General features: G+C 70.9%; 101 protein-coding genes (1 of these 101 running past the window's edge). 49 read left to right on the top strand and 52 right to left on the bottom strand.

Annotation, left to right across the window (positions count from 1 at the left end; all coding sequences use genetic code 11):
• Window positions 1-51 precede the first annotated feature (51 nt).
• Both OG707_RS02450 and OG707_RS02445 read right to left on the bottom strand, forming a co-directional pair.
• Window positions 52-954: a helix-turn-helix domain-containing protein gene (locus OG707_RS02450; RefSeq protein WP_329113814.1), complete on the bottom strand. Its 903-nt coding sequence runs from the start codon at window positions 952-954 to the stop codon at window positions 52-54.
• A gap of 85 nt (window positions 955-1,039) precedes the next feature.
• Window positions 1,040-1,306 (bottom strand): DUF397 domain-containing protein, encoded by a 267-nt coding sequence (locus OG707_RS02445; RefSeq protein WP_329113813.1) that lies wholly within the window; start codon window positions 1,304-1,306, stop codon window positions 1,040-1,042.
• A gap of 146 nt (window positions 1,307-1,452) precedes the next feature.
• Here OG707_RS02445 and OG707_RS02440 point away from each other — a divergent pair, with 146 nt between their 5' ends.
• Entirely contained in the window at window positions 1,453-2,025 is a 573-nt protein-coding gene (locus tag OG707_RS02440) for an ATP-binding protein (RefSeq protein WP_329113812.1), read from the top strand.
• Window positions 2,026-2,037: 12 nt separating this feature from the next.
• On the opposite strand, the gene OG707_RS02435 is transcribed toward OG707_RS02440, so the two are convergent.
• The 7 genes from OG707_RS02435 to OG707_RS02405 form a co-directional block, all read right to left on the bottom strand.
• Window positions 2,038-2,862 carry an SAM-dependent methyltransferase gene (locus OG707_RS02435; RefSeq protein WP_329113810.1) on the bottom strand — a complete coding sequence of 275 codons (825 nt, stop codon included), beginning with the start codon at window positions 2,860-2,862 and terminating at the stop codon, window positions 2,038-2,040.
• A gap of 124 nt (window positions 2,863-2,986) precedes the next feature.
• Window positions 2,987-3,991 carry a twin-arginine translocation signal domain-containing protein gene (locus tag OG707_RS02430; protein ID WP_329113808.1) on the bottom strand — a complete coding sequence of 335 codons (1,005 nt, stop codon included), beginning with the start codon at window positions 3,989-3,991 and terminating at the stop codon, window positions 2,987-2,989.
• 36 nt (window positions 3,992-4,027) lie between these two features.
• Window positions 4,028-5,314 carry a transporter gene (locus OG707_RS02425; RefSeq protein WP_329113807.1) on the bottom strand — a complete coding sequence of 429 codons (1,287 nt, stop codon included), beginning with the start codon at window positions 5,312-5,314 and terminating at the stop codon, window positions 4,028-4,030.
• A 2-nt stretch (window positions 5,315-5,316) separates the two neighbouring features.
• Complete coding sequence (locus tag OG707_RS02420) at window positions 5,317-5,868, bottom strand: hypothetical protein (protein ID WP_329113806.1); 552 nt, start codon at window positions 5,866-5,868, stop codon at window positions 5,317-5,319.
• Complete coding sequence (locus tag OG707_RS02415) at window positions 5,865-7,997, bottom strand: hydantoinase/oxoprolinase family protein (RefSeq protein ID WP_329113804.1); 2,133 nt, start codon at window positions 7,995-7,997, stop codon at window positions 5,865-5,867. The genes OG707_RS02420 and OG707_RS02415 overlap by 4 nt, the downstream gene beginning before the upstream one ends.
• An 85-nt stretch (window positions 7,998-8,082) precedes the next feature.
• Window positions 8,083-9,681 (bottom strand): FAD-dependent oxidoreductase, encoded by a 1,599-nt coding sequence (locus OG707_RS02410; protein WP_329113802.1) that lies wholly within the window; start codon window positions 9,679-9,681, stop codon window positions 8,083-8,085.
• 61 nt (window positions 9,682-9,742) lie between these two features.
• Entirely contained in the window at window positions 9,743-10,843 is a 1,101-nt protein-coding gene (locus tag OG707_RS02405; RefSeq protein ID WP_329113801.1) for a LacI family DNA-binding transcriptional regulator, read from the bottom strand.
• 204 nt (window positions 10,844-11,047) lie between these two features.
• Here OG707_RS02405 and OG707_RS02400 point away from each other — a divergent pair, with 204 nt between their 5' ends.
• A complete protein-coding gene (locus OG707_RS02400; RefSeq protein WP_329113799.1) occupies window positions 11,048-11,842 on the top strand; it encodes a VOC family protein in 795 nt (264 codons plus the stop codon).
• A gap of 3 nt (window positions 11,843-11,845) precedes the next feature.
• Here OG707_RS02400 and def read toward each other — a convergent pair whose 3' ends face one another.
• Window positions 11,846-12,493, bottom strand: coding sequence for a peptide deformylase (gene def / locus OG707_RS02395; RefSeq protein WP_329113797.1), 648 nt, complete (start codon window positions 12,491-12,493; stop codon window positions 11,846-11,848).
• A gap of 168 nt (window positions 12,494-12,661) precedes the next feature.
• On the opposite strand from def, the gene OG707_RS02390 reads away from it, so the two are divergent.
• The 4 genes from OG707_RS02390 (at window position 12,662) to OG707_RS02375 (ending at window position 16,319) form a co-directional block, all read left to right on the top strand.
• A complete protein-coding gene (locus OG707_RS02390; protein WP_329113795.1) occupies window positions 12,662-13,402 on the top strand; it encodes a GNAT family N-acetyltransferase in 741 nt (246 codons plus the stop codon).
• A 129-nt stretch (window positions 13,403-13,531) separates the two neighbouring features.
• Complete coding sequence (locus tag OG707_RS02385; protein WP_329113793.1) at window positions 13,532-14,677, top strand: Gfo/Idh/MocA family protein; 1,146 nt, start codon at window positions 13,532-13,534, stop codon at window positions 14,675-14,677.
• Window positions 14,674-15,606, top strand: a complete 933-nt coding sequence (locus tag OG707_RS02380) for a PmoA family protein (RefSeq protein ID WP_329113791.1) — start codon at window positions 14,674-14,676, stop codon at window positions 15,604-15,606. The genes OG707_RS02385 and OG707_RS02380 overlap by 4 nt, the downstream gene beginning before the upstream one ends.
• The gene (locus OG707_RS02375) at window positions 15,600-16,319 is read left to right on the top strand and encodes a cupin domain-containing protein (RefSeq protein WP_329113790.1); all 720 of its coding nucleotides are present in this window, start codon (window positions 15,600-15,602) and stop codon (window positions 16,317-16,319) included. Before OG707_RS02380 ends, OG707_RS02375 begins: the two co-directional genes overlap by 7 nt.
• Window positions 16,320-16,332: 13 nt before the next feature.
• On the opposite strand, the gene OG707_RS02370 is transcribed toward OG707_RS02375, so the two are convergent.
• Window positions 16,333-19,755, bottom strand: coding sequence for a molybdopterin-dependent oxidoreductase (locus OG707_RS02370; protein ID WP_329113788.1), 3,423 nt, complete (start codon window positions 19,753-19,755; stop codon window positions 16,333-16,335).
• Between the two features lie 132 nt (window positions 19,756-19,887).
• On the opposite strand from OG707_RS02370, the gene OG707_RS02365 reads away from it, so the two are divergent.
• Window positions 19,888-21,357, top strand: coding sequence for a hypothetical protein (locus OG707_RS02365; RefSeq protein WP_329113787.1), 1,470 nt, complete (start codon window positions 19,888-19,890; stop codon window positions 21,355-21,357).
• Window positions 21,358-21,366: 9 nt separating this feature from the next.
• Here the strand turns inward: OG707_RS02365 and OG707_RS02360 are convergent, their stop codons facing one another.
• Window positions 21,367-21,789: a MarR family winged helix-turn-helix transcriptional regulator gene (locus tag OG707_RS02360; protein ID WP_329113785.1), complete on the bottom strand. Its 423-nt coding sequence runs from the start codon at window positions 21,787-21,789 to the stop codon at window positions 21,367-21,369.
• Between the two features lie 189 nt (window positions 21,790-21,978).
• On the opposite strand from OG707_RS02360, the gene eno reads away from it, so the two are divergent.
• The 5 genes from eno (at window position 21,979) to OG707_RS02335 (ending at window position 27,435) form a co-directional block, all read left to right on the top strand.
• Window positions 21,979-23,262: a phosphopyruvate hydratase gene (gene eno / locus OG707_RS02355; RefSeq protein WP_329113782.1), complete on the top strand. Its 1,284-nt coding sequence runs from the start codon at window positions 21,979-21,981 to the stop codon at window positions 23,260-23,262.
• Between the two features lie 357 nt (window positions 23,263-23,619).
• Window positions 23,620-24,729, top strand: coding sequence for an LLM class flavin-dependent oxidoreductase (locus OG707_RS02350; RefSeq protein WP_329113780.1), 1,110 nt, complete (start codon window positions 23,620-23,622; stop codon window positions 24,727-24,729).
• Window positions 24,726-25,580, top strand: a complete 855-nt coding sequence (locus OG707_RS02345) for an ABC transporter permease (RefSeq protein WP_329113777.1) — start codon at window positions 24,726-24,728, stop codon at window positions 25,578-25,580. Before OG707_RS02350 ends, OG707_RS02345 begins: the two co-directional genes overlap by 4 nt.
• 51 nt (window positions 25,581-25,631) lie before the next feature.
• On the top strand, window positions 25,632-26,663 hold the full coding sequence (locus tag OG707_RS02340) for a taurine ABC transporter substrate-binding protein (protein ID WP_329113775.1): 1,032 nt from the start codon (window positions 25,632-25,634) through the stop codon (window positions 26,661-26,663).
• Window positions 26,647-27,435: an ABC transporter ATP-binding protein gene (locus OG707_RS02335; RefSeq protein ID WP_329113773.1), complete on the top strand. Its 789-nt coding sequence runs from the start codon at window positions 26,647-26,649 to the stop codon at window positions 27,433-27,435. Before OG707_RS02340 ends, OG707_RS02335 begins: the two co-directional genes overlap by 17 nt.
• Here the strand turns inward: OG707_RS02335 and OG707_RS02330 are convergent.
• Both OG707_RS02330 and OG707_RS02325 read right to left on the bottom strand, forming a co-directional pair.
• The gene (locus OG707_RS02330) at window positions 27,407-29,419 is read right to left on the bottom strand and encodes a hypothetical protein (RefSeq protein ID WP_329113772.1); all 2,013 of its coding nucleotides are present in this window, start codon (window positions 29,417-29,419) and stop codon (window positions 27,407-27,409) included. The genes OG707_RS02335 and OG707_RS02330 overlap by 29 nt on opposite strands.
• A gap of 79 nt (window positions 29,420-29,498) precedes the next feature.
• Window positions 29,499-31,334, bottom strand: a complete 1,836-nt coding sequence (locus OG707_RS02325; RefSeq protein WP_329113769.1) for an RICIN domain-containing protein — start codon at window positions 31,332-31,334, stop codon at window positions 29,499-29,501.
• A 139-nt stretch (window positions 31,335-31,473) separates the two neighbouring features.
• Here OG707_RS02325 and OG707_RS02320 point away from each other — a divergent pair, with 139 nt between their 5' ends.
• Window positions 31,474-32,739, top strand: coding sequence for an ROK family transcriptional regulator (locus OG707_RS02320; protein ID WP_329113767.1), 1,266 nt, complete (start codon window positions 31,474-31,476; stop codon window positions 32,737-32,739).
• Window positions 32,740-32,799: 60 nt separating this feature from the next.
• Here the strand turns inward: OG707_RS02320 and OG707_RS02315 are convergent, their stop codons facing one another.
• Complete coding sequence (locus OG707_RS02315) at window positions 32,800-36,081, bottom strand: GH92 family glycosyl hydrolase (RefSeq protein ID WP_329127585.1); 3,282 nt, start codon at window positions 36,079-36,081, stop codon at window positions 32,800-32,802.
• Window positions 36,082-36,292: 211 nt separating this feature from the next.
• Window positions 36,293-36,709, bottom strand: a complete 417-nt coding sequence (locus OG707_RS02310) for a Fur family transcriptional regulator (RefSeq protein WP_329113765.1) — start codon at window positions 36,707-36,709, stop codon at window positions 36,293-36,295.
• Between the two features lie 227 nt (window positions 36,710-36,936).
• On the opposite strand from OG707_RS02310, the gene katG reads away from it, so the two are divergent.
• From katG to OG707_RS02295, 3 genes are all read left to right on the top strand, one after another.
• The gene (gene katG, locus OG707_RS02305) at window positions 36,937-39,153 is read left to right on the top strand and encodes a catalase/peroxidase HPI (protein ID WP_329113763.1); all 2,217 of its coding nucleotides are present in this window, start codon (window positions 36,937-36,939) and stop codon (window positions 39,151-39,153) included.
• A gap of 95 nt (window positions 39,154-39,248) precedes the next feature.
• A complete protein-coding gene (locus tag OG707_RS02300; RefSeq protein ID WP_329113761.1) occupies window positions 39,249-39,851 on the top strand; it encodes a glyoxalase in 603 nt (200 codons plus the stop codon).
• A gap of 84 nt (window positions 39,852-39,935) precedes the next feature.
• A complete protein-coding gene (locus OG707_RS02295; protein WP_329113759.1) occupies window positions 39,936-41,384 on the top strand; it encodes a glyceraldehyde-3-phosphate dehydrogenase in 1,449 nt (482 codons plus the stop codon).
• A 44-nt stretch (window positions 41,385-41,428) separates the two neighbouring features.
• Here OG707_RS02295 and OG707_RS02290 read toward each other — a convergent pair whose 3' ends face one another.
• On the bottom strand, window positions 41,429-42,604 hold the full coding sequence (locus tag OG707_RS02290; protein WP_329113757.1) for a TetR/AcrR family transcriptional regulator: 1,176 nt from the start codon (window positions 42,602-42,604) through the stop codon (window positions 41,429-41,431).
• A gap of 201 nt (window positions 42,605-42,805) precedes the next feature.
• Between OG707_RS02290 and OG707_RS02285 the strand changes: the two genes are divergently transcribed.
• The 3 genes from OG707_RS02285 to OG707_RS02275 all read left to right on the top strand — a co-directional run bounded on the left by OG707_RS02285 (window position 42,806) and on the right by OG707_RS02275 (window position 46,500).
• A complete protein-coding gene (locus OG707_RS02285; RefSeq protein ID WP_329113755.1) occupies window positions 42,806-44,101 on the top strand; it encodes an MFS transporter in 1,296 nt (431 codons plus the stop codon).
• Window positions 44,102-44,200: 99 nt separating this feature from the next.
• Window positions 44,201-45,358, top strand: coding sequence for an acyl-CoA dehydrogenase family protein (locus OG707_RS02280; RefSeq protein WP_329113753.1), 1,158 nt, complete (start codon window positions 44,201-44,203; stop codon window positions 45,356-45,358).
• On the top strand, window positions 45,355-46,500 hold the full coding sequence (locus OG707_RS02275; protein ID WP_329113751.1) for a CaiB/BaiF CoA transferase family protein: 1,146 nt from the start codon (window positions 45,355-45,357) through the stop codon (window positions 46,498-46,500). The genes OG707_RS02280 and OG707_RS02275 overlap by 4 nt, the downstream gene beginning before the upstream one ends.
• A 58-nt stretch (window positions 46,501-46,558) precedes the next feature.
• Here OG707_RS02275 and OG707_RS02270 read toward each other — a convergent pair whose 3' ends face one another.
• Complete coding sequence (locus OG707_RS02270) at window positions 46,559-47,731, bottom strand: thiolase family protein (RefSeq protein WP_329113749.1); 1,173 nt, start codon at window positions 47,729-47,731, stop codon at window positions 46,559-46,561.
• A 154-nt stretch (window positions 47,732-47,885) separates the two neighbouring features.
• Here OG707_RS02270 and OG707_RS02265 point away from each other — a divergent pair, with 154 nt between their 5' ends.
• The 8 genes from OG707_RS02265 to OG707_RS02230 are packed head-to-tail and all read left to right on the top strand — an operon-like array spanning window position 47,886 to window position 57,037.
• The gene (locus OG707_RS02265) at window positions 47,886-49,043 is read left to right on the top strand and encodes an acyl-CoA dehydrogenase family protein (RefSeq protein WP_329113747.1); all 1,158 of its coding nucleotides are present in this window, start codon (window positions 47,886-47,888) and stop codon (window positions 49,041-49,043) included.
• A gap of 21 nt (window positions 49,044-49,064) precedes the next feature.
• Complete coding sequence (locus tag OG707_RS02260) at window positions 49,065-49,829, top strand: SDR family NAD(P)-dependent oxidoreductase (RefSeq protein ID WP_329113745.1); 765 nt, start codon at window positions 49,065-49,067, stop codon at window positions 49,827-49,829.
• Window positions 49,830-49,859: 30 nt separating this feature from the next.
• Complete coding sequence (fabG, locus tag OG707_RS02255) at window positions 49,860-50,627, top strand: 3-oxoacyl-ACP reductase FabG (protein ID WP_329113743.1); 768 nt, start codon at window positions 49,860-49,862, stop codon at window positions 50,625-50,627.
• Window positions 50,628-50,677: 50 nt separating this feature from the next.
• Window positions 50,678-52,222, top strand: coding sequence for an AMP-binding protein (locus tag OG707_RS02250; protein WP_329113741.1), 1,545 nt, complete (start codon window positions 50,678-50,680; stop codon window positions 52,220-52,222).
• A 16-nt stretch (window positions 52,223-52,238) separates the two neighbouring features.
• Window positions 52,239-53,021 (top strand): enoyl-CoA hydratase/isomerase family protein, encoded by a 783-nt coding sequence (locus tag OG707_RS02245; RefSeq protein ID WP_329113740.1) that lies wholly within the window; start codon window positions 52,239-52,241, stop codon window positions 53,019-53,021.
• Between the two features lie 34 nt (window positions 53,022-53,055).
• Window positions 53,056-54,177, top strand: a complete 1,122-nt coding sequence (locus OG707_RS02240) for an acyl-CoA dehydrogenase family protein (RefSeq protein WP_329113738.1) — start codon at window positions 53,056-53,058, stop codon at window positions 54,175-54,177.
• Window positions 54,174-55,154, top strand: a complete 981-nt coding sequence (locus OG707_RS02235) for an acyl-CoA dehydrogenase family protein (protein ID WP_329113736.1) — start codon at window positions 54,174-54,176, stop codon at window positions 55,152-55,154. Before OG707_RS02240 ends, OG707_RS02235 begins: the two co-directional genes overlap by 4 nt.
• A gap of 14 nt (window positions 55,155-55,168) precedes the next feature.
• Window positions 55,169-57,037, top strand: coding sequence for an alkyl/aryl-sulfatase (locus tag OG707_RS02230; protein ID WP_329113734.1), 1,869 nt, complete (start codon window positions 55,169-55,171; stop codon window positions 57,035-57,037).
• Window positions 57,038-57,106: 69 nt separating this feature from the next.
• On the opposite strand, the gene OG707_RS02225 is transcribed toward OG707_RS02230, so the two are convergent.
• The 5 genes from OG707_RS02225 to OG707_RS02205 form a co-directional block, all read right to left on the bottom strand.
• Window positions 57,107-58,798 (bottom strand): AMP-binding protein, encoded by a 1,692-nt coding sequence (locus OG707_RS02225; protein WP_329113732.1) that lies wholly within the window; start codon window positions 58,796-58,798, stop codon window positions 57,107-57,109.
• A 122-nt stretch (window positions 58,799-58,920) separates the two neighbouring features.
• Entirely contained in the window at window positions 58,921-59,685 is a 765-nt protein-coding gene (locus OG707_RS02220; RefSeq protein WP_329113730.1) for a crotonase/enoyl-CoA hydratase family protein, read from the bottom strand.
• 41 nt (window positions 59,686-59,726) lie between these two features.
• On the bottom strand, window positions 59,727-60,605 hold the full coding sequence (locus tag OG707_RS02215; protein WP_329113728.1) for an acyl-CoA thioesterase: 879 nt from the start codon (window positions 60,603-60,605) through the stop codon (window positions 59,727-59,729).
• Complete coding sequence (locus OG707_RS02210; RefSeq protein ID WP_329113726.1) at window positions 60,602-61,768, bottom strand: thiolase family protein; 1,167 nt, start codon at window positions 61,766-61,768, stop codon at window positions 60,602-60,604. The genes OG707_RS02215 and OG707_RS02210 overlap by 4 nt, the downstream gene beginning before the upstream one ends.
• A gap of 39 nt (window positions 61,769-61,807) precedes the next feature.
• The gene (locus OG707_RS02205) at window positions 61,808-62,965 is read right to left on the bottom strand and encodes an acyl-CoA dehydrogenase family protein (RefSeq protein ID WP_329113724.1); all 1,158 of its coding nucleotides are present in this window, start codon (window positions 62,963-62,965) and stop codon (window positions 61,808-61,810) included.
• A 198-nt stretch (window positions 62,966-63,163) separates the two neighbouring features.
• On the opposite strand from OG707_RS02205, the gene OG707_RS02200 reads away from it, so the two are divergent.
• Window positions 63,164-64,624, top strand: coding sequence for an aldehyde dehydrogenase (locus OG707_RS02200; protein ID WP_329113722.1), 1,461 nt, complete (start codon window positions 63,164-63,166; stop codon window positions 64,622-64,624).
• A 26-nt stretch (window positions 64,625-64,650) separates the two neighbouring features.
• The gene (locus OG707_RS02195) at window positions 64,651-65,727 is read left to right on the top strand and encodes a zinc-binding dehydrogenase (RefSeq protein ID WP_329113720.1); all 1,077 of its coding nucleotides are present in this window, start codon (window positions 64,651-64,653) and stop codon (window positions 65,725-65,727) included.
• Window positions 65,728-65,804: 77 nt separating this feature from the next.
• Here OG707_RS02195 and OG707_RS02190 read toward each other — a convergent pair whose 3' ends face one another.
• From OG707_RS02190 to OG707_RS02175, 4 genes are all read right to left on the bottom strand, one after another.
• Complete coding sequence (locus tag OG707_RS02190; RefSeq protein ID WP_329113718.1) at window positions 65,805-66,212, bottom strand: SHOCT domain-containing protein; 408 nt, start codon at window positions 66,210-66,212, stop codon at window positions 65,805-65,807.
• 22 nt (window positions 66,213-66,234) lie between these two features.
• Complete coding sequence (locus tag OG707_RS02185) at window positions 66,235-68,139, bottom strand: alkyl/aryl-sulfatase (RefSeq protein ID WP_329113716.1); 1,905 nt, start codon at window positions 68,137-68,139, stop codon at window positions 66,235-66,237.
• A 149-nt stretch (window positions 68,140-68,288) separates the two neighbouring features.
• Window positions 68,289-69,251 carry an electron transfer flavoprotein subunit alpha/FixB family protein gene (locus OG707_RS02180; RefSeq protein WP_329113714.1) on the bottom strand — a complete coding sequence of 321 codons (963 nt, stop codon included), beginning with the start codon at window positions 69,249-69,251 and terminating at the stop codon, window positions 68,289-68,291.
• A 53-nt stretch (window positions 69,252-69,304) separates the two neighbouring features.
• Complete coding sequence (locus tag OG707_RS02175) at window positions 69,305-70,090, bottom strand: electron transfer flavoprotein subunit beta/FixA family protein (protein ID WP_329113712.1); 786 nt, start codon at window positions 70,088-70,090, stop codon at window positions 69,305-69,307.
• Between the two features lie 112 nt (window positions 70,091-70,202).
• On the opposite strand from OG707_RS02175, the gene OG707_RS02170 reads away from it, so the two are divergent.
• The 3 genes from OG707_RS02170 to OG707_RS02160 all read left to right on the top strand — a co-directional run bounded on the left by OG707_RS02170 (window position 70,203) and on the right by OG707_RS02160 (window position 72,313).
• On the top strand, window positions 70,203-70,907 hold the full coding sequence (locus OG707_RS02170; protein ID WP_329113710.1) for a TetR family transcriptional regulator: 705 nt from the start codon (window positions 70,203-70,205) through the stop codon (window positions 70,905-70,907).
• Between the two features lie 102 nt (window positions 70,908-71,009).
• Window positions 71,010-71,393, top strand: a complete 384-nt coding sequence (locus OG707_RS02165) for a Zn-ribbon domain-containing OB-fold protein (protein WP_329113708.1) — start codon at window positions 71,010-71,012, stop codon at window positions 71,391-71,393.
• A gap of 56 nt (window positions 71,394-71,449) precedes the next feature.
• Entirely contained in the window at window positions 71,450-72,313 is an 864-nt protein-coding gene (locus OG707_RS02160) for a 3-hydroxybutyryl-CoA dehydrogenase (protein WP_329113706.1), read from the top strand.
• Here the strand turns inward: OG707_RS02160 and OG707_RS02155 are convergent.
• Window positions 72,310-72,969: a TetR/AcrR family transcriptional regulator gene (locus tag OG707_RS02155; RefSeq protein ID WP_329113704.1), complete on the bottom strand. Its 660-nt coding sequence runs from the start codon at window positions 72,967-72,969 to the stop codon at window positions 72,310-72,312. The genes OG707_RS02160 and OG707_RS02155 overlap by 4 nt on opposite strands.
• 125 nt (window positions 72,970-73,094) lie before the next feature.
• On the opposite strand from OG707_RS02155, the gene OG707_RS02150 reads away from it, so the two are divergent.
• Window positions 73,095-73,655: an NAD(P)H-dependent oxidoreductase gene (locus OG707_RS02150; protein ID WP_329113702.1), complete on the top strand. Its 561-nt coding sequence runs from the start codon at window positions 73,095-73,097 to the stop codon at window positions 73,653-73,655.
• A gap of 56 nt (window positions 73,656-73,711) precedes the next feature.
• On the opposite strand, the gene OG707_RS02145 is transcribed toward OG707_RS02150, so the two are convergent.
• The 7 genes from OG707_RS02145 to OG707_RS02115 all read right to left on the bottom strand — a co-directional run bounded on the left by OG707_RS02145 (window position 73,712) and on the right by OG707_RS02115 (window position 81,099).
• Window positions 73,712-76,249, bottom strand: a complete 2,538-nt coding sequence (locus OG707_RS02145) for a polysaccharide lyase family 8 super-sandwich domain-containing protein (RefSeq protein WP_329113701.1) — start codon at window positions 76,247-76,249, stop codon at window positions 73,712-73,714.
• A gap of 79 nt (window positions 76,250-76,328) precedes the next feature.
• Window positions 76,329-76,850, bottom strand: coding sequence for a GNAT family N-acetyltransferase (locus OG707_RS02140; protein ID WP_329113699.1), 522 nt, complete (start codon window positions 76,848-76,850; stop codon window positions 76,329-76,331).
• Complete coding sequence (locus OG707_RS02135; RefSeq protein WP_329113697.1) at window positions 76,847-78,316, bottom strand: MFS transporter; 1,470 nt, start codon at window positions 78,314-78,316, stop codon at window positions 76,847-76,849. Before OG707_RS02135 ends, OG707_RS02140 begins: the two co-directional genes overlap by 4 nt.
• Window positions 78,313-78,870, bottom strand: coding sequence for a helix-turn-helix domain-containing protein (locus OG707_RS02130; RefSeq protein WP_329113695.1), 558 nt, complete (start codon window positions 78,868-78,870; stop codon window positions 78,313-78,315). Before OG707_RS02130 ends, OG707_RS02135 begins: the two co-directional genes overlap by 4 nt.
• 66 nt (window positions 78,871-78,936) lie before the next feature.
• Complete coding sequence (locus OG707_RS02125) at window positions 78,937-79,818, bottom strand: D-alanyl-D-alanine carboxypeptidase family protein (RefSeq protein ID WP_329113693.1); 882 nt, start codon at window positions 79,816-79,818, stop codon at window positions 78,937-78,939.
• A 130-nt stretch (window positions 79,819-79,948) separates the two neighbouring features.
• Complete coding sequence (locus tag OG707_RS02120) at window positions 79,949-80,623, bottom strand: HAD family hydrolase (protein WP_329113691.1); 675 nt, start codon at window positions 80,621-80,623, stop codon at window positions 79,949-79,951.
• Window positions 80,620-81,099, bottom strand: coding sequence for an Lrp/AsnC family transcriptional regulator (locus tag OG707_RS02115; protein WP_329113689.1), 480 nt, complete (start codon window positions 81,097-81,099; stop codon window positions 80,620-80,622). Before OG707_RS02115 ends, OG707_RS02120 begins: the two co-directional genes overlap by 4 nt.
• A 193-nt stretch (window positions 81,100-81,292) precedes the next feature.
• Between OG707_RS02115 and OG707_RS02110 the strand changes: the two genes are divergently transcribed.
• Window positions 81,293-82,795, top strand: coding sequence for an FUSC family protein (locus tag OG707_RS02110; RefSeq protein WP_329113687.1), 1,503 nt, complete (start codon window positions 81,293-81,295; stop codon window positions 82,793-82,795).
• On the opposite strand, the gene OG707_RS02105 is transcribed toward OG707_RS02110, so the two are convergent.
• The 4 genes from OG707_RS02105 to OG707_RS02090 form a co-directional block, all read right to left on the bottom strand.
• The gene (locus OG707_RS02105) at window positions 82,792-84,195 is read right to left on the bottom strand and encodes a threonine/serine ThrE exporter family protein (RefSeq protein ID WP_329113685.1); all 1,404 of its coding nucleotides are present in this window, start codon (window positions 84,193-84,195) and stop codon (window positions 82,792-82,794) included. The genes OG707_RS02110 and OG707_RS02105 overlap by 4 nt on opposite strands.
• Window positions 84,196-84,305: 110 nt before the next feature.
• A complete protein-coding gene (locus OG707_RS02100; protein ID WP_329113683.1) occupies window positions 84,306-85,556 on the bottom strand; it encodes a UDP-N-acetylglucosamine 2-epimerase in 1,251 nt (416 codons plus the stop codon).
• Window positions 85,557-85,673: 117 nt separating this feature from the next.
• A complete protein-coding gene (locus OG707_RS02095; protein ID WP_329113681.1) occupies window positions 85,674-86,351 on the bottom strand; it encodes a response regulator transcription factor in 678 nt (225 codons plus the stop codon).
• Between the two features lie 70 nt (window positions 86,352-86,421).
• The gene (locus OG707_RS02090) at window positions 86,422-87,636 is read right to left on the bottom strand and encodes a sensor histidine kinase (protein ID WP_329113678.1); all 1,215 of its coding nucleotides are present in this window, start codon (window positions 87,634-87,636) and stop codon (window positions 86,422-86,424) included.
• A 118-nt stretch (window positions 87,637-87,754) separates the two neighbouring features.
• Between OG707_RS02090 and OG707_RS02085 the strand changes: the two genes are divergently transcribed.
• From OG707_RS02085 to OG707_RS02075, 3 genes are all read left to right on the top strand, one after another.
• Window positions 87,755-88,441, top strand: a complete 687-nt coding sequence (locus OG707_RS02085) for a M15 family metallopeptidase (protein ID WP_329113676.1) — start codon at window positions 87,755-87,757, stop codon at window positions 88,439-88,441.
• A gap of 334 nt (window positions 88,442-88,775) precedes the next feature.
• The gene (locus tag OG707_RS02080) at window positions 88,776-89,900 is read left to right on the top strand and encodes a nitric oxide synthase oxygenase (RefSeq protein WP_329113674.1); all 1,125 of its coding nucleotides are present in this window, start codon (window positions 88,776-88,778) and stop codon (window positions 89,898-89,900) included.
• A gap of 55 nt (window positions 89,901-89,955) precedes the next feature.
• Window positions 89,956-90,996: a lactonase family protein gene (locus OG707_RS02075; RefSeq protein ID WP_329113672.1), complete on the top strand. Its 1,041-nt coding sequence runs from the start codon at window positions 89,956-89,958 to the stop codon at window positions 90,994-90,996.
• Window positions 90,997-91,056: 60 nt separating this feature from the next.
• Here OG707_RS02075 and OG707_RS02070 read toward each other — a convergent pair whose 3' ends face one another.
• The 5 genes from OG707_RS02070 to OG707_RS02050 all read right to left on the bottom strand — a co-directional run bounded on the left by OG707_RS02070 (window position 91,057) and on the right by OG707_RS02050 (window position 95,773).
• On the bottom strand, window positions 91,057-91,989 hold the full coding sequence (locus tag OG707_RS02070; RefSeq protein ID WP_329113670.1) for a sirohydrochlorin chelatase: 933 nt from the start codon (window positions 91,987-91,989) through the stop codon (window positions 91,057-91,059).
• A 95-nt stretch (window positions 91,990-92,084) separates the two neighbouring features.
• Window positions 92,085-93,077 (bottom strand): N-acetylglucosamine kinase, encoded by a 993-nt coding sequence (locus OG707_RS02065; RefSeq protein WP_329113668.1) that lies wholly within the window; start codon window positions 93,075-93,077, stop codon window positions 92,085-92,087.
• A gap of 2 nt (window positions 93,078-93,079) precedes the next feature.
• Window positions 93,080-93,952: a phospholipid scramblase-related protein gene (locus tag OG707_RS02060; protein WP_329113666.1), complete on the bottom strand. Its 873-nt coding sequence runs from the start codon at window positions 93,950-93,952 to the stop codon at window positions 93,080-93,082.
• A 23-nt stretch (window positions 93,953-93,975) separates the two neighbouring features.
• The gene (locus OG707_RS02055) at window positions 93,976-94,653 is read right to left on the bottom strand and encodes a uracil-DNA glycosylase (protein ID WP_329113663.1); all 678 of its coding nucleotides are present in this window, start codon (window positions 94,651-94,653) and stop codon (window positions 93,976-93,978) included.
• A gap of 34 nt (window positions 94,654-94,687) precedes the next feature.
• Window positions 94,688-95,773, bottom strand: coding sequence for a WD40/YVTN/BNR-like repeat-containing protein (locus tag OG707_RS02050; RefSeq protein WP_329113661.1), 1,086 nt, complete (start codon window positions 95,771-95,773; stop codon window positions 94,688-94,690).
• A 166-nt stretch (window positions 95,774-95,939) separates the two neighbouring features.
• On the opposite strand from OG707_RS02050, the gene OG707_RS02045 reads away from it, so the two are divergent.
• Window positions 95,940-96,989 carry an NAD-dependent epimerase/dehydratase family protein gene (locus OG707_RS02045; protein WP_329127584.1) on the top strand — a complete coding sequence of 350 codons (1,050 nt, stop codon included), beginning with the start codon at window positions 95,940-95,942 and terminating at the stop codon, window positions 96,987-96,989.
• On the opposite strand, the gene OG707_RS02040 is transcribed toward OG707_RS02045, so the two are convergent.
• Both OG707_RS02040 and OG707_RS02035 read right to left on the bottom strand, forming a co-directional pair.
• Complete coding sequence (locus OG707_RS02040; protein WP_329113659.1) at window positions 96,964-98,076, bottom strand: sensor histidine kinase; 1,113 nt, start codon at window positions 98,074-98,076, stop codon at window positions 96,964-96,966. The two genes, OG707_RS02045 and OG707_RS02040, sit on opposite strands and share 26 nt — an antisense overlap.
• Window positions 98,073-98,801 carry a response regulator transcription factor gene (locus OG707_RS02035; RefSeq protein ID WP_329113658.1) on the bottom strand — a complete coding sequence of 243 codons (729 nt, stop codon included), beginning with the start codon at window positions 98,799-98,801 and terminating at the stop codon, window positions 98,073-98,075. Before OG707_RS02035 ends, OG707_RS02040 begins: the two co-directional genes overlap by 4 nt.
• Window positions 98,802-98,894: 93 nt before the next feature.
• On the opposite strand from OG707_RS02035, the gene OG707_RS02030 reads away from it, so the two are divergent.
• From OG707_RS02030 to OG707_RS02020, 3 genes are read left to right on the top strand one after another with little or no spacing between them, the layout of a single operon-like run.
• The gene (locus tag OG707_RS02030) at window positions 98,895-99,605 is read left to right on the top strand and encodes a glycosyltransferase family 2 protein (RefSeq protein WP_329113656.1); all 711 of its coding nucleotides are present in this window, start codon (window positions 98,895-98,897) and stop codon (window positions 99,603-99,605) included.
• A complete protein-coding gene (locus tag OG707_RS02025; protein WP_329113654.1) occupies window positions 99,602-100,213 on the top strand; it encodes a TIGR04282 family arsenosugar biosynthesis glycosyltransferase in 612 nt (203 codons plus the stop codon). Before OG707_RS02030 ends, OG707_RS02025 begins: the two co-directional genes overlap by 4 nt.
• Window positions 100,210-100,881: a class I SAM-dependent methyltransferase gene (locus OG707_RS02020; RefSeq protein WP_329113652.1), complete on the top strand. Its 672-nt coding sequence runs from the start codon at window positions 100,210-100,212 to the stop codon at window positions 100,879-100,881. The genes OG707_RS02025 and OG707_RS02020 overlap by 4 nt, the downstream gene beginning before the upstream one ends.
• A 324-nt stretch (window positions 100,882-101,205) precedes the next feature.
• Here OG707_RS02020 and OG707_RS02015 read toward each other — a convergent pair whose 3' ends face one another.
• Window positions 101,206-102,360: a molybdopterin-dependent oxidoreductase gene (locus OG707_RS02015; protein WP_329113650.1), complete on the bottom strand. Its 1,155-nt coding sequence runs from the start codon at window positions 102,358-102,360 to the stop codon at window positions 101,206-101,208.
• Between OG707_RS02015 and OG707_RS02010 the strand changes: the two genes are divergently transcribed.
• The 5 genes from OG707_RS02010 to OG707_RS01990 all read left to right on the top strand — a co-directional run bounded on the left by OG707_RS02010 (window position 102,359) and on the right by OG707_RS01990 (window position 106,576).
• Window positions 102,359-103,867 carry a glycosyltransferase 87 family protein gene (locus OG707_RS02010; RefSeq protein ID WP_443071255.1) on the top strand — a complete coding sequence of 503 codons (1,509 nt, stop codon included), beginning with the start codon at window positions 102,359-102,361 and terminating at the stop codon, window positions 103,865-103,867. The two genes, OG707_RS02015 and OG707_RS02010, sit on opposite strands and share 2 nt — an antisense overlap.
• Window positions 103,800-104,774 (top strand): acetylxylan esterase, encoded by a 975-nt coding sequence (locus OG707_RS02005; protein WP_329113646.1) that lies wholly within the window; start codon window positions 103,800-103,802, stop codon window positions 104,772-104,774. Before OG707_RS02010 ends, OG707_RS02005 begins: the two co-directional genes overlap by 68 nt.
• A 76-nt stretch (window positions 104,775-104,850) precedes the next feature.
• Window positions 104,851-105,702, top strand: a complete 852-nt coding sequence (locus OG707_RS02000; protein WP_329113644.1) for a GNAT family N-acetyltransferase — start codon at window positions 104,851-104,853, stop codon at window positions 105,700-105,702.
• Between the two features lie 117 nt (window positions 105,703-105,819).
• Complete coding sequence (locus tag OG707_RS01995) at window positions 105,820-106,416, top strand: hypothetical protein (protein WP_329113642.1); 597 nt, start codon at window positions 105,820-105,822, stop codon at window positions 106,414-106,416.
• 16 nt (window positions 106,417-106,432) lie between these two features.
• Complete coding sequence (locus tag OG707_RS01990; protein ID WP_329113640.1) at window positions 106,433-106,576, top strand: hypothetical protein; 144 nt, start codon at window positions 106,433-106,435, stop codon at window positions 106,574-106,576.
• 42 nt (window positions 106,577-106,618) lie between these two features.
• Here OG707_RS01990 and OG707_RS01985 read toward each other — a convergent pair whose 3' ends face one another.
• Window positions 106,619-107,698 carry an NADH:flavin oxidoreductase/NADH oxidase gene (locus OG707_RS01985; protein ID WP_329113638.1) on the bottom strand — a complete coding sequence of 360 codons (1,080 nt, stop codon included), beginning with the start codon at window positions 107,696-107,698 and terminating at the stop codon, window positions 106,619-106,621.
• A gap of 103 nt (window positions 107,699-107,801) precedes the next feature.
• Here OG707_RS01985 and OG707_RS01980 point away from each other — a divergent pair, with 103 nt between their 5' ends.
• Window positions 107,802-108,155 (top strand): ArsR/SmtB family transcription factor, encoded by a 354-nt coding sequence (locus OG707_RS01980; RefSeq protein ID WP_329113636.1) that lies wholly within the window; start codon window positions 107,802-107,804, stop codon window positions 108,153-108,155.
• Here the strand turns inward: OG707_RS01980 and OG707_RS01975 are convergent.
• Both OG707_RS01975 and OG707_RS01970 read right to left on the bottom strand, forming a co-directional pair.
• Complete coding sequence (locus tag OG707_RS01975) at window positions 108,075-109,469, bottom strand: nucleobase:cation symporter-2 family protein (protein WP_329113635.1); 1,395 nt, start codon at window positions 109,467-109,469, stop codon at window positions 108,075-108,077. The genes OG707_RS01980 and OG707_RS01975 overlap by 81 nt on opposite strands.
• A gap of 37 nt (window positions 109,470-109,506) precedes the next feature.
• Window positions 109,507-110,871 carry an FAD-dependent oxidoreductase gene (locus OG707_RS01970; RefSeq protein ID WP_329113633.1) on the bottom strand — a complete coding sequence of 455 codons (1,365 nt, stop codon included), beginning with the start codon at window positions 110,869-110,871 and terminating at the stop codon, window positions 109,507-109,509.
• Between the two features lie 261 nt (window positions 110,872-111,132).
• Here OG707_RS01970 and OG707_RS01965 point away from each other — a divergent pair, with 261 nt between their 5' ends.
• The gene (locus OG707_RS01965) at window positions 111,133-111,612 is read left to right on the top strand and encodes a DUF6214 family protein (protein ID WP_329127582.1); all 480 of its coding nucleotides are present in this window, start codon (window positions 111,133-111,135) and stop codon (window positions 111,610-111,612) included.
• Window positions 111,613-111,633: 21 nt separating this feature from the next.
• On the opposite strand, the gene OG707_RS01960 is transcribed toward OG707_RS01965, so the two are convergent.
• Window positions 111,634-112,314: a DUF305 domain-containing protein gene (locus OG707_RS01960; protein WP_329113630.1), complete on the bottom strand. Its 681-nt coding sequence runs from the start codon at window positions 112,312-112,314 to the stop codon at window positions 111,634-111,636.
• Window positions 112,315-112,427: 113 nt separating this feature from the next.
• Between OG707_RS01960 and OG707_RS01955 the strand changes: the two genes are divergently transcribed.
• Complete coding sequence (locus OG707_RS01955) at window positions 112,428-113,879, top strand: LVIVD repeat-containing protein (RefSeq protein WP_443071469.1); 1,452 nt, start codon at window positions 112,428-112,430, stop codon at window positions 113,877-113,879.
• Here OG707_RS01955 and OG707_RS01950 read toward each other — a convergent pair.
• Window positions 113,876-113,911: the end of a TetR/AcrR family transcriptional regulator gene (locus OG707_RS01950; protein WP_329113626.1), read on the bottom strand. 597 nt of this gene lie beyond the right edge of the window; the window shows 36 of its 633 coding nt (coding positions 598-633); the start codon falls outside the window, past its right edge — the gene reads right to left on this strand; the stop codon is at window positions 113,876-113,878. The two genes, OG707_RS01955 and OG707_RS01950, sit on opposite strands and share 4 nt — an antisense overlap.

Genomic DNA, 113,911 nt, shown 5'->3' with positions numbered 1-113,911 from the left:
GCCCCCGGAGAGCATTCCGGGGGCCCGCTTCCGGTCTGCGGCTCAGGCGGCTCAGTACGACGCGAGGATGCGCTCCAGGTGCCAGAGGCTGTCCTCGTTGTCCTCGGCCGCGGCGCAGAGACGATCCATCACCTGCATGTAGTTCTCGACGTCGGCACGCTTGTCCAGGTACAGGGCGCTGGTGAGCTGTTCCAGATAGACGATGTCCGGGAGATCGGGCTCCTGGAAGCGCAGGATCGTTATCGGTCCGCCGGCCGCGGCCGGTCCGCCGCTGTCGAACGGCGCGACCTGCACGGTGACGTTGGGCAGCGCCGACACCTTGATCAGAAGCTTGAGCTGCGCCCGCATCGCCGGGCGGCCGCCCATCGGGCGCCGCAGCACGGACTCGTCCAGGACGAACCACAGCTGGGGCGCGTCGGCGCGGGTGACCAACTTCTGGCGCCGCAGGCGCAGTTCGACCTTGCGCTGGATCTCGCGTGCCGAGCCCTGGGCGGTGCCGAGGCTGGTCACGGCCGTGGCGTAGTCGGGCGTCTGGAGCAGGCCGGGGACGAACTGCACCTGGTAGCTGCGGATGACGGAGGCCGCCTCCTCCAGACCGAGGATCGTCTCCAGCCAGCTGGGCATCACATCGCTGTACTGCTGCCACCAGCCGGGGGTTCCGGCTCGGCGGGCCAGCTCCAGATAGCCGTCGCGCTCCTCCGGCTCCAGGACGCCGTAGAGGGTCAGCAGATCGGCGACGTCACGTTCCTTCTGCGCCACCCGGCCCAGTTCGAGGCGGCTGATCTTGGCGTGCGACGCGCGGATCGAGTCCCCGGCCTCCTCGCGGCTGATGCCCCGGCCCTCGCGCAAGCGGCGCAGCTGGGTGCCCAGCACGATGCGCAGCACCGTCGGACCGCCCCGCCGCCCGGCCAGGGAAGGTCCGACCGAGGGAACTCCCTCTGCTTCGGGGGACATTGTGCCGCCTCACTCCCCGCCGTGACACGGTCGCCCGGCGGCTCAGTGTCGCACCGGCGCGCGCTCCCTGTACAGCGGAACGGGGTCAGCCCGCGGGGTGGGCCAGATCGTCGAATTCGCCGTCCTTGGCCCCTTGTATGAAGGCGGAAATCTCGGCCCTGGTGTAGACGAGCGCCGGGCCTGTGGGAAAGCGGGAGTTGCGCATCGCGACCCGGCCGTCGGGCAGGTCCGCCACCTCGACGCACTCCCCATTGGGATTGCTGCGGCCGCTCTTGCGCCAGCTGACTCCGTGAATGCGCATGGCGGGAGTGCCGTTGTCATATTCCTCGACGAAGTCCTGCTGGGATCGCATGCTCTCTCCGGGTGTGTACGTGCATCTGCACGTGCAGATGTGCTTACGGCCGTTCTTGCGGATGTGCTTGCAGATGTAAGTTCACACCATCAGGATGGGGATAAGGGCCTGTTCCTCCAATGTCGCGTACGTATAAGGGAGTTCAGGTGGTAGAGACGGCTGACCGGACCGAGGAATCCATCCCGGACGGCGGGGGGACGAGCAACTCCGCCTGGCAGGTGCTGGACTTCGGCGTGGGCGCCGAGGAGGCGGCCCGGGACTTCATCGGGGAGACACTGGATCTCTGGGGGCGCGGCGAGCTGTCGACACGGGTCCAGGTCGCGGTCGGCGAGCTGGTCGCCAATGCACTGGGCCATGGACTGCCCCAGGGGATCCGGTCGGCCTTTCCTCATCCGGTGGTGGTCAGCCTGGTCCGGGAGGGCCCCGACGTGCTGGTCGCGGTCTTCGATCCGGGAACACAGGGCCCCCTGCTCTCCACCGGCCAGGAGGGCAACGGTCTGCGGATCGTCGAAGCGGCCAGTGACGCATGGGGGTGGACGGTCCCGGGACCGTACGGCAAAGCGGTGTGGGCGGCGTTCACCGCCGCCGGATCCGGCGCGGGCATGGCCGCGGCCGTCGGCGAACGGCTGATGCTGCTGGTGGAAGTCTTCACCGGAAGCAGCGAGCCGCGGCTGGTGGCCGCGCACCCGGCGCGCTTTCTGTCGCGCTTTCCGACGTAGGACGTCCCCGGCTCAGGGCTTGCGGCCCACCGCGCAGAATTCGTCGACCTGCGCGGGCTCCCCGAACGGGTTCTCCTGCGGACGCCAGCGTGAACACGACACGATGCCGGGATCCAGCAGTTCGAGACCGCTGTGGAAGCGTGCGATCTGCTCGGGGGTGCGCAGGTGGTACGTCGGGCGGCCGACCTCGTTCCAGATCGCGATGGCGTCCTCGAAGGCCTTGCCGGTGACGACGTTCGTGCCGTCCGCCGTGACCAGATAGCTGCCCGAGGGAAGGGCGTTCATCAGGCGCGTGACGATGGACACGGCCTCCTCGGTGTCCTCCACGTGGCCCAGGATGTTGAGCAGGATCAGCGCGACCGGCTGCTCGAAGTCCAGGAGCTTGCCCGCGCCTTCGAAGATCCGCTCCGGATCACGCAGGTCGGCGTCGATGTAGTGGGTCGCCCCCTCCGGGCTCGACGTCAGCAGCGCGCGGGCGTGCGCCAGTACGACAGGGTCGTTGTCGACGTACACGATGTGCGCGTCGGCGGCCGCACGCTGGGCGACCTGGTGCGTGTTGTCGAGCGTGGGCAGGCCGGTGCCGATGTCCAGGAACTGACGGATCCCGGCCTCGCCCGCGAGGTGCGTCACCGCGCGGCTGAGGAAGGCCCGGGAGTGACGGGCGATGGGGACGATGTCCGGGTAGATCTCGACGAACTGATCGCCGGCCTCGCGGTCGACCGCGTAGTTGTCCTTGCCGCCCAGCCAGTAGTTCCAGATGCGGGGGGAGTGCGGAACGGTGATGTCGATGGCGGGGTCGGGCCTGCTGCCGGACTCGGACGGAGCATCTGCGGTCACGGTGGTCTCTCCTGGTGAGAAGCAAGCGCGCCTGCGCGTCAACGCTCAACGTATCGGGGCGGGTTGGACTCCGCCATCGATACGACGAGGTCGGAGACGGCAGGCGCGCTGGGCGGCTTCTGCTCTAGCCGCGGGCCACCGCGATGGCTCCCGCCAGCCGCTCGCCCGCCTCGTAGACCATGTACGGCACACTCCCGGCCGTGCCGAACGACGGTGCGGCCGACCGCCCGTTCTCCGGGGCCGAGGAGTGCGAGTCGTAGAAGACGCCGAGATGGTTGCGGAGCGAGAAGTCCGTCCCCACCTCGGTGATCATGAGGTCGCCGCCGCTCTCCTTGTCCTTGTTGTAGACGACGTACGCGGAGCCGTTCCGGGTGAGCAGGTGCGGGCCTCCGACGTTCACCGCGCCGACGTCCGTGTGGCGCACCAGCGGTGTCTGGTCGAAGGTCCAGGTCCGGGCGTCGGCGGACCAACCCCAGCAGATGTCACGGTGGTTGGTGGTGTTGTTGAGCATGAACAGCATCACGTAGCGCGCCCCGCGCGCCGGCAGATCGTGGCGGAAGACCCGGGCGTACGACGTCTCGGTCGTGCCCGCCGGCATCATCGAGGTCGAGAGGACGACCTTGTCGTAGGTGAAGTGGACACCGTCCTTCGACCGGGCCAGGCGTGTCGTGGTGTTCTCGCCGTGGAAGTACAGCCAGAACTCCTTGACGTCCTCGTTCCACAGCACGTGCGGCGACGAGACATGGCTGACCGAGTAGTGCGGGTCCCACTTGTTGGCCACGATCGGGTTCGCCGGGTACTCCGTGAACGGGCCCTCCAGCGAGTCGCCGTACGCGAGGCAGATGCCGCCCGGTGCGTCGTGCGGTGCGTAGTAGAGGTAGTAACGGCCCAGCGGAGACGCCAGCTTGTCGTACACCCCGCGCACCGTCGGGAAGATGATCTCGCCCGTGGGGTTGTACTTCAGCTGGGACGGCGTCAGCAGGGTGCGGACGTAGGTGTAGTCGGGGAAACCGCCCGGCGCGGCCGACGCGGACTGCGCCTGCCAGCCGCCGAGGGCGAGCGCGGCGCCGGTGGCGGCGGTGGTGCGCAGGAATGTACGGCGGTCGGGTCCTGACTGCGGCTCTTGCACGATCGGCTCCTCAAGTCGGTTGATGCGAGAGGCGTTTCAGAGGTACGAGGCGGCGGTGACGCACAGCCCGCCGAGCGCCACCACCCAGACGTAGGGCAGCGTCCTGACCATCACCTGCTGCGGTGAGACCCCCGCGTACTGGGCGCTCCACACCGTCTGGGTGCTGGTCGGGTCGGCGACACCGAAGACCTGGTTGTACGAGGTGGCCATGCCGAGCACGGCGGCGGCCGGGTAGATGCCGGTGGCGATGAGGACCCCCGCGATGCCGGCCCCGAGGCCGAACGCGTTGAGCGGACCCCGGTACAGGCAGAGCGGCACCAGCACCGTGAAGACCAGGACGAACAGGATCGGGTTCTGCGGGCTGACCGCCTTGACCAGCGGCTCCAGCGCGTCGACCGCGCCGGGCAGTTTCACCGCGGCGAGCAGGATGCCGATCGCCACGAACAGGGTGATGGGCGGGGCCGCCACCTCGAAGCCGCCGTACAGGGTGCGCAGCAGCCGCCGGTTCATGTCGCGCGGGCGCGTCGTCGTCACGAGCGCGTACAGCACACCCGCCAACAGTGAGGGAATGATGGCCAGTTCGAAGCCGAGTGCCAGGATCAGCGGGACGGCCGGCGTCAGCAGGGCGTACCACGGTGCGTCACCGAGCAGCTTGCGGCGACTGGGCGCAGCCGGCTTGTCCTGGACCGACTTGAGCGACCACGTGTGCTCCACACCCCGGCGCCGCGACTCCACCAGGACGTACGCGACCGCCGCGACCAGTGCGAACGGGAACAGCTTGACCATGAAGCCGCGCACCGTGTCCACGGGCAGTTCCAGGGCCGTGGAGAAGAACTGCCACACCGGCAGCTCGAAGGGGATGCCCACCGCGATGCCCATCAGGATCGTGCCCGCGGCCGTCACCTTCGGTATCCCCACCGCGATCATCGCGGGGATCCCGATGAGCCCGGCGAGCATCGCCGCCGGAGCCGAGCCCGTCACCGTACCCACGAGGGCGGAGACCGCGAGGACTCCGAGTGCGACGAACACCGGCCGGTCGCCGCCGAATTCGACGATCTTGCGGACCAGGGTTCCCGCGATGCCGGTCTCCTCCAGGAGCTTGCCGAGCCACGAGCCGAGCAGGATCGCGATCATCGTCGCGGCCAGCGCGGGCGCACCCTCCTGGAGCACCGTGTCGAGCACACTGTCCTTGCCGGTCAACGGTGCGCCGGCGACGAACGCGATGACGACGGCGAGCAGCACCAGCGCGAACGCGGTGGGAAGTTTGCGGCTGAGCATGGCGGCGACTCCGGCCGCCATGACCAGCAGAATGACGACACCCATGGTCACTTCTCGCTTTCGGGGTACGCGACGGCGGCCAGTGCCTCCGTGAGCAGTAGGGGACTGCGGCCCAGGCCGCAGGCGGCGCGGGCGTAGGCGTGCGCCGCGAGTTCGTCGGCGCCCGCGACGTGTGCGTACACGCGACGGCGGCCGAGGCGCAGCGCCGTGTGACCGAGGGCCCGTTTGAACTCGGCCCGGACGTGGGCGTGATGGAGCCAGGCGTGCGCCTGCTCGTGGGCGAGCGCCGCGGCCCGCACCGACCCTTCGGGGTACCAGTGGCGCCAGCCGCGCTCGACGACGAGCTGCTCGGCGCGGGCGACCGTGTCGACGTACAGCTCGACGACCGGCGGCCGCGACCGGTACCGCGCGAGCAGTCCGGCGGCGAGCCCGTCGTCGCGCTCGACGACCCGGACAGGTGTCTCTTCCGGAGTCATACGGGAGCCGAACTCTTCGGCGGCGATGGCCCATTGACGGAGCGTCAGGGGGTCGCGTCCCTCGTGCGTGGGCGTTCCCGCGAGCAGCCGTACGGCGAGGTCCAGGTCGTGGTCGGCGCTCATGCCCGGGACTCCACGACCGCCACCACCGGCTCGTCGGCGCCGCGCGAGCGCAGCTCGCTGCGGGCCAGCGCCAGCAGAGCGTCCGGTTCCAGCACGCCGGACAGATCCGCGATCCGCCCGCCGACCAGAAGCCGTACGGCAGGCGCCCGCACCCCGCCGTCGCCGTACGAAGTCGAGTCCCGCACCAGCGACGCGAGCGTCTCACCGGCGGCGCCCACCGTCGTCGCCTCCACCCGCGCGTCGGACACCCCGAGCCGTACGACGCCGTCCGCGTCCACGACCCGCACCGGCTGCCGGTCCGCGCGCAGCCTGCGCCGCACCTCGGTCCCGTAGACGGTGTACGCGTCCGTGCCGGCCAGCACCCGGACCCGCGACTGGTCCGCCTTCAGGCTCGCGGCGGCCGTGCGCAGCCGTTCCGCGTCGTCCGTACGGTGCGCCCGGTCCTGCGTGCGCAGCTCCGTCGCCCCGGTGGCGACGGCCCGCACCGTGCTGGTCTGCGGGTCGACCGTCACCTCCACCTCGACGCCGTCCGCCGCCGCACCCTGTGCGACCACCGCACGCTCGGCCTCGGCGCGCACGGCCAGGATCTGCTCCTGGGTGGCCCCGGGGATGATCCGCTCGACCTGCTCGCGGACGAGCGCGAGCGCCACACCGATGGGGCTGATCACCTCGCTGTGGCGGGCGATCCGCCCTTCCAGGCCGGTGTCGGCGGCCAGATGCGGGGTCACCGCGGCGGCCCCGCCGCCCCCGCCCACCAGCACCGCCGTGTCCCGGTCGATGCGGTACTCCTTGAGCATCGTGTCCACGACGGTCTTCACCTGCGCGATGCCCGCGTCGAGCACGGCCTGCGCCGCACCGGCCACGTCCGTGGAGAGGAAGGCCGCCAGGGGTGCGAGCGCGGCCCGCGCCACCTCCTGGTCGGAGCGTGCGAAGTCGCCTTCCGGGACCCGGCCGAGCGCGTTCGCCGCGCACGTCATCGTCACGGCGAACCGGCCGCCCGCCGCGTCGAGCACAAGGTGGTCGTCGGGGTCGCCGTCCATCGGGCGTACCGTCGCCACCCGCGCGTCGCGCAGATCCTCCGGCGTGGCGAAGCAGGCGTACGGCAGTCCGGCGATGTGCGCGCTGCGCGGCCCGACGCCGACCACCCGTCCGTCGGCGACCCGCACCATCGAGCCGCCGCCGACGCCCACGGTCCGTACGTCCAGGGCGTTGAGGTACGACGTCCTGCCGAGGATCGTCGCGTGCCGCACCGCCACCTTGCCGCGCCGCACCACGCTGATGTCCGTCGAGGTGCCGCCCGTCTCGAGAAAAACCCCTTCGCTGATGCGTTCCTGCATCAGCGCGCCGGCCACCCCGGCGGCCGGTCCCGAGAGGACCGTCAGCAGTGGCCGGCGGCGCATCTCGTCCAGCGACATGACGCCGCCGTCGCAGCGCATCACCATCAGCGGCGCCGTCACCCCGGCCTTGGTGATGGACGCGTCGACGAGGTCGGCCGTCGCCAGCATCCGCGGCAGGATCGCCGCGTTGACCACGGCGGTACGGGTCCGCTTGTGCAGTCCGTAGAGGGAGGTGATCTCGTGGGCCGCCGCCAGCGGCAGACCCGAGGGGCGGGCCGCGTCGAGCACGGCCTGCTCGCCCTCGGGGCGGTCGACGCCGAACGGCTCGGTGGCGACGAGGACTTGGGCACCCTCCGCCTGTACGCGGGAGACTGCGGCCCGCACCTCGTCGGCGTCGAAGGGGTCGGCCACATGCGCGTACGCCAGCGGAAGGCTCTTGCCCGGGGTGAGTTCGAGCTTGCCGAGTGCGGCGAGGCGGCGGGTGAGGACCGCGGCGGGCCCGTCGCCGATGCCGATCAGCCCGACCGTCGCGACGTCGCCCTCCAGCAGTGCGTTCGTCGCCTGCGTCGTGCCGTGGGCGAGGAACGTGACATCGGCCGGGGTGCGGCCGACCTGTTCGAGGAGCCGGTCGAGCGCCAGGACGATGCCGTGGGCGACGCCGTCCTCGTGGTGGTGGCTGGTGGGCACTTTCACCTGTCCCACCAGGGCGAGCGTCGCGGCGTCTACGGCCACCGCGTCCGTGAATGTGCCGCCCACGTCGATACCGACGCGGATGCGGCTGCCAGGGGTCATGTCAGGGCACCTCCTTGTGCGTTGACGTGCGTGAATTGCCTGCGTTGACGTGTGCTGACGTGCGTGTGCGGGTCTCGCAGTGGGTTCAGTAGCCCCGGACCTCGGGCCAGTGCCGCTGCACACCCGCCCGGTCCAGGACCCGCCCGAACTCCTCGACGTGCTTGTCCTCGGCCTGCACCTGCTGCGGCTCCAGACCTTCCGCGAGGCAGTGCGCCGCGAGGGCCCCCGCGACCTCGCCGACGTTCCACTCCACGGGGTGCAGCCGGTAGCAGCCGTTGGTGATGTGGGTGGTGCCGATGTTCTTGCCCGCCGGCAGCAGATTGCGGACCCGGCGCGGCACCAGCGCGCCGAGCGGGATCTCGAACGGGACCGAACCGATGTCGATGTACGAGTCGCCGCCGGTCGAGGGGTGCAGATCGATCCGGTAGCTGCCCACACCGACCGCGTCGCGGTAGCGGGTCCTGCCGTACGCGCCGACGACGTCGGCCGCGACGTCCTGCTCGACGACGGTCGTCACCGCCTTGATGCGCCGCGACTCCCGTACGTACGCGGACTTGGCCAGGCCGTCCGGCGTGCCGGTGACGTCGGGCCGGATCCGCAGCCCCGGGAAGCCGGTGCCGCCGTCGGCCCGCGGGGCCTCGGTCTGCAGCCAGTACAGAACGGAGAGCGACAGCTGGCGGGCCTCGCGCAGGGCCTCGGTCTCCTGGCCGATGTACGGCTTCAACCAGTAGTCGTTCAAAGGCCAGTTGACGAGGGTGATGTCCGAGTCGAAGGCGCCCTCGCGGTGCATCTTGCGCGCCAGGATCCGCCGGAACCCCCACAGTTCCTTGTCGCCCGCGTCCGCACTCTGGTCGGCGCTCACGGCCAGGGGGTCCAGCACCGGGTTGGGTACGAAGGTCCGGGGGACCGGCTCCAGGGAGCGCGGGTCGGGCGCCTCGAACCCGAGCAGCGGGCCCGGCCAGAAGTCGGGGCGGTAGGCGCGCCAGAAGGCGTAGTCCTCGGGGCGGTCGACGGTGTGGTCCTCGCCCTCGTGGTGCGAGAGGGCGAAGCAGACCGTGATGCCCTGCTGGTTGTCCGGCTGCGCCTCGGCGGGTGCGTGCGGCTCCCCGAACTCCCCTTGTGCCTCCGCCCCGTTGGCGTGTTCCACGTCGGCGAGGGCGAGGAGTTCTCCCGTCTCGGTGGCGTCGATGACGTACGGCGCGCAGAAGGTGCGCAGTTCCCCGCTGCGCAGATCGCGCAGGGTGACGGCGGTGACGACATCGTTGTCGGACGCGGCGGACACGGCGCGGTGTTCGGTCAGTACGGACAGCAATCCGGACGCCCGGTGCGGCATGAGCATCGCCTCCAGGACGGCGAGGGCGACCCGCGGCTCGTGGCACAGCTTGCTGACGCGCCCGGCGCCGGGGTTGAGGTCCGCGAGCCCGAGCGCCTCGCTCCGCATCGGGTACCACTGCCGGTAGTGGGCCCGGATCCCCTCGCGCAGTGCGCGGTACGTCGCCGTCGTGCCGAACTGCTCCACCCACGGGTGCTCGTCCGGCGGCACCGCCTGCGCGGTGAGCTGGCCGCCGATCCAGTCGGTCTCCTCCGTCAGCACGACGCGCCGGCCCGCACGACAGGCGGCGAGCGCTGCGGCGACTCCGCCGAGGCCGCCGCCGACGATCAGGATGTCCGGTTCGGGTATCACTCTGCTCCTTGTGGTTGTGCCTGAACTGCCTTGCCTGTCCTGCGTGTTGAGATCTGCGTGCCTACAAGCGGGCCGGTCCTGCGGTCTGCCCGCCCCGGAACGCGCACGCCACCAGCGGTTCCGCGGCCTCCTCGCCGGCCACCAGCGCGGCGAGCAGTCGTACGGCCGCGGCGCCCAGCTCGTGCCGGGGAATGTCGAAGCCCATCGGCACCGGCTCACCCGCGAGGTCCGCGGGCGGGCTTCCGAGCAGCCCCAGCGAGATGTCGCCCGGGCAGTCGAGCCCCGCCTCCCGCACGGCGCTGTTCAGCGCCCGCCAGGCCGCCCCGGTGTCCGTCTCCTCGGCCACGAACGCCGTGACCCCGTCGGCGACCAGCGCGCGCACGCGCTCCGCCGTCAACTCCCGTACGGGATCAGCACATCGGAGCACCGCCTGCGGGCCGCCCCCGATCCCCGCCGCATCGAGCCCGTCCAGGAAGCCGCGCTGGCGGTCCGCCGAGGCGGGCGCGTCGTCGTCCTCCCGTACGAGAGCGATCCTGCGGTGCCCGAGCCCGGCCAGATGCGCGACGACCTCGCGGCTCGCGCTCACATAGTCGGCGCCGACCCAGGCCAGTCCCTCCAGCTCCTCGCGGCGGCCCAGGTGCACGACCGGGTACCCGTCGGCGACGAGCCGCTTCAGCTCGGCGCGCGGTACATGGCGGCCGAGGAAGAGGCAGCCGTCGGCGAGGCGCACCCGGCTGAGCGCGTCAGGTCCGGCGGCGCCCGCACCCCCGCTGCTCGATCCGGTGAAGAGGACCAGGTCGTAGCCGCGGGCGGCCGCCTCCTGCTCCACGCCCACCAGGAACGGGTAGTAGGAGTGCTGCACGTCCGTCGGGAACGTCGCGGTGAAGCTGAAGACGCCGAGCAGGTTGTTGCGCGCTGCCGCGAGTCTGCGGGCCGCCGGGTCGGGGACGTAGCCGAGACTGCGGGCCGCGTCGAGGACGCGCTGCCGGGTCTCGTCGGAGATCGTCGGGCCCTTGCCGTCGCCGCGGGCGGAGAGGACCAGCGACACCGTCGCCTGCGAGACCCCCGCGAGCCGGGCCACCTCGGCCTGCCGCGGCCGTGCCGTACGGCCTGCCGGTGCCGGGCTCCGTCCGGGCTTCGCACGCTTCCTCGGTGGTTCCACGCCTGCTGCTCCCTTGCTCGTACACCGTCGTTAATGCGCATTACTAATGCGCATTAACGAGCACTGTGGAGGCAGCGGGGCACGGCGTCAAGGAGTGCGGCACAACTTTCCGTACAGATCGCGATCAAGGGCCCGCACGCCTAGCGTGGAAGCCCGACCGCCGGGCCCCGTCGTGCCCGGTGCATCCGAGGGAAGGGTCGCGCAATGCCCGTGCAACCGGAGGGCGCGCCCGTATGGGCCGACGCCATGTTCCCCGACCTGGAGGCCGCGAAGGCCTTCTACGCCGAGCTCCTCGGCTGGTCCTACGATCCGGGCTCCGAGGAGTTCGGCAACTACACGCAGGCCAAGACCTCGGACGGCAAGCACGTCGCCGCGCTGTCGCCGCAGATGCCCGGTATGGAAGACGTCCCGGCGGCCTGGAACCTGTACCTGGCGACGCCGGACATCGCAGCGGCCGCCGAGCGGATCAAGAACGCGGGCGGCACCCTGCTGATGGAACCGATGCAGGTCGGCGACTTCGGCACCATGGTCACCGTGCAGGACCCCAGCGGTGTGTACTTCAGCCTCTGGCAGCCCGACTCCCACGAGGGCTTCGAGAAGGTCAACGAGCCCGGCGCGTTCTGCTGGGCCGAGGTCACCACCCGGGACACGGAGAAGGCCGACGCGTTCTTCACGTCGGTCTTCCCGTACCAGGTCGAGAAGATGGCCGACGAGCACGTGGACTTCGACGTGTGGCAGCTCGGCGGGCCGCCGGTGATGGGCCGGCTGAAGATGACGGACCAGTTCCCGGACAAGGCCCCGCCGTGGGTGAACGTGTACTTCGTCGTCGAGGACTGCGACGCGGCCGTGGAGGCCGTCCAACGCCTCGGCGGGCAGGTCTACTTCGGGCCGCTGGACAGCCCCTTCGGCCGGATGGCCACGGTCGCCGATCCGCAGGGCGCCGTGTTCTCGTTCATCGACGTCTCGTCGACGAAGGGCGACATGCCGGAGTTCGCCTGACGGTCAGCGCGCTCCGGGCAGCGTGAATCCCAGCTCGGTCGCCGCCAGTTGGGGAGTCGGCTGCGCCCAGCGCTCCAGCGCCGTCTGCGACTGCGTGGACGACAGGGAGCGCAGCTCGGCGCGGTCCAGGTAGAGCGTGCCGTCGAGATGGTCCGTCTCGTGCTGGACGATCCGCGCGGGCCAGCCGCCGAACTCCTCGTCCACCGTGCGCCCCAGCTCGTCCAGGGCGCGCAGACGCACCCGCTCGTGCCGGGCGACCACGGCCTGGTAGCCGGGCACGCTCAGGCACCCCTCGTAGAAGGCGGCCCGGCGCTCGCCCACGGCCTCGTACGACGGATTGACCAGGACCCGGAACGGCTGAGGGACGCGGCCGCGTGCGGTACGTACGTCGTCCGCCACGTTCGCCGGGTCCTCGATGACCGCCAGGCGCAGCGGCAGGCCGATCTGCGGTGCGGCCAGGCCCACGCCGGGCGCCGCGTGCATCGTGATCCGCATCGCCTCGATCAGCCTGGCCAGCTGGTCGTCGGAGAGCTGTCCGTCCAGGGGCTCGGTGGGGCGGCGCAGCACGGGGTCGCCCGCGGCGACGATCGGCAGCGGACCCTCGGCGGAGAGCAGGGCCTCGACGTGGTCACTCAATGGCGTGGAGGGCATCGGGCCAGCATGCCAATGCGATGACCGCTCGGCAACGGGGAAACCCTACGGCCGTATTGCGGTCGCATGAACGCGTTGCGACCTCGTGAACACTGCGTGTGGTGGGGAATGTGCGGCCCTGACCTGGGGGTTTCATGAGAAGAGAGAAGCCACCACGGAAGGGGTCCGATGACGGAGACGTACGAGGGGAGGGCGTCCGCGCCCGCCTCGGGTGAGACGGCGCACCCGCTCGACAACCCCGCGTACGCGGCGCTGACCGGACCGCACGCGCATCTCGCCGAGCGGCGCGGCCGGGTGCTGCGCTATCCGGTCGACGTCTCGCCCTGGCTGGCGCTGCCCGACGACCCGGGTCCCGAGGACTGGGCGGACCTCGCCGCTTTCGCCGGTCCCGGCGCCGAGGTGCCGCTGCCGGGCACGACGCGCTCGCTGCCGGACGGCTGGGAGCTGACGCAGGACATGCCCGGCGTGCAGCTCGTCGACGTGTCGGTGGACGCGGTGCACGATCCGGAGGCGGTTCTGCTCACCCCGGCCGACGTACCGGAGATGCTCGCCCTCGTGGAGCGCACCAGGCCGGGGCCGTTCGAGGCGCGCACCATCGAACTCGGCACGTACCTCGGCATCCGGCGCGGCGGCGTGCTCGTCGCGATGGCCGGGGAGCGGCTGCACCTGCCGGGCTGGACCGAGATCAGCGCCGTGTGCACCGACGCCGACCAGCGCGGTCAGGGGCTGGCCGGGCGGCTCGTGCGGTCCGTCGCCGCCGGGATCAGGGAGCGCGGCGAGACACCGTTCCTGCACACCGCCGCGCGCAATACGAACGCGATCCGGCTGTACGAGTCGCTCGGTTTCCAGCTGCGCCGCACGACGCGGTTCCGTGCCGCGAGGGTCCCCGAACCGGCGGTGCTGTCGTAGGAGTTCCGGCACATCGGCGCGTGCGGGCCTGTTGACCGGTCGCTCGACCCCTGCTTAGGTTCGACGCGAAGAAAGCGCTTGCCATCTCCGGTCGGCGCCCGCACGCCTGATGGAGTGTTGATCGCGTCCATGCGCCCCACCGATGAGAACCGTCCGCTGAAGGCCGCCCTGGTCGGCGCCGGTGGCATCGCCCGCGGCAGTCACCTCCCGGCGCTCCGGCAGCTGGCCGCCGAGGGTGTGCCGCTGGAGGTCGTCGCCGCCGTGGACATCGACGACGACGCCGTACGCCGCTTCTGCGCGGAGGGGGACATCCCGAACGCGTACACCGATCTGCAGCGGATGCTCGACGAGCAGCAGCCGGACCTGGTCACCATCTGCACCCCGCCCACCCTGCACCGCGAGCAGACCGTCACCGCGCTGCGGTCGGGTGCGTGGGTCTGGTGCGAGAAGCCCCCGTGCCCGTCGCTGGAGGAATTCGACGCGATCGAGGCCGCCGAGGGGCAGGACGGCGGTCCGTACGCGGCCATCGTCTTCCAGCACCGCTTCGGCTCCGGCGCCCGCCACGTCAGGAAGCTGCTGGCCGACGGGGAGGTCGGCCGTCCCCTGGTCGCGCACTGCCAGACCACCTGGTACCGCAACGACGCCTACTACTCCGTTCCCTGGCGCGGCCGTTGGGCCACCGAGGGCGGCGGGCCCGCCATGGGGCACGGCATCCACCAGATGGATCTGCTGCTCGACATCCTCGGCCCCTGGGCCGAGGTGCGGGCCATGGCGGGGCGGCTCGTGCACGACGTGGAGACCGAGGACGTCTCCACCGCCCTGGTCCGCTTCCGCAACGGCGCGCTGGCCACCGTGGTGAACAGCGTGCTCAGCCCCGACGAGGTCAGCCGTATCCGCATCGACTGCGAGCGGGCCACGCTGGAGCTCACGCATCTGTACGGTTACGGGAACGACGACTGGCGCATCACGCCCGCCCCCGGCGTACCCGATGAACAGGCCGCCGCCTGGCGGGACTTCGGCCCCGACGTACCCAGCTCCCACCTCGCCCAGCTGCGCGAACTCGTCGCCTCGATCCGCGCGGGGGAGCGCCCCCGCAGCAGCGGCGCCGACGGCCGGACCAGCCTGGAACTGATCTCCGCCCTGTACAAGTCCGCCTTCACCGACACCACCGTGCGCGCCGGCGACATCGGCCCCGGCGACCCGTACTACACCGCCCTCCACGGTGGCGCCCCCGGCTGGTCCCCGTCCACGCGTACCGAGGAGGCACACGCATGAGCCGCGGCCCGCTCCGACTCGTCCACACGCACGGCGACCGGATCACGGTCGGCGACCCCGCCACGGGCGTGGAACTCTTCGCGTACGTCTACCGGCCCGAGGCGGACTGGGAGGCGCCGAAGCCGTATCTGCACCCGCTCAGGACCCTGGCCGACCACGTGGTCACCGACTACCGGCCCAACGACCACCGCTGGCACAAGGGCCTGCAGATGACCGCCTCGCACCTCTCGGGCCAGAACCTGTGGGGCGGCAACACCTATGTGCACGGCGAGGGTTATCTCGCCCTGCCCGAACGGGTCGGCTCCATGGCGCATGTCGCCTTCGACGAACTGTCCTCCGACGAGGACAGGACCGTCATCGCCGAGCGGCTCACCTGGCACCCGCACAACGGCGACCTGTGGGCCGACGAGTCCCGCCGCATCGAGGTCCACGACGTCGACGCGGACTCCGGATCCTGGGCCCTCACCTGGACCAGCGCCGTCACCAACCGGCGCTCCGAACCGCTCCGCTTCGGCAGCCCCACCACCCAAGGCCGTGAACTCGCCGGGTACACAGGCCTGTTCTGGCGCGGCCCGCGCGCCTTCCGTGACGGACGCATCCAGACCGCGGACGACGAGGGCCCGCAGGTGATGGGCGCGCAGGCACCCTGGCTCGCGTACACCGGTGAGCACGACGGCGCGGACGGGTACGCCACCCTCGTCTTCGAGCACGCACCGGAGAACGGCCACGCGGGGGAGCGGGGCAGCCACCCCGCCCACTGGTTCGTACGCAACGACCCCTTCGCCGCGGTCGCGCCCTCCCTCGCCTTCCACGACGAACTCGTCCTGGCCCCCGGCGACACCCTCACCCGCCGCTACCGGGTGGTCGTCGCGGAGGGCTCCTGGGAGCGCCCCGAGATCGCCAAGTACCTTGCGGAGCACCCGTGGTGAGCGCCCCGGGGTACCAAGGACTGCCGGGAGGCGTGGCGGTCTCGCACCTCACCGTCTACGACTGGCCCGCGTCCGACGGGCTCTGCGGCGGCACCCCGCACCTGCATCTGACGTGCAGCGAGGGGTACGTCGTCACGGCCGGCCGCGGCGCCGTCCAGACGCTCACCGCCTCCGGGTTCGAGAGCACGCCGCTCGCGGAGGGCACGGTCGCCTGGTTCACGCCCGGCACCATCCACCGCCTCGTCAACGAGGATGCCCTGCGCATCGTCGTCCTGATGCAGAACAGCGGCCTGCCGGAGGCGGGGGACGCGGTGCTGACGCTGCCACCGCAGTATCTGACCGACCCCGGGACGTACGCGGCCGCCACCGCGATCCCGCTCGACGCACCCGAGGCCGAACAGGAGCGGGTGGCGCGCGCCCGCCGCGACCTCGCGATCGAGGGCTACCGGAGACTCCGCGCCGCCGAGGACCCCGCCGAACTGGCGGCGTTCCACGAGGCGGCCGCCGCACTCGTACGCCATCGCCTCGACGCATGGCGTACGCGGTGGGAGCAGGGAGCCGCCGCCGCGTCCGCCGCGACGGGGGAGCAGCTGGACCGGCTCGCGACGGGGGACGCCACGTACCTCGCCGCCGCCGAGGTAAGGGCCGAACAGCCCTCGGCCCGGGGGAAGTTCGGGATGTGCGGGCGGCTGGACGTGTACGGCACCGCCTGAGACCGGCAATCGCTCAGGCGTCGAGGACCAGGTCGGACACCGGGACGGACTGGCAGGTCAGGACCTCGGTGTCGGGGAGGTCCGGCGACGGGGTGACCAGGTGGGCGGCCTCGCCCTTCAGGACCGTACAGGCGCAGCTCTCGCACTGGCCGACGCGGCAGCCGCTGGGCAGTGCGAGGCCCGCGCCCTCTCCGAGGGCGAGGAGGGTGCCGTCCCCCTTCCGCCAGGTGATCTCGCGGTCGGAGCGGGCGAAGCGCACGGTGAAGGCGGCGTCGTCCGGGACGGTGACCTCGCGCTGTGCGGCGCGGAACTTCTCGCTGAAGATCTCGAAGCGCGGTACGCCCCGGGCCGTCAGCCCGTCGGTGAGTGAGGCGAGCATCGTTTCGGGGCCGCAGAGGTAGAAGCGGGCGCGGCGGGCGATCAGATCGGGGGCGATGTCGTCGGCGGTGATGAAGCCGCGGCGGTCGAAGTCGCGGCCGGGCACGTCGGTCTCCGCGGGCTCGGCGTAGTGGTTGACGATCCTCAACGTGCCGATACGGGAACGGAGTTCGCGCAGGCGGTCCCTGAACGGGTGGTCGGCCGAGCCGGCGTTTCCGTAGTGGAGGACTACCTCGGGGACGGTTCCGCCCGTCGCTGCCAGTGTCTCCAGGTAACTGAGGAACGGAGTGATGCCGATGCCGCCGGCGAGCAGCACCACCGGTGTGTCGGTGTGCGTGGGGATGCAGAAGACGCCGCGCGGGGCGCTGAGGTGCAGGCGGTCGCCGACCTTGAGCTCTTCGTGGACGTACGGGGAGAAGGCACCGTCCGCGATGTGGCGTACGGCGAGGCCGTAGGCGATGCGGTCCGGATCCGTGGCAGCACCCGTGAGGGAGTAGCTGCGGCCGTCCGCCGGGTCCCGGACGGTATCCGAGGCGTCCTCGGCGCGGACCGTCAGGTGCTGACCGGGCCGGTGGTCGGGCAGCCGGCCGCCGTCGGCCGGCTCCAGGCGCAGGGTGCGTACGCCGGGGCCCTCCGCGGACAGGGCCGTGACGGTGAAGGGGCGGGTCCCGGTCCAGGTGCCGTCGTCCGGCGCCGGGCGGACCTCGCACACCGAGGAGCGCAGCGGAACCGAACCGCTCAGCGGGTCGGTGGTCGCGTGGTCGACGAGCCGGTTGAAGTTGCTGCCGGTCGCGGCGAGCGGGTCCGCGCCGGGCAGCGCCAGGTCGGTGGCCTCCTGCCACCAGCCGTACTCGCCGACCACGACCGAGGGGTGCAGCGAGTCGTCGAAGCGGGCACGCAGCCGGATGCCGCCCCGGCGCGTGGACAGCTCCACCCACTGGCCCTCGGCGATGCCGCGCGCGGTGGCCGTCCGCGGGTTCATGTCCACGGACGGATCGGTGGCCCGGCGGCGCAGCGAGGTGAGGCCGCGGTGCTGGCTGTGGACGAAGGAGCCGTGCTTGGCGCAGGTCAGGACGAGAGGGAACGCGGTGTCCGTGGCGGCCGGGTCGTGGTGCTCGGGCACGGCCGGGTAGCCGTGCTCCCACAGCCGCTCCGAGTACAGCTCGACGCGGCGCGTCGGCGTGTTGAACCCGGCCACCGTCCCGCTGCCGCCCGCCTCGGCCGCGTACTTGCGGTGGGCGAGGGGACGGGGCACGCGCACGCCGCCGGGGCGTCCGCGCAGCTCCTCGACGGTCAGGCCGAGCGGTTCCAGCTGCCAGTTCCAGGCCGCCTCGATGTCCCCGTCGAAGAACAGGCCGTCCATCCCGAGGCGGCAGGCGAGGTCGAAGACGACCTCGGTGTCCGAGCGGGACTCGCCCTGCGGCTCCACCAGGCGCGGCCTCAACTGGACCTGTTCCTGGGCCCGGTGGCTGATCTCGAAGCCGAAGCGCAGCGCCTCGTGCTCGTAGGCGCTGTTGACCGGCAGCACGATGTCGGCGCTCGCACTGGTCGGGTTGGCGAACAGGTCGAGGTGGACCTGGAACTCCAGCTCCCGCAGGGCGCGCGCGACCCGGTCCGAATCGGGCTGTGACACCACGAGGTTGGAGCCGAAGGCGATCAACGCCCTCACCTGGTACGGCTGGTGGTTCTCGATCGCGCGGCACAGATCGCCGGCGTTGATGTAGCCGAAGGCGGGCGGCCCCAAGGGGTGCCTGTCCAGGCCCAGCGCCTTGGCCCGCTGCCCGGGCGCGAACTGGGCGAAGGAGGTGGCCGGGTTGTACGGGGGCGGCGGTGCGACGTGATTGCCGCCCTCGGTGTCGTACGACCCGGTCAGCGCGTACAGGGTGGCCAGCGCGCGTTCCGTCTGGGCGGCGTTGGCGCTCTGACCGACGCCGGTCCATCCGTAGTACGTCACCGAACGCGCGGCCCCGATCTCCGCGGCCAGGGCCCGGATCTCCCGCTCGGGGATCCACGTGGTGCGCGCGACCCGCCCGGCGGGCCACTGGGCGCAGGCGTCCGCGTACCGCTCGAAGGCGGGCACGCAGTCGGCCGGTCCTGTACGCGTCACGACCCGGTGCACGCCGCGCAGCGCGAAACGCTCCGGGCGTACGGCGGCGCGCCCGGTGTCGTACGGCTCGGCGAGGCCTGTCTCCTCGTCCCACACCGCGAAACCGTCGGCGCCCTCGGAGAGTTCGGCGGCGCGCAGGAACCGTCCTGTGCCGGTCCGCACCAGCAGCGGGGCGTTGGTCCAGGAGCGTACGAACTCCTCGTCGAAGGTGCCGTTCTCGATCAGCAGGTTCGCCAGACCCAGCGCCAGTGCGGCGTCCGTGCCCGGCCGCACCCGCAGCCAGTGGTCGGCGCGCAGAGCGCTGGTGGAACGGCGGGGGTCGACGACGGCCAGCTTCATGCCGTTCGCCTGGGCGGCGGAGACGGCGGCGGACTGCGACAGCCAGGTCTTGGCCGGGTTGAAGCCCCACAGCAGGGCGAGATCGGAGTGCGCGTAGTCCGGTGGCGGAAGGGGCGAGCCGAAGGTGAAGGCGTGCGCGAAATCCTTGTGCCAGTTGCAGATCTCCGCGCTGTAGACGGTGTTCGGACTGCCGAAGTGGCGTACGAAACGCTCGATCCACTCGGTCGCGTCGGACACCATCGTCCCCGACGGGGTGGCCACCGCGAAGGCCACCGCCTCGGGCCCGCTCTCCTCGGCGATCGCACCGATCCTGCCGGCGATCTCGCTCATCGCCTCGTCCCAGGAGATGGCCTCCCAGCCCGGGTCGGGGTCCGACTTCGGGTGTGTACGCCGCAGGGGAGTGGTCAGCCGGCGGGTGCTGTGCGCGATCTCGGGCGCGGACCGCCCCTTCGGGCACATCGCGGCACCGGTCGGGTGCCCGGGGTCGGGGCGTACGCCGGTGAGCCGGCCGTCCTCGATCGTGTAGACCGCTCCGCACCGCGACTTGCACAGCGTGCAGAATCCGTGCTTCTCCTCGACCGCCACCGGGTACCTCCAAGGGCCTGCGGCCACCTGGCCGCACCTTCCATTGGACGCCTTCCGGCCGGTCGTCCGGATCGCCGTCCGTCCTCGACCTCCAGGGTCCGAAGTCCCTTCGTCCCCAGGCGAACGGCCGCTGTCAGTGCGCGCTCCTACAGTGTCCGCATGATCCCTGAGACCGAGCCGGACCACTCCCCGCAGCATCTTCTTCAGCGGTGGATCGACGACCTGCCGTTTCCGCTGCTGCTCCTGGAGAAGGTGATCCTTCCGCAGGATTTCCGCCTCGACTATTCTCCCGGGTCGCTCGATGCCCTGGAGGCGCACTTACTCGCGCGGGACGACTCCGACCAGGACTTCGTGAAGCGGGAGGAGCTGATGGACGCCGTGACGGCCTACGTCGGCGAAGTCCTGCTCTCGGTCGCCGGCGGTGCATGGGGCTGGAATACCCGGCCCGTCGACGACCGCCCCGGACAGCCCGTCGTCTCGCCGGACCCGGAGCTCGAACTCTCGCCCGTCGCACCGCTGCTGCTGATCGCGTACGCCCTGCGCGTCCGGACGGGGACGGCGTTCGCCGACGAGGTCGAGCGGCTGCGGCAGGCCGTGACCGTACGGCAGGAGGCTGATCCGGGGTGGACACCGGTCAAGGCGCACACCCCGCGCGTGGACCCCGTGCCGCCGCTGGCGGAGGATCCGGCGCTGACGGCGTGGCTGGCCGAGCGGCCGGACTCGTCCTGGGGCCGGTCGGAGTGGGGTTTCTTTCCCGAGACCCTGGACCGGCTGGAAGCCGCCGTGAGGGAGCGGTTCGCCACGGTGGAGGAGTTCGACGCCGCACGGGACGACCCCTTTGTGCAGGGGGCCTGCTGGTACCTGGGCGAGGTGATCCGGCGGAACAAGGGGGCGGTGTGGCAGTACATACCGTTCGATCCCGAGGCCGAGCCAGGGACCCCGGGCTCGCGCGAGAGCCTGTGGACCGAGGTGCCGTACGTGGACCAGCCGTACAAGAGGGTCGGTGGGTCGGCGATCCCGCTCGGATGCCTGCGCGAACTGTTCCTCCAGGAGGACAGGCTGCGGGACGTACTGGTCTGGTTCAGGGCGACCTCGTACGCAGAGGTCGGAGCGCTCCTGAGGCGCATGGACATGGTGTCCCGGGAGAAGGCCGACGCCGTCCTCGAGGACTTCGCCGAGTTCGCCCACCAGGGACTGAACCCGCATGAAGTGCCCAGCATGCTCGAAGAGTTCGGGGTGGCCGTGTCGGCCCACGGCGAGGACGTCGACTTCCTGGAGGAGAGCTACGCACACTTCCTGCAACGGGCGGCGGCACTCACCGAAGGCGCGGTCACCATCACCGGCGTACGGCTCCGTGAGGAAGACGAGTACGACGACGTTCTGGAATTCGCCCGCAACGGCGTCCCGGTGACCCAGCAGACCGAGCACCTGTCGGACGACTACCTCGACATCCTGGCGATCGTCGAGGTCATCGGCCATGTCGATCCCGACCCCGGTGAGGACACGCGCCGCTTCCACCTCGTCGACTTCCAGCGCCGCAGCAATGTCACGTACGACACCTACTTCGCCTTCGCCACCCCCGAACAGGCGGCGGTGCTGGAGCGGGAACTCGGCCTGGAACTGCGCTGATCCGGGCCCCTAGCGCGCGGCGAGCCGCTCCATGAGTGCGGCGCTGCGCGCCAGCACCTCCCGCTCCTCGCCGGTGAGCTCGGTCTCGATGGCCTGGGAGAGCCAGCCGGCCCTGCGCCCGCGCTCGGCCTCGAGTGCCGCCCGCCCCGCGGACGAGAGCTCGACCAGGGACTTGCGGCCGTCCGTGGGATGCGCACGCCGGACGACCAGGCCCTGTTCCATCAGCAGCCCGACCGCACGGGCCATGGACTGGGGCCGTACGCGCTGATCCGCGGCGAGGTCGCTGGTGGTCATGGCCCCGTCGCGGTCCAGGGTGCCGAGTACGGAGACCTGGCCGTGCGGAATCCGGTCCTCGTGCTTCACGCGGCGCGAGAGCTTGCCCATCGCATTACGCAGTTCAGTGGCGACGGCGGCGGGTTCCGGGGTGGGCATACGGCACTTTAACCGGTGATCACCGGCGGGACCGCTCGCCCTGTCTGCACAGCCGGATTGCGCAGCAGAACTGCACAGCTGGACTGAACAGCAGAACTGAACAGCATTGCTGTAGAGTCTGCCGTGTCGCGGCACGCGCCAGCGTTGTCGCAGCAGGGCCGCGGCGCGCAGCAACGCGAAGGATCCACCATGGTTTCCACCATTCAGTCCGTCACCGCCCGCAGGGTCCTCGACAGCCGGGGCAACCCCACCGTCGAGGCCGATGTCCTCCTCGCGGACGGATCCCTCGGACGTGCCGCAGTCCCCTCCGGCGCCTCCACCGGGGCACGCGAAGCTGTGGAGCTTCGCGACGGCGACCCCGGGCGCTGGCACGGCAGGGGCGTCGACCGTGCGGTCGCCCACGTCAACGGCGAGATCGCGGCGGCGGTCGTGGGGCGCGACGCCGACGACCAGGCCGGCCTCGATGCGGCGCTCGTCGCCCTCGACGCCACGTCGGACAAGTCCCGCCTCGGCGCCAACGCGCTCCTCGGCGTCTCCCTCGCCGCCGCCAAGGCCGCCGCGGCCGCTCACCGCCAGCCGCTCTACCGCTACCTCGGCGGCGCCGACGCCCGTCTCCTCCCGCTGCCGATGATGAACATCGTCAACGGCGGCGCCCACGCCGACAATCCGCTCGACTTCCAGGAGTTCATGATCGCTCCGGTGGGAGCGGAGACCTTCGCGGAGGCCGTCCGCATGGGCTCCGAGATCTTCCACACGCTCCGCCGCGACCTGCTCTCCGCCGGGCACTCCACGGGCGTCGGCGACGAAGGCGGCTTCGCGCCCGCACTGCGTACCGCGGAGGAGGCGCTCGACTTCGTCATGGCGGCCGTCGAGCGCACCGGATACCGGCCCGGCACCGACATCGGCTTGATCATGGACCCGGCGTCGTCGGAGTTCTTCCGGGACGGCGCGTATGTGTACGCGGGCGAGGGCGTGCGCCGTACACCCGCCGAGCAGGTCGACTACCTGGCCAAGCTGATCGACGCGTACCCGATCGTCTCCATCGAGGACCCGATGGCCGAGGACGACCTGGACGGCTGGCGGGAGCTCACCGCCCGCGTCGGCGACCGCTGCCAGCTCACCGGCGACGACGTGTTCTGCACCAACGAGGGTCTGCTGCGCGAGGGCATCCGCACCGGCGTCGGCAACTCCGTTCTGGTCAAGGTCAACCAGATCGGCACCCTGACCGAGGCCCTTGCCACGGTCGCCACCGCGCACCGCGCGGGCTGGACGGTCGTCATGTCGCACCGCTCCGGCGAGACGGAGGACACCACCATCGCGGACCTCGCGGTCGCGACCGGCTGCGGGCAGATCAAGACCGGCTCGCTGTCCCGGTCCGACCGTACGGCGAAGTACAACCAACTCATCAGGATCGAGGAGGAGTTGGGTGCATCCGCGCAGTACGCGGGCGGAACGGTGCTGCAGCGCCACTGACGAACAGCCCGCCCGCGAGGCGCCGGTCCCCTTCCAGGGGCCGGCGCCTCGCCGTGTGCCGGGCCGTCTCGACAGCTGACATCACGATGTCCGCCATACGGGACATGGTTGTCGGGGGACACGGTCCGCGGACAGGATGCGGGCATGACCCCCGCCCTTGTCTCGCGCCGTCACGTGGATCTGCTGCGTGTGTCGAGCATGCTCTGTCGGGTCGACTCCAGCTGTACGCACGGCTGCTGACACTTCCTTCTCGCGGACGACTCCGCCCCTCAGGACCTTGACCCCGTGACGGGGCCGCTGTCGCGCGCCCTCACGGCCGTCCTCGCCTGCCTTCCCTGCTGCCATCGAGGTTTCGTCATGCCCGAAAACGCACCCTTGCTGCACTGGTTCCTGCCCACCGGAGGCGACGGCCGCGACCCCGGCGGCGTCACGTCCGTCCAGGGCAGGACCGGCGCCGCCACCCGCAGGACCGCGGACGTCGCCTACCTGGCGCAGGTCGCACGCGCCGCCGAACAGGCCGGATTCCACTCGCTGTTGACGCCCGTCGGCCTCGGCTGCGTGGACCCGTGGATCCTCACCGCCGCACTCACCCAGCACACCGAGCGCATCGGCTTCCTGGTCGCCTTCAGGTCCGGCTTCGCCAGCCCCACGCTCATCGCCCAGCAGGCAGACGCGTTCCGCCGCTTCGCGGGCGGCAGGCTCCGCCTCAACGTGGTGACCGGCGGAGACCCCGCCGAACAGCGCGCCTACGGAGACCAGTTGGCCCACGACGAGCGGTACGCGCGCACCGACGAGACCATGGCCGTACTCCGCGACCTGCTCGACGGAAAGCGCGTCGACTTCGAGGGCGCCCATCTGCACATCGAGGGCGCGCGCCTCGTCGACCCCGCCGTCCAGCACCCCGTACCCCTCTACTTCGGAGGAGCCTCGCCCGCCGCCGAAGAGGTCGCCGCCCGCCGCGCCGACGTCCAACTGCTGTGGGGCGAACCGCCGGCCGCCGTCGCGGAGCGCATCGCGCGACTGCGGGCCAAGGCGCCGGCGCTGCGCTACGGGCTGCGCCTGCACATCATCAGCAGGGACACCGCGGCCGAAGCCTGGGCCGAGGCCGACCGGATCCTGAGCGGTCTTGACCCGGACGCGGTCCGCGCCAGCCAGGAGCGGTTCGCCCGGATGGACTCGACCGGGCAGGCCCGGATGACCGCCCTGCACGGCGGCTCCGCCGACGACACCGCGAAGCTCACCATCGCGCCCAACCTCTGGGCGGGCATCGGTCTCGTACGCGAAGGTGCCGGAACCGCACTCGTCGGCTCGCACGACGACGTCGCACAACGCCTCTACGAATACCGGGAGTTGGGCGTCGACGAGTTCATCCTCTCCGGCTACCCGCACCTCGAAGAGGCCTACCGGGTCGGCGAAGAGGTCGCACCCCGGCTCCGTGCGCTGGTCGAAGCGGGAGCCTCCCGATGACGGTCCTGGAGCAGACGGCCAAGCCCGCGCCGCCGGCCGTCGCACGCGAGCGGCGCGTCCCGCGCGCCGAGGCCCTGCGCTGGCTCGCGCTGCGGGCCGTCGCGCTCGCCGTCCTGCTGGGCGCCTGGCAGCTGGTGGTCGCGGCCGAGGTCTGGCCGCGCGTGCTCGTCCCCTCGCCGGGCGAGGTGTGGCACCAGTTCGTGCTGACCTCCACCGTCCACGACGGCGTACGCGGCTACGGCGGCCACCTCCTCGTCGAGCACCTGGGCGTCAGCCTGCGCCGTATCGGGATCGGCACCGGATACGCGGCCCTCGTGGGGATCCCGCTCGGGCTGCTGATCGGAGCGGTCAGGCCCGTCGCCGTCGTACTGGAGCCCGCGGTCACCTTTCTGCGGACGCTGCCCCCGCTCGCGTACCTCTCCCTGCTCGTCATCTGGTTCGGCATCGACGAGTCCCCGAAGATCTGGCTCCTTGTGATCGCCGCCCTGCCGCCGATCGCGGCCGCGACCGCCGCCGCCGTGCGGACGGTTCCGGTCGAACTCGTCGAAGCGGCAAGGGCGCTGGGGTCGGGCCGAATCGCCCTGCTGCTCTCCGTACGGCTTCCCGCCGCGCTGCCGGAGATCCTCACCGGGGTACGGATAGCGGTCGGCGTCGCGTACACCTCGGTCGTCGCCGCCGAGACCATCAACGGCGTGCCCGGCATCGGCGGCATGATCCGCGACGCCCAGCGCTACAACCAGACCGCCGTCGTCATCGTCGGGATCATCGCCATCGGCCTGTCCGGGATCGTGCTCGACGCACTGCTGAAGTGGGCCGAGCGAGCCCTGGTTCCGTGGCGCGGCCGCGCCTGAACTGCCCTTTTCTTCCTGCCTGTTCACCCTTCCGAGCTCTGGAGATCCCCCATGTCCGTACGCCGTGCAGCCCTGCTGGCCGCCGCCACCCTCACCGCTCTCACCGCGACCGCCTGCGGGGGCTCCGGATCCTCCGACGGCAGCGGCGGAAAGACCACCGTGCGCATCGCCTACCAGGCGATACCCAACGCCGACCTGGTCGTGAAGGACCAGAGACTGCTGGAGAAGGCGCTGCCCGACGCCGACATCAAGTGGGTGAAGTTCGACTCGGGCGCCGATGTGAACACCGCCGTGATCGCCGGTTCCGTGGACCTGGGCCTCGCCGGATCGAGCCCCGTCACCAAGGGGCTCTCCGCACCGCTGAACATCCCGTACAAGGTCGTCTGGATCCACGACGTCATCGGCGACAACGAGGCCCTGGTCGCGAAGAAGGGCATCAACGACATCAAGCAGCTGGCGGGCAAGAAGGTCGCCACCCCCTACGGCTCCACCTCGCACTACTCCCTGCTCGCCGCACTGGACGCCGCCGGGGTCGAACCGTCCGCCGTGAACATCATCGACCTCCAGCCGCAGGACGCGCTCGCCGCCTGGAAGCGCGGCGACATCGACGCCGCCTACGTCTGGACCCCGACCCTCGGCGAGCTGCAGAAGGACGGAAAGATCCTCATCACCAGCCGGCAGCTCGCCGAGCAGGGCAAGGCCACCGCCGACCTCGGCGTCGTCACCGACGCCTTCGCCGCCAAGCACCCGGAGATCGTCACCGCCTGGCTCAAGGCCGAGAACCAGGCCGTGCAGCAGGCCAAGTCGGATCCGGCCACGGCCGCCGCCTCCATCGGCAAGGAACTCGGCCTGTCCACCGCGGACGCCAAGGCGCAGCTCGCCCAGCTGGTGCTGCTCACCGCCAAGGAGCAGGCAGGACCGAAGTACCTCGGCAAGCCCGGCGCACCCGGCGAACTCGCCGTCAACCTCCACGATGCCGCGGTCTTCCTCAAGGGCCAGAAGGCCGTGGACGCGGTCCCCGACAAGTCGGCCTTCCAGAAGGCCCTCGCCGTGAAGGAGCTCGCCGGTGTCGCCGCAGAGTGACGCGACCGTGGTCCTCGACGGGATCACGGTCCGGTACGGGAAGACCGGGGCGGCGGTCACCGCCGTGGAGGACGTCTCGATGACCGTGCGCGCCGGGGAGTTCGTGGTGCTCGTCGGCCCCTCGGGCTGCGGCAAGACGACCCTGCTGCGGATCGCCGCGGGCTTCGAGCACGTCACCTCGGGCACGGCCGCGGTCCAGGGGGCGCCCGCGGCGCCGGGCCGGGGCACCGGCATTGTCTTCCAGCAGCCCCGGCTCTTCCCCTGGCGCACCGTCGGCGGCAACCTCGGCTTCGCGCTGGCCCGCCACGGGGTGCCGCGCGCGGAACGCCCCGCCCGGATCGCGTCGCTCCTCGAACGGGTCGGGCTCAGCGGCACCGCCGGGCGGCGCACCTGGGAGCTGTCCGGCGGTCAGCAGCAGCGGGTCGCCATCGCCCGGGCCCTCGCCACGGAACCCCAAGTCCTCCTGATGGACGAGCCGTTCGCCGCGCTCGACGCGCTGACCAGGGAGCGGCTCCAGGAGGAGGTACGCACCCTCGCCGCGTCCCTCGGCACCACCGTGCTCTTCGTGACGCACTCCGCGGAGGAAGCGGTCCTGCTCGGCAGCCGGGTCCTGGTGATGGCGGCGGGCCCCGGACGCATCGTCGCGGAGGTGGACGTGGGCCTGGAACGGGATGCCGGGACGGACCCGACGGCGCTGCGCGCGACCGCCGAATTCGCCCGGATCCGCGGGGAGTTGGCGGACATCATGCGCGAGGCGGCGACAGTGGGCTGACCTCCTGGCCGGGGACGTCGACGAGGAGCCAGCCGCGGTGCGGGAGGTCCGCGTCGAGGGTGAAAGCCCCGGCCGACGAGGTCATCCCGGTCGCGACGGGCACGGCCAGTGGCGCGAGCAGCGTCGCCTCCACGGCAGCCGGGGCGTGGGGCAGGTCGATACGGGGCCGGGCCGGGTCCGCACTGCCGTTGGCGACGGCGAGCCGCCGGCCGTCGGCGGTGCGCGCCAGGCGGGGGATCAGATACGGTCCGCCGCTGACCAGGGGGAGCGTGGGCGCGTCGCCCTCCAGGTAGCGCACCGTCGTGTGCAGCAGTCGCTGGCCGTCCTCGTCGTACGGCAGCAGTTCGGGGGCCGTGGCGGCGAGGACCGCGACACGGCCCCCGAGCGCGTTGGTGAAGAGGCAGCGGCCCGGTCCCCACAGGTGCAGGTCCGGGGTGAGGATGCGGGTCTGGACGTCGGCCCCCGCGCTGGGATGCAGCCGTGCGAGGGCGGGTTGCATGTTGACGCTCAAACAGACGCCGTCGTTCTGCTGCTCCAGGGAGTACGGGCCCGGCGAGGAAGGGGCCTCGCGGTCGACGATCTCCGTCACGGTGACGCCGAGGAGTTCCCCGAAGCCGCGCTCGGTCAGGACCTGCGCCGCGATGCCGTCGAGGAGGAGCCCGCCGGAGAGCATCCGGCGCAGGGCGTCGTCGTCGAAGGACCGGGCCGCCTGGCCGAACAGCACACGCACCGGCGCGTCTTCGGCCGTCACCGGCACCCCGTACCGCAGCAGGAAGTCCGCCGCGGGGCCCGGGTCGACCGCCAGGTCGGTGAGGTGTCCCGGCCGTACCGTACGGACGTGGGCCGAGGCGTCGGGCCGGAACGGCAGCCCCACGCCACAGGTGCCGAGTTCACCGCGGTGCCGGTCGGCCACGAGGTCCAGGGCGGGGCGGGAGCGGCGCAGGAGGCCGGCGACGGCCGGGAAGCGGCGGGCGTGACCGGACTGGACGGGGAGGACGTTGAGGAACAGTGCGTCCGCACCGGAGAGCTGGGCGGTGACCATCTCGGACCAGGTCTGGGTGTCGGACTTGGACCAGGCGGTGTGCGGCCAGTTCTCGATCTCCGGTTCGGTGCGTGCCGAGGCGGGGCGCAGCTGTCGCTGTACGTCCAACAGCCAGACGGAACGGCTCAGTTCGCGACCCGGGACATCGCTGTACGGGGCGAAGTGGGGTCGGTGGGCCACCTCTCCGTCGATGGCCAGCGCGTCGAACAGGGCCGGCCAGTCGCGGCCCTCGACCGCGTGCGCGCCGGGCCCCGAACTCATCAGACCGAGCCGGGAGCGGCCGTCGGAGTGCTTCTCGACGGCATCCGCGACAAGGGTCGCGACTTCCAACTGTGCGGTACGCCACGTCTGTTGCAGCAGTGCGCGCCAAGGGTGCGGGGTGCCGGGCGCCGTCACGGCGGCCACCACCTCCTCGCGCGTCACCGGCCGCCCGACCAGCTCCGCGAGGCGTTCCAGCATGAGCGGTTCGAAACCGCCGCCCCACTCCAGCGGGGCGTGGTTGTGGTAGCGGAAGTCGTCCTCGAGCCAGAGGACGCGGAAGCCCAGCCCGGCGAACCGGCCGTAGTGCGCCGCGATCCAGGAACGCCAGCGAGGACAGACGAAGGACGCCTGACCGGCGGCGGGCCGCCCGTCGGCCCCGACCATCGGCGCGAACCCGTGACGGTCGTACCGGCCGCGATCCGCATGCCCCGCGGTCACCCAGGGGTTGAGGCTGACCTCGAGCCCGGCGTCCCGCAGGACGGCGGCCGCGTCGGCAGCTGTGCCGTACAGCCGGTCCTCCTCCTCACCGGCGGGATGGCCCTGGTGGAACTCCTCGGCGGCGAGCAGCAGGACGACCTCGTCGATCCCCGACTGCGCGCAGAATTCCGCGAGTTCGGCCGCCTGGCGGGCGGCGGCCGACGTGGGGTGGATCTGGAACCTCAAGTGGTACCGGGCGGGCACGCGGGGCCTCCGTGGTGCGAGCGATGAGGAGCGGCCCCGCACCGGCACTTCGCCGGTGCGGGGCCGTCGGATGCGAGGGTCAGTGGCCGTGGTGGGCCGGGTTGGTGGCGGTGAACGTGAGGGTCTGCTCCGCGGCGGTACGAGAGCCGCCGACCGGACCTCCGGTGGTGTCGGTCCACGCACGGGTGGGCGTGGTCTCCGCGAGACGGCCGCCGGTGTTCGACAGACCGATGACCAGCCCGCTGTAGCGGTTCACCAGACGGAAGGTGCCCGTGGACTTGCCGCCGACCGTGGTGTTGGCGACGACGAACCACTGCTGTCCGACGGTGGGTCCGCCCGCGGGCGCCTTCGTCGCGGTGGGCTTGGCGCCCCAGGCGCGTCCGGCATTGCCTGTCGAGTCGACGCCCAGGAGCTGTCGGGTGGACGCGTTGGCGATCCGGTAGGAGCCGTCACCGTTGGAGGTGAAGATCCACCGGCTGAGGTCGGATCCGCCGGACGGGGCCTGCGAAGTGGTCGACGTACTGCCGCGGACCTGGGAGAGGACGCGTCCCGCACCGCTGGAGATCGTGTACGCCTTGCCCTGACCGACGGGAGCGGCAGGGGAGTTGGTGTTGATGACGGTGTCGTAATACTCGCCGTCGGCGCCGTCCGAGCAGAAGAACGAGCAGTACGAACGGAAGGACTTCCCGACGATCGTGGAACCCGTCTTGTTCACCGAGTCCAGCAGCCAGCGGTACCAGGACCCCGTCAGGTAGTCGCCCGAGTCGCCGACCAGCCGCCACTTCTGGGTGGCGAGGTTGTCGGTGACGTAGAAGCGCTGCGGTTCGGTGCCGTCCTGGTGCACGGCCTCGGGCTCGCCGATGTACAGCCCCAGATAGGCGTTGTAGGCGATGTTCATCGTCAGCAGGTCGGACTTGGCGGGCAGTGTGCCGGCCGCCTGCTGTTGCTGGACGTTGCCGGGGTTCGTCGGCTTGTAGTCGTGCGCGACGGGGGTGTAGCCGGTGGTGTGGGTCGCGTCGACCGGCTCCATGTTGCTCTCCAGGCCTCCGGTCCCCGGCTGGGACCAGGCGCCGTCGTACCACTTCTTCCACGAACCGGGCGCCATCTTCCCGGACATGGGGGCGCGGGCCACGTGTGCGCGGCTTCCGTCGGTCCAGCCTCCGGAGACGCCGCCCTTCGGGATCACGCGGGAGTTGTAGTAGACGTAGAAGTAGCCGGAGGCGGTGTCCACGAACAGCCGCGCGTCGCCGTCGCCGTAGTAGTACGTCTCGTTCGGGAACGCCGTGGTGTCGCCGCGCTTCGTGCTGTACGGCGAGGTCAGCACATGGTCCGTGATGGTCCAGGTCCTGCCCTGGTCCTTGGAGACGGTGCGGTCGATCGCGTCGTAGTGCAGGCCGTCGCCGTGGGGGGAGGGGGTGAACTCGTTGTGGACCAGGCCGTACCAGTCGCCGGAATCCGGGTCGACCCACACGCCCATGAGGTCGCAGAAGTTCTTCTGCGAGTAGTGCGAGGTGTCGGGGGCGTAAGTGGCCTCACGGCCGGTGGGGCTGTTGTTGCACCGCCAGGTGGTGTCGTTGTTGCGGTCGTTGGCGTTGGCAGGGTTGACCGCGTCGCTGAGCGCGGCGGAACGGGTGGCGGAGTCGAAGTCCTTGCCGGTGTAGAACGTCCACTTCCGGGGGTCGTTCGCGGCGTACAGGGAGTGCGCGGACTGGTAGTAGAACGCGCCGTTCTTGTCGATGTACGTTGCGGACGGGGTGTCGTCGGGGTTGGTCCAGGGGCCCTTGGCGCCGATGGAGACCGAGTAGTCGGGGGTGGGGGACTGGGCCGATGCGGGGGCGGTGGCCAGGGCGCCGAACACGACGGCGGCGGTGGCGGCGAGCGCTCCGGCGACCTTCGCTCTGGTACGGAATGACACAAGAACTCCCTTTGTGCGCTGGTGGAGTGCGGGTGTTCACGGCAACGTTCCAATTAGTTCGGCTAGAATCCTAATTAACTGAGGGGGCTGTCAAGGCCCATGACCAAGACCGGCCCGCCCAGCCAGAGACGAGGACGCAGTGACCGACCTTCGTGCGGCGAACCCTCCGTACGCCGCCCCCGTCGGCCCCTCCCGGTCCCGGGACCGGGGGTCCATCCGGCGCACCAACCTCGGTGTGATCCTGCGGATCCTGCGTGACTCCGGTCCGCGCTCACGCGCCCAGATCGCCACCGACACCGGTCTGCCCAAGCCGACCGTCACCACACTCGTCTCCGAGCTCGTCGCCCACGGCCTGATCAGCGAGGGTTCCGCGCAGCGCGAGGGCGCCGTGGGCCGCCCCGGCACCCTGGTCCGGATCGACGGCCACGGCCTCTGCGGCATCGGCGTCGAGATCAGCACGAGTTACGTCCACGTGCTCGCCCTCACCCTGGGCGGCGACACCGCCTACGAGCACCGGGTCGCCGTCGCGGTCGCCGAGGCGGGCGCCAAGGAGGTCCTCGACCTGACCGCGCAGGCGATCCGCGCCTGCTTCACGGCGCTCGGCCGCGACGGCGTCCGCCCCGTCGGCCTCACCCTCGCCGTGCCCGGCGTCGTCGACACGGCCGCCGGCACCGTCGAGTACGCGTCCTCCATCGGCTGGCGCGGAGTGGCGGTCGCCGAAGGCCTCCGACAGCGCCTGGAACAGCCGCTTCCGCGCCTCGCCGTGGACAACGACGCGAAGCTCGGCGCCCTCGCCGAACACTTCCAGGCGGAAGGCGCGGACGTACAGGACATGGTGTGCATCACCGGCGAACGCGGCATCGGCGCGGGCATCATCAGCGACGGTCGGCTGCTGCGCGGCTCCACCGGATTCGCCGGCGAGGTCGGCCACATGCCCCTCGATCCGGAGCGCCGCCCCTGCGTCTGCGGCCGGCGCGGATGCTGGGAGACGATGGTCGGCCTGGACGCGATCCTGCGTCTCGCCGCCCCGGACGACGACTGGATCCACGACCCCTCCGTCGAACTCGAGTCCCGGCTGGCCGAGTTGGGCCGTCGCGCCGTCGAGGGCGACGCGCGGACCCGGGAGGCGCTGGCGCGGGTCGCGGAGGACCTCGCGCTGGGGCTCGCCCTGCTGACCGACGTACTCAATCCCCGGGTGGTGGTCCTCGGTGGGTACTTCACGCACATCGGGCACCTGATGCTGGACCGGGTGCGTGAGGTGGTCAGGGAACGGGTGATGGCGCCGGACGCGGGCGGCTGCGAAGTGCGCCTCTCGGAGCTGGGCTTCGCCGCCGCGGCCCGCGGCGGCGCGCATCTCGCGCTCGACGCGGTGTACCAGGACCCGGTCCGTTTCGAGGAGGCATAGCGCGACGGCGTTGCAGGGACAGCCCGTCCCCGCAACGCCGTCGCGTCCTGATCGGCCCTGTCAGGCCGTGGCCACGGCGAAGATGTGGAGCACCCCGCCGTCCGTGGCGCTCGGCAGCGTCACACTCGCCAGCTGCTTGCCCGACTGGAGCGTGATCGGGGCCGTGGAGAACACCTCGGTGCCCACCGGGTCCGTACCGCCGCCCTGCACATCGCGGTACGCGGTGTGGACCGCGACCGTGTTGCCGTACGACGGCTGCTGCGAGCCACCGCCCAGCGTCCAGTCGCTGAACCCGATCACGGCCTGCTGCGTGGTGCCGTCGGTGTACGTCAGCGTGGCCGTGCCGCTCGCCGAACCCTCGGCCGCACTGCCCAGCAGGCTGAGCTTCGTGTCACCCGCCGCCGACGGCACGTTCAGCACCTGGGGGCTGTTTCCCGCCACCTCGATGTTGTCCGGCTCACCCGCGCCGACCTTCGGCCAGACGAAGTCGAAGCCGCCCGACGAGACCGTCCCGCCCGGCGTCGTACCCGCCGCCGCGAGTGCCTTCGCCGAGTAACTCCAGCCCTCACCGTCGAAGTTGGCCTGCGGATTGTCGTCGTCGGTCGAGATCGCGGTGCTGTTGCGGTTCCACAGCATGCTGTTCTTCGCGGCCACGGTCACGGCGGCCGACGTCTTCGGCAGCTCCGTACCGCCGGACGACGTCAGCGTCACGGGGACCGTGTAGTGCCCCTCCGCCGTGTCCGCCGCAGCCGACACGGTGAGCTTCGCACTCGCCGCACCGCGCGCCGGGACGGTGAAGTCGCCCTCGGCCGGTGTGACGGTGACACCCGCCGGCGCCTTCGCCGCCCAGTGCACGGTGGTCGCCTCCGTCTCCAGGGACTGCACCTTGACGGTCGTCTCCGCGCTGCCCGAACCGGGCTCGACCTTCAGCTGGTCCGGTGAGGCACCGGTGAAGTACTTCACGCCGCCGCCGGGGAAGGACGGTGGGGCATCGGACGCACCGCTGCCCCAGGACGTGTCGGCCGTGGCACCCAGCGTGTAGTCGAGCGTGCCACCGCGCGTGACGATCGAGGCGGGGACCCACGGCTTCGTGGACGTCCGGCCGTTCACCTTCAGACCGTGGATGTACGAGTTCTCCGCCGAAGCCGCAGGAGCGTTGACGGTGATCGTCTTCCCGTGCCCGGTGTGCACCACCGCGTGCGGGAACAGCGGGGCGGAGAGCACCAGATCGGCGCGGCTCGGGTTCTGCGGGTACATGCCGAGCGCCGAGAAGACGTACCAGGACGACATCGTCCCCGCGTCGTCATTGCCGGGGATGCCGCCCGGAGCGTTGCTCCACAGCTGGTCCATCTCCGCGCGGACCGTCTCCTGCGTCTTGTACGGAGCCCCCAAGTAGTCGTACAGATAAGGGGCGTTGATGTCCGGCTCGTTGGTCGCGTCGTAGCGCGTGGCGTCCTTCGCCGAGAAGTCGGACTTCCCGTCCGGCGTACGGAAGAAGGCATCGAGCCGCTGCACCGCCGCCTCGTCGCCGCCCATCGCCCCGGCCAGGCCAGCAACGTCGGAGTACACCATCCACGTGTACCGCGCGCTCGTCCCCTCGACGAAGCCGCTGCCGGTCCCCGGAGTGAACGTCCCCGCCCACGTGCCGTCGGCCTTGCGGTCGCGGATGTAGCCGCCCTGCGCGGTGGCGTTGGCGTCGAAGACGTTCGTCCAGTTCCCCGAGCGGTCCAGGAACTTCTTCGCGTCGGCGCTCTTCCCGGTCTGCCGGGACAGCTCGGAGAGGCCGTAGTCGGCCGCCGCGTCCTCCAGCGTCTCGGCCGCGCCTCCCCAGCAGTGGCAGTTGTCCGCCGGTACGTAGCCGAGCTTCAGATACTGGTCGAGCGCGGGCCGCTGTCCCACGCACTCGACATTGCAGCCTGCACTGTCGGAGTCGTTGGCCGTCGGTACGGTCGCCGCCGTGACCAGCGACTTGAGCGCGCCGTCGACGTCGAAGTCATGGCCGCCGAAGGCGTAGATCCCGGCGAGCGCCGCGTCGGACGGATCGCCCGACATCACGCTCGTCTTGCCGTTCTCCAGCAGCCAGCGGTCCCACTCACCGCCGCGCTGGCTCGCATAGTTGAAGAGGGACTGCGCGTAGTCGCTGCCCGCCCGCGCGTTGAGCAGCGTCATCAGCTGCACTTGCGCGCGGTACTGGTCCCATCCGGAGAAGGTGCCGTACTGCGCCTTCTGCCCCTTGGCGAGGTGGTGCGGCTTGCGGTCGGCGCCGAGATAGCGGCCGTCCACATCGCTGGTGAGGGTGGGCTCCAGCATGGAGTGGTAGAGCGCGGTGTAGAAGGTGGAGCGCTGGTCGTCGGTGCCGCCGCCCACCTCGACGGACTTCAGAACCTTGTTCCAGGCCTGGGCGGCTTGAGTCCTGACGGAGTCGAAGCTCTTGCGCGGACCGTTCTCCGTACGGAGGTTGGCCTCGGCGTTCTGCCCGCTGACGTAGGAGACGGCGACCTTCGCCCGGGCGCTGGTGGTCCCGTCGGCGAAGGTGATGTATGCGCCGGAGCCCTTGCCCTCGACGGCATTGCCGGAGGAGCTGTATCCCGTACCGCCGGAGGCCGAGGTGGAGCCCGGCGCGACCGTACCGTCCGTCCAGGTGCCGACCTTGGCGAACGCCTTGTCGAAGTGGGCGGTGAAGTACAGCGTGTAGAGGTCCTTGCGGTTGTTCGCACTCTGCGGACCGCAGAAGTTGCCCGCGGTCACGGAGCCCGTCACGGTCCGCTCGGCCGCGTTGATCTTCACGGTGGCGCCCGTGCTGCCGCTCTCCGAGTTGGAGGTGCGGAAGAGCATGGTGGCGGGCTTGTCCGCCGGGAAGCCGAACTCCCCCGATCCGGTACGGGCGGTCGTGGTGAGCGCCGCGGACGCGCCACTGGCCAGGCCGACCTTGTAGTAGCCGGGCGTGGCCGTCTCGTCGGTGTGCGAGAAGGTGCTCGCGTACTTCGCGTCGGTGGTGTCCGAACTGGGCGAGGAGTCCACGTCACCCACGTACGGCATGATCGGGATGTCGCCGTTGGCCCCGGAGCAGCCGACACCGTTGAGATGGGTGAGGCTGAAGCCCCGGATCTTGGTCGCGGCGTACTGGTAGCCGCCCGGAGCCGGGGTCGAGACCTGCTTGCCCTTGGAGTTCTGCGGACTCCAGGCCAGCATGCCGAACGGCTGGACGGCGCCGGGATAGGTATTGCCCGCGTTGGAGGTCCCGATCAGCGGATTCACGTACGACACCGGGTCCTTGACGGTGCTGTACGGGGAGGCCGCCGAAGCGGGGGCGGCCGTGCCCGCCAGCCCCAGTGCTGCCATGGCGGCCACCGCGATGGAACTGACGGTTCTGAGCCGGGTGCGCGGCGGGCGGTTGTGCGTGACTGACACCGTTCTGCCCTTCGTAGGTGACGGATCCGACAACGTTGTCAACGACGAAGGGATGCTCCTCCTGCCGGTCCGGGGTGTCAAGGAATCCCGGAATCCGGACGTCCGGTGACGGTGCGTCAACTCACTGCGGGGCGCGGCACTCTCACGCGCGGGCGCAGTCGGGGCACAGCCCCCGGAAGGTCATCTGGACGTCGGAGACGGTGAATCCGAACCGCTCGGCGGCCGGGAGCCGGTCCAGCGGGTCGCCGCCGGGGTGGACGTCGCGGATGACTCCGCAGCCCGAGCAGACCAGGTGCTGGTGGGGGTGGTGCGCGTTCGGGTCGTAGCGCTTGGCGCGCCCGTCGGCGGTCACCTCGATGACCTCGCCCAGGGAGACGAGCTCGCCGAGGGTGTTGTAGACGGTGGCGCGCGAGATCTCCGGCAGCCGGGCGGCGGCGCGAGCGAGCACCTCGTCCGCGGTGAAGTGGACGTGCTCACCCGCCAGTACCTCGGCGACCACCCGGCGCTGGGCGGTCATGCGCCAGCCGCGTCCGCGGAGCCGTTCGAGAAGGTCGCTCATGCGGACCCAGCCTTTCTGTACATCGACCGACGAATGACTCGGACGCGCCTGTCTGTCGTATTGACTTGGACTAGGTCCATCGTAGGATCGGTTCCGGCCTACGGCCAAGGGACAGGACAACAGCAGGGCACAGCGCGTGACTTCAGGATGCGGGTCCGTTCGCCCCCCACTGTTCTGCCTCCCGCAGTTCCTTAAGCCTGTGATCCGCCCCGTCCGGAAGGATTCCCATGACTGAGAACCACGACGCGATCGTCACCGATCCGAAGCCGGAGGAGACCGGCGGCTGCCCGGTGGCGCACACCCGGGCGCCGCACCCGACCCAGGGCGGCGGAAACAGCAACTGGTGGCCCGACCGCCTCAACCTGAAGATCCTCGCCAAGAACCCCGCCGTGTCGAACCCCCTCACCGAGGCCTTCGACTACGCCGAGGCGTTCGGCAACCTTGATCTCCCGGCCGTGAAGCGGGACATCGCCGAGGTGCTCACCACCTCGCAGGACTGGTGGCCCGCCGACTTCGGCAACTACGGCCCGCTGATGATCCGGATGGCCTGGCACAGCGCCGGCACGTACCGCATCAGCGACGGCCGCGGCGGCGCGGGCACCGGTCAGCAGCGGTTCGCCCCGCTCAACAGCTGGCCGGACAACGGCAACCTGGACAAGGCCCGCCGTCTGCTGTGGCCGGTCAAGAAGAAGTACGGCCAGAACATCTCCTGGGCCGACCTCCTGATCCTCACCGGCAACGTCGCCCTGGAGACGATGGGCTTCAAGACCTTCGGCTTCGCCGGCGGCCGCGCCGACGTGTGGGAGCCGGACGAGGACGTCTACTGGGGCCCCGAGCAGGTCTGGCTCGACGACCAGCGCTACACCGGCGACCGCGAGCTCGAAGACCCGCTCGGCGCCGTCCAGATGGGCCTCATCTACGTCAACCCCGAGGGCCCCAACGGCAACCCGGACCCGATCGCCGCGGCCCGCGACATCCGTGAGACGTTCCGCCGCATGGCGATGAACGACGAGGAGACCGTCGCCCTCATCGCCGGCGGCCACACCTTCGGCAAGACCCACGGCGCGGGCCCGGCCGAGAGCGTCGGCGACGACCCCGAGGCCGCCCCGATCGAGCAGATGGGCCTCGGCTGGAAGAACAGCTACGGCACCGGGAAGGGCGGCGACGCCATCACCAGTGGCCTCGAAGTCACCTGGACCAGCACCCCCACCCAGTGGGGCAACGAGTTCTTCAAGAACCTCTTCGGCTACGAGTGGGAGCTCACCCAGAGCCCCGCCGGCGCCAACCAGTGGGTGGCGAAGAACGCGGAGGCGACCATCCCCGACGCGCACGACGCGTCGAAGAAGAAGCTCCCGACGATGCTCACCACCGACCTGTCGCTGCGCTTCGACCCGGTCTACGAGCAGATCTCGCGGCGCTTCCTGGAGAACCCCGACCAGCTCGCGGACGCCTTCGCCCGCGCCTGGTACAAGCTCACGCACCGCGACATGGGCCCGATCCAGCGCTACCTCGGCCCGGAGGTCCCCGCCGAGGTGCTGCTCTGGCAGGACCCGCTGCCGGCCCGCGAGGGCGAGGCCGTCGGCGCCGCCGACATCGCCTCCCTCAAGGAGCAGATCCTCGGCACGGACCTGACGATCGCGCAGCTCGTCTCCGCGGCCTGGGCCTCGGCCTCCTCCTTCCGCGGCAGCGACAAGCGCGGCGGCGCCAACGGCGCCCGCGTCCGCCTCGAGCCGCAGCGCGGCTGGGAGGTCAACAACCCGGAGGACCTCGCGCAGGTGCTCCGTACGCTCGAAGGCGTCCAGGAGTCCTTCAACGCGAAGGGCGGCAAGCAGGTCTCGCTGGCCGACCTGATCGTCCTCGCGGGCTCCGCGGCCGTCGAGCAGGCGGCCAAGGACGGCGGCGTCCAGGTCGAGGTGCCGTTCACGCCGGGCCGCGTGGACGCCACGCAGGAGCTGACGGACGTCGAGTCGTTCTCCGCACTGGAGCCGAAGTCCGACGGCTTCCGGAACTACGTCGGCAAGGGCAACCGCCTGCCCGCCGAGTTCCTGCTGACGGACAAGGCGAACCTGCTCACCGTGAGCGCCCCCGAGATGACGGCCCTCGTCGGCGGTCTGCGCGTCCTCGGCGCCAACACCGGCGGGTCGAAGCTGGGTGTCCTCACCGACCGCCCCGGCACGCTCACCAACGACTACTTCGTCAACCTGCTCGACCTGGGCACGGAGTGGAAGTCGACGTCCGAGGCGCAGGACGAGTTCGAGGGCCGCGACGCCTCCGGCGCCGTCAAGTGGACCGGCACCCGTGCCGACCTGGTCTTCGGCTCGAACTCCGAGCTGCGCGCGATCGCTGAGGTCTACGCGAGCGACGACGCCAAGGAGAAGTTCGTGAAGGACTTCGTCGCGGCGTGGACGAAGGTCATGGAGCTGGACCGGTTCGACCTGGTCTGAGCGTGAGGTCCGGGCCGGCCCTCACCGGCCGGCCCGGCCACACCGGTCAGGAATCGAGAAGCGCGGCCGGGCGGCCCGGCCGTAGCTTCGTCGGTATGACCTCCATCGCATCCCTCACCCTCGAAGTGACCGACCCGACGGCCGCCAAGGACTTCTACTGCACGGCCTTCGGCCTGGACCCCGAGCTCAACCTGCGGGCCTCCGACGCACCGACGACCGGCTTCCGCGGGTTCACGCTGTCGCTCACGGTCTCCCGCCCCGCCACCGTCGACGGCTTCGCCGAGGCGGCTCTCGCCGCGGGCGCCACGTCGCTGAAGCCCGTCAAGAAGTCGATCTGGGGCTACGGCGGTGTCGTACAGGCTCCCGACGGGACGATCTGGAAGATCGCGACCTCCGCCAAGAAGGACGCGGGACCGGACGACCGGAAGATCGACGACATCGTCCTCCTGCTGGGCGTCTCGGACATGGCCGAGAGCAAGAAGTTCTACGTCGGACACGGCCTCACCGTCGCGAAGAGCTTCGGCAGCAAGTACGTCGAGTTCGCCTCCGAGGCCGGCGCGGTCAAGCTTGCGCTCTACGGGCGCCGCGCCCTCGCCAAGGACGCCGGAGTGCACCCCGACGGCACCGGATCGCACCGCATCGTGATCGACAGCGACGCCGGACCCTTCACCGACCCGGACGGATTCACCTGGGGGTGACCCTGCGCAGTGATCAGCCCGGTGTCATGAGCGAAGCGGCGTGTGGTTAGCATATGAGCGCCGCCTAGCTCGAAAGATAAACCTGTGACTGTCAATGACGACTCGTTCACCAACTGGAAGATCCGCGAGGAGATCGCGGAGGCGATGATCCCCATCATCGGGAAGATGCACCGGGAGAGGGACGTCACGGTCCTGCTGCACAGCCGCTCCCTGGTGAACAAGTCGGTGGTGAGCATCCTCAAGACCCACCGGTTCGCCCGGCAGATAGCCGGCGAGGAGCTCTCGGTCACCGAGACGCTGCCGTTCCTCCAGGCCCTCGCCGACCTCGATCTCGGCCCCTCCCAGATCGACATCGGCATGCTGGCCGCCACGTACAGGGCGGACGACCGCGGCCTGTCCGTGGCCGAGTTCACCGCAGGGGCCGTCGTCGGCGCCACCGGTGCCCACAAGATCGAGCGCCGTGAGGGCCGCGATGTCGTCCTCTACGGCTTCGGCCGTATCGGCCGCCTCGTCGCCCGGCTGCTCATCGAGAAGGCCGGCTCCGGCAACGGCCTGCGGCTGCGCGCCGTCGTGGTCCGCCGGGGCGGTGAGCAGGACATCGTCAAGCGCGCCTCGCTGCTGCGCCGCGACTCCATCCACGGGCAGTTCCAGGGCACGATCACCGTCGACGAGGCGAACAGCACGATCATCGCCAACGGCAACGAGATCAAGGTGATCTACGCGAACGACCCGTCGGAGGTCGACTACACGGCGTACGGCATCAAGGACGCCATCCTCATCGACAACACCGGCAGGTGGCGCGACCGCGAGGGGCTCTCCCAGCACCTGCGTCCGGGCATCGACAAGGTCGTCCTGACCGCGCCGGGCAAGGGCGACGTCCCGAACATCGTGCACGGCGTCAACCACGACACGATCAAGCCGGACGAGCAGATCCTGTCCTGCGCCTCCTGCACCACCAACGCGATCGTCCCGCCGTTGAAGGCGATGGCGGACGAGTACGGTGTGCTGCGCGGTCATGTCGAGACCGTCCACTCGTTCACCAACGACCAGAACCTGCTGGACAATTACCACAGCGCGGACCGCCGTGGCCGTTCGGCGCCGCTCAACATGGTCATGACCGAGACCGGTGCGGCGTCCGCCGTCGCCAAGGCACTGCCCGATCTGAAGGCGCCGATCAGCGGCAGTTCGATCCGGGTCCCCGTGCCGGACGTCTCCATCGCGATCCTCAGCCTGCGGCTCGGGCGCGAGACGACCCGCGACGAGGTCCTCGACCACCTCCGCGAGGTCTCGCTGACCTCGCCGCTCAAGCGTCAGATCGACTTCACCACGGCGCCCGACGCGGTCTCGAGCGACTTCATCGGCTCGCGTCACGCCTCGATCGTCGACGCAGGTGCGACAAAGGTGGACGGCGACAACGCGATCCTCTACCTCTGGTACGACAACGAGTTCGGCTACTCCTGCCAGGTCATCCGGGTCGTCCAGCACGTCTCCGGGGTCGAGTACCCGACCTACCCGGTGCCCGTCCTGTCCTGACGCGGAAACGGGCGCGGGCCTCCCCTCGGGGAGGCCCGCGCCCGCTACGCCAGCAGCAGCGCGGTGCCGATCTCGGCGAGGCGGTCCGCGAGATCCGGGCGCTCGCCGGACGATCCGGTACGCGCCGCGTTGTCGACGACCGTGAGCAGCGCGAGGACGACGATCCTGGCCTCGGCCGTCTCAAGACCCGGCCGCACCTCGTCGAGCAGCCGCACCCACAGCGCGACGTACTCGCGCTGCCCCTGCCGTGCCGTCTTCTGCTCCTTCTCGGGCAGCTGGTCCAGCTCCCCGATGAGCAGACCCATCAAGTGGCTCTGGTCCAGGGCGAATTCGATGTACGAGCGCAGCAGCCGGTCCAGGGTCTCGCGCGGCGTGCCCGCCTGGGCCAGGGCCTGCGCCGTGCCCGCCCTGCGCTGCTCGCCGCCCCGTACGACGGCGGCGACGAGCAGGTCGGTCTTGGTGGGGAAGTGCTTGTAGATGCTGGGGCCCGTCGCGCCGGCCGCCTCGCCGATGTCGTCGGTGCTCACGGACTGGAAGCCCCGCTCGTCGAAGAGACGGATCGCCTCCACGAGGATCTCCTCCCGGCGCGAGACCGCGAGCCCCGCGAAGGTGCCGCCCGCCGGACTCGCCGCGGCGGAGGGTCCGTTGCCGAGGGGGCAGTGCGCCGTGGCGTACGCCAGCCGGTACAGGAGCTCCTCGAAGCGGCGGCGGGGGAGCGAGGTGCGGTGCCAGGAGATGGAGCCGAAGACCGCGAGGACCGCCCAGGCGAGCAGTTGCCGGTCGGAGTGGTCGAGTTCGGGGCGCTCGCCGTGGATGAGCGTGCCGATCCCCTCGGCGATGGTGTTGAGGGCGCGCCGTTGCTCCTCGCGCCGTTCCTCCGGCAGATGGCGTGCCTCGCGCTGCCACAGGACCGCCGAACCCCGCCGGTCCATGGCGCGGGCCGCCGTGGACCGCAGATAGGTGTCGAGGTCGGGCGCCTCCTCGACGGAGGCCGCGAGGGTGCCGATCGTGGTGTCGACGACCTGGAACAGCAGATCGGGCTTGCCGCGGAAGTGCCGATAGAGCGCCGGTGCGGTGATGCCGACCTCGGCCGCGACGTCGGCCACCGAGACGTTGTGGTAGCCGCGATCGCGGAAGAGCCCGGCTGCGGCCGAGACGATACGTGCCTTGCGGTCCGGTGGTCTGCGGGTGGTCGTCCGCCCCGACGCTTCCGTCTGCATCCCAGTTCGCCCCTCGCCGTCGGTCACTCTGGGTAAAGATACAGCGCTCGCCCGTGCAGTGCCCGGTCGAGGCTGACAAGTTAAGCAAAAATCACTCTTGCGTCCACATCTTCGGGTTGTTCGCTCAAAGTCTTGTGCGGGTAGGTGAGCGGTGATTCACTTCCGGCTCACCTCAGCCCCGCTGGACCAGGGAGTGCCGCCATGTCCGTCGAACAGCAAGAAGCGCCCCGCACCGGTCTGCCGCCTGCGGCCGGGCGGCGGGCGTGGACCGTCCTCGCGCTGCTGGTCTGTCTGATGCTCGTCAACTTCGCCGACAAGGTCGTCGTCGGCCTCTCCGGAGTGAGCATGAAGAAGGAACTGGGCCTGGACAGCGCCCAGTTCGGGGTGATCCAGAGCAGCTTCTTCTGGCTGTTCGCCCTGGGGTCCGTCCTGGGCGGCTGGCTCGGCACCCGGGTGCGGGCGCGATGGCTGCTGGCGGGTGTCAGTGCGTTGTGGGTCCTGAGCCTCGCTCCCATGGCGGCCCAGGTCGGCTTCACCACGATCGTCGTCTGCCGGGCGATGCTCGGCTTCGCGGAGGGGCCGACGGTCGCGCTGGCGATGCAGGTCGTGCACTCGTGGTTCCCCGCCCACCGCAGGACCGTGCCCAGCTCGATCGTCATCGCCGGCGCGGGGGTCGGCCCGCTGATCGCCGCACCCGTGCTGACCTGGGTCATCGACACGCACTCCTGGCATGCGGCGTTCGCGGTCCTCGCGGTCTGCGGCGCGGTGGTCGCGCTGCTCTGGCTGCTCGGCGGCGATTCCGGGCCCGAGCACGCGTCCGCCGGGAGCGCGACAACGACGGTTCTTCCCGAACGGGTGCCGCTGCGGCGGCTGTTCTCGACCGGAACGCTCATCGGCATGCTGCTGCTGTTCTTCGTCGCCTACGCCAACACCGCCGTCGGCGTCAGCTGGCTGCCGCTCTATCTGCGCGAGGGCCTCGGCTACGACTCCGGCACCGCGAGCCGGCTGGTCGCGCTGCCCTTCCTGGGGTCCGCGGTGGCAGTGATCCTCGTCGGTGTGCTCTCCAGTTCGCTCACCCGCAGGGGAGTCCGCAACCGGATCACCCGCGGCATCCTGCCCGGGGTGATGGTCCTGGCCTCGGGGATCTGCACGGTCGCCTTCGCCTCGCTGGACCGCGGGGTGCCGCAGATGGTGCTGCTCGTACTTGCGGCCTGCCTGAACTCCGCCGGGTACGGCGTCGCCTTCGCCGCCCTCGCCGATGTGGCGCCGGTGAAGCAGCGCGGCACCGTTTTCGGGATCGTCACCGGCGTCTACAGCCTCGGTGGCGTCGTGGCCCCGCTCGTGATCGGCGGACTGGTCGACTCGGGCACCTCGGCCGCGGCCGGTTACGGGAACGGCTTCCTGATCCTCGGCCTCACGATGTGCGTCGGTGCCGCGATCGCCCTGCTGCTCGTCGACCCCGACCGCGACGCTGCCGCGCTCTCGGCACGCTTCTGATGCGTTGAAAACGTCGAAGACTGCACTGGAGAGGCTTGACACCAGGCCAAACGGGCAAGAAAGTGAATCAGCAATAACCGGTAGGTGGAGGGCTGAATCATGAAGCGCACGGTGTACAACGAGGACCACGAGGCCTTCCGGTCCGTCGTCCGGGACTTCATCGCCAAGGAAGTGACCCCGCACTACGCGCAGTGGGAGGCGGACAACCGCGTCCCGCGCACGCTGTTCCGTCAGCTCGGCGAGCTCGGTGTCATGGGCTTCGGCATCCCCGAGGAGTACGGCGGCCCGGGGGAGACCAGCTACAAGTACCAGACGGTGATCGCCGAGGAGTGCGCGCGTGCCGCCGTCTCCTTCGGCCACTACACGGTCACCACCGGCATCGTCCTGCCGTACCTCCTCGGCATCGCCGACGACGCACAGAAGGAGCGCTGGCTCCCGGGCATCGCCGCGGGCGACATCACGCTGTGCATCGCGATGACCGAGCCGGGCACCGGATCCGACCTCGCGGGCATCCGCACCAAGGCCGAACTGTCCGAGGACGGCACGCACTACGTCCTCAACGGAGCCAAGACCTTCATCACCGGCGCCCTCAACTCCGAGCTGTGCATCGTCGCCGCCCGCACCTCCGCGCCCACCGCCGAGGACCGCCGCTTCGGCCTGACCCTGCTGGTCGTTCCGACGGACAGCGAGGGCTTCGGCTACGGCCGCAAGCTCGACAAGATCGGCCTGCGCGCCAGCGACACCTCCGAACTCTCCTTCACCGACGTCCGGGTGCCGGTGGAGAACGTCCTCGGCGAGGTGGGGAAGGGCTTCTCGTACCTGGGGAACAACCTGGCCCGCGAGCGTCTGTCCATCGGTGTCGGCGGAGTCGCGACGGCGAGTGCCGCCATCGGTTTCGCGAAGGCGTACGTCCAGGAGCGCCAGGTCTTCGGCAAGCCGGTCGCCGCGTTCCAGAACACCAAGTTCGTGCTCGCCGAGTGCGCCGCCGAGGTCGAGGCCGCCCAGGCCATGGTCGACAAGGGCATCGAGCTCGACGACACCCATGAGCTGTCGCCGGCGGACGCCGCGAAGATCAAGCTGTTCTGCACCGAGGTCGCCGGCCGTGTCATCGACAAGTGCCTCCAACTGCACGGCGGTTACGGGTACATGCTCGAATACCCGATCGCCCGCCTCTACGCCGACACCCGTGTCTCACGGATCTACGGCGGCACCAGCGAGGTCATGAAGACCATCATCGCCAAGGACCTCGGACTGTGAGCACCGCACCCTCGGCCGCCGGCCCGCTGGCCGGCATCCGCGTCGTCGAACTCGGCGGCATCGGCCCCGGCCCCTTCGCCGGCATGCTCCTCGCCGACCAGGGTGCCGAAGTCATCCGCATCGACCGCCCCGCCGAGGCCGGCACCGCATCGCGGCACCCGATCCTGCACCGGGGGCGCCGCTCGGTGACGCTCGATCTGAAGGATCCGGCGAGCATCGAGGCCGTACGCGCCCTCATCGACACCGCCGACGCCCTCATCGAGGGCTTCCGCCCCGGCGTCGCCGAGCGGCTCGGGCTCGGACCCGACGCCTGTCTCTCCCGTAACCCCAAACTGGTCTACGGGCGGATGACCGGCTGGGGCCAGGACGGGCCGCTCGCGCAGGCGCCCGGGCATGACATCAACTACATCGCGGTCGCGGGCGCGCTCGGCGCGCTCGGTGCGGCGGACGAGAACCCGCCCGTCCCGCTCAACCTCTTCGGCGACATGGGCGGCGGCGGCATGCTGGTGGCCCTGGGCATCACCACCGCGCTGGTCAGTGCCGGGCGCACGGGCACGGGGCAGGTCGTCGACGCCGCGATGACCGACGGAACGGCGATCCAACTCTCTTTGATCCACGGCCTGTTGGCGGTCGGCCGCTGGAAGGACGAGCGCGCGTCGAATCTCTTCGACGGGGCGGCGCCCTTCTACCGCACCTATCGCACCTCCGACGGCGGCCACATGGCCGTCGGCAGCGTGGAGCCGCAGTTCTACGCCGAACTCCTGCGCGTCCTCGGCCTCACCGACGACCCGCTCTTCGCATCCCAGCACGACCAGGGCGGCTGGCCCGCCATGTCCGCGCGCCTCGACGAGGTCTTCGCCGCCCGCACCCGCGAGGAGTGGACGACGGCCTTCGACGGTACGCAGTCGTGCGTCACGCCGGTGTACGGACTGACCGAGGCCGCCACCCATCCGCACAACGTGGCCCGCGGCACGTACTACACGGAGAACGGACTCCTGCAGCCCGCTCCCGCCCCGCGTTTCCAGGGCACCCCGGCCTCCGTGCCGCGGCCCGCCCCGGTGGTCGGTGTGCACACCAGGGAAGTGCTGGAGGAGATCGGGCTGGACGCGTCCGTCGTCGACAGCCTGGCGCCGAAGCGCTGAGCACATGGAAAGGGGGGTGCAGCCGAGGCCGCACCCCCCTTCCCGTGTGCCGTGAAGGTCAGAGGAGTTCGAGGATCGTCGCGTTCGCCATGCCGCCCGCCTCGCACATCGCCTGCAGTCCGTAGCGGATGTTGTTGTCCCGCATGTGGTGCACCAGCGTCGTCATCAGGCGTGCACCGGAGCCGCCCAGCGGGTGGCCGATCGCCATGGCACCGCCGAGCGGGTTCATCAGGTCGTAGTCGGCGCCGGTCTCCTTCAGCCAGGCCAGGGTCACCGGGGCGAAGGCCTCGTTGATCTCGAAGGCGCCGATGTCGCCGATCGACAGGCCGGAGCGCTTGAGGGCCTTGGCGGTCGCCGGGGCCGGGCCGAGCGCCATCGTCACCGGGTCGCAGCCGGCGAGAACGGCCGTGTGCACCCGGGCGATCGGGGTCCAGCCGCTGCGGTGGGCGATCTCGGAGGTGGTGACGAGGAGCGCCGCGGCGCCGTCGGAGATCTGCGAGGAGTTCGCCGCGCTGACCACGCCGTCTTCCTTGAATGGGGTCTTCAGACCGGCGAGCTTCTCCAGGGTGGAGCCGCGCCTGATGCCCTCGTCGGTGTCGAAGACGCGCGTCGTGCCGTCCGCGTCGGTGACCGTGACCGGCGTGATCTGGGAGGTGAAGCGGCCCTCGTCGACGGACTTGGCCGCGCGCTCGTGCGAGTCCAGGGCGTGCTGGTCGAGCTCCGTACGCGTAAAGCCGTACTGCGCGGCGATGAGCTCGGCGCCCACACCCTGGTCGAACTCGCCGCCCTCGGGGAAGTAGCGGTCGCGCACCCTCGGTCCGTACGGCTGTCCGGCACCCGGGACGCTGCGGGCCGAGCCCATCGGCACCCGGCTCATCGACTCCACGCCGCCCGCGACGGCGATGTCGTACTGACCGGCGGTCACCAGGCCCGCGGCGAAGTGCACGGACTGCTGCGAGGAGCCGCAGGCGCGGGAGACGGAGACACCGGGGACCGACTCCGGCCAGCCGGCCGCGAGAGCCGCGAACCTGCCGACGACGCCCGCCTGTTCGCCGACCTGCGACACGGTGCCCCAGACGACGTCGTCGACGGCGGACGGGTCGAGGCCGTTGCGCTCGGCGAGAGCGGTCAGGACGTGGGCGGAGAGATCGACGGGGTGGATGGCCGAGAGGGAACCGCCGCGCCTGCCGACGGGGGTCCGCACGGCATCGACGATCACTGCGTCACGCATGAGCTGCTCCTGAGGGAAGGGGAAAGTAGCCACTAAGTTATTCCAAGCTAACCTGAGTGTCTAGAACTTCTCTCCCGCCGCGAACGCCTTGACAGCGCGGCAAACGGGCATGAAAGTGAAGACCGGCTAACCCAAGATCGGGAGAGAGGCAGTCATGCCGCGCACGGTGTACAACGAGGAGCACGAGGCGTTCCGGGAGATGGTGCGGAGCTTCCTGGCCAAGGAGGCGGTACCGCACCTGCAGGACTGGGTGGCGGCGAAGGCCGTGCCGCGCGACTTCTACCGCAGGCTCGGCGAGCTCGGTCTCCTCGGCATGGAGGTGCCCGAGGAGTACGGCGGCGGAGGCCAGAGCGGCCACCACTTCGGTGCCGTGCTCGCGGAGGAGGTCGCCCGGGCCGGAGCCACTCTCGGCACCGCGATGACGCACTCCAACATCATCCTGCCGTACCTGCTCCACTTCGGGACCGAGGAGCAGAAGCAGCGCTGGGTCCCCGGCTGCGTCTCCGGCGACCTCATGCTCTCCATCGCGATGACCGAGCCCGGCACGGGCTCGGACCTGGCCGGAATCCAGACGAAGGCGCAGCTTTCCGAGGACGGCACGCACTACGTCCTCAATGGAGCCAAGACCTTCATCACCGGCGGCACGCAGTGCGATCTCGTCCTGGTGGTCTGCCGTACGGCGCCCGCCCCCGCGGACAACCGCCGCCTGGGCCTGTCGATTCTGGTCGTGGACGCCAGGAGCGAGGGCTTCGCCGTCGGCCGCAGCCTGCACAAGATCGGCCTGCACGCATCCGACACCGCCGAACTCTCCTTCACCGACGTGAAGGTGCCGGTGGAGAACCTCCTCGGCGTCGAGGGCGAGGGCTTCTTCTGCCTCGGCAGGAACCTGGCCCGCGAGCGCCTCGTGATCGCCGTCCAGGCCGCCGCCGCAGCCGACGCGGCCGTCTCGTTCGCCCGCGACTACACCCGGGACCGCACCGTCTTCGGCAAGTCCGTGGCGTCCTTCCAGAACACCAAGTTCGTGCTCGCCGAGTGCGCCACCGAGGTCGAAGCGGCCAGGCTCATGGCGTACGAGGCCCTGGAGCGCGACGCGGCGGGCGAGCTCGGCGCCGACTACGCGGCCATGGCCAAGCTCCTGTGCACCGAGACCGCGGGCCGCGTCATCGACAAGTGCCTCCAGCTGCACGGCGGTTACGGCTACATGCTCGAATACCCGATCGCCCGCCTCTACGCCGACACCCGCGTCATGCGGATCTACGGCGGCACCAGCGAAGTCATGAAGACCATCATCGCCAAGTCCATCGGCCTCTGAAACCGGAACGGAACCAGCATCATGCAGATCAACGGAGTCTCCGCCGTCGTCACCGGCGGCGCATCGGGCCTGGGCCTCGCCACCGTCAAGCGCCTCATCGACCAGGGCGCCCACGTCGTCCTGCTGGACCTGCCCACCTCCGCGGGCGAGCAGATCGCCAAGGAGCTCGGCGAGCGCGCACACTTCGTCGCCGGTGACGTCCGCAGCGCGGACGACGCCGCCCGCGCCGTCGCGACCGCGGCCGCCCAGGCGCCCCTGCGCATCACCGTCAACTGTGCGGGCCTCGGCAAGGGCGGCCGCACCGTCAAGCGCGACGGCACTCCGTACGCCCTCGAGGACTTCGAGTTCGTCGTCGGCGTCAACCTCATCGGCACCTTCAACGTGCTGCGCCTGGCCGCCGCCGAGATGGCGAAGACCGAGGAGGTCGACGGCGAGCGCGGCGTCATCATCAACACCGCATCTGCTGCCGCGTACGAGGGCCAGATCGGCCAGTGCGCCTACTCCGCCTCCAAGGCAGGCATCGTCGGGATGACCCTGCCGATCGCCCGCGACCTGGCCGCCGCCAAGATCCGCGTGATGACCATCGCCCCCGGACTCTTCTCCACCCCGCTGCTCAACAAGAAGCCGCAGGAGTTCCTCGACGCGCTCGGTGCCCAGGTCCCGCACCCCTCGCGGCTCGGCGACCCCTCCGAGTACGCCCACCTGGCGACGTCCATCATCGAGAACCCGATGCTCAACGGCGAGACGATCCGCCTCGACGGCGCCATCCGCATGGCCCCCAAGTAGACCGTCCACCACCGGAGTTGAGAGCAGCACATGACTGAGAGCACTTCCCGCCGGCGGGTGGCGGTCGTCACCGGCGCGGCCCGGGGCATCGGCGCCGCCACCGCGGCGCGCCTGGCGCGCGACGGATTCGACGTCGCCGTGTTCGACCTGGACGAGGCCGCCTGCGCCCGTACCGTCGAAGGCATCGAGAAGGAGGGCGGCCGCGCCCTCGCCGTCGGCTGCGACGTCTCGGACCCCGAGCAGGTCGAGGCCGGTGTCGCCAGGGTCGCCGCCGAACTCGGCGCCCCCGCCGTACTGGTGAACAACGCCGGCATCATCCGCGACAACCTCATCTTCAAGATGACCCCGCAGGACTTCGACTCCGTCGTCGGCGTCCACTTGCGCGGCGCGTTCCTGATGGCGAAGGCCTGCCAGAGCCACATGGTCGACGCGAAGTGGGGGCGGATCGTCAACATGTCCTCCTCCGCCGCGCTCGGCAACCGCGGCCAGTCCAACTACTCCTCCGCCAAGGCCGGCCTCCAGGCGCTCACCAAGACCCTCGCCATCGAGCTCGGCCCGTTCGGCGTCACTGTCAACTGCGTGGCCCCCGGCTTCATCGCCACCGAGATGACCGAGGCCACCGCCGAGCGCATGGGCATCACCTTCGAGGAGTTCACCGACCGCTACGCCAAGACCATCCCGGTCCGCAGGGGCGGCCGCCCCGAGGACATCGCCCAGGCGGTCTCCTTCTTCGTACGCGAGGAAGCCGGATTCGTCTCCGGCCAGGTCCTCTATGTGGCCGGCGGCCCCAAGGGCTGACGCCCCGTACCGCCGGCATCCTCTGCCAACGACGATGGAGGGACTCCTTCGTGGGCCTGCACCTGCCCGACGCCATCCGCCTGCACGCACGTGAGCGCTCCACCTCGACCGCGCTCACCTGCGAAGGCCGCACCCTCTCCTACGCCGCACTCGACACCCGCTCCAACCGCGTCGCCCGCGCACTCCTGGCCGACGCCCCCGCCGGGTCCCGGATCGGCTTCCTCGCCCGTACGCGCAACGAGGCGGGCGAGATCCTGGTCGGTGCGGCCAAGGCCGGACTGGTCACCGTACCGCTCAACTGGCGCCTCGCCGCACCCGAGTTGACGGCAGTCGTGCGCGACGCCGATCTAAAAGTCCTGCTCGCCGAACCGGAGTTCCGGGACGCGGCCGACGCCGTGTGCGCGGCCGTACCCGGGCTGCGCCTGGTGGTCGTCGGGCAGTCGCAGGACCCGGAGGTCCCCTCGTACGAAACCTGGCTCGCCGCCCACCCCGACGACGACCCGGGCCGCGGCACCGCCGCCGACGCGGACGAGGTGTTCCTGCAGATCTACACCTCCGGCACCACCGGACTCCCCAAGGGCGTCCTGCTCACCCACGGCAACTTCTTCGCCGACCGGACCGAGCTGGAGGAGTACCTCTGGGACGCCGAGTCGGTGGCGCTGAACGCCCTGCCGATGTTCCACATCGGCGGCCTGGGCTGGCTGCGCGTCGCCCTGACCGCCGGCGCCAAGAGCCTGATGTTCCCGGACTTCACCCCTGACGCGGCGGCCGAGACCTTCGAGCGCGAAGGCGTCACCCACGCCTTCCTCGTCCCCTCGGTGCTGCACATGCTCACCGAACTCCCCGGGATCGAGCAGCGCGACTTCTCCCGCCTCACCCTCATCACCTACGGCTCGGCGCCCATCACCCCGGCCCTGCTGCGCCGCTCGATGACCCTCTTCGGCTGCCACTTCATGGGCAAGTACGGACTGACCGAGGGCGGCGGCACGGTCACCCAACTGCCGTCCGAGGACCACGAGGCCGACGGACCAAGGCAGTACCTGCTCAAGTCGGTGGGCCGGCCGCGCCGCGGAGTCGACGTGGTGATCGCCGACACCGTGACGGGCCTCCCGGTCGCGCCCGGCGTCCCCGGCGAAATCCGCATCCGCTCCCGCCACAACACCCCCGGGTACTGGAACCGCCCCGAGGAGACCGCCGCGCTGTACGACGCCGACGGCCTGCTGTGCACCGGAGACGGCGGATTCCTCGACGAGGACGGCTATCTGTTCCTCACCGACCGCATCAAGGACATGATCGTCAGCGGCGGCGAGAACGTGTACCCCGCCGAGGTCGAGGCCGCCCTCGCCGAGCACGAAGCGGTCTCCGAAGCCGCGGTCGTCGGCGTCCCGCACGAGGTGTGGGGCGAGGCCATCACCGCGGTCGTCGTCCTGCGGCCGGGCGCCGAACGCCCCACCGGGCAGGAGCTCATCGACTTCACCAGGGCGCGCATCGCCTCGTACAAGAAGCCCCGCCAGGTGCACTTCGTCGACGCGCTGCCCCGCAACCCCAACGGCAAGGTCCTCAAGCGCGAGCTGCGGGCCGGCCTCACCCAGTAGAGAGGGAGGGACGGCCATGGCCGATCTCGAGTACACGGTCCGCGACGGGATCGCGACCATCCTGCTCAACCGCCCCGAGCGCAAGAACGCCTTCACCATCGACATGGTGCACGCGTGGGCCGACGCCCTGGTCGAGGCGCAGCGCGACCCCGAGGTGCGCGTCATCGTCGTCACCGGCGCGGGAGGCTCCTTCTGCTCCGGCGTGGACCTCTCCGCCTTCAAGGGCGAGGAGCGAGCCCCACTGGGGGAGAAGGAACTGCTCACACAGAACGTGCACCGGGTCGCACTCGCCCTGGAGGACGTCGACAAGCCGGTGATCGCCGCGGTCCAGGGACCCGCCGTGGGCGCCGGAATGGACATGGCGCTCCTGTGCGACCTGCGGTTCGTGGGCCGCGGCGTCCGCTTCTCCGAGGGCTACATCAAGGTCGGTCTCGTACCCGGCGACGGCGGCTGCTGGCTGCTGCCCCGCGCCGTCGGCACCTCCACCGCACTGAAGCTGCTCTGGACCGGCGACTTCGTCGGCGCCGACGAGGCACTGCGCATCGGCCTGGCCGACGAGGTGTACGACGACGAGGACCTCATGGACGAGGTGTACGCGTTCGCCGCCCGCCTCGCCGAGCGCCCGCCGGTCGCCGTCCGCACCATCAAGCGCGCCGTCCGCCAGGGCGCCCGCCACGATCTGCGCACCGCACTCGACCTGATCTCGTCCCACATGGCCGTGATCACCTCCACCCAGGACTCGCAGGAGGCCTTCGCGGCCTTCCAGGAGAAGCGCCCCGGCGTCTTCACCGGCCGCTGACCACCCCACTCCTCGTACCGCCCGAAAGGCCACCATGGACCAGTCCCCAGGAACGGACTCCTGCGTACAACTGCGTGCGCAGGTCCGTCAGTTGACCGCCGAATGGCGGGACGCCGGACGCTACGCCCCCCGCAGCGACTCCTGGCTGCGCTCCTTCGACCTCGACTTCAGCAAGGAGCTCGCCGCGCGCGGGCTGATCGCCATGACGTACCCGGTGGAGTTCGGCGGAGCCGGGCGCACCAACGTCGAACGGCTCGCTGTGACCGAGGAGTTGCTGCGCGCCGGAGCCCCGGTCGCCGCGCACTGGATCGGCGACCGGCAGATCGGCCCGGCGATCCTGCGACACGGCACGCGCGCCCTCCAGGAGGAGATCGTGCCGAGGATCGCCTCGGGCGAGGCGGTCTTCTGCCTCGGCATGAGCGAGCCCGAGGCCGGCTCCGACCTCGCCTCGGTGCGTACGTCGGCCGAACCGGTGGAGGGCGGCTGGCTGGTCAACGGGCACAAGATCTGGACCACCCAGGCCCACCACGCCACCCACGCCTATCTGCTGGCCCGCACCTCGCGCGAGGAGCGCAAGCACGACGGGCTCAGCGAGTTCATCGTCGACATGGACTCCGAGGGCGTGTCGGTCACCCCGATCGTGGACCTCGCGGGCGAGCACCACTTCAACGAGGTGCGCTTCGAGAACGTCTTCGTGCCCGCGCACCGCCTCATCGGAGAGGCGGGCAAGGGCTGGAAGCAGGTCGTCGAGCAGCTCTCCTTCGAGCGCGGCGGCGCGGAGCGCTCGCTCTCCAGCTACCCCGTCCTCGTAGAGCTCGTCGCCGAGACCGCCGAGCAGCAGGACGACCGTGAACTGCACGCCCTGCTCGGCACGTTGACCGCCCGCCTCGCCGTACTGCGCAGGCTCTGCTACGAGGTCGCAGGCGCCATGGACGCGGGCCGGGCCCCCGTGCAGCAGGCCGCCGCCCTCAAGTACCTCGGCAACGCCTTCGAGCACGACGTCATCGAGGCGCTGCGCCGCACCGACCGCTGCCAGGACCCCGCCTTCGACAGCGTCTTCGGGCAGGCGCTCATCGCCTCGCCCGCCTTCAGCCTGCGCGGCGGCGCGGCCGAGGTCCTGCTCTCCCTCATCGCCCGTCAGGAGGCCCGTTCATGAGCCAGTACGCCGACGAACTGCGCAGCCTGGTCGACGACTTGGCCGCATCCGGCAACCCCGACCTCTGGAACAGCCTGGTCGGACTCGGTCTGCCGCGGGTCGGCATCGACGAGGAGCGGGGCGGCTCCGGCGGCTCCCTCGACGATCTGCTCGTGGTCGTCCAGTCGCTCGCCGGGCACGGCATCGGAGTGCCGGTCGTCGAGGCGTCCACCGCCGACTGGGTGCTCAGCCACGCGCGGGAGCTCGACGCCGAGCCGTCCACGGTCCTGCTGCTCGACAGCGCCCTCGACGCGGAGTCAGGAACGCTCACGGCCGAGCTCTCCGCCGTGCCCTGGGCCCGCGACGCGGCCCGCCTGGTGCTCTGCGCCCCGCACTCCGCGCCGCTCGTGGTGGATCTCCGCCACGCCTCGGTGACCGTGAGCCCCGTGGACAACATCGCCGGGGAACCCCGCGACACGGTGACCCTCCACGCCACACCGGCGGTCCTGCTCGAAGGCGCTCCCTCGTACGGTGCCGTACGCGAACGGCTCGCCCTCCTCTGGTCGGCGGCCGTGCTCGGCGCCGCCCACGGCGCGTACCGGCTCACCAGGTCCTATGTCGCCGAACGCGAACAGTTCGGCGCACCCCTCCTCAAGATCCCGGCCGTCGCGGGCAACCTGGCCCGGATGCGCGTCCAGCTCGTCCAGGCCGACGCCGCACTGGCCCTGGCGACCGAGGCCGCGCCGCCCGAGGGCGCGACGGAGATCGTACGGATCACCACGGCCGCGGCGGCCACCGAAATCGCCCAGATCGCCCACCAGTTGCACGGTGCCATGGGCATCACCGCCGAGTACCCCCTGCACCACCTCACCCGCCGCCTGTGGTCTTGGCGCGATGCGGTCGCCTCCGAGCGGAGCTGGGCCGAGAGCCTGGGCCGCCGGGCCGCCGAGGCGGGCGAGAGCGGCGTCTGGACCCGCATCACCGCCACCGGTCACTAGAGAGACGAGTAGCGATGCCTTCCCTCCCCGAACTCGACTGGGACGACACCACAGACCGGGTCAACGCCACGCGTGGCCTGATCGACCGGCTCGAGCCCTGTGTCGTACGCAACGAAGCGGGCCGGGTCGTCTGGGACAACGACCGCTGGGACTTCCTCACCAAGGACCAGTGCCCCGAGACCGTCCACCCCAGCCTCTGGCGGCAGAGCGGACTCAACACCGCCCAGGGCCTCTTCGAGGTCGTGCCCGGCATCTACCAGGTCCGCGGACTCGACGTCTCCAACATGACGATCGTCGAGGGCGAGAGCGGTGTCGTGGTCGTCGACCCGCTCACCTCCAAGGAGGTCGCGGCCGCCGCGCTGCAGCTCTATCGCCGCAACCGCGGCGAGCGCCCGGTGAAGGCCGTCATCTATACGCACAGCCACGGCGACCACTTCGGCGGTGTCCTCGGCGTCACCACCGCCGAGGCGGTCGCGGCCGGCGAGTGCGCGGTGATCGCGCCCGAGGGGTTCATGGACCACGCGGTGAGCGAGAACATCTTCGCCGGCCCCGCGATGCTCCGCCGCGCCGTCTACATGTACGGCCGCTCGCTGCCCGTCGGCCCGGAGGCCTCGGTCGGCTTCGGCCTGGGCCAGGCACTTTCCACCGGCACCGTGGGCCTGGTCCCGCCGACGCGGGACATCGTCCGCACCGGGCAGGAACTGGTCCTGGACGGCGTCCGGCTGGTCTTCCAGCTCACCCCCGACACCGAGGCGCCCGCGGAGATGAACTTCCATCTCCCCGAGCACCGGGTCCTCCTCATCGCCGAGAACGTCAACCACTCGCTGCACAACGTCCTCACCCTGCGCGGCGCACAGGTCCGCGACGCCCATGCGTGGGCGGCGTACATCACCGAGTCGATCCAGCTGTTCCCGGAGACCGATGTGCTCATCGGCTCCCACAACTGGCCGACCTGGGGCCGCGAGCAGGTCATGCGCATGCTGACCGAGCAGCGCGACGCGTACGCCTATCTCCACGACCAGACGGTGCGGCTGATGAACCGCGGCCTGACCGGCCCCGAGATAGCCGAGGAGATCCAGTCCTTCCCCGGCGAGCTGGGCCGGGCCTGGAACACGCGCGGCTACTACGGGTCCATCAGCCACAACGTGAAGGCGGTCTACCAGCGCTACATGGGCTGGTACGACGGAAACCCCGCCCACCTGTGGCAGCACCCGCCGGTCGAGCAGGCGAAGCGGTACGTCGCCGCGATCGGCGGCGCCGATGCCACCGTCGCCTCGGCCCGCGAGGCGTTCGAGGCCGAAGACCTGCGCTGGGCCGCCGAGTTGCTCAACCACGTCCTGTTCGCCGAGCCGGAGCACCTCGCGGCCCGAGAGCTGCAGATCGCCACGTACGAGCGGCTGGGCTTCGCCCAGGAGAACGGCACCTGGCGCAACATCTACCTCACCGGTGCCAAGGAGCTGCGCGAGGCCGGTCAGGAGAAGCGCGCCAAGGGCGCACCGCGCGGCGAGAGCGTGGACATGCTGGCCGCGCTCACCACCGGACAGCTCTTCGACTCGATGGCCGTACGGCTGCACGGCCCGCGCGCAGCGGCCCACCGGCTGCTGCTGCGCTGGGAGTTCACCGACACCGACGAGGTGTGGACGCTCCTCGTCGGCAACGGTGTGCTCACCCCGATGAAGGGCGACGCACCCGACGGAGAGGCTCCACAGCTGACCCTGCACCTGGAGCGGGCCACGTTCGACCGGATCCTCGCGCACCTGATCTCGTTCACGGACGCCATCGGATCCGGGGCCGTGACGATGGACGGCGACGCCGGTGTGCTCGCCACCTTCCACGGGCTGCTGGAGAACCCGGCGCGCAACTTCCCGATCGTCCTTCCGTAACGGCCGCACACGGCTGCGCCCCCGTCACCATCCTCTGGTGACGGGGGCGCAGCCGTATGCCCACCGTCGTCAGGCGCCCGTCGCCCGCCGCCTGAGCTCCGTCTTGAGGATCTTGCCCGTCGCCGAGAGCGGCAGCTCGTCCACGAGCACCACCTCGCGCACCCGCTGGTACGGGGCGACGCGCTCGGCGACGTACGCGATCAGTTCTTCCGCACTCGCCGGCTCGTCCGCATCGGTCTTCAACGAGACGAAGGCGACCGGGATTTCGCCGTGCTCGGGGTGCGGCCGGCCCACGACGGACGCCTGGGCGACCGCCGGGTGCTCGCGCAGGATGTTCTCCAGCGGGCCCGGATACACGTTGTACCCCTTGTAGATGAGCATGTCTTTTGCTCGGCCCACCAGCGAGAGCCAGCCCTGCTCGTCGTACGTACCGAGGTCGCCGGTGCGCAGCCAGCCGTCGACGTACTGCCCCGCGGTGAGTTCGGGGTGTCCGAGATAGCCGTCCGTGATCTGCGGACCGCGGACCCAGACCTCGCCCTTCTCACCCGCTGCCAGGGGGGTGACGCCGTCCATCTCCCGGATCTGGATCTCGGTGTCGAAGAGCGCCAGGCCGGTGCTGCCCGAGGGCCGCGGCAGCGAGCGGTCCAGCGGGCTGATCGCGACCCCCATGGTGGCCTCGGTCAGCCCGTATCCGTCACTGACGACGGCGTTCGGGAAGATCTCCGAGAGTTCCTCGACCACGGCCGGGTTGATGGGCGCGGACCCGCTGCTGACGACCCGTACGCACGTCAGGTCACGCTTGCGCACGTCCGGTACGGCGAGGACGGCATGGCACAGAGCAGGTGAGCCGGCGATGGTGTGGACGCGCAGCCGCTCGATGGTGTCCAGGTACCTGACCGCGTCGAACCGGCCGAACACCACCATGGAGATCCCCGCGGCGGCGAAGACGCTCTGGCTGACCATGCCCATGCCGTGGAAGAGCGGGGCGATGGAGATTCCGGCGGAGGTGCCCAGCGGAATGTGGTGCTCGGTCCGGGCCCCGGCCGCATGGCGCAGCGTGATGCGGCCGCGCTCGTCCGTGTGCGGGGTGGCGGCGCTGCGCCAGCACGCCACCTGGAGCACGTTCTTGAGGAGGTTGCGGTGCAGCACCCGTACGGCCTTGGGCACGCCCGTCGTACCCCCGGTGAAGGCGAGGTGCGCGACCGCGTCCCCGGCCACCGCGGTCGGCGGCGCGGCCCCGGCCTTCAGCAGGTCCTCGTACGCGACCGTGGCGACCGGGAACGAAACCGGGTCCCCGGCAGGGGCCGGGGCCGCGACGGTCGCCGGGGCGACGGAGACGAGGCGGACCGTGGGCGAGTCCCCGACGGCCTGGGCCAGCGGCGCCGCGACCGCGGGGTGGGTGAAGACCGCGACCGCGCCGGAGTCGTCCAGCTGGCGGCGCAGGGCGAGCGGGGGCTGCGTGGGATTGACCGGCACCACGGACGCCCCGGCGAAGAGGATGCCGTAGTAGGCGACGGTGAACCAGATCGAGTTGGGCATGTGCACGGCGACGGCATCACCCGGGGCAATGCCCTGTTCGCGCAGCCCCTGGGCGACCCGCAGGGACCGTTCGTAGAGCTCCGCGTACGTCAGGCTCTCGTCGCCGTCGGTCAGCGCCGCACGGTCGCCATAGGCATGCGCGGAGCCGGCGAGCAGGTCCGCGACGGTGCCTCCAGGGTAGTCGAGGGTGCGGGGCAGGCCGTGGGGCCAGGTGGTGGTCATGGCGGAACTCCTTCGTTCGGACATGCCCGGGCGGTGCCTCGGGACTGTAGCTGTGGATCACCCCGGTGCCGTGGAGCTCGGCGACGGGTCGCACCGGGGGGTGAGGCGCGGCTGCGGAGCCGTCAGCGGCCGCCCCACACAGGGGCCCGCTTCTCGGTGAACGCCAGCGCGCCCTCCTTGGCGTCGGCCGATGCGAACACCGGGGCGCACGCGGCGCGATTGCGGTCCCACGCCTCGTCGGCCGCCCAGTCCGCGGAGTCGACCACGATGCCCTTGCTGGCGCGCACGGCCAGAGGGCCGTTGGCTGCGATCTCCTGGGCGAGGGTCAGCGCCCCCTCCAACGCGCCTCCCTGCGCGGTGAGTTCGTTGACCAGGCCCAGCTCATGGGCGCGCTCGGCACCGAGGAAGGCGCCGGTGAGTGCGTACTGCATGGCGATGTTGTACGGGATCTTCCGCGGCAGCCGCACCAGTCCGCCGCCGGCCGCGATCAGCCCGCGCTTGGTCTCCGGCAGGCCGAACCGGGCGGTCCGGGCGGCGACGATCATGTCGCAGGCCAGGGCCAGCTCCGTACCGCCGCCGAGCGCGTACCCCTCGACCGCGGCGATGAGCGGCTTGGCGGGCGGGGTCTCGGTGACGCCGCAGAAACCGCGGCCGGGTATGCCCGAACGCTCCCCGGCGGCAAGGGCCTTGAGGTCGGCGCCGGCGCAGAAGGTGCCGCCCGCGCCGGTGATCACACCGACGACGAGATCGTCGCGGGACTCCAGCTCGTCGACGGCCGTGGCGACGGCGTCCGCCACCGCCCGGTTGACCGCGTTACGGGCCTCGGGGCGGTTGATGGTGATGACGGCGACCCCGTCCGCGAACGAGGTGAGGACCAGATCGGACATGAAGGTTCCTTTGATGAGAGGGGGAGGAAGGAGGGGGATGTTCAGGGGCGGCGCGCCCGCGCCGGCCGCACGACGGTCTCCTGCACGACATGGGCGATCAGTCTGCCGTCGTGGCTCCATACGTCGGCGAAGGCGAGGCCGCGGCCGTCGCCCGCGGTGGGACTGCGCTGGGCGAACAGCATCCACTCGTCGGCGCGGAACGGACGGTGGTACCAGACCGCGTGGTCGAGCGAGGTGAGGAAGACCGACGCGGGCTCCTCGCGCAGCATCCGGGGTTGTTCGACCGACAGTGCGGCGGCCGGAGCGAGGAAGAGATCGGAGGCGTACGCGAGAGCGGCGCTGTGCAGCATCGGGTCGTCCGGCAACGGCTCGTTGGAGCGGATCCACAGCCGCTGTTCCGTGGTCCCCGGCGTGTTCGGCTCGGCCGCGTCCGGTACGTACCGCATGTCGAGGACCCGGCGGAACTCGGCCGCTTCGCAGTCCTCGGGGTTGTTGCCGGCCCAGAGCTCGTACAGATCCGGGAGCGTCCACGGGGCGGGCGTAGGCGGCATCGCCGACTGCCGGTCGCCGCCCTCTTCCGCCTTCTTGAAGGAGGAGGAGAGCGTGAAGATGATGTCCGGTCCCTGCCGGGCCGTCACCCGGCGCGACACATACGATCCGCCGTCGCGCACGCGCTCCACGGCGTACTCGATGGGCCGCGCCGAGTCGCCGGGCCGCAGGAAGTAGCCGTGCAGTGAGTGCACGGCGCGTCCCTCGGGCACCGTGCGTCCGGCTGCTGCGAGCGCCTGGGCCGCCACTTGTCCGCCGAAGACGCGGGAGGGCATGCCGTCGTGGCACCAGCCGAGGAAGAGGTCGCGGTCCAGTTGCTCCAGGTTCAGGAATCCGGCGAATTCCTGGCCTGCAACAGGGGCCGTCGTCACAGGAGTTCAAGGATGGTGGCGTTCGCCATGCCGCCGCCCTCGCACATCGACTGGAGGCCGTAGCGGATGCCGTTGTCGCGCATGTGGTGCACCAGGGTCGTCATGATGCGGGCGCCGGAGCCGCCGATCGGATGGCCGATGGCCATCGCGCCGCCGAGCGGGTTCATCTTCGCGTAGTCGGCGCCGGTCTCGCGCAGCCAGGCCAGCGAGACGGAGGCGAACGCCTCGTTGATCTCGAAGGCGCCGATGTCGCCGATCGAGAGACCGGCCTTCTTCAGTGCCTTGGCGGTGGCGGGGATCGGGCCCTTGAGCATGGTGACCGGGTCGGTACCGGTGACAACTGCCGTGTGGATACGGGCCATTGGCGTCCAACCGTGCGCCCTGGCGATCTCGCTCGTGGTGACGAGGAGGGCGCCGGTGCCGTCGGAGACCTGCGAGGCGTTGCCCGCGGTGATGGTGCCGTCCTCGCGGAAGGCGGGCTTGAGCGCGGCCAGCTTCTCCAGGGTGGAGCCTCGGCGCACGCCCTCGTCGGTGTCGAAGACGCGTGTGGTGCCGTCCTCGTCGGTGACCGTGATCGGGGCGATCTGGCCCGTGAAGCGGCCCTCGTCGATGGCCGCGGCGGCGCGGGCGTGGGAGTCCAGGCCGTGCTGGTCCATCTCGGTACGGGTGATGCCGTACTCGTCGGCGATGAGCTGGGCGCCCGTGCCCTGGTTGAAGCGGACGTTGTCGTAGCGCGCCCAGACGTCCGGGCCGAAGGGCTCGCCGAAGCTGCCGTCGCCGCGCGTGGTACCGAGCGGGAGGGTGCTCATGATCTCGACGCCACCGGCCACGGCGATGTCGTACTGGCCCGAGACGACACCGGCCGCCGCCTGGTGCACGGCCTGCTGCGAGGAGCCGCACTGGCGGTCGACGGTCAGCCCGGGAACGGACTCGGGCCATCCGGCGGCCAGCACGGACGCGCGGCCCACACATCCGGCCTGCATACCGACCGCCGAGGCGCAGCCCCAGATCACATCGTCGACGAGCGACGGGTCGAGGCCGGTGCGCTCCACCAGGGCGTTGAGCACATGGGCGGAGAGCGAGGCGGAGTGCAGCCGCGAGAGCGAGCCGCCCCGCTTGCCGACGGGGGTACGTACGGCGTCGACGATGACGGCGTCACGCATGGGGGTTCCTCCTGGGGGAGTGCGGGGGAGAGGGCGGGCTCAGAGCCCGAGGTCCTTGGCGATGATCGTCTTCATGACCTCGCTGGTACCGGCGTAGATCCGGTTGACGCGGGTGTCCGCGTAGAGGCGCGCGATCGGGTATTCGAGCATGTAGCCGTAACCACCGTGCAGCTGAAGGCACTTGTCGATCACGCGGCCCGCGACCTCGGTGCAGAACAGTTTCGCCTTCGCGGCGTCGGCGGCGGTCAGCTCTCCCGCGGCGTGTTCGAGCAGCGCGCGGTCCACGATCGACTGCGCGGCCTCGACCTCGGCGGCGCACTCGGCGAGCACGAACTTGGTGTTCTGGAAGGCGGCGACCGGCTTGCCGAAGACCTGACGCTCCTTCACGTACGCGGTGGCGAAGCCGATCGCACCGGCCGCGTTCGCGTACGCGCCGATGGCCGCGCCGAGCCGCTCCACGACGAGGTTGTGCGTGAGGTACGTGAATGCGGCACCCTCCTCGCCGAGCAGGTTGGCCACCGGAACCTCGACGTCGCCGAACGACAACTCGGCGGTGTCCTGCGCCTTGAGCCCGATCTTGTCCAGTTTGCGTCCCACGGCGAAGCCCGGGGACGTCGTGTCCACGCACAGGATCGACAGGCCCGCGCGCCGGTTCTCCGGGTCGTACGGCGAGGTGCGGCAGACGACCAGGATCAGATCCGCCTGCGCGCCGCCGGTGATGAACGTCTTGGCGCCGTTGAGCACATAGTGGGTGCCGTCGTCGGAGAGCCGGGCGCGCGTGGCGATGCCGGCCAGGTCGGATCCGGTGCCGGGCTCCGTCATGGCGATCGCGGTCATGATCTCGCCGGAGAGGAAACCGGGCAGCCAGCGCCGCTTCTGCTCCTCGCTGCCGAACTCCAGCAGATAGGGCAGCACGAGGCAGGTGTGCACCGACTCCGCGCCGAACGTGACGCCCGCGCGCCCGCACTCCTCGCGCAGCACCGTCAGATATGTGAAGTCCGTGACGCCCGCCCCGCCGTACTCCTCGGGCACGTTGATGCCGAAGACACCGAGCTCGCCGAGCCTGCGGTACAGCTCGCGCGGGACGTGGCCCTGCTGCTCCCAGTCGGCGTAGTGGGGGACGACCTCGCCGGCGATGAACTCGCGGAGGGTCTTCCGGAATGCCTCATGGTCCTTGGTGAACACGCTGCGACGCACGGTCACGGATCCTTCCTCGCCTGTTCGGCACACGCACCGAACGGCGCCTAAGTTAATCTTCGATAACCACGCTGTCTAGGGTAGAAGCCTGGACATCGACGTTAGCGTGGATTAACTTTCTGACTACTTGGCCAGGTATTTACAGTCTCCATGCGCGCATGAGGCAGAGTGCCAGTTCACTTCTGGAGGGTCCATCACATGACCGACATCGTGGAGCGCCGCACGCTCTTCATCGGCGGACAGTGGGTCGAGCCCACGGGCCCCGACACCATCGACATCGTCTCGCCGGTCACCGAGCAGGTGGTGGGGCGCGTGCCGCACGCCACGCCCGCGGACGTGGACAAGGCGGTCGCCGCCGCCCGGGAGGCGTTCGACAACGGCCCCTGGCCGCGACTGCCACTCGCCGAGCGCATCGAGGTCGTCACCCGCATCAAGGACGCCCTCGCCGCCCGCCACCAGGAACTGGCCGAACTGGTCACCCTGCAGAACGGCTCGCCGATGCTGTTCTCCGTCCGCGGCCAGGCCCTGTCCGCCGTCGGAGCCTTCGCGACGGCCCTGGCGGCCGCCGCGCGCTTCACGGAGGAGGACGAGCGCCAGGGCACGGGCGGGCCGGTCCTCGTACGCCGCGAACCGATCGGTGTCGTCGCCGCGATCACCCCGTGGAACATCCCCCAGCTCACCATCGCGGGCAAGCTCGCCCCGGCGCTCCTCGCCGGCTGCACCGTCATCCTCAAGCCGTCCCCCGAGACCCCGCTCGACGCCCTGTGGCTCGCGGACCTCTGCGCGGAAGCGGGCCTCCCCGAGGGGGTGTTGAGCGTGCTGCCCGCCGACCGCGAGACCAGCGCGTACCTGGTGGCGCACCCCGGCATCGACAAGGTCGCCTTCACAGGGTCGGTCGGCGCGGGCAAGGCGATCATGGCCGCCGCGGCGCAGAACCTCACCCGGGTCTCCCTGGAGCTCGGCGGCAAGTCCGCCGCGATCCTCCTCGACGACGCGGACCTGTCGGTGGCGGTCCCCGCGATCGTCGGCGGCACCTGCGCCGCCAACAGCGGCCAGGCCTGCGTCGCGCTCACCCGCGTCCTCGTCCCGGCCTCCCGCTACGACGAGGTGGCCGCCGTACTGACCGGCGCCTTCGCCTCCCTCAAGGTCGGCGACCCCGCAGACCCGACGACCGTCGTCGGCCCGATGGTCACCAGGAACCAGCAGCAGCGGAACCTCGACTACATCCGCATCGGCCAGGAAGAGGGCGCCAAGGTCCTCACCGGCGGCGGCGTCCCCGAGTCCCTGACCACCGGCTGGTACGTCGAGCCCACCCTCTTCGGCGATGTCACCAACGACATGCGCATCGCCCGCGAGGAGATCTTCGGCCCCGTCGTCTGCCTCATCCGCTACGACACCGAGGACGAGGCCGTCGCGATCGCCAACGACTCCGACTTCGGCCTGTCCGGAGCCGTGTTCGGCGCCGACACCGGCCGCGCGACCGAGGTCGCCCGCAGGATCCGCACCGGCACGATCACCGTCAACGGCTTCCGCCTCGACCTGGCCGCACCCTTCGGCGGCTACAAGCACTCCGGGATCGGCCGGGAGTTCGGCCCCGAGGGCCTGTCCGGCTACTTCGAGTACAAGACCGTCAACCTTCCGGCCCCGGCCAGGGCCTGACCTCCACCACCCCACAGGAGCACGCGATGCACGCAGCAGTACTGCACAAGACCGGCGACGAGACCCTGGACGTCCGGGACGTCGAAACCGTCTCCTTCGGCCCCGGCCGGGTGCGCGTCAAGATGCACAAGGCCGGCCTGTGCCACTCCGACCTGTCCGGCATGAGCGGTGTGCTCTCGCACCCCGCGCCGTTCGTCCCCGGCCACGAGGGCGCGGGCGAGGTCATAGAGGTCGGCGAGGGCGTCACCCACGTCAAGCCCGGCGACCGCGTCATCGTCTGCTGGATGCCGCCCTGCGACAAGTGCCCCTCCTGCCGGGCGGGAGAGGGCCACATGTGCCGCAGCGGCTACCGCAACCTCGCCAACCCCAACTTCAAGGACGGCGAGACGATCGTCCCCGGCATGCTCGGCGCCGGCACCTTCGCCGAGGAGACCGTCATCGCGGCGTACGCGGCGATCCCGATCCCCGACGACGTCCCGTACGACATCGCCGCCCTGATCGGCTGCGGAGTCACCACCGGCATCGGTGCGGCGCTCAACACCGCGAAGGTGAAGCCCGGTTCGTCGGTCGTCGTCATCGGCCTCGGCGGCGTCGGCATCAGCATCCTGCAGGGCGCCAAGGTCGCCGGTGCCGCCCGCATCATCGCCGTGGACCCGACCGAGAACCGCCGCGAGCTGGCGCTGAAGTTCGGCGCGACCGACGCGGTGGCCCCGGAGGACCTGGCAGCGACCGTCAAGAGCATCACCGGCGGCTTCGGCGTCGACTACGCCTTCGAGGCCGTGGGCAAGGCCGTCACCCTGCGCGCCGCGTACGACGCAACCCGCCTGGGCGGCACCGTCTGCCTGGTCGGCGCGGGCTCCCGTACGGACATGACCGACATCAGCATGGCCGAGCTCGTCCTCAACGAGAAGGCGATCCTGCCGTCCTTCTACGGCGGCACCGACATCCGCCGTACGTACGCCACGATCATCGACCTCTGGCGGGCGGGCCGCATCGACCTGGAGTCGATGATCACGCACCACGTCCCGCTCACGGACATCAACGAGGCGATCCGTCAGATGCACACCGGCGAGGCGCTGCGCACGATCATCGACATCGCCTGAGCCGCACCACCCCCTCATGCCCGACGGCCGGACCCCGCAATGGAGCGGGGCCCGGCCGTCGTCGTGCAACTCGGCTCTCAGGCCAGGAACTTGGCCTTCGCCTGCTGGAACTCCTCGTCGCTGAGCACGCCCTTCGCCTTGAGGTCGGCGAGCTTGGAGAGCTCGTCCACGCTCGACGACGCGGGGGCGCCCTCACCGTCCGGTGCGGCGGCCTTGCGTACGTACTCCTTGAACGCCGCCTGTTGGGCCTCGGCCTGCTTGATGTCCCGCTCGCCCATCGACCTGCCGCGCACGATCACGTAGATGAGCACGCCGAGGTACGGCAGCAGCAGCGCCAGGATCAGCCAGCCTGCCTTGCCCCAGCCACTGATGTCATGGCTGCGGAAGATGTCGCCGATCACCTTGAACAGGAGGAACAGCCACATGATCCAGAGGAAGAACCACAGCATGGTCCAGAAGAGGTTGAGCAGCGGGTAGTCGTCCACGGTGAGCTCCTCGGTGCCGTTCTCAGGGGGTGACGATGTTGAAGTCGGGGTCGAACTCGTCGAGGAGTCCGGCGAGTGTCCGCAGGGCGCCGTCGTCGCCGTCGAGCTTGATCTTTCCGGCCTCGGCGAGCTGTCCCGCCGATGCGGGTTTCAGCAGGACGCCCACGAGGGCGGCCTTGGAACCGGTGACGGTGAGCGTGGTGTCGGCGGAGGCGCCGCGGCGGGCGTTGAGGACGCCCCGGCGGACCCACATCGTCCACGTCTCGTCGGTCTCGGTGAACCGGAAGTCGATCCGCAGGTCGGCCTCCGCAGCTTTGTCGCCGATCAGGTGCACGGCGGCGAAGTCGAAGAGGATGTCGACCGGCATGGCCAGGATGGTGTCCGGGCTGGCGGTGGCGAACGCCGCGGGCTGGACGCCCTCGCGCAACTCCTTGGCGGCGGTGAGGAAGACGCCTCGCCACTGCGGGCCCTCGGCCTGGTAGCCCATCTGCTCGTACGCGTCGGCCTGCAGATTGCGGGCCGCCTCGTTCTCGGGCTGGGCGAAGACCAGGGCGTGCAGGATCTGGGCCGCCCAGCGGTAGTCGGCCGCGTCGAAGGCCCGCTGCCCCTCAGCGATGATCTTCTCGGCGCCGATCAGGTCGACGAAGCGCCGGGCGGCTTCGACGGGCGGGTGCGGGTGGAGCGAGACCGGGTCGCCGTCCCACATGCCGAGTTCCTTGGTGAACACGGCGCGGACGTCGTGGTGCAGCGTGCCGTGGTAGCCGCGGTTGAACCACTTGCGGCCCAACTCCTCGGGCAGCTCGATCACTTCGGCCGCCTCCAGGGGCGTATAGCCCTTGTTCGCAAGCCGTAGCGCCTGGTCGTGGATGTACTTGTACGTGTCGCGCTGGGACTCCAGGAACGCGGTCACGGCGCCGTTCTCCCACACGGGCCAGGTGTGCGGGCCGTAGTGCACCTGCACGTCGTCGCCCCACCGCTCAAGGGTCTCGTCGAGGTAGCGGGCGAAGTTGCGGGCGTCGCGGGTACGGGCTCCGCGCAGGGTCTGGATGTTGTGCAGGGAGTGATTCGCGTTCTCCGCGCAGGTCAGCGCACCGAGCTGCGGCGTCCAGATGTGCATCTCCTCGGGCGCCTCGGTGTCCGGGGCGTACAGGAACTCGAACTCGAGGCCGCCCAGGTCGCGCTTGGTCCCGGTCTCGGTGATCCCGTCGGTGGGGGAGATGTACGAGATGGTCGCGCCCGGGACGGTGCCGATCCCGATCCCGCAGGTGACGCAGCCCGTCGCCTTGTGGTCGAGCAGACTGTTGAACGCGTACCCGGCCCGGCGGGACATCGCATTGCCCGCGATCACGTTCTCGCCGATCGCGTGCTTGTCGAACGAGGCGACGGTGCCGGGCGCGATGATCGGGACCTTGCCCGATGCCACGTCCTCCACGCTCACGACGCCCTTGACCCCGCCGTAGTGGTCGACGTGGGTGTGCGTGTAGATCACGGCGGCGACGGGCTTGTCGCTGATGTGCTCGCGGATCATGGCCATGCCCTGGGTCGCGGCTTCCACCGAGGCGGAGCAGTCGACCACCACGAGACCGCTGTCGCCCTCGATGACCGTGAGGTTGGCGATGTCGTTGTTGCGGACCTGGTAGACACCGTCGACGACCTTGTACAGCCCGCCCTTGCGGATCAGCTGGGACTGCCGCCAGAGGCTCGGATTCACGGTGTCCGGCGCGGGGGCGTCGTCGGAGATGTAGTCGTAACGGGAGGCGTCGAAGATGACCCGGCCGTCTGCGCTGTACAGCTTGTCCGGGAACGCGGCGATGAAGCCGCGGTCACTGTCGGCGAAGTCCTGACGGTCGTCCATGTCGTACCGAGAGAGAGCCTCGCGGTTCGCGGTGGCGGTCGCGGGCGTCGCACCCTTGGATATGCCGGCCATGCCAACCCCTCCTGTTCGTCTGCGCTTGCGCTAGAGCCTGGTGTGCCGGGCGCTGAGCTGCGATGCGAGAGGGCCGAACAGGTGAACGCAAGCGGCGCGCCGGCCCTGGGGAGGACCGGCGCGCCGCGCAGGAGGTGCGGTGAAGAGACTCAGCCCTTGCGGGTGTTCACTTCGTCGGTGAGCTGGGGGACGACCTGGAAGAGGTCGCCGACGATGCCGTAGTCGACGAGGTCGAAGATGGGGGCTTCGGCGTCCTTGTTGACGGCGACGATGGTCTTGGAGGTCTGCATGCCGGCGCGGTGCTGGATGGCGCCGGAGATGCCGTTGGCGATGTAGAGCTGCGGGGAGACGCTCTTGCCGGTCTGGCCGACCTGGTTGGAGTGCGGGTACCAGCCGGCGTCGACGGCGGCGCGGGAGGCGCCGACGGCGGCTCCCAGTGAGTCGGCGAGGGCCTCGATGAGGTGGAAGTTCTCCGCGCCGTTCACGCCGCGCCCGCCCGAGACGACAATCGCGGCCTCGGTCAGCTCCGGGCGCCCGGTCGACTCGCGCGGGGTGCGGGAGAGGACCTTCGTGCCCGAAGCCGCGTCCGAGAAGGACACCGCGAGGGCTTCCACCGCACCGGCGGCGGGGGACGCCTCGACCGGAGCCGAGTTGGGCTTGACGGTGATGACCGGGGTGCCCTTGGTGATACGGGACTTGGTGGTGAAGGACGCGGCGAACGCCGCCTGGGTGGCGACCGGACCCTCGTCGCCTGCTTCGAGGTCGACGGCGTCGGTGATGATCCCCGACTCGATGCGGACCGCGAGGCGGGCGGCGATCTCCTTGCCCTCCGCCGAGGACGGCACCAGCACCGCCACCGGGGACACCGCCTGGTGGGCGGCCTGGAGGGCGTCGACCTTCGGGACGACCAAGTACTCGGCGTACTCGGGGGCGTCCGAGGTGAGGACCTTGACCGCGCCGTGCTCGGCCAGCACGGCGGCGGTGTTCTCGGCGCCGGCGCCCAGGGCGAGGGCGACCGGGTCGCCGAGGCGGCGGGCCAGGGTGAGGAGTTCGAGGGTGGGCTTGCGGACGGCACCATCCACGTGATCGACGTAGACGAGAACTTCAGCCATGACAGTGATCTCCAGCAGAAGAGAAGAAGGGGGTGAAGGCGGCGGGGGAGCCTTTAGATGAACTTCTGGCTCGCGAGGAACTCGGCGAGCTGCTTGCCGCCCTCGCCCTCGTCCTTGACGATCGTGCCCGCCGTGCGCGCTGGACGCTGGGTCGCGGAGTCGACCGCGCTCCAGGAACCGGCCAGGCCGACCAGTTCGGCGTCGATGTCGAGGTCTTCCAGGTCCAGGGACTCCACCGGCTTCTTCTTCGCCGCCATGATCCCCTTGAACGACGGGTACCTGGCCTCACCGGACTGGTCCGTCACCGACACCAGGGCGGGCAGGGAGGCCTGGAGCTGCTCGCTCGCGCTGTCGCCGTCGCGGCGGCCGGTGACCACACCGTCCTCGACCTTGACCTCGGAGAGCAGCGTGACCTGCGGAACACCCAGGCGCTCGGCGAGGATCGCCGGCAGCACACCCATCGTCCCGTCGGTGGACGCCATCCCGCAGATCACCAGGTCGTAGCCGGTCTTCTCCACGGCCTTCGCCAGCACCAGCGAGGTGGCCATCACATCGGAACCGTGCAGATCGTCGTCCTCGACGTGAACGGCCTTGTCCGCGCCCATCGACAGCGCCTTGCGCAGCGCGTCCTTCGCGTCCTCGCCACCGACCGTCAGCACGGTGATCTCCGCGTCGTCCGCCTCATCAGCGATCTGCAGCGCCTGCTCGACGGCGTACTCGTCGAGCTCCGACAGCAGACCATCCACATCGTCACGGTCGACCGTCAGGTCATCGGCGAAATGCCGGTCGCCGGTGGCGTCGGGCACATACTTCACACAGACAACGATCCTCAAGCTCACGCCGGCTCTCCTACCTGTCCAGATGGCGGTTATGGGTCGAGATTATGGCACTGAGTACCCTCTGTAAAGGTACGTAGTGCCGCGAAGGGCTCTCCGGTGTTACGTTCCCCGCATGACTGACGCACGCAGACCGGCCAAGAAGGCACCCATGCGAGACGTGCTTGCCGAGGCGGCGTTCGAACTCTTTCTCGAGCGGGGCTTCGAGCGGACCACCGTGGACGACATCGTCTCCCGGGCCGGGGTCGGGCGCAGGTCGTTCTTCCGTTACTTCCCGTCGAAGGAGGACGCGGTCTTCCCGGACCACGAGCGCTGCCTCGCCGACATGACCGCCTTCCTGGAGTCCGCCGAAGTCCCCGACCCCGTGGACGCCGTGTGCGACGCGACCATGATCGTGACGCGCATGTACGCCGCGAACCCCGAGTTCTCCGTACAGCGCTATCGCCTTACGCGGGAGGTGCCCGGACTCCGTACCTACGAACTCTCCGTGGTCCGCCGCTACGAGCGGACCCTCTCCGGATATCTGGAGAGGCGCGGCGAGGGCGAACAGGGCGGTGCGCTGCGCGCCGAGGTCATCGCCGCATCCGTAGTGGCAGCGCACAACAACGGCCTGCGGACCTGGCTGCGTTCGGGTGGCGAAGGCGACGCCGAGGCGGCCGTGGACCATGCGTTCGGGCTCGTACGGGACACATGGGGGAGCGGGAGTCCGGCAGTCGCCGCAGCGGCCGACGAGGGCGAGGTCATCGTGATGGTCGCGAAGAGGGGCGCCCCGATGTGGCGCGTCGTGCAGCGGATCGAGTCGGCCCTCGGTGAAGAGTAATTGGCACTCAGTACCTTTACGTGTCGGCACTCAGTGCCATAAGGTGCGGAGGCGCTGACATGAAGGTGCGGCGCACCCGATCCGAGCGCAGGGGGCCGCGGTATGTCCAGCACAGGAATCGACACGGCACCGGCGGTGCAGACGGAGACCGGTCTGGTCTTTCAGCGCTGCCGATGGTGCGGAACCGCCTCCTTCAGGCGGCTGCTCTGTCCTGTCTGCGCATCGAGCGATCTCGAATCCGAGCGGAGTGACGGCCACGGTGTCGTCGTGCGGTCGAACGTCGTGCACCGGCACACGGGCGCGGCACGCAACGAATCCCTCATCCGCTTCCCCGAGGGCTTCATGTTCCGCTGCCGAGTCGTGGGCGCGGCACCGCACTTGGTGTGGGTCGGCGCCCGCGTCCGCCCCGTGAACGACGGAGCATCCGAGGCCGGCGAAGTGGTGTTCGAGCTCTGCGAGACGGCCGGACGCGTCGACTGGTACTGAACCGGGCGCATTTCTATGGGCGGTTGGAGAGCAACCGCGAGAGAGGACACGCAACGATGCGTGAGTTCAGCAGAGTCGGCGTCGTCGGCTGTGGCCTGATGGGATCCGGCATAGCGGAGGTCTGCGCCCGCGCGGGCCTCGACGTCATGGTCGCCGAGCGCGGCACCGAAGCCCTCGCCGCGGGCAGGTCCCGTATCGCCGCATCGCTCGAACGCGGCGTGCGCAGCGGGAAGGTGACCGAGGCCGAGCGCGAACAGGCCCTCGGCAGGCTGTCGTTCACCACCGAACTCGCGGACTTCGCCGACCGTGACCTCGTCGTCGAGGCGGTCGCGGAACAGCCCGACGTGAAGACGGCCGTCTTCAAGGAGCTCGACAGCGTCCTGGCAGGCGGGGACGCGGTCATCGCGTCGAACACCTCGTCGATCCCCATCATCGACCTCGCTGCCGTCACCTCGCGGCCCCAACAGGTCGTCGGCGTGCACTTCTTCAACCCCGTCCCCGTTCAGCGGCTCGTCGAGGTCATCCCGACCCAGCTCACCGCCCCGGACGTGACCGACAGGGTGACGGCCTTCGCGCAGGGCGTTCTGGGAAAGACCGTCGTACGCGCCAGGGACCGGGCGGGCTTCGTCGTCAACGCCCTGCTCGTCCCGTACCTCGTGTCCGCCGTGAGGATGCTGGAGTCCGGCGTCGCCTCCGCCGAGGACATCGACAACGGAATGGTGCTCGGCTGCGCCCACCCCATGGGGCCGCTGCGTCTCCTCGATCTGATCGGGCTCGACACGGCGCAGTCGATCGCGGAGTCGATGTACGAGGAATTCAAGGAGCCGCTCTACGCGCCGCCGCCGCTCCTGCGCCGCATGGTCGCCGCAGGCGCGCTCGGGCGGAAGTCCGGGCAGGGGTTCTACGCGTACGAGCGCTAGGCCGGCGGTCCCGCGGTCAGTCGCGTGACCAGGTCGTGCCACCCGGCCTCGATCCGGTCGAGCGACATGCCCCGGTCGACGATCAGATGGTGGATCAGCGCGGTGTCCAGATGCCCGAGCAGTGTGTGCGCCAGGAGATCGGTGTCGCCCCCGGTGTTCGTCTGCCGCAGCAGCATCGTGATGTGTGTGAGGCGCAGACGGGCCGCCGGGACCGCGTAGTTGCGCAGCGGATCGGTGCGCGAGGCCAGGATCAGTTCGTGGTGATCGCGTTCGTGGCGGATGACGGCCGGGCCGAAGGCGTGCAGCCGTTCCGCGGCGGGAGCGTCGGGGCCGAGGGGCGGAGGGCCGGAGAGGAACGCGGCCTGGAGCTTCTGCTCGCGGTGGTCGAGCAGCGCGATGAGCAGTCCGGTGCGGTCGCCGAACCGCCGGAAGACGGTCCCCTTGCCCACTCCGGCGGCCGCGGCCACCGCCTCCATGGTGAGCGCGGTGGCTCCGCAGCCGCCCATCAGGTCCGATGCCGCTTCCAGCAGGCGCGTGCGGTTGCGTGCCGCGTCGGCCCGCAGGGCGGGCGGCTCGCCGGCCGGGGTCAGGGTCAGGTCGGCCGGTCCGTACTGTGCATCGGACGGAGGGAAGAGAGGCGGGACGGAACCGGTCATGGCTTCAGGATAGCTCTGTCGGAAGATAAGTGGACCGCGGTCCGGATAGCTGGTACAACTTTAAACGGACCTCGGTCCGGTTGTTCCTGCCCTTGAGTTTCGTACGCACTTATCTGGAGTCCGCCATGTCCGTTCGCATCCTCGCTCTCGTCGGCAGCCTCCGCGCCGGCTCCCACAACCGCCAGCTCGCCGAGGCCGCCGCGAAGCACGCCCCCGAGGGCGTCGCGATCGAGCTCTACGAAGGTCTCGCCGACGTCCCGTTCTACAACGAGGACATCGACGTCGAGGGCAGCGTCCCCGCCGCCGCGGCCCGTCTGCGTGAGGCGGCCGGCCAGGCCGACTCCTTCCTGCTGTTCTCGCCCGAGTACAACGGCACGATGCCGGCCGTCCTGAAGAACGCCATCGACTGGCTGTCGCGCCCCTACGGCGCCGGCGCGATCTCCGCCAAGCCGGTCGCCGTCGTCGGCACCGCCTTCGGTCAGTACGGCGGCGTATGGGCGCAGGACGACGCGCGCAAGGCCGCGGGTGTCGCAGGCGCCAAGGTCCTCGAGGACGTCAAGCTGTCGATCCCCGGCTCCGTGACGCGCTTCGCCGACACCCACCCGGCCGACGACAGCGAGGTCGCCACCTCGCTCGCCGAGGTCGTCGGCCGTCTGGCCGAGCACGCCGCCCCCGCCGCGGTCTGACGTCCAACTGCCCGGTGGCAGCGCGTACTTCGCGCCGCCACCGGGCGTTTTTTGTGTCAGTGCCCACCCAGGGTGGCCGTGAAGCTACGGCCGTACGCCTGACGTGTGTCGACCTCCAGCAGGGTGCCGCCGTGCACCTGGCGCACCCGTACCTCTGAGTCCGCCGAGATCTTCCGCAGCGACCGGCCGCGGATCAGGACCGTGACCGTGTCCCGCTCCATGGTCGGATCCGACACGGCGACGGTGACCCGGTCGCGGGGCCCGCGCCGCGCGATCACCGAGGCCGGTCCGTCGAGCCGCAGGCCCGCTGCTTCGTGGCGGCCCGGAGCGAAACTGTTGGCGGCGGTGAGGCCGAGCCCGGTGTGCGTGACGGCCTGCAGGCAGGGGGTGTTGGCCAGTACCAGCAGCGGTCCGTGCCGGTAGGAACGCAGCTGGGCCTCGCCCGCGTTCGGCACCAACGCATAGGCCAGGGAGGCCGGTTGGGCTCCGGCTGCCCCGTCCACCGTCACGCCGAGCACCGTGCGGGTGACGGCGGTGTCCGGGTTCGACGTACGGACCGCGCGGCGGCTGCGCGTGACCTTCTCCAGGGCGACCCGCACCTGCGGGGTGTCGAGGAAGAGATAGCCGACCGCCGTGCTCTGTGTGGTGTTGGCGTAGCGCAGCCAGTGCAGGTCGCCGGTGCCCGTGCCGGTCCAGAGGCGGCCGTCGCGGTGCATCCCGGTGAGCGTCACCGCGTCGTCCGGCGCGGCGGTACGGGCGTCGACCGTCGTGGTCACGGCCCGCCCTGCCTGGCCGCCGACACCCGCGGCGAGCACCACGATCTCCTCGTCGAGCAGGAACCACGACTTCGTGGCGGTCGCGTTGCGGTACACGACGAAGTCGTCCGGCAGGATCCCCGCCTGCTTGTCGCGGTAGGGAACGTCGTCGGACAGCACCATCGCTGCCGTGCCGTACGGGCCGAGAACCGCGCCGCCCGAATGCCGGTTGGTGGCGCACGGGAAATAGACGTACGTGTTCTGGGACTCCGACGAGGACGTGAAGTTCAGGGGGTGCCCGGGGTTGTCGTAGTACGGCGTCCCGTAGAGCTCCGGCACGGTCCGTCGCTCCTCGACCGGTGCGGTCACACCGGCCAGACCGTACGGGGAGACCGTGGTGAAGTAGTCGACGCCGAACGCCTGGGTCTGGTCCTGGCCGGAGAGATAGAGGTAGTGCGCCCCGTCGCCCTGGAACCAGGGCATGAGGTTCTCGCCGCTCATGTACTCGTACTTGCTGATCCGCGCCGAACTGCGGGCCAGCGCGAAGGCGTAGCCCGGCCTGCGGTGCACATGCCGGTCCATGGCGTTGAACGCGACGCTGCGGGCGGCCGGGTTGAGGTCCGCGGGCTCGACGGCGGGGTCCGCGAGGATGTCGGCGTACCGCACGATGCTCACCGGGGAGACGAAACCGGTGGGGTCCAGGGCGGCGCGCGAGGTCGCGCGCACCTGCTTCACGTAGCTCTTCAGGGCGGTGGCGTCGGCGCCGCTCGAGAGCGAGGAGAGATCGACGACCGCCTCGACGACCACGGCGACATCGGTGTAGCCGGTGTCGGGACGGGACACCGCCCGGCCCTTGACGACCTCCATCATCCAGCCCTCGAAGATGAGCGGGGCGAAACCGTTCCGCACCCAGCCCTGCACGGTCGGCACCAGCGTCCCCGCGTCCGCGAGATCCGTCCCGTCGAGGATCTTGAGCGTCTGGACGACACGGGTGAGGAGGCCTTTTCCGTACGATCCCGTGTACGCGACGGAGGCGTGCTGGATGAAGGAGCCGTCCGCGTAATAGCCGTCCGTGACACCGTGGTTGAGGCGGTACGGATCGACGGTGGCGAAGACGGTCAGCTGGTCGGCGAGGGCCTTGCGGATGCGGGCGTCGTCGCTGAGGAGCGCGCCCTGCAGGAGGCGGTTCGTGGTGATGTCGGCGAGGTTGGCGCCGGTGTGGAAGCGGGAGTCCAGGTTGACGTCCCCGGCGGTGCCGTTGCGCAGGTAGGCGTCCATCGAGGCGACATAGGTGGTGACGAGCCCTGGGGCGTCGGCCTGTACGCGGTCGGCGAGGAGGACCAGGGTCTTGCTGATGTACTGGGAGAGGCCTATCTCCCAGTAGAACCAGTTGCCGTAGTAGCCCTTCGACTGGTCGCCGTAGTAGTGCGCGTGCAGCCAGAGGAGACCGTCGGTCACCCGGCGCTGCACGGTGCTGTTCTCGTACAGGTCGGAGGGGGCACCCGGGTTCGGTGTGCGGGTGGCGAGGGCGATCTCGTACAGCCGACGGAAAGCGGTGTTGAGCTGGGACTCGTCGGTGCCGAGCACCAGACCGGCGAAGAGTTCGCCCGCGCCTGCCGCGTCCATCGACTTCAGATTGGCCCGCGCGGTCTTGTCGATCGCGGCCAGCTTTGCTGCCGTCTCCGGGCGGGAGTTGGACTCCGTGGTCCCGGCGAGGATGCCCACGGTGTTGGCCAGCAGGCGTCCCCCGTCGGCGGCGCGTGCCTCGGGTGCGGGCAGGACGGCCAGAAGGCCGGCGGCCGGCACGGCGGACAGCAGGCTTCTGCGGGTGATCTCCATCGGGCTTCCTCCGCCGGTGAGTTGACGTTGCGGCGGGCGGAGTCAAGCAGATGGCCTCACTGGCGACAAGGGTTGAGGATCAGGGCGTGAGCGCCTTGTAGAAGAACGTGCATGGCTGAAGCGTCCCGGCCGGATCGGCCGCATAACCGGGCACGGTGCCGTACGGAGTCCAGCCCTCGCGGCGGTAGAGGTGATCGGCGGCGCTGTCCGTCTCGGTGTCCAGCATCAGCAGCGTCACCCCGGTCGCGACGGCATGGCGCTCCGCGACGGCGAGCAGATTCCGCGCCAGGCCCCGGCCGCGCGCTTCCTTCCGTACGAGAACCTTCGCGATCTCCGCGCGGTGGCGCGAGTTGGCCTTCCGGGCCGGAGCGAAGCTGATCGTCCCGGTCATCCGGCCGCTGTCGTACGCCGCCCACACCACCAGCCGCCCCTCGGTCACGTCGGACGCCAGCGAGCGCCACCAGGCCGCGGCTTCGGCATGGTCCAGAGGCGCGAGGAAACCGAGCGAGGCACCGTCCTCGACGGCCTCCACGAGGAGGCCGGCCAACTCTTCGGCTGCGGCGGTCAGTTCGGCGGGGGAGAGGCGGACCGGCTTGCTCACAGGGCAAGTTCCTTCCCGGGAGCGGCGGAGGCGGGCGCCGGGGCTTCCGGAACCGGAGCGGGCGCCCTGCTCACCCTCCGGTTGAGTACGGAGACGACCAGGCCCGCGCCCACGATCGCGGCGCAGGCGAGCGCCGCGTACCAGTAGGCGTGCCGCAGCCCGGCCGCGCCCGATCCCGCGCCGTGCAGATAGATGCCGGAGACCGCGCTGATGCAGACCGCGGCCGCCATGCGCTGCGCCATCTGCAGGATGCCGCCCGCGACCCCGGCCGCCTCGGCGGGCGCGTGCCGCAGCACCTGCGCCTGGGTGGGAGCCACCGTGAGGCCGGTCGCGGCGCCCGCACAGAACTGGAACGCGGCGAGCAGGGCCGGGAGCACGGCGGCCGGGACGTACAGGGTGGAGACCCCGCTCGCCAGCAGCGCGGCGGCGGAGAGTGCGAGCCCCGCCGTCACCACCCGGTGCTCGCCGAAGCGCCGCACCGTGCGCCAGGCGAAGACGGAGGTGGCGCCCATGCCGAGCGCCTGCGGCAGCATCACCGCGGCGGAGGCCATGGCGGAGAGTCCGAGGGCGCCCTGGAGGAACAGGGCGAGGACCATCCCGGCCGCGAGCGAGGCGCCGAACTGGGCCATCGCCACCATCGTGCCGAGTGCGTACGGGGCCGACCGGCGCAGCGCCGGATGGACCAGCGGCTGCCGGCCCGCACGCGCCCGCCGGTACTGCTGGAGGACGAGCGCACCGGCTGCGAGGAATGCACCGGCGCCGTAGACCGCGTACCCCGTGGACCGGATGAAGGGCAGCATGATCAGCACGGTCAGGGCGGCGAAGAGCGCGATCCCCGGCAGATCGAGGCCGGCCCGTCCTTCGACCGGGCGGCGCCGGGGCAGATGCCGTGCGGCGAGGACGAGTGCGGCCAGACCGAAGGGCGCGTTGAGCAGTACGGCGAGACGCCAGCCGAGGCCGGGTCCCGCGGCGGCTATCAGCGCACCGCCCAGCGGCGGCCCCAGCGCGGCCGCCGCCCCCGCCGTCACCGCGTACAGGCCGAGCGCCCGCGCCCTGGCCGGGCCGCTGAACACGTCCTGGATCGTGCCGATCACCTGGGCGTTGACCATCCCCGCGCCGAAGCCCTGAAGCAGCCGGGAGACGACGACGACCCAGGCGTTCCCCGCACAGCTCGAGAGGATTCCCGCGGCGACGAACAACGCCATGCCGAAGAGGAAGTACGGCTTGCGGCCGTGGAGGTCGCCGAGCCGTCCGCCGGGTACGAGGGCGAGGCCGAAGGCGAGGGAGTAGCCGGCCACGATCCACTGGACCTGGGCGGCGTCGGCGGAGAGCGCGTCACGTAGGGAGGGCACCGCGATGTTGAGGACCGACTGGTCGAGGAGTGTCGTGAACCCGGCGGCGAGGCAGACGGCGAGGACGAGGCGGTCGCGGCGGGCGAAGCCGGTGCCCGTTTCCGTACCGCTCATGGCAGGACGACCGCGATGACGTAGCGGACGGCCTCGGGTCCCTCGCAGTGGAAGCGCGTCGGCCCCCACAGACGGAAGCGCAGGCAGTCCCCGGTCGCGAGCTCATGGGTCTCGCCCTGCACGGTGACCTGCAGGGCGCCTTCGAGGACCCAGATGTGCTGTTCGAGGCCGGGCACAGCCGGTCCGTCGTACGCGATGTCGGCGCCCGACTGCAGGGTGCCCTCCACGAGTTCGCCGCGGAGTCCTGCGTGGGGAGGGGAGATGGAGCGCCGTACGAAACCGGAGGAGTCGTCGGTCCACACGGGCTGGTCGGCGGCGCGCACCAACTGCGTCGGATCGGCCTCGACCTCGGTCAGCAGCCGCGACATGGTGCGCTCGTACACCGTGCAGAGCCGGTTCAGCAGCGAGGCCGTGGGGCTGATCTCCGAGCGCTCCAGACGCGAGAGCGTGGACCGGCTGATGCCCGTGCGCTGGGCCAGCTCGTCGAGCGACCAGCCGCGTTCGGTGCGGAGCTCTGCCAGGCGGGCAGCCAGCCGCACATCAATGTCTCCCATATCCGGGATGCTATCCCGGATATGGGAGACGATTGAAGGGCTTGCCGTGAACTAGTCCTGTTGTGACTAGTCCCGCTCGGCCCCGGCCGGAAGCGTGCGCAGCGACATGGCCGTCTTGGTCTTGAAGGCCCAGTCGAGCATCTTCTTGGCGTCGGTGTAGCGGTTCTTGTCGTTGAGGATCACTCCGACGACCGTCCGGCTGCCGCGCTTGGCCGCGAAGACCAGGCACGGTCCCGCAGCGGTGCCCGTACCGGTCTTGATGCCGATGGCACCCTTGTACGAGCCGAGCAGCTGGTTGGTGTTGTACCAGGTGTAGACCCGGCCGTTGGTCGCCTTCTGCTTGGTGCTGGTCGCCTTCACGACCCCCGCCAGGGTGGAGTTCCCGATCGCACGCCGGGCGAGCGCCGCCGCGTCACGGGTATTGGTCCAGTTCTTCCCCGCCTTCGATATCCCGTCGAAGGAGTCGTACCGGGTGTTCTTGAGCTTCAGCTGGGACGCCTTGGCATTCATCTTGGAGATGAAGTTGCCGGTGCGTGCGGCCTCCGACTTGCCCGTGCCGAACGCGTCGGCGAGAGCGTAGGCGGCGTCGCAGCCCGACGGCAGCATCAGCCCGTACAGCAGCTGGCGGACCGTGAGCTTGTCGCCCGTGCGCAGGTCGGCCGTGCTGGCGCCGTTGCGCGCGACGTAGTTGCGGTAGCTCTGCTTGACGGTGATCTGCTTGTTGAGATTGAGACCCTTGGTCTCGAGCACGACGAGCGCCGTCATCACCTTGGTGGTGCTGGCCATCTGCCGCCTGGTGTCCGGGGCCTTGCCCCAGAGCGGCTTGTTCGTGCCGCTGTCGAGCAGGATCGCGCTCTTCGCCGTGATTCCGGCCGGCCCGGTCGCCGCGTGTGCGGTGCCTGCGGGCGCGAGGACCGTGAAGGCCACCGCCGGCGCCGCGAGCGCCACCCCCCAACGGTGAATCCGTCTTCCCCCACCTATCACGTGGTGTTCTCCGTTCCCTCGATCGTTTGTGCCGTTGCGTCGGAATCGTCGCACTGGCAGGCGCGTGAGGGAACGGTGGGGTCGGTGCAGGGATTCAGTGGAGACCGTGAAGCCAGTCGAGAGCCGCCTGCGCCGTGAACTCGCCCTGGCCGCCGGGGAAGAGGAGCCCAGCGGCGGCGAACGCCGGATCGCCGGACGACCCGGCCACGTACGGTACGGCGATGCAGCGCATCCCGGCCGCGTGCGCGGCGGCCGCACCGGGCACCGCGTCCTCGACCACCACACACCCGGCGGGGTCCGCGCCGAGCCGACGGGCCGCCTCCAGGAACACGTCGGGCTCGGGCTTGCCGTGTGCGACCTCCTCCGCCGAGACGACGACGGTGAACAGCGCGTCCAGCCCTGTGCCGACGAGGATCGCGTCGATGGCGGCGAGCGACGATCCGGATGCCACCGCGGTCGGGACGCCGTCCGCGTGCAGCCGCTCGACGAACTTCCGCATCTCGGAGAAGACCTCGGTGGAGGTGCGGGCCAGTTCCAGATAGAGCGCGTTCTTCGCGGCCAGGAGTTCGTCCAGCGGCGCCTCGATCCCGTACTCGGCGCTCAGGGTCTCCAGCGTCTCGCGCGTACTGATGCCGATGAACCGTGAGTGGTTCTCCCAGTCGAAGTCGCTCACCCCGTACCGGGCGAGCAACTGCCGCCCCGCTGCGAAGTAGTTCTGCTCGCTGTCCACGAGTGTGCCGTCGAGATCGAAGATGACCGGAGTGCTCATGGGGTCAAGGATGCCCTGCCCACCGACTCCACCAGCGGCAGCAGCCGGTGCGCCACCCGCTCGCGGAGCGCCATCTCGGTGCGCGTCCTGACCACGCCCGGCAGTTGGATGAGCTGCTGGATGACGTCTTCGAGATGGCCGTTGTCGCGGGCCGCGACCCGGGTCAGCAGATCCCCGCCGCCCGTGATCGAGAAGGCCTCGATGATCTCCGGTACGGCGGCGAGCGCATCACCGACCTCGTCGAGATGCCCCTGGGTGACCTCGATGTGGACGAAGGCGAGCACCGGATGACCGAGCGCGGCGGGGGAGAGGACCGGGCCCGTCCCGGTGATCACGCCGTCCCGCTCCAGCCGGTCGAGCCGGGACTGGACGGTGCCGCGGGCGACACCGAGGATCCGCGCGTACTCGCGCACGCTGGTGCGCGGCTGCTCGATCAGCAGCTTCAGGATGCGGGTGTCGAGCTCGTCCACCGCCATGGTCCGTTGGTCTCCTTCTGGCACCGCCGATGAGATCATGACTGTACCAATGGCACAGCAGACTCGGAGCGAGTTGAGCCAACGTCCCTCTTGATGCTTTCCTCTCCATATCGATGGCGCTGCGGACCGACCCGCGGCGCCTTCGCCATGTCTGCGGCAGAGCCGAAGGTCGAAGGGGGGCGGGGACACCGCCATGAAGAGGATGTTCGCCGCTCCGGATCCGGGGCTGCACCGGCTGCGCGTCTCGCTGCGCGCCGTGCTCGGCATCGGCCTCGCCGTGACCGCAGCCGAGTTGGCGGGCCTCTCGCTGACCGCGTCCATCACCGGGGGACTCGCCGCGCTCCTCGCGCTCTTCACCATCGGGGATGCGACCGTACGCCGCCAGGCCCTCACCACCGCCCTGCTGCCCGCCGTCGGCTTCCCCGTCCTGGCACTCGCCTCGTCGCTGCACGGAATGCCGCTGCTGCGCGACGCGTCCTGGCTCGCCGTGATCTTCGCCGGGGTGTACGCCCGCCGATGGGGCCCGCGCGGCCATGCGCTCGGCACCTTCGGCTTCATGACCTTCTTCATCACGCAGTTCCTGCACGCGGTCCCGTCCCAGCTCCCCGAGCTGTACGCGGCCGTCGCGCTCGCCATTGCTTCGGCCTCGGCGGTCCGGTTCGGCCTCTGGTGCATCGAGCGCCGTACGCCTCCGCCCGCCGCCCCCGCACCCCTCACCGGCCGCGGCCTCGCCCGCCCCACCACCCGGCAGGCTTTCCAGGCGATGCTGGCCTGCAGCTTCGCGCTCGCCGTGGGCCAGTTGCTCTCCCATGACCGCTTCTACTGGGCCGTCGGCACCGCCTGGTGGATCTTCGTCAACACCGCGTCGCGCGGCGAGACACTGGTCCGCGGCTTCCGCCGGGTCCTCGGCACCGTTGTCGGCATCGTCGCCGGACTGCTGATCGCCCTGCCGCTCGACGGCGCGGTCGCGCCCACGGCCGCGCTGGTCGCCGTCTGCGTCTTCGGGATCTTCTACACGGCGGCCCCCTCGTACAGCTGGATGATGTTCTTCGTGACCGTCATGGCAGGCCTGCTCTACGGACTGCTCGGCGTTCTCAACCCCGCGCTTCTGCTGCTGCGTCTGACCGAGACCGGCACCGGGGCCCTGGGTGCGGCGCTCGCGGTGCTGGTGGTCCTGCCCGTCACCACGCACGCCACCACCCACGCCTGGATCCGGCGCGCCCTGCACTGCGTCCACGCCTGCACCGCCGAGGCCACGGCGCGCCTCGCGGGCACCCCGGGCGCCGACCCCGCGCCGCACATCACCGAGCTCGAACTTCTGCTGGGACGGGTACGGCTCTCCCTCGCGCCGCTGGTCCACCCCCTCAACCCGCTCCGCGCCCGTAAGGCCCGCGCCCGCCGGGTCCTGGCCCTGCTCGACGACTGCGCCCGCGAGGTCCGCGGCCTCGCCTCCGTCGCCGCCGACCCCGACGCCTCGCACGACGCCCGCCTCGCGGCCGCCTGCTGGCGCGTCGAGTCCGCGGTCGAAATCCTCACCGCGCCCCGGTCCGGCGCCATCCCGGCGGCCCCGGTCCCCGCGCCCCGCCCGGCCGGGACGGAGCCCGCGCTCACCCACATCCACGACCTGGAACGCGCACTCACCGCACTGGTCACACCCCTCCACCACGCCCCGTACGCGACCCCCGTGAAGGCCTAGACGATCTCCTCGGACCGCCGGGCGCCGCCGCGGGCCTGTCGCAGGAACTGGGCGCACTCGCCGGTGAGGTTGATCCCCACGGCCAGGACGACCGTGACGGCCGCGACATGGACGAGGCCCCCCAGGCCCGCCGGAGTCCTGCCCGACGCCAGGTCGTTGAGGGCGAGGTAGAGCGTGCCGCCGGGGAGCAGGGGCGCCATGCCGGGGACGACCAGCGCGATGGCGGACTCGTTGCGCCGCCGGGCGACGACCTGGCCGACGGCGCCGACCGTGCTCGCGGCCACGGCCGTCGCGGCGAGCGAGGAGAACCCCAGCGCGCCGACCCCCACCAGCACGGTGTACCCGCCGAGCGCGATGCCGGCGGCGGGCAGCCAGTCCTGCGACCGTGCTCGGCTCCGTGCGGCGACGGCCACGGCGAAGACGATCACGCCCACGACGGCCGGTCCGGTCCAGTCGCCGTGGGAGATCGACGGCGACATCGGCAGGTCCAGTCCCACCACCGCCCCGAGCCCCAGGACCGCCACCACACCCGTGATCACCGCGGTGAAGACCAGCAGGGCGTCGAAGAGGCGCCCGAGGGCGGTCAGATAGTGCCCCGTCAGACTGTCCTGCACGGCGCTGACGAAGGTCACCGTGGGCAGCAGCCCGAGCACGCCGGCGACGACGATCGCCTGGCTGCTGGTCTCCGGCGCGAGCGCGTGCACGGCCAGTGCGGTGACGCCGGCGGGCATCGCGGCGACCGCGTACCGGTAGAACGCCGGGACCCCGTGCCGCTGGAGCACACCGCACAACAGGGCGCCGGTGAAGGCGGCGATGAGCGCGGAAATCGACTCCACGATCTCGCCGCCGAAGACGAGGCCCGCGCCCGCAGCGACCATGCCCGTCAGGACCGGGAAGCGAAGCCGCGCCCAGCGCCCGGCGGGCGCCGGCCCGTCGAGGATGACCGCCGCGCGCTTCCTGGCCTCCGCGAGCGACAACTGCCGGGTGCTGATCGCGGAGACGAGGGCCTGGATCCGCGCAAGGGTGCTGAAGTCGGTGGCGTGCTTGCGGATGACCCGGCTCGCATGGACCGGGGTGAGCACCCCTGGTGCGTATCCGGACACGTACACGTTCGCGAGCGTCACGCTGGGTTCGACGTGACTCAGTCCGAACGATTCGGCGGTGATCAGCATGCCGGCGACGGACTCCTCGGCGGGAGCCCCGTACGAGAGCAGCGCCTCGCCCAGGCGGATCACGAGGTCGGCCACACGCGCCCCGTGCGCCTCCATGTCGGGGCGGCCGTCGTCGTGGAGGAGTTCGCCCTCGTAGCCGTAGGTGCTGGTGGGCTCGAGTCCGCGGATGCGGGGCAGAGCCCGGGCGAGCCAGGGGGGTGCTTGTGACAGGTCAGGCGACTTCTGCATACGAATGCTCGGGCGTCCTTCCTCGTGGCCCTGGAATCCAAGGGCATACGAATGGTCCGTAAATCGAACATAACGGACATCTGGACTGTGGGGCGCACGAGGGTGCAGGCTCACGCGCTGACGATGGCGTCGATCACCGCGCTGGGCGTCGTCTGCCGCCGCCCGGTGTCGTCCGGTGCGGCGCGGGGGATGACCCGCCGGAACACCGGCGGCCCGCCGCCGTGCGCAGCGGCCGCGAGCGCCGCCTCGGCGATGCGTTCCGAGGCGAATCCGTCGCCGAACGGCGAGGCGGTCTCGGCCAGTTGGGCCGGTGTGTCGGGGAGCGCGGCGAGGTGGCGGCGTATCGCCCGAGCCAGCTCGAGCGGATGCGTGGGCTCCGCGAACCCGCCGAGGGATTCGGGGAGTTCCGCGGTCTCGCGTACGACGAGATGCGGCCGCCCGAGCAGGGTGGCTTCCTCTTGTACCGCGCCCGAGTCGGTCACCACGACCGCCGCGTGGCTCGCCAGGGCGAGGAGGGACCGCCGGTCCAGGGCGTCGATCACCCGCAGTCGGTCGAGCAGCGGTTCGAGGCCCTGGCGTACGACGGCGGACCGGGTGCGCGGGTGCAGCGGCAGGACGACCTGGCACCCGCCGTCGTGTGCGTCGCCGAGCGCGGTGAGCGCGGTGCTGAGAAGTTCCGGTCGCTCGGTGGTCGCGAGGGTGTCGAGGGCGGCCAGGACGTAGCAGTCGTGGTCCAGGCCGAGGGCGTCGACGAGTGCGGCGCCGCGTGCGGGCGCAGGCAGGCGGCGGGAGCAGGCCTCCACGGCAGTGGAACCGGTCAGCACGATCCGGTCGGGGTCGTAGTCCTCGTCGATCAGCTGAGTGACGTTCTCGGGGGTCACGGCGCACAGCACGTCCGCGAGCCGGTCGACGACGACGCGGTGACGCTCCGCGGGCTCGTGGCGGTCATGGCTCCGGGCCCCCGCGCCCACATGGACGACAGGAATCCCGGCGCCGTTCGCGGCCAGCGCGCCCGCGGTGGCCGACATGCTGCCGCCGAGGACGACGACCGCGGCCGGCCGGTGCTCGGTGAAGTTCGCGTCCAGCCAGAGCATGATGCGCTCGAGCCGCCCGTCCCCGCTCGGGTCGTCGTCCATGTCCAGCGCGGCGTCCGGCGCGGCGAGGCCCCACTCGGCCAGCAGGGCGGTGCCGAGCAGCGGATCGTGCTGCTGGCCCGTGTGCACGAGCGCGGCCGCGTCACCGAGCTCGTGCACGACGGGCGCGAGCCGGGTGATCTCCGCCCGGGTGCCCAGAACAAAAGCGATACGGCCGCCGAGGCGGGCCGCGGACGACGGACGGGGCTGACGGGACGTGCTGGGCATGCTTTCTCCTCCACGGGCGATACGGAACGAGCGCGCCGACCAGGCGCTCCGAGAAAGAGCATGCATGCCCGAGATGCCCCATTACGGAGACTTACGTCCGGGGCAACCCAACGAAAGTCAGGCCGTGTGCTGCTCGGCGTCCTCGGGCTTCAGCCCGATCTGGTGCGCGAGCAGGGCGGCCTGCGTCCGGTTGTCGACCTGGAGCTCCGCCAGTACCCGCGAGACATAGCCCTTCACGGTGCCCTCGGCCATGAACAGGGTCGCGGCGATGCGCGCGTTGTTGGCGCCGCTGCCCAGCAGCGCGAGCACCTGCTGCTCGCGCCCGCCCAGCCGCCCCACCCGCTTGCGCGCCTCCGCCACCTCGGGGGAGTCCTGCCCGGCCGCCTGCTCGATCATCAGGCGCATGATCTCCGGCGGCACCACGGGGTCGCCCTGGGCCACGGTGAGCACCGAGCGGATCAGCTCGCCGATGCGGGCGCTCTTCAGGGAGAAACCGTCAGCCCCTGCCCGGAATGCCTCGGCGACCTTCTCCTGGTCGCCCACCGCGGTCAGCATCAGGATGCGCGGCCGGGGCGACAGGTCCTGCAGCCGGCGTGTGGCCGTGATCCCCGAGACCTTCGGCATGTTGACGTCCATGACGACGACGTCGGGCCGCAGCCGCACCGCGAGTTCCACCGCTTCGGCGCCGTCGCTCGCCTCGCCGACCACCCGGATGTCGTCGGTGGTGTCGAGGAGCGCCTTGATCCCCGCCCTGACCAGCGGCTCGTCGTCCACCAGAACCACGTCGACCGGCATGGTGCACTCCCTGTCACGTAGGCGTCACTTTCCATGATCTCCGGGCGCGGGAGGGCGCGCATGTCGTACGTCAGCGAGGCGTCGCCAGCGGCAGCGTCGCCCGCACCTCGAATCCACCGTCGGGCAAGGCCCGTCCCACAAGCTCGCCGCCGAGCCGCTCCGCCAGCTCGGCCAGGTCCTGAAGGCCGCTGCCGCCGCCCTCCGCATGCGCGCCCGGCGCGGCAGTGGGCGCGGAATTGCGGACCGTGACCCGGGCGGTCGTGTCATCGGTCGCCAGGGTGACGAGGATGCCGGCGCCGGGTGCGTGCTTGACCGCGTTGGTCAGCCCCTCCTGGGCGACCCGGAAGCAGAACTCCGCCACGGCCGGAGGCAGCAGCCCGTCCTCGAATCCGCTCCGTTCCAGACGGGCGTCGGCGCCACTGGCGCGGACGTCGTCGACGAGCCGCTCGATGCGCCGCACATCGGGCGGGGAGGTGAGTCTCTCCTCGGGCTCCTTGAGCGTCTTCACGATGCTGTGCAGCTCGTGGATGGCCCGTTGCCCGCGGTCGACCAGTCCCTCGGCCGCGGTACGGGTCGCCTCGTCCGATGCCTGGGCGGCCAGCAGATTGGCCTGGAGCACCATCAGGGTGACCTCGTGCCCCACATGATCGTGGGCGTCCCGTGCGATGCGCCGGCGCGCCTGCTCGGCCCGTTCCTCGGCAGCCTCCTCGGCCTTGCGCAGCGCGTCCTCACGGTCCAGGCGGGCCCGGAACGCGGAGAGCAGCTCACCGACGCGGAACGTACGGACGACGGCACCGGCGGAGGCGGGACCCAGCACGCTCATCAAGGAGTAGCGCAGGGTGAGGACCATGAGCTCCCAGATCGCCTCGTTCGAGAACCGGTCGACGATGAAGACCACGATGCTCAGTCGGACGAAGACGACGCACACCGCGCCCCAGGCCGCGTACCGCAGCGGCCGGTAGCGCCCGAGTGCGTAGACGCCGAAGCGCAACAGCGCGTCGTCCGAGGTCAGCGCCAGAACGGCAAGACCCGCGACCACCGGCACCTCCGGCCACCGGCGCCGGAACAGGAGCGAGAGCGTCCCGAGCAGCGCCACGGCGATCGGCCAGTTGAACCCCGGACTCCAGGGGTCGTCGGGCCGGATCAGGACCCTGGGCAGACTGAGCACGAAGACCAGCCCGATGGCGATCCAGTCGCCGACACGGCTGCCCAGCACCCGCCCGACCCGCGACCAGCGGGCGTACTCCCGGGCGTCGGCGGGCAGGGGGTTGCGCCGTTCAGTCATGGCCCCACCATGCCCCGGACCAGGCGCGACGCAGCCGGGAGCACGGCAATCGGGCGAAAAGGCGTATCGGCGTGATGTCATACGCGGCCGGGTGAAAGGTGCGGGTTATACCTGCCCGGTGACCATCACACGACGCTCCCCGATCCGCCCTCGCAGGGTGATCGGCCTTGCGGCGGCGACCGCCGCCCTGCTCGCCGGCTGCCTCGCCGCGCCCGCCGCCGCACACAGTCTGCCCAAGCCCGCGCTCAACGCCCGGGTCACCGCCGTTTCCTGGGCGAAGCTGGGCCGCAGCTGGCACACCGGGTGTCCGGTCGCGCCGCGCGGGCTCCGGCTGATCCGGATGAACCACTGGGGGTTCGACGGCCGGGTCCGCTCCGGCGAACTCGTCGTCAGGAAGGAGGCCGTGCGCCCGCTTCTGTACGTGTTCGGCCGGGCCTTCGCCGCCCGCTTCCCCATCCGGCAGATGCGGGTGATGGCGGAGTTCGGCGGCAGTGACGTCGCCGCGATGGCCGCCGACAACACGTCCGCCTTCAACTGCCGTGCTGTCACCGGGAATCCCTCCCGCCGCTCGCAGCACTCGTACGGCGACGCAGTCGACATCAACACCCTGGAGAACCCGTACGTCGACACCCACGGGCGTGTCTACCCCGCGGCCGGTGCCCGCTACCTCGACCGCCGTCGCGCGGCGAAAGGCATGATCAGGCCAGGCGACGTCATCACCAGGGCGATGCACACCGTGGGCTGGAAGTGGGGCGGCCGATGGTGGGCGCCCGACTATCAGCACTTCTCCGCCAACGGTCGCTGAGGCGGACGAGGGGGCGTGCACCTGCCTGCGCACGCCCCGTCGCACCCTGCCGCACGCCCCCGTCGCGCCCGCCTGACCTGCACAGTGGACACGGGCCCCGGGGATGAACCGTATTCATGGCGCACAGACAGGGTGGATCTCCCCGCGCAGGGGGTAACCCGGCGGCATCATTGGGTCCCCTCCGACGCTCTTGGGGATGTGCGCCATGCGGAAGTTACGTCAGTTCCGTCGCGGGGTCAGTGCTCAGGCACCGGTGGTGGAGCAGCATCGGAGGGCCGATGCGCCGGTGCCGCCCGTCCGCTGCCCGGCCGGTCACCCGGGGACGGGGGACCCCGTGGCGCCCGCCGGACCGGCCGAACTGCGGCGGGACGCCGAGGAGTTCATCCGGCTGTTCCACCACGAGGAACTGCCGGAGACCGACCCCGCCCCGCGGATCGCGGCCGTACGGTCGGAGATCGACGCCACCGGGACGTACCGGCACACCACCGAGGAGCTCGTCTTCGGTGCGCGCGTCGCCTGGCGCAACAGCAACCGCTGCATCGGCCGCCTCTACTGGCGCTCGCTGCGCGTCCGCGACCGCAGGGCTGCCGACGACGCCGAATCCGTGGCCCGCGAGTGCGCCGCGCATCTGCGCGAGGCCACCAACGGCGGCCGGATACGCCCCCTGATCACCGTCTTCGCCCCGGACGCCCCGGGAAGCCCGGGCCCTCGTATCTGGAACGAGCAACTGGTGCGGTACGCCGGGTACTTCACCGGGGCCGGCCGCGTGATCGGCGACCCGCGCAACGCCGGGCTCACCGCCCTCGCGCTGCGGCTCGGCTGGCGGGGCGGCCCGGGCACCGCCTTCGACGTACTGCCGCTGGTGGTCCAGGACGGAGCGGGCAAGCCGCGCTGCTTCGAGCTGCCGCGCGACGCCGTCCTGGAAGTGGAGCTGCACCACCCCGAGGACACCTGGCCCGCCGAGTTCGGGCTGCGCTGGCACGCCGTACCCGCGATCGCCGGAATGTGCCTGGAGATCGGCGGGATCTGCTACCCGGCCGCGCCCTTCAACGGCTGGTACATGGGCACCGAGATCGGCGCCCGCAATCTCGCCGACACCGACCGCTACGACCTGCTGCCGCGCATCGCCGAGCGGCTCGGGTACGACATGACCAGCGACCGCTCGCTCTGGAAGGACCGTGCGCTGATCGAACTCAACCGGGCCGTCCTGCACTCCTTCGACCGCGCCGGAGTCACCGTCGCCGACCACCACACCGAATCGCAGCGCTTCCTCACCCACCTCGCGCGGGAGGAGGGCAGGGGACGGCCCGTCGGCGCCGACTGGTCGTGGATCGTGCCGCCCATCTCGGGCTCGGCGACACCGGTCTTCCACCGTACGTACGACCCGCGCGAATGGCGCCCCGCCTACGTCCACCACGAGTCCGCCAAGTCCCGCGCCCGGGGCGAGGGGATGGTCTAGACCCCCTGCTACCGTCGGCCCGTCATCAGGATCATCGGCGGAGAGGGGTAGCACGGTGGGCACCACAGGCACCGGGCGGGCATTCATCGGGTCGTTCACGACGGCGGGCGGGCGGGGGATCATCGCCGCCTCCGTGGACCGGGAGACGGGGGCGCTGACGGAACTCGGCGCCACCGACGCTGTCGCCAACCCCTCCTTCCTCGCCCTCTCCGAGGACGGCTCGGTGCTCTACAGCGTCTCCGAGACCGCGGAAGGGGCGGTCGCCGCGTTCGACGTGACCGGCGCACAGCCGCAGCTCAACGGCGCGTCCGTCGCGGTGGGCGGGCAGGACCCGACGCATCTCGCGCTCACCGCGGGCCATGTGCTGACCGCCAACTACAGCTCGGGCAGCGTCTCCGTCGTCCCGCTGCGGGGCGAGGAGTTGGGGGAGCGCACCTCCGTACTCGTCCACGAGGGCAGCGGCCCGAACGCGGCACGCCAGCAGGGCCCGCACGCACACCAGGTCCTCCCCGACCCCAGCGGCCGCTGGGTGGTGAGCGTGGACCTCGGCACCGACTCGCTGCGCGTCTGCGCGCTCGACGCCGCCACCGGGGCGCTGACCCTGCACGGCGAGACCGCCCTGAAGCCGGGCAGCGGTCCGCGCCATCTGGTCTTCCACCCCGAAGGCACGCACGCCTACGTACTGAACGAGCTGGAGCCCACCCTCACCGTCTGCCGGTGGGACGCCGGATCGGGCACCCTGGAGCCGGTCGGCGAGACGGCCGTGGTGCCCGACGGCGAGTACACCGAGACGTACGCCTCCGAGATCGTCGTCTCCCACGACGGACGCTTCCTCTGGGCCGCCAACCGCGGCCACGACTCCCTCTCCGTCCTCGCGCTCGACGAGAGCCGTGAGAAGCCCGCCCTGGTCACCACCGTCGGCTGCGGCGGCCACTGGCCGCGCGACCTCGCCCTGGACCCCTCGGGCCGCCGCCTCTACGCGGCCAACGAGCGCTCGGGGAACGTCACCTGGTTCGACATCGACCCCGAGACGGGCATCCCGCGCCGCGCGGGCTTCATCGAGGCACCCGCCGCCTCCTGCGTGGTCTTCGGCTGATCGCGTACGCGAGAGGGCCCGCACCGGACATCCGGTGCGGGCCCTCTCGTATGCGGTGGGTCAGCTGACCGGAGCGCCCTGCGAGGGCTGCTGCGGCGTGATGCCCAGTGCGGTCGTGTACTTCGCCAGGACGAGCTTGCCGACGGCGGGGTACGCACCGAGCGCCTCGGCCGCCGCGCAGCCCACCTCCTTGGCCGCGTCGTCGAGGAGGCTCCCCGCCACCTCGGGACCGATCAGGTACGGGGCGAGCGCCAGCTGCGCCGAACCCGAACCGCGCAGCTGCTCGGCGATCGAGGCCACCGAGCCGTCCACGTCGAGCGCGGCGGCCATCACGGGGACGGCCAGGCGCGCGGCCAGCAGCATGCCGGTGATCCCGGCGGCCTGCACGGCCTCGTCGCCGCCCACCGTCGCCAGGATGATGCCGTCGGCGGCCGTGGCGACCGTGAACAGCCTCGCGCGGTCGGCGCGCGCCAGACCGGCCTCGGAGAGGCGTACGTGCAGCCCCTCGGCGAGCAGCGGGTGCGGACCGAGCACGTCGGCCAGTTCGGCGGCCGCGCTGCTGTCCATGACGGCCTGCCGTATCCGCCGCACGATGGCGGCGTCGGGGCCGGCGAGCAGCGGCACCACGACGGCGACCGGGCCCTCGGGCGCGGCCACCTCGCGGCCCGCGGCCTTCGCCTGCTCGTAGCGCGCGGTGCGCTCGGCGTCGGTGTGCGCGAGCACCGCGTCCAGCGTCGGGAACTCGGCGTTGTCGGCCGTGCTGTCCAGGTACCCGATCCGGGCGTCGAGGCCGGGCAGCTCGGAGCGTGCGATGGAGATGACTTCTTCCGCCAGGCTGCGCGTGGCGGAGGAAGGAGTGCCGGGAACGGCAAGAACCAGCGCGGGCGCGCCCTCGGGGGCCACCGCGGGTTCCGGACGGCGGTGCCGTCCGGACTGGCGAGGTCGCGGCATTCGTACAGGCAGGCCGGATGCAGGCCCAGTGGGGGAGCTCATGCGGCCGCATGCTACTGGCTTCGGGGGTGCGGCTGTTCGGGGAGGGGGCATTCGAGCGTTATCTGTCCGCTTTTATCCGTTCAGTGCGTTACGGATCATCTATCCTGCTCTGTCGCCACGTACAGCAGCTGCGGATGGAGCGGCAGTCGGAGGCTGTCGCTCTCGATCGCCGCCGCGATGAGCAGCGCCCCGGCGAGCGGATCGCCGGCGGCCGGTACGGGCCGCGCGTGCGGCAGTTGTCCGTCGAGCTCCGCACGCAAGGGTACGAGAAGGGGATCGCCCATCCTGAACAGCCCCCCGGTGAAGGCGACTTCGCACTCCCCGGCCTCGGGCGGCGGGCATGCGGCGGCTGCTGCGGCGGCGATGTGACCGGCCGCCTCGCGCAGGATTTCCGTGGCGACCGGGTCGCCGTCCTCGGAGCAGGCGGCCACCTCGGGGGCGAACGAGGCGAGCACCGCGGGCCGGTCGGTGCGCGGGTAGAGCTGCCCCGGCATGTCACCGGCCGGTCCGAACACGGCGGTCAGACGTGCGAGCAGCGGCAGCGATCCGCCGCCGCGGCCGTCGTGGGCGCGCATCGCCGCCGTCAGACCCGCCCGACCGATCCACGACCCGCTGCCGCAGTCGCCCAGCAGATGCCCCCAGCCGTCCGCCCGGCGCCACTCGGTCAGTTCGGTGCCCAGCGCGATCATCCCGGTGCCACCCGCGACCACCGCCCCGGGACGCTGGCCGAGGGCTCCGGCGTACGCGGTGACCGCGTCACCGGCCAGCGCCAGGCGGCGTACACCGAGCGAACCGGCCAGCGCGGCCGGGAGTTCGGCCCGCAGCGCGTTGCCGAGGGTCGCCATTCCGGCGGCGCCCACACAGACGACGGTGGGCTCCTCCACCCCTGCGTCGGCGGCCAACTTGCGGGCGGCGGGGACGAGTTGGCCGAGGAGATGGCCGGCGTCGATCCCCGAGGGCCCGGTGCGTACCGGCTCCCTGGACACCAGCGGGGCGCCGATCGGGGAGCCGTCGGCGGCCGCGAGGGCGAAACGGATGCCGGAGCCGCCCGAGTCGACGCCGAGTACGGGGGAGGAGGTGCGGGTCATGACTAGCCGAGACCCCGCGAGTCCTGCTTGAGCGCGGTGTCGACGGTCAGTGCCGTGGCGACGACCAGGCTCAGCAGCGGGTCGGGGAGCTGGTGGTGGATCTGCAGGACGTAGTTGTCCGCGGTCGTGAACATCGTCTTGGCGAGGCCTTCCCAGGTCTTGGTGATCCGGGCGATCTCGGTGCCGTTCTGGTCGACGATGGCGAAGTTCCAGGCGCGCCAGTTCTCGGCCTTGATGGCGCCGACCTGCTGGCCGTTGACCATGAGCGCGAAGTTGATCTTCCCGATGGCGTTCTGCTGGACGATCTCGCCGACCGGCGCCCCGTCGGGGCGGGTGACGACCACCCGGGACTTGATGAACTTGGCGGGGCGGGTCAGCTGGAGCACCGGCTGCCCGTTCGCGTCCCGGATCTCCAGCCGGTGGGTCATGAACTGGTCGACGCTGGAGACGAAGCGGAGAGCCTTCTTGAAGGCGCTCTGGCCGATCTCCGTCACCGTGCCGAGCGTGCGGCCCTGCTGGTCGAAGACGCTGTACTCATTGGTCAGCTCGATGAGCTTGGCCTTCTGGTTCACCACGAGGACGGGCTCGGTGAAGAGGGAACCGCCGCCCTGGTGCGTCGGGGCGACCCCGGCCTTCTGCTGGACCTGCTGCTGTATCCGTCGCGGGTCGGCGGCGGGCTGGGCCGGCTGCTGCGCGTACTGCTGCTGTCCGTACTGCTGGGGAACCTGCTGCTGTTGCTGGGGAGCCTGCTGCTGCGGGACCTGTCCTGCCTGGGTCTGCTCGGTCCACTGGCCGCCGTCCCACCAGCGCAGCTGCCCCTGAGGGCCGTTGGGGTCCTGGTACCAGCCCGCAGGGGTGTTCGCATGTGTCGTCATGGGGCGCAGAGTATCCCGGCGGACTACGGAAGCCTCCAATCGACCGGTGTGGAACCCTGCTGTGCGAGAAGTTCATTGACGCGGCTGAAGGGGCGCGAGCCGAAGAAGCCCCGGTCCGCCGACATCGGCGAGGGATGTGCGGACTCCACTGCGGGGAGATCCCCGAGGAGCGGACGCAGATTACGGGCGTCCCGCCCCCACAGCACCGACACCAGGGGCTTGCCGCGTGCGGCGAGTGCCCGGATGGCCTGCTCGGTGACCGGCTCCCACCCCTTGCCGCGATGACCCGCCGTCTTGCGCGGGGCGGTGGTGAGCGCCCTGTTGAGCAGCAGCACGCCCTGCTGCGTCCACGGCGTCAGATCGCCGTTGGAGGGACGCGGCAGCCCGAGGTCGGTGTGCATCTCCCGGAATATGTTGTCCAGGCTTCCCGGAACCGGGCGCACGTCGGGGGCCACCGAGAAGCTCAGTCCCACGGCGTGCCCCGGAGTCGGATACGGGTCCTGGCCGACGATCAGGACCCGCACCTCGTCGAACGGCTGCTGGAAGGCGCGCAGCACATTGGCTCCGGCGGGCAGATAGGTGCGGCCCGCGGCGATCTCCGCGCGCAGGAAGTCGCCCATCGCGGCGATCTGCCCGGCCACCGGCTCCAGGGCCTGCGCCCATCCCGGTTCGATGATTTCTTTCAAAGGTCTTGCTGGCACGGGGGTCACCCTACTGGCGGACACCCCGGCCCTCTCAACCGAGGGCCGCAGCCCGCACGCAGAGGACATCGGGCAGGTGCGAGGCGAGGAGCTGCCAGCTGTCGCCGTCGTCCGCACTGGCGTACACCTCGCCGTTGCGATTGCCGAAGTACACCCCCGCCGGGTCCGCGTCGTCCGTACAGAGTGCATCGCGCAACACCGTGCCGTAGTGCGCCCCTTGCGGGAGACCCTTCGACAACGGCTCCCAGGTGGAGCCCGCGTCGTTCGTGCGGTACACCCGGCACTTGTTGTCGGCCGGCACCCGGTCCGAGTCGGCGGTGATGGGGAAGAGGTACGCGGTGTCCGCGCGGTGCGGGTGCGCGGCGACCGCGAAGCCGAAGGTGGAGGGGAGCCCCTCGCCGATGTCGGTCCAGTTGGCACCCGCGTCGTCGCTCCGGTACACACCCCAGTGGTTCTGCAGATACAGCCGGTCCAAGTCCCCGGCGTCCTGGGCGACCTTGTGCACGCACTGCCCGAACTCCGGGTCGGGGTCCGGCAGGAAGACGGCCTGGACCCCGTGGTTGGACGGCGCCCAGCTGGCCCCCCGGTCGCGCGAGCGGAACACCCCGGCCGTGGACACCGCGACCATCAGCGCATCGGGGTCGCGGCGGTCGGTGACCACGGTGTGCACCGCCTCGCCGCCTCCGCCGGGCACCCACTTGGAGCGGGTGGGGTGCTCCCACAGCGGTCGTACGAGCTCGAAGCTCTCCCCGCCGTCCTCGGAGCGGAACAGAGCGGCCGGCTCGGTCCCCGCATAGACCACGTCGGGCTCGGCGGGTCCGGCCGGATGGAGCTGCCAGACCCGCTCCAGGGAGGCCTCCGTGTCCTTGGGGAACTTCACCGCGGGTTTTTTGGGCTCGGTCCACGTCGCCCCGAAGTCGTCGGAGTGGAACACCGAGGGACCCCAGTGCGCACTGTCCCCGCCGACGAGCAGCCTCGGCACCTCGCGGCGTGCGTCGATACCGACCGAGTACACGGCCTGGGCGTTGAAATGCGGGCCGTCGAACTCCCATGTACCGCCTTGCCTGCGGCCGATGAAGAGCCCCTTGCGCGTGCCCACGGTGAGAAGGATTTCGGTCATCACGACACCTCCAGGACGTCGTTGTCCGGTTTACGAGTCAGTCTGCACCCCACCACTGACAACGGCCCGGCAAGCGTTGCCCGCGCCCCGCCGAGGTTCTTACGTAGTGGTGACGGAGCGGTCCGGCGACGCCCGCCGGCCGCCCGGCGCCCGTACCGTCCAGGCCATGCGCGTACTCGTCACCGGAGGCGCGGGCTTCATCGGCTCGCACCTCACCCGGACCCTCACCGACCGGGGCCACACCCCGGTCGTCCTCGACGCCCTGCTCCCCTCCGCCCACCCCCGGCTGCCGCAGCTGCCCGACGCAGAGTGGATCCACGCTGATGTACGGGACAGGGCCGCGGTCGTACGCGCCCTGCGCGGCGTGGACGCGGTCTGCCACCAGGCGGCGATGGTCGGTCTGGGGAAGGACTTCGCCGACGCGCCCGACTACGTGAGCTGCAACGACCTGGGCACGGCCGTCCTGCTGGCCGCCATGGCCGAGACGGGGGTGAGCGGCCTCGTGCTGGCCGGATCGATGGTCGTGTACGGCGAGGGCCGCTACGACTGCCCCGCGCACGGCCGCGTCCGCCCGGGCCCGCGCGCCGCGTCCGCACTCGAAGAGGGCCGCTTCGAGCCCCTGTGCCCGTACTGCGGAGCCGAGTTGGCGCCCGGCCTCGTCGGCGAGGACGCACCGACGGACCCCCGCAATGTGTACGCGGCGACCAAACTCGCCCAGGAACACCTGGCCGCGTCCTGGGCCAGAGCCACCGGCGGCCGGGCGGTCGCCCTGCGCTACCACAATGTGTACGGCCCGGGGATGCCCAAGGACACGCCGTACGCGGGGGTCGCCTCCTTCTTCCGCTCCTCCCTCGCCCGCGGCGAAGCACCCCAGGTGTACGAGGACGGTCGCCAGCGCAGGGACTTCGTGCACGTACGGGACGTGGCCGCCGCCAATGCCGTCGCCCTGGAAGCCCTTGGCGAGAGGCTGCCGTCCGCGCTCACCCCGTACAACACCGGCAGCGGCACCCCCCACACCGTCGGCGAGATGGCTTGCGAACTGGCCCGCGCGCACGGCGGCCCCGACCCCGTGATCACCGGCGGCTACCGGCTCGGCGACGTACGCCACATCACGGCGTCCTCGGAGCGTCTGCGGGCCGAGCTCGGCTGGAAGCCGGAGGTCGGATTCGCCGAGGGGATGGCCGAGTTCGCTAGATCGGGGCTGCGGGGAGAGTGACCTCGAAGCGGCAGCCGCCCGTCACGTTACGGACGGCGGCCCGCCCCTCGTGAGCCTCCACGATGCCGCGCACGATCGCCAGACCGAGGCCCGCACCCGCCGGGGGAGTGCGGGCCTCACTGCCGCGCCAGCCCGTGTCGAAGACGCGCTCCAGATCGCCTTCGGGAATCCCGCCGCAGCCGTCGGTCACCGACAGCACCACCGACCCGGACCGCAGCTCGGCGGCGACCGCGACCGTGCCGTCGGCGGGCGTCCGGTGGATGGCGTTGACCAGCAGATTGGCCAGCACCCGCGTCATCTCCTTGCCGTCGACCTCCACCGGCACCGGCTCGACACCCTCGCCGACCAGCCGCACCCCGTGCTCGCGCGCCAGGGGATCGGCGCCGGCCATCGCATCGCCCACCAGGTCGTACACGGAGATCCGGGTCGGAGTGAGCGTCAGCGCACCCGCATGGATCCGGGAGAGCTCGAAGAGGTCGCCGACCATCGAGTTGAGCCGGTCCACCTCGGTACGGATCTGCCGGAAGTAGCGCTCGGGATCGGCCGCCATGCCGTCCTCCAGCGCCTCCGACATCGCCCTCAGACCGGCCAGCGGCGTACGCAGGTCGTGCGAGATCCAGGCGACGAGCTCACGGCGCGAAGTCTCCAGCGCCCGCTCTCGCTCGCGCGAAGCAGCCAGCTTGGCACTCGTGGCCGCCAATTCCCGTCCCAGATCGGCCAGTTCGGAGGTGGCTGCGCCGTCCGGCGCGGCAAAGGAACCGCCCTCGCCGAAGGAGCGGGCGGCCAAGGTCAGCGCCTTGCTCCCCGCCACGACCCAGCGGCCGAGCAGCAGCGCGGTGGCCAGCGAGACCACGGCCGCCATCGCCGCCACCAGCGTCACCACCTTCAGGTCGTGCGCCGACAGGAACATCGCCCACGCCACCACCAGCGTCCCGGCCAGCATCGCGGTCACCGCCACCGCGGCGACGACGGTCAGCACGACGGCGACCGAACGCCGGCGGAGCAGCCGCAGCACCAGGGCCCCGAGGAGCCCGGCCGCACAGGCCCCGGCGAAGGCGTACAGCGCGATCAGCAGGAGGTCCTTCACGCCTCGCTCACCTCGAAGCGGTAGCCGACGCCCCACACCGTCTGGATGAGCGCGGGCGCACCCGGATCGCTCTCGATCTTCCCGCGCAGCCGCCGCACATGAACGGTGACCGTCGACAGATCACCGAACTCCCACCCCCACACCTCGTGCATCAGCCGCTCACGGCTGCAGGCCTGCCCGGGATGGCGCAGCAGATACTCCAGGAGATCGAACTCGCGCAGTGTCAGGGCGAGTTCGGACCCGTCCTTGGTGGCCCTCCGGGCCGCCGGATCCATGGAGATCCCCGCCGCCGCGAGCAGCGGCCCCGGCCTGGTGTCCGCGCCCGCCCGGCTGCGGCGCAGCACCGACTCGACGCGCAGCACCAGCTCGCGCGGGCTGAAGGGCTTCGTCACGTAGTCGTCCGCGCCTATCTCCAGACCGAGGATCCGGTCGTCCTCGTCACCTCGCGCGGTCAGCATGATCACGGGTACGGGGCCCCGGCCGCGCAGCTCCCGGCAGACCTCCAGGCCGTCCATGCCCGGCAGCATCAGATCGAGCACCACCAGGTCCGGCCAGCGTTCGGCGGCCCGGCGCAGCGCCTCGGGGCCGTCGGCCGCCCGGTCGACGAGGTGTCCGGCCCGTTCCAGATAGCCGGTGACGACCTCCGCGACGGTCGGGTCGTCGTCGACGACCAGGATGCGCGCGGGGCGCGGCACGGAGTGCGGATCGGGATGAGGGTTCTGCATGCTCCCAGCCTCGCACCGGCCGGGGCCCCGGCGGCCCCGATGGACCCTGCGGACGGCCCGACGTCCGTGTTTCGTAAGGACTCGAAATCCCTTATGTCCGTTTCTGATTCGTACGGTGAGGGCGTGACCGACTCACCTCCGACGTCCGTGGACGTCGTCCTCCCCTGCCTCGACGAGGCCGCCGCGCTGCCCTGGGTGCTGGAACGCATTCCCGCCGGCTGGCGGGCCGTCGTCGTCGACAACGGATCCACCGACGGATCGCCCGCACTCGCCGAGCGCCTCGGTGCGACCGTCGTCCACGAGCCCCGGCGCGGCTTCGGCGCCGCCTGCCACGCCGGACTGCTCGCGGCCCGGGCCGACATCGTGTGCTTCTGCGACTGCGACGCCTCCCTGGACCCCGGACTGCTCCCCGCCCTCGTAGAGCAGGTGACCGGCGGAGAGACAGACCTCGCCCTCGGGCGGCGGCGACCCCAGGGCCGCGGCGCCTGGCCGTTGCACGCCAGGGCCGGCAATCTCGCCCTCTCGCGAATGCTGCGCTCCCGGACCGGAGTGCACCTGCGCGACCTCGGCCCGATGCGGGCCGCCCGCCGCGAGGCGCTGCTCGGGCTCGGTCTCACCGACCGGCGCAGCGGCTATCCGCTGGAGATGGTCGTACGGGCCGCCGACGCCGGCTGGCGGATCGCCGAGAGCGACGTCCCGTACCGCCCGCGCACCGGAAAGTCCAAGGTCACCGGCACCTGGCGGGGCACCTGGCAGGCCGTCGCCGACATGCGCGCGGTCCTGGTCGGGGCGGCCGCCCGGTGACCACCCTTCTCGTCATCGCCAAAGCGCCGGTGCCGGGGCGCGTCAAGACGCGGCTCACCCCGCCCTGGACCCCCGAGGAGGCGGCCGCACTCGCGGAGGCCGCCCTCACCGACACGCTCCACGCCGTACTCGACACTCCGGCCCGGCGCCGCGTCCTGGTCCTCGACGGAGCCGTGGGGGACTGGCTGCCACCGGGCTTCGACGTCGTCCCGCAGAGCGCGGGCGGCCTCGACGAGCGCCTCGCCGCGGCCTTCGAGGGCTGTACGGGGCCTGCGCTGCTCGTCGGCATGGACACCCCACAGATCACCCCCGCGCTGCTGGCCCCCGCACTCGACGGGTGGGACGGCTGCGACGCCTGGTTCGGCCCCGCGTACGACGGCGGATTCTGGGCGCTGGGCCTGGCCGAACCCCGGGGGGATCTGATCCGGGGAGTCCCCATGTCGACCCCGGAGACCGGCGCTCTCCAGCGCAAGCGCCTGACCGACGCAGGGCTCACGGTCCGAGACCTGCCGCGCCTGAGGGACGTCGACACGGACGCGGACGCCCGCCTCGTCGCGGCCGAGGCCCCGCACTCCCGGTTCGCAGCAGCGCTCGGCGCCGCCGTATGAGCGCCCCCGTACAGCAGCGCGCCTGGCAGGCCGACCCGTACGCGGACGCCCTGCGCACCGGACGCGGCCCGCTGTTCCTGCGCCGGGCCGACGGCTGGCTGCTGCCGCTGGAGGTGGAGCGCTGGTGCGCGGGCGCGGACCGCGCCGACATGTCCGTACTCGGCCGCTGCGAGGGCTCCGTCCTGGACATCGGCTGCGGGCCAGGACGGCTGGTCGCAGGGCTGGCGGCGCTGGGCCACCGGGTGCTCGGCATCGATGTGAGCCCGGCGGCCGTCGACCGTACGACCAGGGAAGGCGGAGCCGCCCTGTGCCGTTCGGTCTTCGACACGCTGCCGGGCGAGGGTCGCTGGGGCACGGCCCTGCTCATCGACGGCAACATCGGCATCGGCGGCGACCCCCGAGCTCTCCTTCTCCGGGCGGCCCAACTCGTCGTCCGGGGCGGCCTGTTGCTCGTCGAGGCCGCCCCGGTCGAGGTGGACGAACGCGTGCGGGTCAGGGTCGACGACGGCCGCGGCGGAAGCGGCGCGGACTTCCCTTGGGCGCGGGTGGGGGTGCAGGCCGTTCTCCGTCATGGCCGCGCCACCGGATGGAGCGAATCCGGCGCATGGCAGGAGCAGGGCCGCCGGTTCGTCGCACTACGGCGTACGCCACAGCTGCCGCGGCAGTGATCCCCAGCAGGATCAGCCAGTTCGCGAGGTAGTCCAGCGGAAGCACCGAGGAGTTGGCCGGGGTGCCGGGCCGCAGCAGCACCGGCAGGGCGACCGTCGTCAGACATCCGCCGACCACAAGTGCGGCCCGCACCACCCGGGGTGCGGGCCCCCTGGCCACCGCGAGCCCTGCGAGCAGCACGAGCGGCGCGATCAGCCCGTCGTGCAGCACCACGGATCCCGCCAGCCACACCGCCGCCCCTGTCGGATCACCGACCCCGGAGAGCAGCCAGCCGCCGAGCGCGATCATCAACAACCCTGCCACGCCCACAATTTGACGCATCATCACAGCACCTCCAGCCGGGTGACCCACTTGGTCTGCAGCACACCGGGCCGGTTCGGCGCGATGATCCGCGCAGGGAAACCGTGATCGGGCGTGAGGACGCCGCCATTGAGTCGCAGCGCCAGCAGCGTCAGCGGATCGCGGGCGTACTCGCGCCCCATCTCCATCACTCGGTACGCGCCCCGGTGTTCGAGCGACACGACCCGCAGCCCGGCCCCCGGCGGCGCACCCGCCCGGTCCAGGAGGTCCCGGATCCGCACCCCTCCCCAGTGCGCCGACTTCGACCACCCCTCCACGCACGCGATCGGCAGCTCGGCCGCGCTCTGCGGAAGCGCCCGGAGCTCGTCGAGCGTCAGCTCGTACGGACGCGGGCCGGTCACCGTCAGCCGCCACTCGGCGGTGTCGACCGCCAATGTCCTGGCAGCAGCGGCCGTACGGTTGACCGGCAGCCCCTGCGGACCGTGATCCGGATGGCGCGGAGCCAGCAGATCGAGCCGCCCCAGCGGGGTGAACGACTGCCCCACCGTCACCACGGTCACCGCGCCCACCGCCGCCGTCACCCCGCGCAGCAGCGACCGCCGGTCCGGCCCGTCCTCGGTGGGCAGTGCGAGCGTCCCGGGGGAGCGGAGCCGCCAATGCGCCCTGATCAATGGGTACTTGACCGCCACATGCAGCAGCACCGACCCCGCCACCACCCAGGCGACCGCGAAGTGCACCGGCACGAACGAGAACGGCCAGGGATACCACTGGACCGTGTTGAGCAGCCCCGTGAACACCTCGAACACCGACGCGGCGACCAGCAGCCCCACCGAGAGCCGCTCCAGACCGTGGAGCACGGACTCGGCCGGCGGCCACACGAACAGCCGCGGATAGACCGTCCACAGCTTCGCGAGCAGCAGCGGAATCGCGGCGATCCCGCTCGCCACATGCAGCCCCTGACTCAGCCGGTAGCCCCACACCGGCCGGCTCGGCAGTACATCGACGAGCGCGCCCGGTGGATGCTGCAGGTAATGGCTGACGACCCCGGTGACAAGACAGACGGCGAACGCCGCCCCCAGCCACCGGCCGATCGCCGTCGCCGTCCTGGGGTCGTGCAACCGGCCGTTGAAACGCGGCAGCAGACGTCGGAGATCCAGCCGCGGCGGTGAGTGTTCCATGCGTCCCATCACACCCCCGGCAAGGTGCCGGACACCGCGATCCGCACCTTACGAAACGCGGACGTCGCGGGCGCGGCCCACCGCCCGCACCCCTCCCGGTGGCAGGCTCGACGGCGTGATCAACCGACGTACCGCGCTCGCCGCGGCGCTGCTCGCAGCCCTCGCCGCCACCCTCTTCAGCACGCTCGCCAGAGATGTCCCCGAATCCGGACAGTCGGGCCTGACCTGGTGGTACGCGGCGTGCTGGGTGCTCTTCGCGGCCGCGGTCCTCGCCCTGCGCAAGGTCCCCCGCCACCACGTCACGGCACTGGTGCTCGCCGGAGGGATCGCGGTCGCCCTCACCGGCCTCGCCGGACCGCCCCGCACGAGCTCCGACTCCTACCGCTACGCCTGGGACGGCAGGGTCCAGGCCGCGGGCATCTCCCCGTACGACTACGCGCCGAACGCCCCCGAACTCGCGCACCTTCGCGACCCCTGGCTCTTCCCGCCGGACCGCCCCACCCTCATCAACAGGCCGTCGGTGCACACGATCTACCCCCCGGTCGCCGAGGCGTACTTCTACACCGTCCACGAACTCTCACCGTCCGGCGCCCGCCACAAACCGCTCCAGACCGGCGGCGCACTGCTCGCCGTCGCCACCACGGCGGCCCTGCTCCTGGTGCTCCGCCGACGGGGCGAACCACGCCATGCCGCCTACTGGGCCTGGTGCCCGGCCGTACCCGTCGAGGCGGTCAACAACGCCCACGCCGACGTCCTGGGCGTCCTCCTCTCCGTCGTCGCTCTCGGCGTCGTCGTCCGCCGCAGAGCCGTCGGCGGCGCCCTGCTCGGCGCGGCGATCGCGGTCAAGTTCCTCCCGGCCGTACTCCTCCCCGGCATCCTGCGCCGCCGCCCGAAAGAGGCGGCAGCCGTACTGCTCCCGGCCGCCGCCTGCGTCGCGCTCGCCTACCTCCCGTACGTCCTCGCCTCCCACTCCTCCGTCTTCGGCTATCTCGGCGGCTACGCGCAGGAGGAGGGGTACGACGACGCGGGCGCCCGCGACCGCTACGCACTGCTCCGGCTCGTCCTGCCCGACAGCTGGGCGCTGCCCGCGGTGATCGTCGTCATGGCGGCCGTCTGTGCCCACGTACTCCTCAGAGGTGACCCCCAACGCCCTTGGCGAGGCTGTCTGTTGGTGACCGGAGCGGCCTTCCTGCTGATGACGCCCGGGTACTCCTGGTACGCCCTCCTGCTCGTCGCCCTGGTCGCCCTCGACGGCCGCTGGGAGTGGCTCGTGGTGGCCGTCGCCGGAGCCGCCAGATACGTCGCCGGAGGAGCGGTCGACGACCGGGCGGTCCTCGGCACCACCGCATACGGGCTGGCGGCAGTAGTCGTGGTGGGTACGGCCGTCGTACGGTGGCGCTTCCTGAATTCATCCGATGATCCGAGACGGAGTGCTCACGATGGCCCTGTTCGACCTCCCGCTGGACCAACTCGCCGGCTACCGGAGCCGGTCCACCGAACCGGCTGACTTCGACGAGTTCTGGGCCAAGACCCTCGGTGAGGCGCGCTCCCACGACCTCGACGCCCGCTTCGAGCCTGTCGAGACCGGCCTCGCCGGGGTCGATGTGTTCGACGTGACCTTCGCCGGATTCGGCGGCCACCCCGTCAAGGGCTGGTTCGTCCTCCCGTCCGGCACCACCGAACCGCTGCCCGTGGTCGTGCAGTTCATCGGTTACGGCGGCGGGCGAGGCCTCCCGCACACCCATCTGCTCTGGGCCTCCGCCGGCTTCGCCCACTTCGTCATGGACACCCGCGGCCAGGGCTCCACCTGGGGCGGCGGCTCCACCCCCGACCCGGCCGGCAGCGGTCCCGCCGTCCCCGGTTACATGACGCGCGGTATCGACGACCCGCACGCGTACTACTACCGGCGGGTCTTCACCGATGCCGTACGCGCCGTCGAGGCCGCCAGGTCGCACCCGCTGGTGGACGCGGCCCGCACCGCCGCGCTCGGCGGCAGCCAGGGCGGCGGCATCACCCTCGCGGTCGGCGGACTCGTCCCCGACCTGGCCGCGATAGCCCCCGACGTGCCCTTCCTCTGTGACTTCCCCCGCGCGACGACCCTCACCGACAAGGACCCGTACCGGGAGATCGGCCGCTACCTCAAGACCCACCGGGGCCGCGACGCGGAGGTCCAGCGCACGCTGTCGTACTTCGACGGAGTGCACTTCGCCGCCAGGGGGCGCGCACCCGCGCTCTTCTCGACGGCGCTGGAGGACCAGACGTGCCCGCCGTCGACCGTCTTCGCGGCGTTCAACGCCTACCCGGTCGAGGACAAGGAGATCGAGGTCTACACCTTCAACGACCACGAGGGCGGCGGCCCCTACCAGGAGGCCGCCCAACTCCGCTGGCTGCCGCAGCGGCTGACCGCGGGCTGAGCCGGCCGCCCGGGCCTCTGCGGCAGACTGGACGTCCACCCAGCTGCGCGCTGCAGCAGATGAAGCAGGGGCATCGATGACGTACTCGGCCGCCGGAGAACTCGACATCACCCGCGCCACCCTCGACGAGTGGCCGGCGATCGTCGAGTGGGCGGCGGCCGAGGGGTGGAATCCGGGGCGCGGCGACAGCGAGAGCTTCTTCGCCCAGGACCCCGAAGGGTTCTTCGTCGGCCGTACCGGCGGCGAGCCGGTCTCCGCGATCTCCGTCGTCAACTACAGCCCCGACTACGCCTTTCTGGGCTTCTACCTCGTCCACCCGGACCACCGGGGCCGCGGTCACGGCCTGGCGACCTGGAAGTCGGCGCTCGCCCACGCGGGCCGGCGCACCGTCGGCCTTGACGGCGTCCCCGCACAGCAGGACAACTACCGCCGCTCCGGCTTCACTCGGGCCCACGGCACGGTCTGCTACGTGGGGGCCGTCCCGGCCGGCACTCCGGCGCACATCGAGCCCGTGGCCGCGACGGAGCGCCGGGCACTCCTCGCGTACGACAGTGCCTGCCACCCGGCGGACCGCCCTCGCTTCCTGGACCGCTGGCTGACTCAGCCGGGCCACCGTGCTCTCGCCCGGGTCGTGGACGGCAGGCTCGCCGGGTACGGAGTGATCCGCCCGGCCCGTGACACGTACCGGATCGGCCCGCTCTTCGCCGACACCGAGGCCGACGCCCGCGCGCTGCTCGCCGCCCTCGCGGCGGAGGCAGGAGGAGCCTCTGTCGCCCTGGACGTCCCGGAGTCCAACCCTGCGGCCGTCGCAATGGCCGTCTCCCTCGGCCTGGAGCCGGCCTTCGCCACGGCCCGGATGTACACCGGACCGGTCCGCCCGTTCGCCGCCCACCGCATCTACGGAGTGACCACGCTCGAACTCGGCTGACCGCCGTCGGTGATGCGCCCAGGTGGAGCAGTGCGCACGATCCCTCGATTGCGGGGCGGCAGAACTGCTCGGAATCTGATCAGCAGACAGTTCTCCGTCACCAGGAACGAGTTGGAAATGCGCAGATCAATTCTGGGGTGCTCCGTCGCACTGGCCCTCACCGGTGTGGTGCTCGGTCCGCTGCCCGGTGCGAGCGCGGCGGTCGTGCCCGCGAAGGCCGCACACGGCGCCTCGGTACTGTCGGACCCGCCACCGCCGGACCCCTTCGCCGAGCACGAGATGAAGCGCCAGGCGCAGGGCTTCCGCACGTTCGGCAAGATGGGGAGCGCGTACGCGGACACCTCGACCTTCGCCGGTGACGTCCTCGGCGGCGAGACCGATCCCGTGAAAATCGAGATCGGCCTCAAGAAGGTGGACACGTCGCTCGACAACCTGCTGGCGATCATTCCCGGCGGACCGCTCGGCTCGCGCTCGGGCAACCCCGTACTGAGCGGGACGATCGAATCCATCAAGTCGGAGGTCCGCAAGCTGTCCGCCGCGCGGGTCAAGAACGACTATCCCGCCATCATCGGCAGCGGCGCGGCGCTGACCACCCAGCTCAGTCTGCTCTCGGCCGAATGCTTCGCGACCTTCGGCGTCAACCTGGCCCAGCAGATCGTCGAGACGGTTCTTCAGGTGCCGCCGCCCGCGCCCAAGCCCGAGCATGGCGCCTGAGCAGGTGCACCGGTGGGTGCGTCGTGTGCTCCAGGCCGCCGACGTCGATCCCCGCCGCGACTTCACCCGGGCTGTCCACGTGGTGCGCCGCGCCGAGCCCGAGCTCTCCACCGGTGCGGCGATCCTGCTGCTCAGCCCGCTCCTGAAGGAACAGCCGTAGGTGCCGGACACGGCCTGAAACCGTGTCCGGCCGTGCCTCGATTCAGACGGAACGGTGGTACTGGTCGGGCACGTGCACCTCTGCGCCCAGCTCCCGTGCGGCATGCCGCGCCCAGGAAGGATTGCGGAGCAGCTCACGGCCGAGCAGCACCGCGTCCGCCTCGCCGTTGGCGAGGATCTTCTCCGCCTGCTCAGGGTCGGTGATCATCCCGACGGCCGCGACGGGCAGTTCGGTCTCGGCCTTCACCCGGGCGGCGAAGGGGACCTGGTAGCCGGGCCCCGTCGGAATGCGGACGCCCGATGCGTTTCCGCCGGTGGAGGTGTCCAGGAGATCCACCCCGTGGGCCTTCAGCAGCGAGGCGAAGCGCACGGTGTCGTCCGCCGTCCAGCCGCCTTCGTCCAGCCAGTCGGTGGCGGAGACACGGAAGAACAGCGGGAGCTCCTCGGGCCACACCTCCCGTACGGCGTCCACGACTTCGAGGGCGAAACGCGTCCGGTTCTCGAAGGAGCCGCCGTACGCGTCGGTGCGCCGGTTGGAGTGGGGCGAGAGGAATTCGCTGATCAGATAGCCGTGGGCGCCGTGGATCTCGGCGACCTGGAAACCGGCGTCCAGCGCGCGCCGCGCCCCGTCGGCGAACTGCCCGACGATCTCGCGGATCGCGTCGACGGTGAGCTCGGTGGGCACGGGGTGCTTCTCGTCGAAGGGAACGGCGCTGGGCGCCAGCGGCTGCCAGCCGTGCGCCTCGGGTCCGACCGGCGCTCCGCCCTTCCAGGGCTGGTCGGTCGACGCCTTGCGTCCGCCGTGGCCGAGCTGGATGCCGGGGACCGTGCCCTGCCCCTTGAGGAAGCGGGTGATCCGCCGGAAGGCCTCGACCTGGGTGTCGTTCCAGATGCCGAGGTCGTACGGACTGATCCGGCCCTCCGGGCTGACAGCGGTCGCCTCGACGATGATGAGCCCGGTGCCGCCGGCGGCACGCGCCGCGTAGTGCGCGAAGTGCCAGTCGTGCGGGGCGCCTGCGAGCTCGCCGTCCGGAGCCGCGGAGTACTGGCACATCGGGGGCATCCACACCCGGTTGGGAATGGTCAGCGACCGCAGGGTGTAGGGCTCGAACAGTGCACTCACAGCAGACTCCGCTCAGGGCTCGGGAAGGCGTCGGTACGGCTCGTACGATACCCATCGTAGTACGGGAGATGTCAAACTACGAAGGGTCTCGTACAATGACCTCGTGGCCACCGCACCGAGCACCACCCGAGAACTCGCCCACCCCACGCGCGAAGAGATCCGCCTGGAGGGTGTGCTCCACGCACTGTCCGACCCGATGCGGCTCTCCGTGGTCCGTGACCTGGCGGAACAGGACGAGGAGCTGTCCTGCTCGCACTTCGTGCTTCCCGTCACCAAGTCCACGAGCACCCACCACTTCCGGGTCCTCCGTGAGAGCGGCGTGCTCCAGCAGGTCTACCGCGGCACCGCCAAGATGAACGGTCTGCGCCGCGACGACCTAGACGCGCTCTTCCCCGGCCTTCTCGACAGCGTCCTCGCTGCGGCTGCCGGGCAGGCCCACCGGCTCGGCAGGAGCTGAAGTCCCCTGCCCCGGCAGGTGGTTGAAGAGCAGATTGAGTACGAGGGCGGTGAGGCAGCCCGCGCTGATCCCGCTGTCCATCACCGTCTGGAACCAGTCGGGGAACTTCGCGTAGATCCCGGGGACGCCCACCGGCAGCATGCCGACCGCGACCGAGACGGCGACCACGGTCAGATTGTGGTTGCCGGCGAAGTCCACCTTCGTGAGGGTGCGCAGCCCGCTGGCCGCGACCGTACCGAACATCACCAGACCGGCCCCGCCGAGCACCGGCGCCGGAATGGCGGCGACCACCGCACCGAGTTTGGGCAGCAGACCGAGGAGTACGAGGATCCCGCCGGCCGTGGCCACGACCCAGCGACTGCGGACCCGCGTCATGCCCACCAGACCCACGTTCTGCGCGAACGCGGTGTACGGGAAGGTGTTGAAGACCCCGCCGAGCACGGTCGAGAGCCCGTCGGCCCGCAGCCCGTCGGCGAGCGCCCGCGGCTCCACCGGCCGGTCCGTCAGCTCGCCGACCGCGATGAAGTCACCCGTCGTCTCGGTCATCGTGACCAGGGCCACCACCAGCATCGAGACGATCGCCGCCGCGTGGAAGCTCGGCGCCCCGAAGTGGAAGGGCGTGCTGATGCCGACCCAGTCCGCGTCCCCGACGCCGCCGAAGTCGGTGAATCCGGTGGGAACTGCGACCAGTACGCCGACCACGATCCCGATGAGCACGGCGATACGGCTCAGGGCGGGCGGCGCGAACCGCTGCACCCCCAGCACCACCACCAGCACGAAGGCGGCGAGCGCCACGTTCTTAGGCTCCCCGAAGTCCTTTGCCCCGGCGCCGCCCCCGGCCCAGTTGCCCGCGACGGGCAGCAGGGAGAGCCCGATGATGAGGATGACGGTCCCGGTGACCAGCGGCGGGAAGAACCTCAGCAGCTTCCCGAAGACCGGCGCGAGCAGCATCATCGCGAGCCCCGCCACGATCACCGCACCGTAGATCGCGGGCAGTCCGCCACCGGTCGTACCGATGAGCACCATGGGCGAGACGGCCGCGAACGTACAGCCCTGCACGATCGGCAGCCGGATCCCGAACCGCCAGAAGCCGATGCACTGGATGAGCGTCGCGATACCGCACACGAGCAGATCCGCGGTGATCAGATACGCCAGGTCGGCGGGCGACAGCTTCATCGCCCCGCCGACGATCAGCGGCACGGCCACGGCGCCCGCGTACATGGCCAGCACATGCTGCAGCCCGAAGGCTGCCAGCTGGGAAGGGGGCGGAACTTCGTCGACCGGGTGCACCGCGGTCTGCGTCGGTGTTGTCATGCCCGAGACCGTAGAGCCGCTAAACAATCTGTTGATTTCAAGGATGTTGCAGCGAGGTGTCGCCGTACGCGGCCCTCAACAGCCCCTCCCAGTCGGGGATCTTCACCGACCGGCGCCCCAGCGCGAGCCCCAGCGCCGCCTCGGCCTCCTCGATCGCCAGCCACCCCGGCCACTCCACCGGCCGCAGCCCGAGCTTCCGCATCGCATCCAGCGGATCGCCAAGTGGTCTGCGCCGCAGGAGAAGCGACGCATCCGCAAGCAGCGAGGCTACCGTCTCCTTCGCGCACGGGCGGTTGGTGCCGATCACTCCGGTCGGCCCGCGCTTGATCCACCCCGCCACGTACTCGCCGGGCGCCGCCGCGGCGTCGCGCAGCATCCGGCCCGCCAGGTGCGGAACGGTGCCGGACGCGGGGTCGAAGGGCAGCCCGGCCGGGGGAGCACCCCGGTAACCGACGGCGCGCAGGACCAGTTGGGCCTCGATGTCCTCGAACAAGCCGGTGGGCCGCACACCCCCGTCCCCGTCCGGGACGGTCCGCTCGAACCGCACCGCGGTCACCCGCCCGCCCTCGCCCAGCAGTTCCACCGGCCGCAGGAAGAACCGCAGCCGGATGCTGCGCGAGCCGTGGTCCCGCGGTGCCGCATCCGCCCATTCCCTCAGTACGGCCACATTGCGCCGGTTCACCGCCGGCAGGCCCGCCGGGTCGGCGAAGGCGGGATCCAGTGCCAGTTCCGCCGCGTCCACCCTCGCGTCGGCGTCCGGGAGGGAGCCGAGCTCCCGCAACTCCTTGGTGGTGAAACGGGCCTGGGAGGGGCCGCGTCTGCCGACCATGTGGACCGCGCGGACCCTGCTCACGGCGAGGGCGCCGAGCGCCGTCTGCGGGACATCGGTGGGTCGCAGCTCCTCCGCGCCGCGCGCGAGGATCCGTGCGACGTCGACGGCGACGTTCCCCACCCCGATCACCACGGCCGAACGGGCCCCCAGATCAAAGCCGTTGGACGCGGCGTCCGGATGGGCGCTGTACCAGGAGACGAAGTCGGTGGCCGAACAGCTCCCCGCCAGATCCTCGCCGGGAATGCCCAGTCTGCGGTCCTTCGCGGCCCCCACGCAGTACACGACCGCGTGGTAGAGCTCGAGCAGCCGTGCGGGAGTCAGCGCTCCCGTACCCACCTCGACGCCGCCGACGAAGCTCACCCGGTCGTGCTCCAGCACCGTGCGCAGGTTGTTCTGCAGCGACTTGATCTTCTCGTGGTCCGGAGCGACGCCGTAGCGCACCAGTCCGTACGGGCAGGGCAACCGGTCCAGAACATGGACCCGCACCCCGGGCACCGCGCTCTGCTCGACGAGTGACTGGGCGGTGTAGACCCCGCTGGGGCCCGAACCGACGACGGCGACACGAAGCACGACGGTGCTCCTTCCCGCTGGAGACCTTCAGCATCGCACCGGCGTGCGGCATCGGGGTGCCTTGTGCCGGAGCAATCTGCGCGCCGCGGGCAGCTATACGAAAAGGATAGTTAGATTGCAGATGTGCCGGAAAGTACCTTTTTTAACGCTACTGACCGATATAACCCGAATGGTGCGGTCTCGGTATGGCCTGTGTGGGAGCTGCAGGGCCATGGCACCGTCACCTCCGACCCCGTGGGAACTCCCTGGGGCGGCACCGGAATGCGCCGCGAGATCCTGCCCCCCTGGTTCAACATCCGGCTGACCTTCGCCGACGGCGCGCGCATCGACGTGCTCGCCGTGGCCTCGGAAGGACGGATCGCCATCGAGGACATGCGCGCCGACCCGCCGCTGTCGCTGGACGGTTTCGCTGCGCTCGCCGACTGGATCGAGGGCCCGCTGGAGGACGCCTGCCAGGTGGTGATCGAGCAGCACCGGCTCGGCGCGACGGTCCCGCGTCCGTACTACGACGCGGGGTACGAGGCGGAGCCGCCCGCCGTGCGCCGTGCCCGTCCCTCCTGGCCGCGTGGCAGTGCCGGGCGCCGCGTCGCGGCCGAGGCGTACCGCGCCGCCCAGCAGGAGGGCCGTGATCCGGTGCTCGCGGTGATGTGCGCGACCGGCCACAGCCGCCGCAAGTCGCTCCGGCTGATCGCCGGCGCACGCGACGAGGGATATCTGGCGCCCCGTCACAACCGGCGCTGAAAGCGCCTGTTGGGCGCGGTCTCAGGACATCGCGCGCATCCTGCCGATCTCCGACGTCTGCTGCGCCACGACGTCGTTGGCCATCTCCTCGACGAGCACATTGTTCCCCTCCGAGAGGACGTCGGTCGCCATCGTGATCGCTCCCTGATGGTGCGTGGTCATCAGCTTCAGGAAGAGCTCGTCGAAGGCTTTGCCCTTCGCTGTGCGCAACTGGGCCAGTTGAGCCTCTGTCGCCATTCCCGGCATCGCGGCATGGTCGTGCCCGCTCTGCTTGCGCGCGCCGCCATGCGTGTCCAGCCATCCCTGCATCGCACCGATCTCCGGCCCCTGCGCGGCCGCGATGCGCTCGGCGAGCTTCTTCACGGGCTCCGTTCCCGCCCGCTGCGCCACCAGTTTCGTCATCTCCAGCGCCTGGCCGTGGTGGACGATCATCATCTGGATGTATGTGAAATCAGCCGAGTTGGGGGTGTCGTCCCGGCCGGCCCTGGCGGCATCCGCGGCCGACAGTGTCCTCGCCGGTTCGCCGGGTTTACCTGGAGCCACCACCTTTGGGCCCGCGTTTGCCGTGCCTTTGCTACTGCCTTGCGCGCTCTTGTCCGTATCGCAGGCCGTCAGGGCCATCAGTGCAGCCAGGACCGCTGCGGCGGCTGCCAACTTCCCTGCCCGCATTACATTTCCGTTGCCATCTATTGAGATGTACATGGGAAGGACGATACTGCCGGGGTCCGTGAATCGTTCAAGTGCGAACGGATACAAGGGAGTACGCAGTGATCTCGTTGTACGAACCTCGAGTACGGCACAGACGACTCGGCGTGATGGCGGCCGCAGCCGGACTCATCGCCACCCTGCTGGCCGCAGGACCGGCGGTCGCGACGCCCGATCCGGGGGACGCCCCGGCCACCACGGCGGCCTCCGCGTCACTGGCGGCGCAGACCAGGTCCGCGATCGCCGACGGGGAGATACCCGGCCAGGACGAGGTCGTCCACAGCGCCAACATCGAGCATCTGACCAACATCCCCAAGGACGCTCTCGCGGGGACCAACTCGGACCTCGCCTTCCAGGGCAAGTACGCCTTCGCCGGCAACTACGACGGCTTCCGGATCTTCGACCTCAGCAACCCGAAGGCCCCGAAGACGGTCGCCCAGGTCCTGTGTCCCGGGTCGCAGAACGACATCACCGTCTCCGGGAACCTGCTCTTCCTCTCGACGGACTCCTCGCGGAGCGACAACTCCTGCGCCTCCACGACGCAGCCCGCGACCGAGAAGTCCTCCTGGGAGGGCATGAAGATCTTCGACATCAGCGACAAGCGCAACCCGAAGTACGTCGCCGCCGTCGAGACCGCCTGCGGCTCGCACACGCACACCCTGGTCCCGTCGAAGAAGAACATCTACCTCTACGTCTCCTCGTACTCCCCGAGCGCCACCTTCCCCGACTGCCAGCCGCCGCACGACGGGATCTCCGTCATCAAGGTGCCGCGGAACGCCCCCGAGAAGGCGGCGGTCGTGAACTTCCCGGTCCTCTTCCCGGGCGAGGGAGCCGACGGCGGCGGCAACCCCGGCGGCCCCACCAACCCCGGCGTCTCCAAGACCACCGGCTGCCACGACATCACCGTGCTGCCCTCCAAGGACCTGGCCGCCGGTGCCTGCATGGGTGACGGCATCCTCTTCGACATCAAGAACCCGGAGCGGCCCAAGGTCATCGACCGGGTCCAGGACAACGTCAACTTCGCCTTCTGGCACTCCGCGACCTTCAACCAGAAGGCGAACAAGGTCGTCTTCACCGACGAACTCGGCGGCGGCGGCGCGGCCACCTGCAACGCCGCGATCGGACCGAACCGCGGCGCCGACGGCATCTACGACATCGTCGGCAAGGGCGACCAGCGCAAGCTCGTCTTCCGCAGCTACTTCAAGATCCCGCGCCACCAGGCCGACACCGAGAACTGCGTCGCCCACAACGGCTCGCTCATCCCGGTCAAGGGCAAGGACCTCATGGTCCAGGCCTGGTACCAGGGCGGCGTCTCCGTCTGGGACTTCACCGACTCCTCGAAGCCCAAGGAGATCGGCTACTTCGAGCGCGGACCGCTCACCACGGACAAGATGACGACCGGCGGCTCGTGGTCGGCGTACTACTACAACGGCTACATCTACTCCAACGACATCGCGAAGGGCTTCGACGTACTGAAGCTCAGCGACCGTCGCACCGACCCGGCGAAGTGGGTACGCCTGCACGAGCTCAATGTGCAGACACAGCCCGACTACTTCGACTAGACGGCGAAGTCGTGACGCGTCCCGCCGGGCGG

This window comes from Streptomyces sp. NBC_01465 (assembly GCF_036227325.1).
Classification (GTDB): Bacteria; Actinomycetota; Actinomycetes; order Streptomycetales; family Streptomycetaceae; genus Streptomyces.
This window is presented reverse-complemented; position numbering and strand designations above follow the sequence as displayed.

Coding starts and splice junctions, on each gene's coding strand:
- OG707_RS02450 (WP_329113814.1), bottom strand. CDS start 954: ATGTCCCCCGAAGCAGAGGGAGTTCCCTCGGTCGGACCTTCCCTGGCC.
- OG707_RS02445 (WP_329113813.1), bottom strand. CDS start 1,306: ATGCGATCCCAGCAGGACTTCGTCGAGGAATATGACAACGGCACTCCC.
- OG707_RS02425 (WP_329113807.1), bottom strand. CDS start 5,314: ATGGGTGTCGTCATTCTGCTGGTCATGGCGGCCGGAGTCGCCGCCATG.
- OG707_RS02420 (WP_329113806.1), bottom strand. CDS start 5,868: ATGAGCGCCGACCACGACCTGGACCTCGCCGTACGGCTGCTCGCGGGA.
- OG707_RS02415 (WP_329113804.1), bottom strand. CDS start 7,997: ATGACCCCTGGCAGCCGCATCCGCGTCGGTATCGACGTGGGCGGCACA.
- OG707_RS02400 (WP_329113799.1), top strand. CDS start 11,048: ATGCCCGTGCAACCGGAGGGCGCGCCCGTATGGGCCGACGCCATGTTC.
- def (WP_329113797.1), bottom strand. CDS start 12,493: ATGCCCTCCACGCCATTGAGTGACCACGTCGAGGCCCTGCTCTCCGCC.
- OG707_RS02390 (WP_329113795.1), top strand. CDS start 12,662: ATGACGGAGACGTACGAGGGGAGGGCGTCCGCGCCCGCCTCGGGTGAG.
- OG707_RS02385 (WP_329113793.1), top strand. CDS start 13,532: ATGCGCCCCACCGATGAGAACCGTCCGCTGAAGGCCGCCCTGGTCGGC.
- OG707_RS02380 (WP_329113791.1), top strand. CDS start 14,674: ATGAGCCGCGGCCCGCTCCGACTCGTCCACACGCACGGCGACCGGATC.
- OG707_RS02365 (WP_329113787.1), top strand. CDS start 19,888: ATGATCCCTGAGACCGAGCCGGACCACTCCCCGCAGCATCTTCTTCAG.
- OG707_RS02360 (WP_329113785.1), bottom strand. CDS start 21,789: ATGCCCACCCCGGAACCCGCCGCCGTCGCCACTGAACTGCGTAATGCG.
- eno (WP_329113782.1), top strand. CDS start 21,979: ATGGTTTCCACCATTCAGTCCGTCACCGCCCGCAGGGTCCTCGACAGC.
- OG707_RS02350 (WP_329113780.1), top strand. CDS start 23,620: ATGCCCGAAAACGCACCCTTGCTGCACTGGTTCCTGCCCACCGGAGGC.
- OG707_RS02345 (WP_329113777.1), top strand. CDS start 24,726: ATGACGGTCCTGGAGCAGACGGCCAAGCCCGCGCCGCCGGCCGTCGCA.
- OG707_RS02340 (WP_329113775.1), top strand. CDS start 25,632: ATGTCCGTACGCCGTGCAGCCCTGCTGGCCGCCGCCACCCTCACCGCT.
- OG707_RS02315 (WP_329127585.1), bottom strand. CDS start 36,081: ATGGCAGCACTGGGGCTGGCGGGCACGGCCGCCCCCGCTTCGGCGGCC.
- OG707_RS02310 (WP_329113765.1), bottom strand. CDS start 36,709: ATGAGCGACCTTCTCGAACGGCTCCGCGGACGCGGCTGGCGCATGACC.
- katG (WP_329113763.1), top strand. CDS start 36,937: ATGACTGAGAACCACGACGCGATCGTCACCGATCCGAAGCCGGAGGAG.
- OG707_RS02300 (WP_329113761.1), top strand. CDS start 39,249: ATGACCTCCATCGCATCCCTCACCCTCGAAGTGACCGACCCGACGGCC.
- OG707_RS02290 (WP_329113757.1), bottom strand. CDS start 42,604: ATGCAGACGGAAGCGTCGGGGCGGACGACCACCCGCAGACCACCGGAC.
- OG707_RS02285 (WP_329113755.1), top strand. CDS start 42,806: ATGTCCGTCGAACAGCAAGAAGCGCCCCGCACCGGTCTGCCGCCTGCG.
- OG707_RS02280 (WP_329113753.1), top strand. CDS start 44,201: ATGAAGCGCACGGTGTACAACGAGGACCACGAGGCCTTCCGGTCCGTC.
- OG707_RS02270 (WP_329113749.1), bottom strand. CDS start 47,731: ATGCGTGACGCAGTGATCGTCGATGCCGTGCGGACCCCCGTCGGCAGG.
- OG707_RS02265 (WP_329113747.1), top strand. CDS start 47,886: ATGCCGCGCACGGTGTACAACGAGGAGCACGAGGCGTTCCGGGAGATG.
- OG707_RS02260 (WP_329113745.1), top strand. CDS start 49,065: ATGCAGATCAACGGAGTCTCCGCCGTCGTCACCGGCGGCGCATCGGGC.
- fabG (WP_329113743.1), top strand. CDS start 49,860: ATGACTGAGAGCACTTCCCGCCGGCGGGTGGCGGTCGTCACCGGCGCG.
- OG707_RS02245 (WP_329113740.1), top strand. CDS start 52,239: ATGGCCGATCTCGAGTACACGGTCCGCGACGGGATCGCGACCATCCTG.
- OG707_RS02240 (WP_329113738.1), top strand. CDS start 53,056: ATGGACCAGTCCCCAGGAACGGACTCCTGCGTACAACTGCGTGCGCAG.
- OG707_RS02235 (WP_329113736.1), top strand. CDS start 54,174: ATGAGCCAGTACGCCGACGAACTGCGCAGCCTGGTCGACGACTTGGCC.
- OG707_RS02230 (WP_329113734.1), top strand. CDS start 55,169: ATGCCTTCCCTCCCCGAACTCGACTGGGACGACACCACAGACCGGGTC.
- OG707_RS02225 (WP_329113732.1), bottom strand. CDS start 58,798: ATGACCACCACCTGGCCCCACGGCCTGCCCCGCACCCTCGACTACCCT.
- OG707_RS02220 (WP_329113730.1), bottom strand. CDS start 59,685: ATGTCCGATCTGGTCCTCACCTCGTTCGCGGACGGGGTCGCCGTCATC.
- OG707_RS02210 (WP_329113726.1), bottom strand. CDS start 61,768: ATGCGTGACGCCGTCATCGTCGACGCCGTACGTACCCCCGTCGGCAAG.
- OG707_RS02200 (WP_329113722.1), top strand. CDS start 63,164: ATGACCGACATCGTGGAGCGCCGCACGCTCTTCATCGGCGGACAGTGG.
- OG707_RS02195 (WP_329113720.1), top strand. CDS start 64,651: ATGCACGCAGCAGTACTGCACAAGACCGGCGACGAGACCCTGGACGTC.
- OG707_RS02185 (WP_329113716.1), bottom strand. CDS start 68,139: ATGGCCGGCATATCCAAGGGTGCGACGCCCGCGACCGCCACCGCGAAC.
- OG707_RS02180 (WP_329113714.1), bottom strand. CDS start 69,251: ATGGCTGAAGTTCTCGTCTACGTCGATCACGTGGATGGTGCCGTCCGC.
- OG707_RS02170 (WP_329113710.1), top strand. CDS start 70,203: ATGACTGACGCACGCAGACCGGCCAAGAAGGCACCCATGCGAGACGTG.
- OG707_RS02165 (WP_329113708.1), top strand. CDS start 71,010: ATGTCCAGCACAGGAATCGACACGGCACCGGCGGTGCAGACGGAGACC.
- OG707_RS02160 (WP_329113706.1), top strand. CDS start 71,450: ATGCGTGAGTTCAGCAGAGTCGGCGTCGTCGGCTGTGGCCTGATGGGA.
- OG707_RS02155 (WP_329113704.1), bottom strand. CDS start 72,969: ATGACCGGTTCCGTCCCGCCTCTCTTCCCTCCGTCCGATGCACAGTAC.
- OG707_RS02150 (WP_329113702.1), top strand. CDS start 73,095: ATGTCCGTTCGCATCCTCGCTCTCGTCGGCAGCCTCCGCGCCGGCTCC.
- OG707_RS02145 (WP_329113701.1), bottom strand. CDS start 76,249: ATGGAGATCACCCGCAGAAGCCTGCTGTCCGCCGTGCCGGCCGCCGGC.
- OG707_RS02135 (WP_329113697.1), bottom strand. CDS start 78,316: ATGAGCGGTACGGAAACGGGCACCGGCTTCGCCCGCCGCGACCGCCTC.
- OG707_RS02130 (WP_329113695.1), bottom strand. CDS start 78,870: ATGGGAGACATTGATGTGCGGCTGGCTGCCCGCCTGGCAGAGCTCCGC.
- OG707_RS02120 (WP_329113691.1), bottom strand. CDS start 80,623: ATGAGCACTCCGGTCATCTTCGATCTCGACGGCACACTCGTGGACAGC.
- OG707_RS02115 (WP_329113689.1), bottom strand. CDS start 81,099: ATGGCGGTGGACGAGCTCGACACCCGCATCCTGAAGCTGCTGATCGAG.
- OG707_RS02110 (WP_329113687.1), top strand. CDS start 81,293: ATGAAGAGGATGTTCGCCGCTCCGGATCCGGGGCTGCACCGGCTGCGC.
- OG707_RS02105 (WP_329113685.1), bottom strand. CDS start 84,195: ATGCAGAAGTCGCCTGACCTGTCACAAGCACCCCCCTGGCTCGCCCGG.
- OG707_RS02100 (WP_329113683.1), bottom strand. CDS start 85,556: ATGCCCAGCACGTCCCGTCAGCCCCGTCCGTCGTCCGCGGCCCGCCTC.
- OG707_RS02095 (WP_329113681.1), bottom strand. CDS start 86,351: ATGCCGGTCGACGTGGTTCTGGTGGACGACGAGCCGCTGGTCAGGGCG.
- OG707_RS02090 (WP_329113678.1), bottom strand. CDS start 87,636: ATGACTGAACGGCGCAACCCCCTGCCCGCCGACGCCCGGGAGTACGCC.
- OG707_RS02070 (WP_329113670.1), bottom strand. CDS start 91,989: ATGAGCTCCCCCACTGGGCCTGCATCCGGCCTGCCTGTACGAATGCCG.
- OG707_RS02065 (WP_329113668.1), bottom strand. CDS start 93,077: ATGACCCGCACCTCCTCCCCCGTACTCGGCGTCGACTCGGGCGGCTCC.
- OG707_RS02060 (WP_329113666.1), bottom strand. CDS start 93,952: ATGACGACACATGCGAACACCCCTGCGGGCTGGTACCAGGACCCCAAC.
- OG707_RS02050 (WP_329113661.1), bottom strand. CDS start 95,773: ATGACCGAAATCCTTCTCACCGTGGGCACGCGCAAGGGGCTCTTCATC.
- OG707_RS02045 (WP_329127584.1), top strand. CDS start 95,940: ATGCGCGTACTCGTCACCGGAGGCGCGGGCTTCATCGGCTCGCACCTC.
- OG707_RS02035 (WP_329113658.1), bottom strand. CDS start 98,801: ATGCAGAACCCTCATCCCGATCCGCACTCCGTGCCGCGCCCCGCGCGC.
- OG707_RS02030 (WP_329113656.1), top strand. CDS start 98,895: ATGTCCGTTTCTGATTCGTACGGTGAGGGCGTGACCGACTCACCTCCG.
- OG707_RS02020 (WP_329113652.1), top strand. CDS start 100,210: ATGAGCGCCCCCGTACAGCAGCGCGCCTGGCAGGCCGACCCGTACGCG.
- OG707_RS02010 (WP_443071255.1), top strand. CDS start 102,359: ATGCGTCCCATCACACCCCCGGCAAGGTGCCGGACACCGCGATCCGCA.
- OG707_RS02015 (WP_329113650.1), bottom strand. CDS start 102,360: ATGGAACACTCACCGCCGCGGCTGGATCTCCGACGTCTGCTGCCGCGT.
- OG707_RS02005 (WP_329113646.1), top strand. CDS start 103,800: ATGGCCCTGTTCGACCTCCCGCTGGACCAACTCGCCGGCTACCGGAGC.
- OG707_RS02000 (WP_329113644.1), top strand. CDS start 104,851: ATGACGTACTCGGCCGCCGGAGAACTCGACATCACCCGCGCCACCCTC.
- OG707_RS01995 (WP_329113642.1), top strand. CDS start 105,820: ATGCGCAGATCAATTCTGGGGTGCTCCGTCGCACTGGCCCTCACCGGT.
- OG707_RS01975 (WP_329113635.1), bottom strand. CDS start 109,469: ATGACAACACCGACGCAGACCGCGGTGCACCCGGTCGACGAAGTTCCG.
- OG707_RS01965 (WP_329127582.1), top strand. CDS start 111,133: ATGCGCCGCGAGATCCTGCCCCCCTGGTTCAACATCCGGCTGACCTTC.
- OG707_RS01960 (WP_329113630.1), bottom strand. CDS start 112,314: ATGTACATCTCAATAGATGGCAACGGAAATGTAATGCGGGCAGGGAAG.
- OG707_RS01955 (WP_443071469.1), top strand. CDS start 112,428: ATGGCGGCCGCAGCCGGACTCATCGCCACCCTGCTGGCCGCAGGACCG.